Annotated in this window: 113 protein-coding genes (2 of these 113 cut by a window edge); 63 read left to right on the forward strand and 50 right to left on the reverse strand. The window is 57.1% G+C overall.

Annotation, left to right across the window (positions count from 1 at the left end; genetic code table 11):
- Positions 1-226, reverse strand: the 5' portion of a protein-coding gene (locus B9P63_RS00295; protein WP_085306558.1) for a DUF2794 domain-containing protein. It extends 119 nt beyond the left edge of the window; only the first 226 of its 345 coding nucleotides appear in the window; the start codon lies at positions 224-226; its stop codon lies beyond the left edge, outside the window.
- A gap of 120 nt (positions 227-346) precedes the next feature.
- On the opposite strand from B9P63_RS00295, the gene B9P63_RS00300 reads away from it, so the two are divergent.
- From B9P63_RS00300 to B9P63_RS00310, 3 genes are read left to right on the forward strand one after another with little or no spacing between them, the layout of a single operon-like run.
- Positions 347-1,459: an S-(hydroxymethyl)glutathione dehydrogenase/class III alcohol dehydrogenase gene (locus tag B9P63_RS00300; RefSeq protein WP_085306559.1), complete on the forward strand. Its 1,113-nt coding sequence runs from the start codon at positions 347-349 to the stop codon at positions 1,457-1,459.
- A gap of 3 nt (positions 1,460-1,462) precedes the next feature.
- Entirely contained in the window at positions 1,463-1,681 is a 219-nt protein-coding gene (locus B9P63_RS00305) for a PIN domain-containing protein (protein WP_085306560.1), read from the forward strand.
- An 8-nt stretch (positions 1,682-1,689) separates the two neighbouring features.
- Positions 1,690-2,172 carry a GNAT family N-acetyltransferase gene (locus tag B9P63_RS00310; RefSeq protein ID WP_085306561.1) on the forward strand — a complete coding sequence of 161 codons (483 nt, stop codon included), beginning with the start codon at positions 1,690-1,692 and terminating at the stop codon, positions 2,170-2,172.
- 94 nt (positions 2,173-2,266) lie between these two features.
- On the opposite strand, the gene B9P63_RS00315 is transcribed toward B9P63_RS00310, so the two are convergent.
- Positions 2,267-3,112, reverse strand: coding sequence for an LOG family protein (locus tag B9P63_RS00315; protein WP_085306562.1), 846 nt, complete (start codon positions 3,110-3,112; stop codon positions 2,267-2,269).
- A gap of 131 nt (positions 3,113-3,243) precedes the next feature.
- Here B9P63_RS00315 and dapD point away from each other — a divergent pair, with 131 nt between their 5' ends.
- Positions 3,244-4,071 (forward strand): 2,3,4,5-tetrahydropyridine-2,6-dicarboxylate N-succinyltransferase, encoded by an 828-nt coding sequence (gene dapD / locus B9P63_RS00320; RefSeq protein ID WP_085306563.1) that lies wholly within the window; start codon positions 3,244-3,246, stop codon positions 4,069-4,071.
- A 46-nt stretch (positions 4,072-4,117) separates the two neighbouring features.
- Here dapD and B9P63_RS00325 read toward each other — a convergent pair whose 3' ends face one another.
- A complete protein-coding gene (locus tag B9P63_RS00325) occupies positions 4,118-5,200 on the reverse strand; it encodes a transporter substrate-binding domain-containing protein (RefSeq protein WP_085306564.1) in 1,083 nt (360 codons plus the stop codon).
- Between B9P63_RS00325 and B9P63_RS00330 the strand changes: the two genes are divergently transcribed.
- On the forward strand, positions 5,199-5,549 hold the full coding sequence (locus B9P63_RS00330; RefSeq protein WP_085306565.1) for a hypothetical protein: 351 nt from the start codon (positions 5,199-5,201) through the stop codon (positions 5,547-5,549). The genes B9P63_RS00325 and B9P63_RS00330 overlap by 2 nt on opposite strands.
- Here B9P63_RS00330 and B9P63_RS00335 read toward each other — a convergent pair.
- Complete coding sequence (locus B9P63_RS00335) at positions 5,546-6,607, reverse strand: Hint domain-containing protein (protein ID WP_085306566.1); 1,062 nt, start codon at positions 6,605-6,607, stop codon at positions 5,546-5,548. The two genes, B9P63_RS00330 and B9P63_RS00335, sit on opposite strands and share 4 nt — an antisense overlap.
- On the reverse strand, positions 6,607-8,196 hold the full coding sequence (locus tag B9P63_RS00340; RefSeq protein ID WP_085306567.1) for a Hint domain-containing protein: 1,590 nt from the start codon (positions 8,194-8,196) through the stop codon (positions 6,607-6,609). The genes B9P63_RS00335 and B9P63_RS00340 overlap by 1 nt, the downstream gene beginning before the upstream one ends.
- Positions 8,197-8,488: 292 nt before the next feature.
- Here B9P63_RS00340 and dapE point away from each other — a divergent pair, with 292 nt between their 5' ends.
- The 7 genes from dapE to B9P63_RS00375 all read left to right on the forward strand — a co-directional run bounded on the left by dapE (position 8,489) and on the right by B9P63_RS00375 (position 16,816).
- Positions 8,489-9,634, forward strand: a complete 1,146-nt coding sequence (dapE, locus tag B9P63_RS00345) for a succinyl-diaminopimelate desuccinylase (RefSeq protein ID WP_085307024.1) — start codon at positions 8,489-8,491, stop codon at positions 9,632-9,634.
- Positions 9,631-10,044: a GNAT family N-acetyltransferase gene (locus B9P63_RS00350; protein WP_085306568.1), complete on the forward strand. Its 414-nt coding sequence runs from the start codon at positions 9,631-9,633 to the stop codon at positions 10,042-10,044. Before dapE ends, B9P63_RS00350 begins: the two co-directional genes overlap by 4 nt.
- Positions 10,041-10,640, forward strand: a complete 600-nt coding sequence (locus B9P63_RS00355; RefSeq protein ID WP_085306569.1) for a TIGR04282 family arsenosugar biosynthesis glycosyltransferase — start codon at positions 10,041-10,043, stop codon at positions 10,638-10,640. Before B9P63_RS00350 ends, B9P63_RS00355 begins: the two co-directional genes overlap by 4 nt.
- A gap of 72 nt (positions 10,641-10,712) precedes the next feature.
- The gene (locus B9P63_RS00360) at positions 10,713-11,777 is read left to right on the forward strand and encodes a YjgN family protein (RefSeq protein ID WP_245830510.1); all 1,065 of its coding nucleotides are present in this window, start codon (positions 10,713-10,715) and stop codon (positions 11,775-11,777) included.
- A 12-nt stretch (positions 11,778-11,789) separates the two neighbouring features.
- Positions 11,790-12,842 (forward strand): M48 family metallopeptidase, encoded by a 1,053-nt coding sequence (locus B9P63_RS00365; protein ID WP_085306571.1) that lies wholly within the window; start codon positions 11,790-11,792, stop codon positions 12,840-12,842.
- Positions 12,843-12,950: 108 nt separating this feature from the next.
- Positions 12,951-15,209, forward strand: a complete 2,259-nt coding sequence (gene rnr, locus B9P63_RS00370; protein ID WP_085306572.1) for a ribonuclease R — start codon at positions 12,951-12,953, stop codon at positions 15,207-15,209.
- Positions 15,210-15,472: 263 nt separating this feature from the next.
- A complete protein-coding gene (locus B9P63_RS00375; RefSeq protein ID WP_085306573.1) occupies positions 15,473-16,816 on the forward strand; it encodes a lytic murein transglycosylase in 1,344 nt (447 codons plus the stop codon).
- Positions 16,817-16,860: 44 nt separating this feature from the next.
- Here the strand turns inward: B9P63_RS00375 and B9P63_RS00380 are convergent, their stop codons facing one another.
- The 8 genes from B9P63_RS00380 to rsfS form a co-directional block, all read right to left on the reverse strand.
- Positions 16,861-17,274, reverse strand: a complete 414-nt coding sequence (locus B9P63_RS00380) for a hypothetical protein (protein WP_085306574.1) — start codon at positions 17,272-17,274, stop codon at positions 16,861-16,863.
- A 41-nt stretch (positions 17,275-17,315) separates the two neighbouring features.
- Complete coding sequence (locus tag B9P63_RS00385) at positions 17,316-17,798, reverse strand: RNA pyrophosphohydrolase (RefSeq protein ID WP_085306575.1); 483 nt, start codon at positions 17,796-17,798, stop codon at positions 17,316-17,318.
- A gap of 12 nt (positions 17,799-17,810) precedes the next feature.
- Positions 17,811-18,281 (reverse strand): DM13 domain-containing protein, encoded by a 471-nt coding sequence (locus B9P63_RS00390; RefSeq protein WP_085306576.1) that lies wholly within the window; start codon positions 18,279-18,281, stop codon positions 17,811-17,813.
- Between the two features lie 89 nt (positions 18,282-18,370).
- Positions 18,371-19,714 (reverse strand): S41 family peptidase, encoded by a 1,344-nt coding sequence (locus B9P63_RS00395; protein ID WP_085306577.1) that lies wholly within the window; start codon positions 19,712-19,714, stop codon positions 18,371-18,373.
- A 4-nt stretch (positions 19,715-19,718) separates the two neighbouring features.
- Entirely contained in the window at positions 19,719-20,849 is a 1,131-nt protein-coding gene (locus B9P63_RS00400; protein WP_085306578.1) for a murein hydrolase activator EnvC family protein, read from the reverse strand.
- Positions 20,849-22,366 carry a 2,3-bisphosphoglycerate-independent phosphoglycerate mutase gene (gene gpmI / locus B9P63_RS00405; RefSeq protein WP_085306579.1) on the reverse strand — a complete coding sequence of 506 codons (1,518 nt, stop codon included), beginning with the start codon at positions 22,364-22,366 and terminating at the stop codon, positions 20,849-20,851. Before gpmI ends, B9P63_RS00400 begins: the two co-directional genes overlap by 1 nt.
- Positions 22,367-22,424: 58 nt before the next feature.
- Positions 22,425-22,895: a 23S rRNA (pseudouridine(1915)-N(3))-methyltransferase RlmH gene (gene rlmH / locus B9P63_RS00410; RefSeq protein WP_085306580.1), complete on the reverse strand. Its 471-nt coding sequence runs from the start codon at positions 22,893-22,895 to the stop codon at positions 22,425-22,427.
- Between the two features lie 6 nt (positions 22,896-22,901).
- Positions 22,902-23,339, reverse strand: a complete 438-nt coding sequence (rsfS, locus tag B9P63_RS00415; RefSeq protein ID WP_085306581.1) for a ribosome silencing factor — start codon at positions 23,337-23,339, stop codon at positions 22,902-22,904.
- Between the two features lie 509 nt (positions 23,340-23,848).
- On the opposite strand from rsfS, the gene urtA reads away from it, so the two are divergent.
- The 5 genes from urtA (at position 23,849) to urtE (ending at position 29,715) form a co-directional block, all read left to right on the forward strand.
- The gene (gene urtA / locus B9P63_RS00420; protein ID WP_425439728.1) at positions 23,849-25,108 is read left to right on the forward strand and encodes an urea ABC transporter substrate-binding protein; all 1,260 of its coding nucleotides are present in this window, start codon (positions 23,849-23,851) and stop codon (positions 25,106-25,108) included.
- Positions 25,109-25,175: 67 nt separating this feature from the next.
- On the forward strand, positions 25,176-27,101 hold the full coding sequence (gene urtB / locus B9P63_RS00425; RefSeq protein ID WP_085306582.1) for an urea ABC transporter permease subunit UrtB: 1,926 nt from the start codon (positions 25,176-25,178) through the stop codon (positions 27,099-27,101).
- 2 nt (positions 27,102-27,103) lie between these two features.
- Positions 27,104-28,279 carry an urea ABC transporter permease subunit UrtC gene (gene urtC / locus B9P63_RS00430; protein ID WP_085306583.1) on the forward strand — a complete coding sequence of 392 codons (1,176 nt, stop codon included), beginning with the start codon at positions 27,104-27,106 and terminating at the stop codon, positions 28,277-28,279.
- Positions 28,276-29,016 (forward strand): urea ABC transporter ATP-binding protein UrtD, encoded by a 741-nt coding sequence (gene urtD, locus B9P63_RS00435; RefSeq protein WP_085306584.1) that lies wholly within the window; start codon positions 28,276-28,278, stop codon positions 29,014-29,016. Before urtC ends, urtD begins: the two co-directional genes overlap by 4 nt.
- A 3-nt stretch (positions 29,017-29,019) precedes the next feature.
- Positions 29,020-29,715 carry an urea ABC transporter ATP-binding subunit UrtE gene (urtE, locus tag B9P63_RS00440; protein WP_085306585.1) on the forward strand — a complete coding sequence of 232 codons (696 nt, stop codon included), beginning with the start codon at positions 29,020-29,022 and terminating at the stop codon, positions 29,713-29,715.
- Here the strand turns inward: urtE and ureG are convergent.
- From ureG to B9P63_RS19080, 9 genes are all read right to left on the reverse strand, one after another.
- Complete coding sequence (gene ureG, locus B9P63_RS00445) at positions 29,712-30,338, reverse strand: urease accessory protein UreG (RefSeq protein WP_085306586.1); 627 nt, start codon at positions 30,336-30,338, stop codon at positions 29,712-29,714. The genes urtE and ureG overlap by 4 nt on opposite strands.
- A gap of 4 nt (positions 30,339-30,342) precedes the next feature.
- Positions 30,343-30,978 carry an urease accessory protein UreF gene (locus B9P63_RS00450; RefSeq protein ID WP_085306587.1) on the reverse strand — a complete coding sequence of 212 codons (636 nt, stop codon included), beginning with the start codon at positions 30,976-30,978 and terminating at the stop codon, positions 30,343-30,345.
- Positions 30,962-31,435, reverse strand: coding sequence for an urease accessory protein UreE (locus tag B9P63_RS00455; RefSeq protein WP_085306588.1), 474 nt, complete (start codon positions 31,433-31,435; stop codon positions 30,962-30,964). The genes B9P63_RS00450 and B9P63_RS00455 overlap by 17 nt, the downstream gene beginning before the upstream one ends.
- Positions 31,435-33,174 (reverse strand): urease subunit alpha, encoded by a 1,740-nt coding sequence (ureC, locus tag B9P63_RS00460; protein ID WP_085306589.1) that lies wholly within the window; start codon positions 33,172-33,174, stop codon positions 31,435-31,437. The genes B9P63_RS00455 and ureC overlap by 1 nt, the downstream gene beginning before the upstream one ends.
- A gap of 1 nt (position 33,175) precedes the next feature.
- Positions 33,176-33,481, reverse strand: coding sequence for an urease subunit beta (locus B9P63_RS00465; protein ID WP_085307026.1), 306 nt, complete (start codon positions 33,479-33,481; stop codon positions 33,176-33,178).
- A gap of 21 nt (positions 33,482-33,502) precedes the next feature.
- A complete protein-coding gene (locus tag B9P63_RS00470) occupies positions 33,503-33,805 on the reverse strand; it encodes an urease subunit gamma (RefSeq protein ID WP_085306590.1) in 303 nt (100 codons plus the stop codon).
- Positions 33,806-33,808: 3 nt separating this feature from the next.
- Positions 33,809-34,588: an urease accessory protein UreD gene (locus B9P63_RS00475; protein WP_085306591.1), complete on the reverse strand. Its 780-nt coding sequence runs from the start codon at positions 34,586-34,588 to the stop codon at positions 33,809-33,811.
- Between the two features lie 321 nt (positions 34,589-34,909).
- Positions 34,910-36,295, reverse strand: coding sequence for a mechanosensitive ion channel family protein (locus B9P63_RS00480; protein ID WP_425439724.1), 1,386 nt, complete (start codon positions 36,293-36,295; stop codon positions 34,910-34,912).
- A gap of 62 nt (positions 36,296-36,357) precedes the next feature.
- Positions 36,358-36,498, reverse strand: a complete 141-nt coding sequence (locus B9P63_RS19080) for a hypothetical protein (RefSeq protein ID WP_176219068.1) — start codon at positions 36,496-36,498, stop codon at positions 36,358-36,360.
- Between the two features lie 270 nt (positions 36,499-36,768).
- Here B9P63_RS19080 and leuC point away from each other — a divergent pair, with 270 nt between their 5' ends.
- The 4 genes from leuC to B9P63_RS00505 all read left to right on the forward strand — a co-directional run bounded on the left by leuC (position 36,769) and on the right by B9P63_RS00505 (position 41,387).
- On the forward strand, positions 36,769-38,172 hold the full coding sequence (gene leuC / locus B9P63_RS00490) for a 3-isopropylmalate dehydratase large subunit (RefSeq protein WP_085306593.1): 1,404 nt from the start codon (positions 36,769-36,771) through the stop codon (positions 38,170-38,172).
- 371 nt (positions 38,173-38,543) lie between these two features.
- Entirely contained in the window at positions 38,544-39,149 is a 606-nt protein-coding gene (leuD, locus tag B9P63_RS00495; protein ID WP_085307028.1) for a 3-isopropylmalate dehydratase small subunit, read from the forward strand.
- A 397-nt stretch (positions 39,150-39,546) separates the two neighbouring features.
- Positions 39,547-40,383, forward strand: a complete 837-nt coding sequence (locus tag B9P63_RS00500) for a hypothetical protein (protein WP_085307029.1) — start codon at positions 39,547-39,549, stop codon at positions 40,381-40,383.
- A gap of 23 nt (positions 40,384-40,406) precedes the next feature.
- The gene (locus B9P63_RS00505) at positions 40,407-41,387 is read left to right on the forward strand and encodes an endonuclease/exonuclease/phosphatase family protein (protein ID WP_085306594.1); all 981 of its coding nucleotides are present in this window, start codon (positions 40,407-40,409) and stop codon (positions 41,385-41,387) included.
- On the opposite strand, the gene B9P63_RS00510 is transcribed toward B9P63_RS00505, so the two are convergent.
- Positions 41,371-42,276, reverse strand: a complete 906-nt coding sequence (locus tag B9P63_RS00510; RefSeq protein WP_085307030.1) for a Rossmann-fold NAD(P)-binding domain-containing protein — start codon at positions 42,274-42,276, stop codon at positions 41,371-41,373. The genes B9P63_RS00505 and B9P63_RS00510 overlap by 17 nt on opposite strands.
- 90 nt (positions 42,277-42,366) lie before the next feature.
- Between B9P63_RS00510 and B9P63_RS00515 the strand changes: the two genes are divergently transcribed.
- From B9P63_RS00515 to B9P63_RS00550, 8 genes are all read left to right on the forward strand, one after another.
- Entirely contained in the window at positions 42,367-43,296 is a 930-nt protein-coding gene (locus B9P63_RS00515) for a LysR family transcriptional regulator (protein ID WP_085306595.1), read from the forward strand.
- 40 nt (positions 43,297-43,336) lie between these two features.
- Positions 43,337-44,440, forward strand: a complete 1,104-nt coding sequence (leuB, locus tag B9P63_RS00520) for a 3-isopropylmalate dehydrogenase (protein WP_085306596.1) — start codon at positions 43,337-43,339, stop codon at positions 44,438-44,440.
- A gap of 109 nt (positions 44,441-44,549) precedes the next feature.
- Positions 44,550-45,503: a DMT family transporter gene (locus B9P63_RS00525; protein ID WP_085306597.1), complete on the forward strand. Its 954-nt coding sequence runs from the start codon at positions 44,550-44,552 to the stop codon at positions 45,501-45,503.
- A complete protein-coding gene (locus tag B9P63_RS00530; protein ID WP_085306598.1) occupies positions 45,504-46,229 on the forward strand; it encodes an SGNH/GDSL hydrolase family protein in 726 nt (241 codons plus the stop codon).
- 216 nt (positions 46,230-46,445) lie between these two features.
- Positions 46,446-47,546, forward strand: coding sequence for an ABC transporter ATP-binding protein (locus B9P63_RS00535; RefSeq protein WP_085306599.1), 1,101 nt, complete (start codon positions 46,446-46,448; stop codon positions 47,544-47,546).
- Between the two features lie 106 nt (positions 47,547-47,652).
- Positions 47,653-48,762, forward strand: a complete 1,110-nt coding sequence (locus B9P63_RS00540; RefSeq protein ID WP_085306600.1) for an extracellular solute-binding protein — start codon at positions 47,653-47,655, stop codon at positions 48,760-48,762.
- Positions 48,763-48,832: 70 nt separating this feature from the next.
- A complete protein-coding gene (locus tag B9P63_RS00545; protein ID WP_085306601.1) occupies positions 48,833-50,395 on the forward strand; it encodes an ABC transporter permease in 1,563 nt (520 codons plus the stop codon).
- Positions 50,396-50,398: 3 nt separating this feature from the next.
- Positions 50,399-51,577 (forward strand): ABC transporter permease, encoded by a 1,179-nt coding sequence (locus tag B9P63_RS00550; RefSeq protein WP_085306602.1) that lies wholly within the window; start codon positions 50,399-50,401, stop codon positions 51,575-51,577.
- Between the two features lie 75 nt (positions 51,578-51,652).
- Here B9P63_RS00550 and B9P63_RS00555 read toward each other — a convergent pair whose 3' ends face one another.
- A complete protein-coding gene (locus B9P63_RS00555; protein WP_085306603.1) occupies positions 51,653-52,522 on the reverse strand; it encodes a branched-chain amino acid aminotransferase in 870 nt (289 codons plus the stop codon).
- A 151-nt stretch (positions 52,523-52,673) separates the two neighbouring features.
- Here B9P63_RS00555 and B9P63_RS00560 point away from each other — a divergent pair, with 151 nt between their 5' ends.
- The 7 genes from B9P63_RS00560 to B9P63_RS00590 all read left to right on the forward strand — a co-directional run bounded on the left by B9P63_RS00560 (position 52,674) and on the right by B9P63_RS00590 (position 59,147).
- Complete coding sequence (locus B9P63_RS00560; protein ID WP_085306604.1) at positions 52,674-53,180, forward strand: MarR family winged helix-turn-helix transcriptional regulator; 507 nt, start codon at positions 52,674-52,676, stop codon at positions 53,178-53,180.
- Positions 53,177-53,878, forward strand: a complete 702-nt coding sequence (locus B9P63_RS00565) for a response regulator (protein WP_085306605.1) — start codon at positions 53,177-53,179, stop codon at positions 53,876-53,878. The genes B9P63_RS00560 and B9P63_RS00565 overlap by 4 nt, the downstream gene beginning before the upstream one ends.
- 94 nt (positions 53,879-53,972) lie before the next feature.
- Entirely contained in the window at positions 53,973-54,899 is a 927-nt protein-coding gene (locus B9P63_RS00570; RefSeq protein WP_085306606.1) for a histone deacetylase family protein, read from the forward strand.
- On the forward strand, positions 54,896-55,138 hold the full coding sequence (locus B9P63_RS00575) for an exodeoxyribonuclease VII small subunit (protein WP_085306607.1): 243 nt from the start codon (positions 54,896-54,898) through the stop codon (positions 55,136-55,138). Before B9P63_RS00570 ends, B9P63_RS00575 begins: the two co-directional genes overlap by 4 nt.
- Before the next feature lie 14 nt (positions 55,139-55,152).
- Complete coding sequence (locus tag B9P63_RS00580) at positions 55,153-56,007, forward strand: polyprenyl synthetase family protein (RefSeq protein ID WP_085306608.1); 855 nt, start codon at positions 55,153-55,155, stop codon at positions 56,005-56,007.
- 24 nt (positions 56,008-56,031) lie between these two features.
- Entirely contained in the window at positions 56,032-57,960 is a 1,929-nt protein-coding gene (gene dxs / locus B9P63_RS00585) for a 1-deoxy-D-xylulose-5-phosphate synthase (protein ID WP_085306609.1), read from the forward strand.
- 5 nt (positions 57,961-57,965) lie between these two features.
- Positions 57,966-59,147 (forward strand): cytochrome P450, encoded by a 1,182-nt coding sequence (locus B9P63_RS00590; protein WP_245830512.1) that lies wholly within the window; start codon positions 57,966-57,968, stop codon positions 59,145-59,147.
- Between the two features lie 185 nt (positions 59,148-59,332).
- Here the strand turns inward: B9P63_RS00590 and B9P63_RS00595 are convergent, their stop codons facing one another.
- The 6 genes from B9P63_RS00595 to B9P63_RS00620 all read right to left on the reverse strand — a co-directional run bounded on the left by B9P63_RS00595 (position 59,333) and on the right by B9P63_RS00620 (position 65,580).
- A complete protein-coding gene (locus tag B9P63_RS00595) occupies positions 59,333-59,800 on the reverse strand; it encodes an Hsp20 family protein (protein WP_085306610.1) in 468 nt (155 codons plus the stop codon).
- A gap of 139 nt (positions 59,801-59,939) precedes the next feature.
- Positions 59,940-60,761: a trypsin-like serine peptidase gene (locus B9P63_RS00600; RefSeq protein ID WP_085306611.1), complete on the reverse strand. Its 822-nt coding sequence runs from the start codon at positions 60,759-60,761 to the stop codon at positions 59,940-59,942.
- Between the two features lie 7 nt (positions 60,762-60,768).
- Positions 60,769-61,587, reverse strand: a complete 819-nt coding sequence (locus tag B9P63_RS00605) for a trypsin-like serine peptidase (RefSeq protein WP_085306612.1) — start codon at positions 61,585-61,587, stop codon at positions 60,769-60,771.
- A 57-nt stretch (positions 61,588-61,644) separates the two neighbouring features.
- Positions 61,645-62,964, reverse strand: a complete 1,320-nt coding sequence (glcF, locus tag B9P63_RS00610; protein ID WP_085306613.1) for a glycolate oxidase subunit GlcF — start codon at positions 62,962-62,964, stop codon at positions 61,645-61,647.
- A complete protein-coding gene (locus B9P63_RS00615) occupies positions 62,961-64,073 on the reverse strand; it encodes an FAD-binding protein (protein WP_085306614.1) in 1,113 nt (370 codons plus the stop codon). The genes glcF and B9P63_RS00615 overlap by 4 nt, the downstream gene beginning before the upstream one ends.
- Before the next feature lie 61 nt (positions 64,074-64,134).
- Positions 64,135-65,580 carry an FAD-linked oxidase C-terminal domain-containing protein gene (locus B9P63_RS00620; protein WP_085306615.1) on the reverse strand — a complete coding sequence of 482 codons (1,446 nt, stop codon included), beginning with the start codon at positions 65,578-65,580 and terminating at the stop codon, positions 64,135-64,137.
- An 84-nt stretch (positions 65,581-65,664) separates the two neighbouring features.
- Between B9P63_RS00620 and B9P63_RS00625 the strand changes: the two genes are divergently transcribed.
- Together B9P63_RS00625 and B9P63_RS00630 are read left to right on the forward strand one after the other, a co-directional pair.
- Positions 65,665-66,372 carry a DUF599 domain-containing protein gene (locus tag B9P63_RS00625; RefSeq protein WP_085306616.1) on the forward strand — a complete coding sequence of 236 codons (708 nt, stop codon included), beginning with the start codon at positions 65,665-65,667 and terminating at the stop codon, positions 66,370-66,372.
- A gap of 48 nt (positions 66,373-66,420) precedes the next feature.
- Positions 66,421-66,780, forward strand: a complete 360-nt coding sequence (locus B9P63_RS00630; protein ID WP_085306617.1) for a hypothetical protein — start codon at positions 66,421-66,423, stop codon at positions 66,778-66,780.
- On the opposite strand, the gene B9P63_RS00635 is transcribed toward B9P63_RS00630, so the two are convergent.
- From B9P63_RS00635 to B9P63_RS00650, 4 genes are read right to left on the reverse strand one after another with little or no spacing between them, the layout of a single operon-like run.
- A complete protein-coding gene (locus B9P63_RS00635) occupies positions 66,777-68,819 on the reverse strand; it encodes a hypothetical protein (protein ID WP_085306618.1) in 2,043 nt (680 codons plus the stop codon). The genes B9P63_RS00630 and B9P63_RS00635 overlap by 4 nt on opposite strands.
- Positions 68,816-71,548 carry a DUF4159 domain-containing protein gene (locus B9P63_RS00640; protein ID WP_085306619.1) on the reverse strand — a complete coding sequence of 911 codons (2,733 nt, stop codon included), beginning with the start codon at positions 71,546-71,548 and terminating at the stop codon, positions 68,816-68,818. The genes B9P63_RS00635 and B9P63_RS00640 overlap by 4 nt, the downstream gene beginning before the upstream one ends.
- The gene (locus B9P63_RS00645; RefSeq protein ID WP_245830514.1) at positions 71,545-72,426 is read right to left on the reverse strand and encodes a DUF58 domain-containing protein; all 882 of its coding nucleotides are present in this window, start codon (positions 72,424-72,426) and stop codon (positions 71,545-71,547) included. Before B9P63_RS00645 ends, B9P63_RS00640 begins: the two co-directional genes overlap by 4 nt.
- A complete protein-coding gene (locus B9P63_RS00650; protein ID WP_085306620.1) occupies positions 72,423-73,433 on the reverse strand; it encodes an AAA family ATPase in 1,011 nt (336 codons plus the stop codon). Before B9P63_RS00650 ends, B9P63_RS00645 begins: the two co-directional genes overlap by 4 nt.
- A 68-nt stretch (positions 73,434-73,501) precedes the next feature.
- On the opposite strand from B9P63_RS00650, the gene B9P63_RS00655 reads away from it, so the two are divergent.
- On the forward strand, positions 73,502-74,071 hold the full coding sequence (locus tag B9P63_RS00655) for a DUF1285 domain-containing protein (RefSeq protein WP_085306621.1): 570 nt from the start codon (positions 73,502-73,504) through the stop codon (positions 74,069-74,071).
- 54 nt (positions 74,072-74,125) lie between these two features.
- On the opposite strand, the gene polA is transcribed toward B9P63_RS00655, so the two are convergent.
- The 4 genes from polA to B9P63_RS00680 form a co-directional block, all read right to left on the reverse strand.
- The gene (polA, locus tag B9P63_RS00660) at positions 74,126-76,924 is read right to left on the reverse strand and encodes a DNA polymerase I (protein ID WP_085306622.1); all 2,799 of its coding nucleotides are present in this window, start codon (positions 76,922-76,924) and stop codon (positions 74,126-74,128) included.
- 85 nt (positions 76,925-77,009) lie between these two features.
- A complete protein-coding gene (locus tag B9P63_RS18950) occupies positions 77,010-78,374 on the reverse strand; it encodes a calcium-binding protein (RefSeq protein ID WP_176219070.1) in 1,365 nt (454 codons plus the stop codon).
- Positions 78,375-78,661: 287 nt separating this feature from the next.
- Complete coding sequence (locus B9P63_RS00675) at positions 78,662-80,164, reverse strand: calcium-binding protein (RefSeq protein WP_085306625.1); 1,503 nt, start codon at positions 80,162-80,164, stop codon at positions 78,662-78,664.
- Positions 80,165-80,286: 122 nt separating this feature from the next.
- On the reverse strand, positions 80,287-80,466 hold the full coding sequence (locus B9P63_RS00680) for a zinc-finger domain-containing protein (protein WP_085306626.1): 180 nt from the start codon (positions 80,464-80,466) through the stop codon (positions 80,287-80,289).
- Between the two features lie 84 nt (positions 80,467-80,550).
- Here B9P63_RS00680 and B9P63_RS00685 point away from each other — a divergent pair, with 84 nt between their 5' ends.
- The gene (locus B9P63_RS00685; protein WP_085306627.1) at positions 80,551-81,480 is read left to right on the forward strand and encodes an ABC transporter ATP-binding protein; all 930 of its coding nucleotides are present in this window, start codon (positions 80,551-80,553) and stop codon (positions 81,478-81,480) included.
- Between the two features lie 55 nt (positions 81,481-81,535).
- Here the strand turns inward: B9P63_RS00685 and B9P63_RS00690 are convergent, their stop codons facing one another.
- A complete protein-coding gene (locus B9P63_RS00690; RefSeq protein ID WP_085306628.1) occupies positions 81,536-83,113 on the reverse strand; it encodes a DUF5928 domain-containing protein in 1,578 nt (525 codons plus the stop codon).
- Positions 83,114-83,273: 160 nt separating this feature from the next.
- Here B9P63_RS00690 and B9P63_RS00695 point away from each other — a divergent pair, with 160 nt between their 5' ends.
- Positions 83,274-84,092 carry a sulfotransferase family protein gene (locus B9P63_RS00695; protein ID WP_085306629.1) on the forward strand — a complete coding sequence of 273 codons (819 nt, stop codon included), beginning with the start codon at positions 83,274-83,276 and terminating at the stop codon, positions 84,090-84,092.
- A gap of 57 nt (positions 84,093-84,149) precedes the next feature.
- Here B9P63_RS00695 and B9P63_RS00700 read toward each other — a convergent pair whose 3' ends face one another.
- On the reverse strand, positions 84,150-85,142 hold the full coding sequence (locus tag B9P63_RS00700) for an adenosine kinase (RefSeq protein ID WP_085306630.1): 993 nt from the start codon (positions 85,140-85,142) through the stop codon (positions 84,150-84,152).
- Complete coding sequence (gene nth / locus B9P63_RS00705) at positions 85,139-85,792, reverse strand: endonuclease III (RefSeq protein WP_085306631.1); 654 nt, start codon at positions 85,790-85,792, stop codon at positions 85,139-85,141. Before nth ends, B9P63_RS00700 begins: the two co-directional genes overlap by 4 nt.
- Before the next feature lie 111 nt (positions 85,793-85,903).
- Here nth and B9P63_RS00710 point away from each other — a divergent pair, with 111 nt between their 5' ends.
- The 4 genes from B9P63_RS00710 to B9P63_RS00725 all read left to right on the forward strand — a co-directional run bounded on the left by B9P63_RS00710 (position 85,904) and on the right by B9P63_RS00725 (position 88,877).
- Positions 85,904-86,773: a methylated-DNA--[protein]-cysteine S-methyltransferase gene (locus B9P63_RS00710; protein WP_085306632.1), complete on the forward strand. Its 870-nt coding sequence runs from the start codon at positions 85,904-85,906 to the stop codon at positions 86,771-86,773.
- Positions 86,774-86,869: 96 nt separating this feature from the next.
- Positions 86,870-87,538, forward strand: coding sequence for a YiaD family glycine zipper/OmpA-like lipoprotein (locus B9P63_RS00715; RefSeq protein ID WP_085306633.1), 669 nt, complete (start codon positions 86,870-86,872; stop codon positions 87,536-87,538).
- 140 nt (positions 87,539-87,678) lie between these two features.
- A complete protein-coding gene (locus B9P63_RS00720; RefSeq protein WP_085306634.1) occupies positions 87,679-88,239 on the forward strand; it encodes a hypothetical protein in 561 nt (186 codons plus the stop codon).
- A gap of 95 nt (positions 88,240-88,334) precedes the next feature.
- Complete coding sequence (locus B9P63_RS00725) at positions 88,335-88,877, forward strand: NADPH-dependent FMN reductase (RefSeq protein WP_085306635.1); 543 nt, start codon at positions 88,335-88,337, stop codon at positions 88,875-88,877.
- On the opposite strand, the gene B9P63_RS00730 is transcribed toward B9P63_RS00725, so the two are convergent.
- Entirely contained in the window at positions 88,874-89,920 is a 1,047-nt protein-coding gene (locus B9P63_RS00730) for an NAD(P)/FAD-dependent oxidoreductase (RefSeq protein ID WP_085306636.1), read from the reverse strand. The two genes, B9P63_RS00725 and B9P63_RS00730, sit on opposite strands and share 4 nt — an antisense overlap.
- Before the next feature lie 52 nt (positions 89,921-89,972).
- Here B9P63_RS00730 and mnmC2 point away from each other — a divergent pair, with 52 nt between their 5' ends.
- The 6 genes from mnmC2 (at position 89,973) to B9P63_RS00760 (ending at position 94,277) form a co-directional block, all read left to right on the forward strand.
- Positions 89,973-90,641 (forward strand): tRNA (5-methylaminomethyl-2-thiouridine)(34)-methyltransferase MnmC2, encoded by a 669-nt coding sequence (gene mnmC2 / locus B9P63_RS00735; protein WP_085306637.1) that lies wholly within the window; start codon positions 89,973-89,975, stop codon positions 90,639-90,641.
- Positions 90,638-91,513: a DMT family transporter gene (locus B9P63_RS00740; RefSeq protein ID WP_085306638.1), complete on the forward strand. Its 876-nt coding sequence runs from the start codon at positions 90,638-90,640 to the stop codon at positions 91,511-91,513. The genes mnmC2 and B9P63_RS00740 overlap by 4 nt, the downstream gene beginning before the upstream one ends.
- A gap of 61 nt (positions 91,514-91,574) precedes the next feature.
- The gene (locus B9P63_RS00745; protein WP_085306639.1) at positions 91,575-92,039 is read left to right on the forward strand and encodes a RidA family protein; all 465 of its coding nucleotides are present in this window, start codon (positions 91,575-91,577) and stop codon (positions 92,037-92,039) included.
- On the forward strand, positions 92,036-92,806 hold the full coding sequence (locus B9P63_RS00750; RefSeq protein ID WP_085306640.1) for a glycerophosphodiester phosphodiesterase family protein: 771 nt from the start codon (positions 92,036-92,038) through the stop codon (positions 92,804-92,806). The genes B9P63_RS00745 and B9P63_RS00750 overlap by 4 nt, the downstream gene beginning before the upstream one ends.
- Positions 92,803-93,990, forward strand: a complete 1,188-nt coding sequence (locus B9P63_RS00755; RefSeq protein WP_085306641.1) for a GNAT family N-acetyltransferase — start codon at positions 92,803-92,805, stop codon at positions 93,988-93,990. The genes B9P63_RS00750 and B9P63_RS00755 overlap by 4 nt, the downstream gene beginning before the upstream one ends.
- A complete protein-coding gene (locus B9P63_RS00760; RefSeq protein WP_085306642.1) occupies positions 93,987-94,277 on the forward strand; it encodes a 4a-hydroxytetrahydrobiopterin dehydratase in 291 nt (96 codons plus the stop codon). The genes B9P63_RS00755 and B9P63_RS00760 overlap by 4 nt, the downstream gene beginning before the upstream one ends.
- A 64-nt stretch (positions 94,278-94,341) precedes the next feature.
- Here B9P63_RS00760 and B9P63_RS00765 read toward each other — a convergent pair whose 3' ends face one another.
- On the reverse strand, positions 94,342-94,830 hold the full coding sequence (locus tag B9P63_RS00765) for a peroxiredoxin (RefSeq protein WP_085306643.1): 489 nt from the start codon (positions 94,828-94,830) through the stop codon (positions 94,342-94,344).
- A gap of 94 nt (positions 94,831-94,924) precedes the next feature.
- On the opposite strand from B9P63_RS00765, the gene B9P63_RS00770 reads away from it, so the two are divergent.
- From B9P63_RS00770 to B9P63_RS00780, 3 genes are read left to right on the forward strand one after another with little or no spacing between them, the layout of a single operon-like run.
- A complete protein-coding gene (locus B9P63_RS00770; RefSeq protein ID WP_085306644.1) occupies positions 94,925-96,136 on the forward strand; it encodes an NAD(P)/FAD-dependent oxidoreductase in 1,212 nt (403 codons plus the stop codon).
- Positions 96,133-96,708: a 16S rRNA (guanine(966)-N(2))-methyltransferase RsmD gene (gene rsmD / locus B9P63_RS00775; RefSeq protein ID WP_085306645.1), complete on the forward strand. Its 576-nt coding sequence runs from the start codon at positions 96,133-96,135 to the stop codon at positions 96,706-96,708. Before B9P63_RS00770 ends, rsmD begins: the two co-directional genes overlap by 4 nt.
- 37 nt (positions 96,709-96,745) lie before the next feature.
- Positions 96,746-97,855 (forward strand): amidohydrolase family protein, encoded by a 1,110-nt coding sequence (locus tag B9P63_RS00780; RefSeq protein ID WP_085306646.1) that lies wholly within the window; start codon positions 96,746-96,748, stop codon positions 97,853-97,855.
- A 73-nt stretch (positions 97,856-97,928) separates the two neighbouring features.
- Here B9P63_RS00780 and B9P63_RS00785 read toward each other — a convergent pair whose 3' ends face one another.
- The 6 genes from B9P63_RS00785 to ilvD form a co-directional block, all read right to left on the reverse strand.
- Positions 97,929-98,834, reverse strand: coding sequence for a LysR family transcriptional regulator (locus B9P63_RS00785; RefSeq protein WP_085306647.1), 906 nt, complete (start codon positions 98,832-98,834; stop codon positions 97,929-97,931).
- A gap of 233 nt (positions 98,835-99,067) precedes the next feature.
- Positions 99,068-101,095, reverse strand: a complete 2,028-nt coding sequence (locus B9P63_RS00790) for an NADPH-dependent 2,4-dienoyl-CoA reductase (protein WP_085306648.1) — start codon at positions 101,093-101,095, stop codon at positions 99,068-99,070.
- Positions 101,096-101,176: 81 nt separating this feature from the next.
- Entirely contained in the window at positions 101,177-101,560 is a 384-nt protein-coding gene (locus tag B9P63_RS00795; protein WP_085306649.1) for a hypothetical protein, read from the reverse strand.
- A 46-nt stretch (positions 101,561-101,606) separates the two neighbouring features.
- On the reverse strand, positions 101,607-102,380 hold the full coding sequence (locus B9P63_RS00800) for a DUF6478 family protein (protein WP_085306650.1): 774 nt from the start codon (positions 102,378-102,380) through the stop codon (positions 101,607-101,609).
- Positions 102,381-102,430: 50 nt separating this feature from the next.
- Positions 102,431-103,240: a hypothetical protein gene (locus tag B9P63_RS00805; protein ID WP_085306651.1), complete on the reverse strand. Its 810-nt coding sequence runs from the start codon at positions 103,238-103,240 to the stop codon at positions 102,431-102,433.
- Complete coding sequence (gene ilvD / locus B9P63_RS00810) at positions 103,221-104,978, reverse strand: dihydroxy-acid dehydratase (protein WP_085306652.1); 1,758 nt, start codon at positions 104,976-104,978, stop codon at positions 103,221-103,223. Before ilvD ends, B9P63_RS00805 begins: the two co-directional genes overlap by 20 nt.
- A 106-nt stretch (positions 104,979-105,084) precedes the next feature.
- Here ilvD and B9P63_RS00815 point away from each other — a divergent pair, with 106 nt between their 5' ends.
- From B9P63_RS00815 to B9P63_RS00850, 8 genes are all read left to right on the forward strand, one after another.
- Positions 105,085-105,996, forward strand: coding sequence for a CPBP family intramembrane glutamic endopeptidase (locus B9P63_RS00815; RefSeq protein ID WP_085306653.1), 912 nt, complete (start codon positions 105,085-105,087; stop codon positions 105,994-105,996).
- Between the two features lie 62 nt (positions 105,997-106,058).
- Entirely contained in the window at positions 106,059-106,994 is a 936-nt protein-coding gene (gene accD, locus B9P63_RS00820) for an acetyl-CoA carboxylase, carboxyltransferase subunit beta (RefSeq protein WP_085306654.1), read from the forward strand.
- A gap of 32 nt (positions 106,995-107,026) precedes the next feature.
- The gene (locus B9P63_RS00825; protein WP_085306655.1) at positions 107,027-108,271 is read left to right on the forward strand and encodes a bifunctional folylpolyglutamate synthase/dihydrofolate synthase; all 1,245 of its coding nucleotides are present in this window, start codon (positions 107,027-107,029) and stop codon (positions 108,269-108,271) included.
- 129 nt (positions 108,272-108,400) lie between these two features.
- Complete coding sequence (locus B9P63_RS00830; RefSeq protein WP_176219071.1) at positions 108,401-109,030, forward strand: rhodanese-like domain-containing protein; 630 nt, start codon at positions 108,401-108,403, stop codon at positions 109,028-109,030.
- A 10-nt stretch (positions 109,031-109,040) separates the two neighbouring features.
- Positions 109,041-109,814, forward strand: coding sequence for a LysM peptidoglycan-binding domain-containing protein (locus B9P63_RS00835; RefSeq protein WP_085306657.1), 774 nt, complete (start codon positions 109,041-109,043; stop codon positions 109,812-109,814).
- 581 nt (positions 109,815-110,395) lie between these two features.
- Entirely contained in the window at positions 110,396-110,809 is a 414-nt protein-coding gene (locus tag B9P63_RS00840; protein ID WP_245830516.1) for a rhodanese-like domain-containing protein, read from the forward strand.
- Between the two features lie 12 nt (positions 110,810-110,821).
- Positions 110,822-111,574: a LysM peptidoglycan-binding domain-containing protein gene (locus B9P63_RS00845; protein WP_085306659.1), complete on the forward strand. Its 753-nt coding sequence runs from the start codon at positions 110,822-110,824 to the stop codon at positions 111,572-111,574.
- A 134-nt stretch (positions 111,575-111,708) separates the two neighbouring features.
- Positions 111,709-112,311 carry a pyridoxamine 5'-phosphate oxidase family protein gene (locus B9P63_RS00850; RefSeq protein WP_085307033.1) on the forward strand — a complete coding sequence of 201 codons (603 nt, stop codon included), beginning with the start codon at positions 111,709-111,711 and terminating at the stop codon, positions 112,309-112,311.
- Positions 112,312-112,323: 12 nt separating this feature from the next.
- On the opposite strand, the gene zapE is transcribed toward B9P63_RS00850, so the two are convergent.
- Entirely contained in the window at positions 112,324-113,382 is a 1,059-nt protein-coding gene (zapE, locus tag B9P63_RS00855; RefSeq protein WP_085306660.1) for a cell division protein ZapE, read from the reverse strand.
- A 103-nt stretch (positions 113,383-113,485) separates the two neighbouring features.
- On the opposite strand from zapE, the gene B9P63_RS00860 reads away from it, so the two are divergent.
- Positions 113,486-113,523, forward strand: the beginning of a protein-coding gene (locus B9P63_RS00860) for an MFS transporter (RefSeq protein ID WP_085307034.1). 1,204 nt of this gene lie beyond the right edge of the window; the window shows 38 of its 1,242 coding nt (coding positions 1-38); the start codon lies at positions 113,486-113,488; its stop codon lies off the right edge, out of view.

Genomic DNA, 113,523 nt, shown 5'->3' on the forward strand with positions numbered 1-113,523 from the left:
GCAATTTGGGCCGCTTTTCTATGCGATAAAGGGGGTTTTCAGCGGTACGTTTGAAGATTGAAAATACCGCAACTTCCCTAAGGCAGGAAATCCCGTAATCGCGCCATTCTCCTGCCGCTACCATACGCCCATACAATGAGAGGATCACACTAAGCTCTGTTCGGTGAAAGGCGATTTGCGATGGCGAAGGACTCGGGTGCATCGGAATGGGCGATTGATCTGTCATATCCCCACACTTGCGCCCTTTGCTGCTTAAATCAAGCGCAGCGCCGTTTTCGCTGCGTGCTGCATTGAAATGCGCGATGATTTCGTGGACACTTGAACTAATCTAATGGGAGATGCCTAGATGCGTACTAAAGCTGCTGTTGCCGTTGCTGCCGGAAAACCGCTCGAAGTGATGGAAGTGAACTTGGAAGGCCCTCGCGCCGGCGAAGTTCTTGTGGAAATCAAGGCGACAGGCCTGTGCCACACCGATGAATTCACCCGCTCGGGCGATGACCCAGAGGGAATTTTCCCTGCGATCCTTGGCCACGAGGGCGCAGGCATCGTGATCGAAGTTGGCGAAGGCGTGACCAGCCTTGAGGTTGGTGATCACGTGATCCCGCTATACACGCCAGAGTGCCGCGAGTGCGAATATTGCCTCAACCCGAAAACCAACCTGTGCCAAAAAATTCGCAGCACGCAAGGTGCGGGCCTTTTGCCTGACGGCTCCACGCGGTTCTCCATGCTCGACGGTACGCCCATCTATCACTACATGGGTTGTTCCACTTTTGCGAACCACACGGTCGTGCCTGAAATCGCGCTTGCTAAAGTGCGCAAGGACGCCCCGTTTGACAAAATTTGCTACATCGGTTGTGGCGTGACAACTGGCATCGGCGCTGTGATCAACACAGCCAAGGTCGAGATTGGCTCGACCGCGATTGTTTTCGGCCTCGGGGGCATTGGTCTCAACGTGATCCAAGGTTTGCGCCTTGCGGGTGCCGATCAGATTGTTGGCGTCGATCTCAATGACGACAAAGAAAAGATGAGCCGCCATTTCGGCATGACCGACTTCGTGAATCCAGCCAAAGTAGAGGGTGATCTGGTCGCGCATCTAGTCGAACTTACCGGCGGCGGTGCGGATTACACGTTCGACGCCACCGGCAACGTCGGCGTCATGCGCACCGCGCTCGAAGCGGCGCACAAAGGCTGGGGCGAGAGCATCATCATCGGCGTCGCTCCTGCGGGCGCAGAAATCTCGACGCGACCTTTCCAATTGGTCACGGGCCGCTCGTGGCGCGGCACGGCCTTTGGCGGTGCGTCGGGTCGCACGGATGTTCCCAAGATCGTCGATTGGTACATGGATGGCAAAATCGAGATTGATCCGATGATCACCCACAAGCTGACCTTGGACGAAATCAATCACGGCTTTGATCTAATGCACGAAGGCAAATCAATCCGCGCGGTCGTTGAATTCTAAGCGATGCCGGAACAGCTTAAGCGCCTCGCCGTTCTGATCGACGGCGAGGATATCTCCGCCAAATATGCGGATGCTATTTTTGATGAAACCGCCGGTTTGGGTATAGCGATCATTCGTCGCTTTTACGGCGATATCAGCCACGTCTTCCAACTGGTGAAAGTGATCGACAAGTTTGAGATCAAAATGATCTGGGCCCAGCCGCATCTCCGCTTGAAGCCCTGAGGTCCGGGATGCACCTTCGCCCTGTAAACAGCTCGGACAACGCCGCGCTTTGGGCCATGCTCGCGCCGGTGTTTCGCTCTGGTGAAACCTATGCGATCGATCCACAGATCAGCTGCGCTGATGCGCTGGCGTATTGGACAGGCGCGGACGCGGGCTGCTTTATTGCGGAGGCGGGTAGCGATCCGCTTGGCACATATTACATCAAGACTAACGCCAGCGGTGGCGGCGCGCACGTGTGCAACTGTGGCTTTATTTCCGCGCCCAACTCGGGCGGAAAAGGCGTGGCGCGCGCGATGCTGGACGATGCGCTAACGCGCGCCAAGACCCTTGGATACAAAGCGATGCAATTCAACTTTGTGCTCTCGAACAACACGCGTGCAATCGACATCTGGCACCGTGCGGGCTTTGATACCGTTGGCCGCCTTCCCCAAGCCTTTCATCACCCCAAAGATGGCATGATCGACGCGCTTGTGATGTTTAAAACGCTTTAGGCTTCATCTTGCCCTTTAAACTCAAATTCAAACGTCACCTCTCGCGCACCAGCAAAAAAACCTGAGCGTCCCGAATTTATTGTAAAAATTCGGATCACCGCCCGGGAATTTCGCCGCGCCGCTCACCTGCGCCATCCCAATGTTCAATCGCATGAATTGCCTCTTCTGCGGTCTCGACAAAACGGAACAACTCCAAATCCTCTGCTGAAATCGTGCCAGCCTCGGATAAGGCTTCCCAGTTGATGATACTTTCCCAAAAAGCGCGACCAAAGAGCAGCACAGGCACGCGCTCCATGCGTCCTGTCTGGATCAGTGTTAACGCCTCGAAGGTTTCATCGAGCGTACCGAACCCACCGGGGAACACGCAAATCGCCTTGGCGCGCATCAAAAAGTGCATCTTGCGGATCGCGAAATAATGGAAATTGAAGCACAGATCAGGCGTCACATATTCGTTCGGTGCCTGCTCGTGCGGCAGCACGATATTAAGCCCGATAGACGCACCGCCCGCATCCATTGCGCCGCGATTGCCCGCTTCCATCACGCCGGGTCCGCCGCCTGTGACGATCACGTTTTCGCGCCCGTAGCTTTCCATCGACTTTTCGGTCATCAGGCGCGCAAATTCGCGGGCTTGTTCATAATATTTTGACAGATCGGCAAGCGTCTTGGTGCGTGCGCTGTTTTTCTTGGCAGGTTCTGGAATGCGCGCGCCGCCGAAAAGCACGATGGTGCTTTCGATGCCGCGTTCGTCCAATACCAGTTCAGGTTTCAGCAGCTCGAGTTGCAAGCGCACGGGTCGCAGTTCGTCGCGGCAAAGGAAATCTTCGTCTGCGAAGGCAAGCCGATAGGCTGGCGCGCGGGTTTGTGGGGTGTCGGGCACATGCGCAACCGCACTGCGGTCCGTGCCAGCATCGCGAAACGGGCTGTTTCTGTCGTCTTTCATTACTCAAGTCCTCATAAACAGGTTAACACATGTCTAACGGGGCATAACGCCCGCGACCAGTCACGATCACGATTGCGCAAAGGGGCACTTTGTTGTCTAAAGCCGCAAATTCAATTCAGCGAGGGCACCCCATGTCAAATGCACAGTTAGAGATAGCGATCGAAGCCGCTTGGGAGGCGCGCGATGCAATTTCGCCAGCCACAACTGGGGAGCAGCGCGAGGCGATCGAGGATACTTTGAACGCCCTTGATAGCGGTAAATTGCGCGTTGCGGAAAAGCAGAGCGATGGGTCTTGGTATGTGAACCAATGGGCCAAGAAAGCGGTTCTGCTTGGTTTCCGCATCAAGGATATGGAGCAGCACGAGGGTGGTCCGCAGGGCGCTGGCTGGTGGGACAAAGTTGATAGCAAGTTCAAGGGTTGGGGCGAAGCTGAATGGAAAGCCGCAGGGTTTCGCGCGGTTCCAAATTGCATCGTGCGCAAGAGCGCCTTCATCGCGCCCGGCGCGGTGCTTATGCCGTCTTTTGTGAACCTGGGCGCATATGTGGGTGAAGGCACGATGGTCGATACATGGGCAACAGTCGGCTCCTGCGCGCAGATTGGCAAGAATGTGCATCTGTCTGGCGGCGTCGGCATTGGTGGCGTTCTGGAGCCCATGCAGGCGGGTCCGACGATCATCGAGGACAATTGCTTTATCGGGGCGCGCTCCGAGGTCGTGGAGGGCTGCATCGTGCGTGAGGGCTCCGTGCTTGGCATGGGCGTGTTCATTGGTCAGTCCACCAAGATCGTAGATCGCGAAACGGGCGAGTTTACGTACGGTGAAGTGCCGGCAGGCTCGGTTGTCGTGGCTGGTTCCATGCCGTCTAAGAACGGCGTGAACCTGTACTGCGCCGTGATCGTCAAGCGCGTGGACGCGCAAACACGCTCCAAAACCAGCATCAACGAATTGCTGCGTGACTAAATAGACATCGGCAGCACATTGTGAAATCCGGTGTGCTGCCTGTTGCCTATTGGGCGGTAAAACTATTGCCGAACCAGCGCGTCAGGATCGCATCATAGGTGCCGTCCTCGCGAAATTGTAGCAGCGCGAGATCGACGTCTTCCTTTAAAGCACTGCCCGCGGGAAACAGGATTCCGTAGTTTTCTGGGCGGTAGACTTTGTCGATCAACCGGGCGAGGCCTGCGCCCTCATTTTGTTGGTAATAGGCCAGGATCGGTCCATCGAAGACTACAGTGTTTATCTCGTCTCGCTCGAACGCGCGCAGCATGGCACCGGGATCGCCGAAGCCTTGAAACTGGATGCCGTGTTTGTCGAGAAAGCTATCGGAGGTCGATCCGGCGACGGTGCCAACGATGCGCGCTTGCAGATCGTCCATGGTTTGCACGTTGGCTTGCAAAGCATTCACGGTGACCTTGGCCGTGATCGTGCCGGCGGCAACCAGCAAAAGGGCAAAACCGGCGACCATCGCGACGACGCCGACGACACCGCCTGCCACGCCCGCGACGCTGCGCATCAAAAGCCAGCCGATCAGCACCAGAAGGACCGCGCCCAGAACGTAGGACAGCGCATCACTGCCGATGTAGGACAGAAACTGATCGCTCAAGCCCGCTTCCTTGGGAAGCAATATCTGAATGCCGCTGCCAAAGATCGGCTGGCTGAAATCCATCGCGCGTTCGCGTTCGGCGGTGATAGAGATATTGGCGATCGCACCGTCCACGCGCCCGGCACGCACATTGGCGAGCATATCGCCAAAGCGGTTGTTAGGCTCGAAGACCACTTCGCGGCCAAGCTGGTCGGCGATGGCGCGCATCAGATCAATGCTGAACCCTGTGATCTTATCCCCTTCGGTATCTGCGAAGGGCGGGCGATGCACGGTGGCAAAAACCAGCGGCTCTTGCGTTTGCGCAAAGCCGGGCAGCGCCAGCGAAAGAAGCGTCAGCAACGCCAAGGTCATTCGTTTGAGAGAGGCCATAGGTGCAAGGTCCGCCGTTAACGTAGGGGTGGCGAGACTGTGTTCCGTTTCGCCTATGCGCGTCAACCGAGCGGGGTGCTTGACGCAGACAAGTGCAGCAGATACGCCGCAACTCATGACAGATATGCCCAAAAAACCCCGTAAAAAGCAGCAGGTCTACACACTATTGGTGCAGGCGGGCCGTTCCAGCAGTGATGGTTTCCCCGAAGGTTCGAGCGGTGCGGCACTGATGATCTATGCCTCGGGCGTGGATGAAGCGGAAGCCGTGCGCGAAACTGTCGCGATCCTCAAGCAGGCCGACGTGGCGCCTCTGGACGTCACGGGCTACGGCACGTTGGACGAGCGCCTGTCGGAGGGCCATGACATTTCGGACGACGAGCGAGAGCTGATGCAACGCGCTCTGGATGAAAATTCGGTGATCATCGCGCAGATGACACCGCTGTTCGATGACAAGCCTGTAAATTAAGCTGCGCGCATTGCAGCAAGTGTGATCGCTTCGAAGGGTCGCAAGATCTGGCTAAAAGTGGTCGCATGTTCCGGCAGCAGATTGCGTGGTAGCGCAGAGAGCGTTGTGTGCTTGAAGATATCCTTGCGCCGACGCAGACGACCGATGAACAGGCTTTCCAATGCAAGCTCGGATGCGATGAACGCTTCGCCTGCAGGGAGCAATAGCTGGTAATAGGTCATTGTGCCGCGCGTGGGCTGCGCAATTGCGGCGGTGCCGTTGATCAGATGTTGCGCAGGGATCAGCACGCTGTCGCACCCGAACGTATATTCCACGTCAGAGCCGCCCACGATAAGGCGCTGCGTCCCAGCAATGACCAAATCCGATTGCAGGCCAAAGTAGGGCGCGCGCAGGCGCACGGGGGCGTTGCTGCCAAAGGCAGGCGTGACTTTTTTGAACACGCCCAGAACGGGAACGATGTTCCCCGAGGCGCTTATCACCGTATCTCCGGGCTGCATCGCGCCGATCTTGCGATAGCCCTGAGACGTGAGAACAGGTGTGTGATAATCCAGCGTTGGCGAGGGGCCGATCGAAAGCGGGCCTTTGTGAAAGCCGATATAGGACAGGTTTTGTGACACTGACGCATCGCGCATTTCCGCGAGCGCGCCCAGAACTAGAGAGCCGGGCAAAGGAATGCAGCCTGCCAGTTCGCGTGTGAAAAGTGCATCGTCGCCCGGATGCTCTATCGAAAGAAGGCCGTCACCGGTGTCGCAATCCCAGTTCAGGGTCAGCCGGAAACTGGCCGTGCGCGCCTGAAGCGTGTGCGAGATCAGAGCATGAAAGACGTCCTGCCCCGATGAAATCAGAACCGAAAACCCCTCGCCCGGTATGGACTGGATGCGTAGCAGGCACGGGTCTGGATGCAGGCTCACCACTTCCAAAAGCGTCGCGGCGCGGTTGTCAGAGGGCAGGGGCGCTTCGATCACTAAAGCGCCTGCGCGGATCGGCGCCTCTGGGGTTACCGAGGCATGGGCCGCGGTGCGCGCGTCGCTGCCACCGCTCCAGGCAAGCCAGCCCATCAGGCGGCGCTTTCGAGTAATAGAGCGGCCTCGTGCTTGCGCAGAATACGGCGCGCGGACTGGCTGTAGCCCGCGCCTGTATGTGGATCGAGCTCGGGGAAAAGCGCGCAAATTTCTGCAATCGCTTCTTCTTCGAACAGGTTGGTGATCTGGCCACCGGGCAGGAAACTTTCGCTCTCCAGCCCGTTGGAAATGACGATCTGATGTTGATCGAACAGCAGATGCACATAGCGCACATCGCCGCCTTCGCGCACGCGCACGCTGTCATCGTTGACCAATTCCCTGGCGGCCACCAGCACTTCGGATTCGCCGAAAAGCAGTTCTGCCATTTCGTCCTGTAGCAAGATGCGGTGCAGCGGCGAGACTCGCAGAACGCCGTGCTCGCCAAATGTGTTTGCGGCAATTTCGATGGGGGCCATCTTGCCGCTTGCTGCGACTTCGCGTTGCCCGATCCAGCGCAGAGGCTGATATCCCTGATCATGAGTGAGGATCATATCACCCGCCTCGAGCACTTCGACTGGCATTCTGCCTTGATCGGTTTCGATCAACGTGCCTGCGACAAAGCAGGGTACCATATCGAGCGTGACAAAGCCGGTGTCGGTATTGCCCGAAGCATTTTCGATTGCATAAGTGAAATTGACGGTTTCCGTATCGCCATCGCCGACCACATCAAAGGTGCCATCGGCGTTCAACTGGACGGTTTGCCCGGTACCAAGGGTGATGATGCTGCCGACCGTGACGGCCTGTCCGTTGATATGGGTGATGGTTATCGCACTGCCCGAGGCATTGGTGTCGTTGGCCTGAACGTCGATGGTTTTGGAGCCGTTGGGATCGACTGTAAAGCTGTCGTCATTGGCGATCAGCGATGTTTGCACCGAGTTTTCTGCGATCAGAAGGTTGGAATCGTATTGGGCGTCCGAAACATCGGCAATGCCGATGCGGATGGAATTGGTAACGCCGGGAATGACCGCCATTTTCAGCGACATGGTGACGGTAAAGCCATCCATCTCGGTGTTGTAGTCGTCGTTCGAATTATCAATGAACAGGTTGCTGTTGGCGTTGCCGTTGATGTTGCCGGGGTCGGCATCGCCGTTGCCGATAAGCATATCGACCTGAACACCATTGACCCAGACGCCGACGAAATCCTGATAGAGCGAATTGACGTATTCGGGATATTCCTCGGAGGAAAAAACGAATTGCATCGTCATTGTGTCGCCTGTGGGGATGAAATCCACGTCCAGCATTGCGGCATCATATGTGATGTTGTTGGTGCTGCCGCTGGCTGCGAGGTCGAAATCGTCTAACCCGTCATAGGCCGTGCCGAAATGGTTTGTCGACGTGCCAGTCGAGCGGTTGGGATCACCATTTGATTGCGTAAAATCGCGCACATTGCCTGTGGATAGGATAACCCCGCGGTCCCCTGGCGTTGCGTCAGGCGAGCGTGAATCGCCGCGCCAATAATAGCCCGAAGCGTCGCTGTCACCCGTGTAGCTTGCGCTCTGGATGGCGACGCCATCACCAAAGATGCGCTGCGCCATGTTAAGCGCAGACTGGTTGGTATTGTAACCTAATTCACTACCTGTCGCCATGCCTCAATACCTTCGTATTGAGACAGTTCAAACTGCCCTACGCCCGCATTGTCGCGGATCTTTTTCTGTTTGGCCACGTTGGGCCTATACTGCCGTTTGCCCTGCCTCGGGTCAATTTATTGACAAGTCTCTAACACGTGGCTGTGGGTTTCGGAAACTGTTTTGAGTGAGTGGAAGGCATTGCACGTGCTGCTGCGTCCCTTTTTGGCCACAACCTCATGGGTTTGTTTGCATCAATGCGCGCACGGCAGTAGCTATGCAGGCAGGTATGCTCGCCCCAAAGGAAATGCTCATGACGCCCATCGATCCTGTTCAATTGACCGCCGAATTGATCCAATGCCCTTCTGTCACGCCTATCGAGGGGGGCGCTTTGGTCTTGCTCGAGAACGCACTGAACGCGGCTGGCTTTGAATGCACCCGCGTCGATCAGGGTGGCGTTTGCAATTTGTTTGCGCGCTTTGGCGACAAGGGCGCGGCCAAGACTTTTGGCTTCAACGGTCATACCGATGTCGTTCCAATCGGAGATGAGGCCGCGTGGACCCACGGTCCGTTCAGCGCAAAGGTTGTTGATGGTATCATGTACGGGCGCGGCACGACGGATATGAAATCAGGCGTTGCCGCTTTTGCCGCTGCTGCAATGGATTTCGTTGCTGCGACACCCCCAGATGGCGCGGTGATCCTTGCGGTCACGGGCGATGAAGAAGGCGATGCGATTGATGGGACCACTGCTTTACTCGAATACATGGCCCGCGAGGGCGAAAAAATGGATGTGTGCCTCGTGGGCGAGCCGACATGCCCGAACATGATGGGCGAGATGATGAAGATCGGGCGACGCGGCTCGATGACTGCTTGGATCGAAGTGACGGGAAAGCAGGGCCATAGCGCCTATCCCCACCGTGCGAAAAACCCGCTGCCCGCGTTGGTGCGCCTGATGGATCGGTTGGCGTCCCATGAGCTTGACCAAGGCACGAATCATTTCGATGCCTCCACCTTGGCGGTGGTGACGATCGACACGGGCAATCCTGCGACCAACGTGATCCCCGCAAGCTGCCGTGCTGCGGTGAACATCCGTTTCAACGATTTACATAGCGGCGCGAGCCTTAGCGATTGGCTGCGCGCAGAGGCGGATAAAGTGGCTGATGAATTCGGCACGCCTATAGAGATGAAGATCAAGATTTCGGGCGAAAGTTTCCTGACGCCCCCCGGTGCATTGTCCGATCTGATCGCCAAATCGGTAGAAGCAGAGACAGGGATCAAGCCTGAGTTGTCCACATCCGGCGGCACGTCTGATGCGCGGTTTGTGAAAGATCACTGTCCCGTGGTCGAATTCGGCCTTGTTGGGAAAACCATGCACCAAGTGGATGAAAACGTACCTGTTGAGCAGATAAACCAGCTCAAAAGCATCTATGGCCGCATTCTGAAAGATTACTTTGCATGAGTGCGTCGCACACGGTTGATATAGCGCTGTGCCAATCTTTGCGCCGCACCGTTTTCACGCTGGAGCAGGGCGTAAGTGTCGCAGAGGAGGTCGATGGGCGAGACCCTGAAGCGGTGCATTTTCTGGCCACGTTGAATGGCAAACCTGTCGGAACCGCGCGCATTTTGATCAAGGGCGATACTGCCAAAATCGGCCGCGTGTGCGTTCTGAAAGAGGCGCGCGGCACGCACCAAGGCCAAGCGCTTATGGCGGCTTGCATAGATTGGGCGCGCGAGGCTGGATTAAAACGTGCGCTGCTCGGGGCGCAGCTAACTGCGCTCGGATTTTACGAGGCTTTGGGGTTTGTTGCTTTTGGCCCTGTGTTCGATGATGCGGGCATAGATCACCGCGATATGGAGCTGATGCTGTGAAGGCCAAGCTGGTTATCATGGTTAAAGAGCCCCATCCGGGGCGCGTTAAAACCCGCCTTGGCCGCGACATTGGCCTGACCAATTCCGCATGGTGGTTTCGCCACCAAACCCGAGCGCTCTTGCGCCGTATTGAGGACCCGCGCTGGGACACGTTGCTGGCGGTTTCCCCTGATGTCGAGGGGATGAAGAGCCGCATTTGGCCTGCGCATCTTCCACGCGTGGCGCAGGGACGGGGCAACCTCGGGGATCGCATGGCGCGTCTTATGCGCGGTCTGCCAAGTGGCCCCGTTTGCATCATTGGCGGCGATATCCCCAGCATCATTCGTCCGCGCATCGCCGAGGCCTTCAAAGCGCTGGGCGCGCGCGAGGCGGTCTTTGGACCCGCGCCTGACGGTGGTTATTGGTTAATAGGGATGAAGCGGGCAAAGCCCCCTGCGGCCAACATCCTGCAAAACGTGCGTTGGTCCAGCGAGCATGCCCTAGCGGATAGCGCGCGTAGCCTTGGAGATGCGTCCATCGTGCGCGTCGCGACCTTGCAAGACGTGGATACGCTGGATGATCTTTTGGGCATGCAGTACCCGTGCAAATATCCTTGATCATTCCTGTTTCTTTCTAACGGGATCATCGTTAATGCACTTAATAGATGTAATTTAAGAGTGGAGTCTCCCATGTCGTTGGAGCAAACAAATCAATTCCGTCAATTTGAATTTAGCGGAAATGCAAAAGAGTGGTTCGGTATCTGGATCGTCAATTTGCTATTGTCGATTGTCACAGTCGGGGTTTATTCCGCTTGGGCCAAGGTGCGCACAAAGAAATATTTCTATAATAACACCAGCGTCGAGGGTCGCAATTTCGACTATCACGCGACTGGGGGTCAAATTCTCAAAGGACGTTTGATCGTGATTGCCGCGCTTGTGGTGTTCCAGATTACCATAACGGTTCTGCCGATTGCCGGCCTGATTTTGGTACTCGCGCTTTTGGTTGGCTATCCATGGCTTTTGACCCGCGCGATGATGTTTAATGCGCGTCAATCCAGCTTTTCCAACGTGCGCTTTAATTTCGTTGGCACATACGGGCGCGCGGCGATGGTCTATCTGGTCTATCCGATCCTGTGTTTGCTGACGCTTTATACAACCGCGCCTATCCTTGATCGCACGATTAAGCGTTTTTCGATCAACAATCACAAACTTGGCCTTGCGGGCTTTGACATGGATGCGCCAATCAGTGCGTTCTACAAAGCTGCCGGGCTTGCGCTGCTTTGGATTGTTGTCGTTTTTGTTGCGGCGATATTCTTCTTTGGTTTCAGCTTTGGCGCATTGGCAAATATGGATGCGCTGGTCGAGGATGACCCAAGCGTGTTCATCGCGATGATGGCGGCCTTCTACGCGGTGTTCTTCGCAGGCATCATTCCTGCGGGCTTTATTTATCAAGCCTTGACGCGTAATGCGATTTACAATGGCACAACGGTTGAGGGCGGACATAAACTGCGTTCGAACATTGGCGCGGGCAAGTTGCTCTGGATTGCATTGTCCAACATGGTCGTTGTGGTTTGCACGCTTGGCTTGATGCTGCCATGGGCGCAGGTGCGTATGACGCAGTATCTTGCCGATCACACGGGCGTTGAACTTGGCGGTTCGCTTGATGATTTCATCGGTACGCAGCACGAGGCGACCACAGCGCTGGGCGATGCCTATTCCGACATCGAGGGCATCGACGTCGGTCTGCCGATCTAAGGGGCTGGTGCGATGATGCAGCAAGTCACGCTAAACGGGCATGCCTACATTCGCGGATCATCGCGCCGCATTCCGGCCCGTTTGGAAATTGCCAAACACGGCGGTGAAACGTGGCTGCGCGTTTTGCCTGAAACAGAGGCCGAATTGTCGTGCGCGCGCTTGTTGGATATCGCCATTGATCCTGCGCTGGGCCGCGCGGCGCGCAAGCTGACCTTTCAGGATGGCACTGTATTCGAAACCACAGATCATGCGGGGTTCGCTTTTCTGGACAGTCATACTCACGGTGCGCGCTTGCACCGTTTGGAACGCTTTGGTCCGCATCTGATCGGGTTTACTTTGGCCTGCCTCGCTGGTGCATTTCTGCTTTGGCGCTACGGTTTGGACATTCTAGCGGCGCTTGCGGTTGCGATGACGCCTGCTGTGCTTGTTGAGCAAATTGACCGCGGGACGATGCAAACGATTGACTATGTGATGGCCGAGCCCAGCCAGCTTAGCCATGAAGAGCGCGACAGAGCGCTTGGGATTTACCAAGCCGTCATCGCAGAATTGCCGGAGGCAGAGCGCAGCGCACGCGACTTCCAGCTATTGTTCCGCCACATGCCTGAGGTTGGACCCAATGCCTTTGCGCTGCCCGGCGGCACGATGGTGATGACAGATGCTCTGCTGCGCGAGTTCCCCTCCGAAGATGTGATTGCCGCCATTCTAGGTCACGAAATCGCGCATGTGGTGGAAGAACACGGTTTGCGTCGGCTATACCGCTCGCTTGGTGCATACGTCTTGATCGCTTTGCTGGCGGGCGACACCGGACCGATGCTTGAGGATGTTTTGCTGGAGGGCAACGCGCTGCTGTCGCTGTCCTATTCGCGCACGCAAGAGACGGCTGCGGATGAATTTGGCTTGGCCCTATCGCATCAAGCAGGTTTCGATCCTGTGGGGCTCAAGGTGTTCTTTAAGGCCTTGGAGAGCGAGATGGGCAGTGGTTCCGAATGGAGGTCGAGCCACCCGAGCCATAGTGCGCGTATCGAAGCGATTGATGCGTTTATTGAAACGCTGCCAGCGCGTTAGGGTGTTTTATCTGCGCTTATTCCTTCGATATAGCAGTGGCCATCGAGCAGCGTTTGCAATGCGCGTTGGCACTGTGACTTGCGCGCGCGGCGTGCTACATCGCGCATTATGAGCAAGATACCCACAAAAGCCGCGATCCTTGAATGGATTTCTGACAATCCAACCCAGAGCGCCAAGCGCGATATTGCCAAGGCCTTCGGGATAAAAGGCGCGGCGCGTATTGATTTGAAGCGCATCATGAAAGAGCTGGAGGCCGAAGGTCATCTGGTGAAGCGCAAGAAAACGTTTCGCGACCCAGACAACCTGCCGCCTGTTTCTGTTTTGCAGATTATCGGGCCGGACAGTGACGGCGATCTTGCCGCGCGCGCACTTGAGTGGGAAGGGACCGGTGAGCAGCCTCAAATCCTGATGATCCCCAAAGCGAATGATCCTGCGCTGGGCGCGGGTGATCGCGTTTTGGCGCGTGTGACCAAGCTGAAGGGCGCAGGCAACCTCTATGAAGCGCGTCTGATACGCCACATTGGCGCGAACCCTGAACGCATTCTAGGCGTGTTCCGGACTAGCCACGAGGGTGGGCGCATCTTGCCTATCGACAAAGGCTCGAGCAGCGAATGGGACGTGCCTGCGGGCGCGACGAACGGCGCAAAAGATGGCGAGTTGGTCGAAGCAGAGCAAGCCGGCCCCAAGTCGCGCATGGGCCTACAGCGTGCGCGCATTGTAACGCGCCTTGGCGATCCGACCGCGCCCAAAGCAGTATCGCTGATCGCGATCCACCAGCACGGCATTCCCGACCATTTCCCTGACGAAGTGATTGCGGAGGCGGATGCTAAAGAACCCGCTGGTCTAGAAGGACGCACCGATCTGCGCGATGTGCCGCTGGTCACGATCGACCCTGCCGATGCGCGCGATCACGATGATGCCTGCTATGCAGAGGCGGACACGGACCCCGCCAACAAGGGCGGTCACATCCTTTGGGTCGCAATTGCTGATGTGGCGCATTACGTGACGCCCGGCTCCGAACTTGACCGCGAGGCGCGCAATCGTGGCAATTCCAGCTACTTCCCCGACCGGGTTGTGCCGATGCTGCCGGATCGTTTGTCGGGTGATCTTTGCTCGCTGCACGAGGGTGTTTCGCGCGCTTGTATTGCTGTGCGGATCGTTATTGATGGCGAAGGACAAAAGCTCAGCCACGCATTCATGCGCGGTTTGATGAAATCCCCCGCTTCGCTGAATTACACCGAAGTGCAGCAGGCGATGGATGGAAATCCGAATGAAAAGACCGCGCAGCTGGTGAATTCGGTTCTGCGTCCGCTTTATGGCGCCTATGCTGCTCTTAAAAACGCGCGCGCGGTGCGTCAGCCGTTGGAGTTGGACCTGCCAGAGCGCAAGATCATTCTGGATGACGAGGGCAAAGTCACCTCCGTTGCCTTTAGCGAGCGTTTCGATGCGCATCGTTTGATCGAAGAATTCATGGTTCTCGCCAATGTCTGCGCCGCTGAAACGCTGATTGAGAAGAAACAGCCGCTCTTGTTCCGCGTGCACGAAGAACCCTCGCAAGACAAACTTAACGCATTGCGCGAAACGGCGCAGGCGGCAGGGCTGACGCTGCCTAAAGGGCAGGTTTTGCAGACGCGGCATCTCAATAGCCTGCTCAAGCAGGCGGCGGATACGGACGAGTCCGAACTCATCAATATTTCTACTTTGCGATCCATGACGCAGGCCTATTACGCGCCGGAGAACTTCGGCCACTTTGGCCTCGCGCTGCGCAACTATGGCCACTTTACATCGCCTATTCGCCGCTACGCCGATCTGATCGTGCACCGCGCCTTGGTGACGGCGCATGGCTGGGGCAAGGATGGTCTGACGCAAGTGGACGCGGACGGGCTGAAAGAAACGGGCGAGCATATTTCCCAGACCGAGCGCCGCTCTATGGTCGCTGAGCGTGATACGACGGACCGCTATCTTGCGGCCTTTCTCAGTGAATATGTGGGTGAGGAATTGGGCGGGCGCATCAGCGGTGTCGTCAAATTCGGGCTGTTCGTGAAGCTGGATGCAACGGGGGCAGACGGGCTGATCCCTGTGCGCACCTTGGGGCGCGAGTTCTTTGATTTCGATGCGGATGCTTCGACCCTGACGGGGGTGGAGACGGGTATCACACTTGGCCTTGGGCAGCGTGTAACGGTCAAACTTGCCTCTGCCACGCCGCAAACGGGTGGGGTAGAATTAGAACTGCTGACGGTTGAGGGCAACGCAATGCCCAAGGGCGGAGGTGGTCATCGGGGCCGCGGCAAACCCACGCGGCGCAAGGAAGTTAGCTCCAAGCGCAAGGCGGATAAGGTGAAGCGCAAAGTGCAACGCACGCGTTAGTGCTTTTGGTAAACTTATGTGCGCATGCGCTCTACATAAGGGGGGCAACCCGTCCCGCCCTTGAGCGTTCATATTGCGCAAGGATGATCGCGCCTTCCGATTGAATCGCATGCGCGCTCTTGAAGTGGGCACGAATAGCTTTCGCCCCAGGTGCGCACTGATGCGTTGGGATCGGCGAATACTTGCACTTAGGGTGGTTGATTTCTTTCGCATTGGAAACAATCACGCTACCGTCTGTGTAATTGGCTCTGAAAGGCGAACACATGCGCGCGCTATCCTTCGGTCTTTGCTTCACTCTTGCCTTGGTTGGTTCCGCCTCTGCGGGGCTTGTAGAACGATCTTTGCGGCCTGAAATGCGTCCTAGCTCCGAGGCACCTGTTGCCGCGCAAACGGCGGCGGTAGCGGTCGCGATACGCCCCATCGCGCGCCCTGCAGTGGTCACGAAAGAGCGCGCTGTGACACCAGCCGCGATCTTGGCAGCGACTTCGAACGCAGGGTTCAAGCGTTGGGTTTCAGGATTTCGCGGGCGTGCATTGAGGGCGGGGATCAGCGCAACGGTGTTCGAACGCTCGTTTCGCGGCGTGCAATATCTGGATAATGTGATCAAACGTGACCGCAATCAGAGTGAGTTTAGCAAGACGATTTGGGACTACCTCGATAGTGCTGCATCAGATACGCGCATCGCCAATGGCAAGGCGGCGCTCGCGCAGCATCGTGCCAAGCTGAACGCCATTGAGGCGAGATACGGTGTCGAGAAAGAAGTCGTTGTCGCGGTTTGGGGGCTAGAGAGCGCATATGGCGCGTTCCGAGGTAATACGCCGATCGTTTCGGCGCTGGCGACCCTTTCCTATGATGGGCGACGCGGGCAGTTTTTCGAGAGCCAACTGATCGCTGCGCTGAAGATTTTGCAGGCGGGGGATACATCGCCTGAAAACATGACGGGTAGCTGGGCCGGCGCGATGGGGCATACGCAGTTTATTCCGACGTCCTACCTGGATTATGCCGTAGATTTTACAGGCGACGGGCGGCGCGATATCTGGGCGGATGACCCATCAGATGCGCTTGCATCGACTGCCGCATACCTCAGCCGGTTTGGTTGGGAAACGGGCGTGCCTTGGGGGGTGGAGGTCACTTTGCCGCGCGGCTTCGATTATGATCTGGCAAGCCGAAAGATCAAGAAATCCCCCACTGATTGGGCTGCGCTTGGGGTGATCGGCGCGAATGGTAAGGCTGTGCCGAACCATGGCGCGGGTTCAATTCTGCTGCCCGCAGGTGCGCGTGGAGTGGCGTTAATGGTGTTCAAGAATTTTAAGGTGATTGAGCGATATAACGCGGCGGATGCCTATGTGATCGGGGTCGGGCATTTGAGTGACCGGATTGGCGGCAGCGGTCCGTTCAAGGCTGATTGGCCACGCGAGGATCGCGCGCTGACGTTTGTGGAGCGCCAGCAAATGCAGCGCCTGCTGAGTGCTGCGGGCTTCAATACCAAAGGTGTGGACGGCAAGGTCGGGCCGAAAACCATTGCCGCGATCAAGGATTTCCAACGCTCTGTCGGGATGGTTCCTGATGGCTATGCCTCGCTTGATCTGCTCAAGCGTTTGCGCTGAGTTAACTCCCGGGAGCCTCTGGCAGGAATGTTTAGGCAGAAGAGCTAGTTGCGCTCAAGCTTTGGGCATGCGCCTTTGAGGTAACAGCGCTCTACCGTTTCGAGTATGGCTTTGCTCGGTTCGTAGAAGATATGCCCGCCGCAGGGCGTGCTTGTGACGGTGTATCCCGCAGGGGTTTGCTTGAGAAAAGCGAGTACGGTTTTACCGCTGAGGGCAGCCGCGCACCAAGGGCCATAGCATAGAATTTCCAAGCTAAGTGGTGTGTCGAAACGATGGGTGAAGCCTGATTTTCCCAGCGATGTGCCGCTCATCCGCGCTTTGATGCGGCTTGTAGGGGGCGTCTCATTCTGGCGCTGCATATCGACTTTGGGCAGTTGGGTCTCATCGAAGGTCAATGTGCCTGTGGCGGCGACATAGCCCTCCTTGGCGTTGATGACCTCATGCAGGGCTTCGGGCAAACCGAAGGGCAGGCACGAGAGCGCACTTGCGGGGGCAGTGATCAGAAGTGCGGCGCAAATTCCTGCAACACGCGCGCATAGACGTCGCGCTTGAACGGTACGATATTGGCAACGAGCTCGCTTGAAGGGGTCCAGCGCCACCGCGAAAATTCCGGAATTTCGGTCGCGATGTTGATGTCCGCATCCGTGCCGTGAAATTTCATGAGAAACCATTTCTGCTCCTGCCCTTTGTAGCGCCCTTTCCAGAGCTTTGGCACAAGCGCGTGGGGCAAGTCATAGGGAAACCAGCCCTGCGTTTCCCCGACCACCGTGACAAGCCCTGGTGTAACGCCGGTTTCTTCCTCAAGCTCGCGCAGGGCTGCAACGCGCGCATCTTCGCCTTTGTCAATGCCCCCTTGGGGCATTTGCCACGCATTCGCGCTGCTATCGAGGCGCTGGGCGGTAAACACCTCGCTTGACGGGTTGATCAACATGATCCCGACGCAGGGGCGATAGGGCAGGGCTGCGATTTGTTCGGGGGTCATTTGGGCGCTCTCCTAGCGATACTTTGCAGCGGTGATAAACTCACCGAAGCTCTCGCACCAGACCACAACTGTGTTGAACTCGGATACATCGACGCCATCTGGCACGCTCAACAGGAAGCCGCCAAAGGTTTTGACCGCTCCGATCCGCTGGGCCTGCGCCTTGATCGGCTCGAATTCGTCCTCGTGCTCGACGAATTCACGTGTGAGGTAGACGAAATAATCAGGCCCGGGTGCGAGTTTGCCCTCATGCACGATTTCGCGCGCGCTGATGCTGATCGTGCCCTCACCCCAATGCAGGAAATCGCTGCCGCGCAGATCGCGCGTTAATTCAGCGGTGAACAACGCGCTTTGTGCCTTTTCCTCAAGCATCGCGGCATTCGGGCTGCTGGGTGCCGTCAGGATCGGCAGGAAATAGATACCAAGTGCGAAACCGATTGCGAGCGCGACACTGTGCGTGACGATGAAAGATATAAGGCGGCGCATAATGGGTTCTTTCGCGTGTTCAGGAATGAAAAGAGCGGGCTGACCTGCAACCCGCTCTTGTTTCGCTTCATTTGTTTAAGGCACGAATACTACTCTTTCGGGCCAAGTGCACTGAGACCTTTGAGGATATCGATAGCATAGGCGAGTTGATAATCGTCCTCGCGCAGCTTCGCGACGGTTTCAGCTTTTTCGCGGTCCGCTTTGATCTGCTCGATCTGATCTTCGGTCAGGCTGTCGTTGTCGAGGCTGCCGCGCAGATCACCCTCGGAGCGATTGCGCCGCGAGATGCTTTGCTCTTCCTCGGGCTCTTCCGCTTCAGGTTGGCGGCGGGGCTGCTCGACGATGATGTCGGGCGATACGCCAAGTGCCTGAATGGAGCGACCAGAGGGCGTGTAATAGTGCGCTGTCGTCAGACGCATTGCGCCGTTGCCGCGCAAAGGCATGACCGTCTGAACGGAGCCCTTGCCAAAGCTCTTGGTGCCGACGACGATCGCGCGGCGATGATCTTGCAATGCGCCCGCGACGATTTCGGAGGCCGATGCAGAGCCGCCATTGATTAGAACCACGACAGGTTTGCCCATCGCCAGATCGCCGGGCGTCGCGTTGAAGCGATCACCGTCAGCCGGGTCGCGGCCACGGGTCGAGACGATTTCGCCTTTTTCAAGGAACGCATCGGATACACGGATAGCTTGGGTCAAAAGACCACCGGGGTTGTTGCGCAAATCAATGATAAAGCCATTTACGTTGTCCATGCCGCCCAGCTTTTCCACTTCCTCGGCAAGTTTCGTTTCAAGGTTCGGGGTTGTCTGATCGTTGAACGTGGTGACACGCAATACAACGCTTTGCCCTTCCGCGCGTGAGCGCACGGCGGTGAGTTTGATCGTATCGCGCACGATGGAGACGTCAAACGGCTCCGGCTCGCCTTCGCGCACCACAGTGATGATGATTTCAGAGCCGACAGGGCCGCGCATCATTTCGACCGCTTCATCAAGGGCAAGGCCAAGGATGCTTTCGCCGTCCACATGCGTGATGAAATCGCCCGATTCCATGCCGGCTTCATCCGCAGGGGTGCCGTCGATGGGCGAGACGACTTTGACGAAGCCGTCTTCTTGCGTGACTTCGATTCCGAGACCGCCGAATTCACCGCGCGTTTGTACGCGCATATCGTTTGCATCGTCTGGAGACAGATACGAGGAATGCGGATCGAGCGAGGTCAGCATTCCGTTGATCGCCGCTTCGATCAGATCGCCTTCATCGACTTCCTCGACATATTGCGCGCGGATGCGCTCAAAAATATCGCCGAACAGATCAAGCTGTTCATATACGTTGACCTTTTTGTCCGCCTCTTGGGCTAGCAGCGGGGCGGCGACTTGCGTGGTCATGACGACCGCAGCCAAAGTGCCTCCCACTGCGGCCATGATAAACTTTTTCATGTGCTCATTCCTTGTCTGCCTTGAACCAATCCAGCGGGTCCACGGAACTGTTGTTTTCTCTTACGTCTATATAGAGCGTTTCTGAGCGGGTGTTTCCACCCCCTTCACCTGCTTGTGAGACGATCTGGTCGATTTGATCGGTATTTCCGCCCATCAGACCCACAGGGAAGCCTGCGGGCAACACCTGGCCGATTTCTCCGTAAAGCGTTTCGAGGCCGGTCAGCACGAACAAAAGATCGGCTTGTGGTTCCAGAATGACCACATTGCCATAATCGAGCAGGGGTCCGTGATAGCGGATGGTGGCCGTCGTAGGCGTCGTCACCAGTGATCGCGCACGTGCGGCGATCAGGATGCCGGGGCGCTCGATGCCGGCTGCGTCCGCTTCGCCCGCGCGGCGCAAAATGCGGCCCTCGACGGGTAGAGGCAGTGTGCCTTTGAAAGTGGCGATATCTGGCAGCGGCCCAAGCGCTTCGGAGGTGGTGATCTTGCTGAGACCCCCTGCGAAGGCGTCCAGCGTTTCGGTCGAGCTGATCAGGATCGCGGTGCGCACAGGATCTTCGGTGAACTTCTGGGGCAGGTCTTTGCGATCCGCCATGGCCTGACTGAGCGCGCTGCGCGCATCCTGAACGCCGATCAGGGCGGTGCGAAGCTCGTCCGTCGCCGTTTCCTGCAAGCTGCGCAGCAGGCTCATTTCCTCGACATCGCGGCGTAGCGCATTGGCGCGCGCACTCAGCGCGGGGGTCATTTCCGCAACCAGCATGCCCGAGCGCACAGCACCCGCAGGCCCATCGGGATGCGCCATAAGAACCGGAGCCGGTGCGCGGCTGATGGTTTGCAAAATTCCGAGTAATTGTGCCACTTCACCGTCGCGCGCCGATAGTTGGCGGCTCAGCACATTCTCGCGCGTGGCGGCAAGGCGCAGACCCTCGCGCATGGCATCGAGGCCGGTCTCGAAGGCTTGCACGGTTGCCGTGAGCGCCTTCACGCGGTCGCGCGCTGATTTCGCGGTTTGCAATTGGCTTGAGGCTGCGCGCAGCTTGTCCGCCGCCGCTTGCGCCGTTGCGCCGGGATTGTCCTGCGCCGGAAGCGGGCTGGCCAAACTCAAGGCGATCAGAAAGGCGAGCAGGGCTCGCATCAGGTGATCAGGCTCTTGCCGGTCATTTCGGGCGGTTGCGGCAGGTCCATCAATTGCAGCAGCGTCGGGGCTAGATCGGCAAGTCGCCCTTGGCGCAGAGTTGCTCCGGCAGGTCCACCGACCAGCGCCACAGGCACAGGATTGACCGTATGCGCGGTATGCGGCCCACCTGTCACGGGATCGAACATCATTTCGCAATTGCCATGATCCGCGGTGACGATCATCGCGCCGCCTGCGGTTTCGAGCGCATCCAGCACGCGGCCAAGGCAAGCGTCCACCGCTTCACAGGCTTTGATCGCAGCCTCTAGATCGCCGGTGTGACCCACCATGTCGGGGTTGGCGTAGTTGGTGATGATCAAGTCATAGCCGTCGTTGATTGCGCCTACGAAGGCGTCGGTGACTTCAGCCGCGCTCATTTCGGGCTGCATGTCGTAGGTTGCAACCTTGGGGGACGGGGCCATGTACCGATCTTCGCCCTCTTCGGGGATTTCCACGCCGCCATTCATGAAGAACGTGACATGGGGGTATTTTTCCGTCTCTGCGCAGCGAAATTGCAGCTTGCCCTGTTTCGCGACCCATGCGCCTAGCGTGTTGGGAATGTCGCGCGGGGGGAAGACGGTTTGCAGATATGCGTTATGCGCTTTGGAATACTCGACCATTCCGAGGACAGCCGACCAAGCTGGACGAGGGCCCGTTTCAAACGCGTCAAACTCTGGATCAGCAAGCGCGGCCAAAATCTCGCGCGCGCGATCAGCGCGGAAATTTAGGCAGAAGAGGCCGTCGCCGTCCTTGGCACCAGCGTAATCGCCAATCACGCTCGCTTTGATAAATTCATCGGTAATACTCTCGGCGTAGGCGGCATCAATCGTTGCTTTGGCGTTTGGCTGGGCTGCGCCCTTTGCGTTTAGCATAGCATTAAATGCGGTGCTGACACGTTCCCAACGGTTGTCGCGATCCAATGCGTAGTAGCGCCCGCATACCGTTGCGATCTTAGCGCCGGCAGGCAACGAAGCTTCGAGCGTGTCGAGGTAGCCGAGCGCGGAAGATGGGGACACATCGCGCCCGTCTGTGATGAGGTGAAGCGCGACCGGCACGCCTGCCTTGGCAATCAGATCGACAGAGGCAACCAGATGCACCAGCGAGCCATGCACACCGCCATCGGACAAAAGCCCCATGATATGTGCGGTGCCGCCGCTGGCTTTGAGGGTTTTGATGAACCTCACCAAGGCCTCTGCCTTAAAATAACTGCCATCCTCGATCGCCAGATCAATCTGCCCAAGGTCCATCGCGACAACGCGCCCTGCGCCGATGTTCGTGTGGCCAACCTCTGAATTTCCCATTTGCCCGCTTGGTAGACCTGCATCCGGTCCATGCGTGATCAGTTGCGAGGACGGGCCTTGCGACATGATGTGATCGAAGTTTGGAGTATTGGCGAGGACAGGTGCGTTTCCGGAGGTGTCGGGGCTGATACCCCAGCCGTCCAAAATACACAAAACGACAGGTTTGGGAGTGGTCATGGCTGATACTTTCTTAGGCTTGCGCCCCTTCTAAGAGAAGCGTGTAGCCAAGGCAAAGCTAAACCCTGTGATACGGTCCGCCTGAGAGGATTGATGCCGCTCGATAGAGTTGTTCGGCCAGCATCACACGGGCGAGCATGTGGGGCCAGACCATGTTACCGAAGCTGAGTTTGAAATCTGCGCGCTTGCGCAGTTCAGGGTCAATCCCGTCCGCGCCTCCTATGATGAACGCCAGATCAGAGCGCCCCGCATCGCGCCATCTGGCAATTTGGTTGGCGAATTTGGGCGAAGTCATCACGCTGCCTCGCTCGTCCATGGCGCAGATCACAGCGCCCTTGGGGATGACGCGCTCCAGCAAAGCGGCCTCTGCACCCATGCCGAGGCTTTTCTTGTCCTCGACTTCCAGAACGGACAAAGGGCCGAGGCTGAGGCCCCGACCCGTTCGGTCAAACCGTGTTTGATAATCGTCGAAAAGCACTTTTTCCGGACCGGCGCGCATCCGCCCGACAGCACAGACATGTACTTTCATGAGGGATTAGCTCGTTGTGGGGCGCGGCATGACTTCGTCGCCGCCAAGCCACATCTTTTCGATCTGGTAGAACTCGCGCACTTCGGGGCGGAACACATGAACGATGATATCGCCCGTATCCAGCAGAACCCAATCGCCGCTGCCCTTGCCCTCTAGCTTGGACGCACGGCCCAATTCCTGCTTGATCTTGTCTTGCAGCTTCTCGGAAATCGCAACGACCTGACGCGTAGAGCGGCCAGAGCAGACCAGCATGTAATCGCCAATAGCCGATTTACCGCGCAGATCGATCTGCACGATGTCTTCGGCTTTGTCGTCTTCAAGAGAGGCCATGATAAAGGCCAGAAGCGCATCGCTGCTGGTGTCATTGGGGCCGGTCATCGTGGTTGACCCAAGATCCGCGGCCGTTGCCGCATCGGTTTTAACAGACAGGACACTGTCCTCCATAAGCACACCGATTCTGCCCCGGTGCTGGGTTTTTGCTATGTAGCACTGACAAGGTGAAATCTCAACCTGTGCAGTTGCAGCATTTTTGTGGGGAAAATGGGAACGGCTCAAAGCAGTCTTCGGGGTTTAAAGTTCGTCAGTGCCTGCCTTGTAGGTCTTGCTGCGGGACGGAGCTTGCTGCAGTGCGGCATTTGATTTGCGCCTTATTTTTAGGCGGTGACTTTTGAAAAGGCTAAGTTTTCACCAAAGCCGCACCAGTGGAGCTGATTTACCTCGGGAGCGCTTCAACTTTGGCCATCCAAGCTCAACGCTCTGACTGTCCGCATTTGGGCAATTCAATGCCACGCGAGGGTGCAATCCTGGCAGAAAACGACCCTCGCATGGCTGCAACGTAAAAGCTGCGTAATCCGGTTACCATGACCGCTGGGCCCTGCCTAGTATCGTGATCGTGTGCGCGGCGAAACTAGGGGGTCTATCCTTTGATCAATCGTAAAACACTACTCGCGTCGCTGTGCGCGACGTCGCTCTTCGCCTTAAGTACCGTTGCACATGCGGACTGCGCTGAACCGGTCAAGGTTGGCGTGCTTCATTCGCTTTCCGGCACGATGGCCATTTCCGAGACAACTTTGAAAGATACCATGCTGATGTTAATCGAGCAGCAAAACGCAGCCGGTGGGGTCTTGGGCTGTCAGATCGAAGCGGTCGTTGTCGATCCTGCATCCGATTGGCCCTTGTTCGCTGAAAAGGCGCGGGAATTGCTGACCGTTAATAAAGTCGATGTAATCTTCGGAAACTGGACATCTGTGTCCCGTAAATCTGTTTTACCTGTCATCGAAGAATTGAACGGTTTGCTGTTCTACCCTGTTCAGTACGAGGGAGAAGAATCTTCGCGCAACGTGTTCTACACAGGCGCCGCACCGAACCAACAAGCTATTCCAGCGGTTGATTATTTCCTGGAGGAACTGGGTGTCGAGAAATTTGCTCTGCTCGGCACAGACTATGTCTATCCCAGAACCACCAACAATATCCTTGAACAATACCTGCAAGACAAGGGTATCGCGTCCGGGGACATCTTCGTGAACTATACGCCGTTTGGTCAATCTGATTGGGCGACGATTGTTTCTGACGTTGTGGCCTTGGGTGAAGACGGCAAGCAGGTTGGCGTGATTTCCACGATCAATGGCGACGCTAACATAGGGTTTTATAAGGAACTGGCTGCCGCGGGTATCTCGGCTGATGACATCCCCGTTGTTGCATTCTCTGTGGGTGAGGAAGAACTATCTGGCCTCGATACAACAAACCTCGTGGGGCATTTGGCGGCTTGGAACTACTTCATGTCTGCAGAATCTGATGCGAACACAGCCTTCATCGAGGCTTGGCAGGCATTTGCCGGTGAAGGCCGCGTGACCAACGATCCAATGGAAGCCCACTACATCGGCTTTAACATGTGGGTTGCCGCGGTTGAGGCAGCAGGCACGACGGACGTAGATGCTGTCCGAGCCGCTATGTACGGACAGGAGTTTCCGAACCTGACGGGTGGTACGGCCGTTATGTTACCGAACCACCACCTCGCCAAGCCTGTTCTGATTGGTGAAATCACAGCAGACGGTCAATTCGACATTATTTCTCAGACGAGTGAAGTTCGCGGTGATGCGTGGACCGACTTCTTGCCAGCTTCGGCCGTGTTGGTGTCTGATTGGAAAAATTTGGGTTGCGGGATGTATAACACCGAGACCGAGACCTGCGTTCAGCTGACGTCCAACTACTAAGATATTTTTCAGGCGCACGAGGAGACCTTCGTGTGCCTGTTGTAATGCCGAATACCGAAAGAATAGCATGCGCCATACAATCCTCGCCTTGATGATCTTGCTCGGCACTGCACTGGCGGCATCCGCCCAAACCTTGCAGTCCATCTTGCAAGCCCACGGCGAAGAAATCGCCAGCCCGTCGCGCAATTCGGTCGGCGTCGCTTTGGGGGATATAGTGGCCTCCGGCTTGCCACAAACAACGGACTTTCTAGAGCAATGGGCTGAAAAAAACGTCTGGCAGCGCGATGATGGCATGTTCTTTATCGGTGCCGAGGGGGAGGGCCTTCTAACCCTTACGGACATCGACACTGGCGCGCAATCCGCCGATGCCAGCGCTGAGTATTATCAGCTAAAGCCCAACGGCGGTGTGCGCCGTGTGATCGGGACAGCGCTGGTTCAGTTCCAATTGCTGGACCCTGATCTCACCCGTCGAGAGACCGCCGTCGCCTCGATTGCGCGCCGTCCCGAAGCTGCGCAGCTTGCCCCGCTTATGGCCTCTATCGATGGCGAAGTGGACGCCGACCTCAAGGCACGAAAAATCCAACTAGCAAATTTCTTGTCCGCACGGTTTGCCGAAAGCCCGATGAATCGAATTGCAGCGATCAACAGTCTTGCAACTGATACATCTGTTGAGGCCCGCGCCGTCCTGAATCAAATTCTCACTAAGTCGCCAGGTGTCTCCGACCGCGCGCCTGACGGCAACATCGCGGCAATCCTTGACCCGTTCATCGATCCGGATCGGTCTTACGCCGCTTTGGTTGCCGCCAACCTTGCGCCTGCGCGCCAAAGCGCCGCTGACATCAAAGAGGCACTGGAGGCTAACATCATTGGGGGTCGCATCGCGGACCTCCCTGTGGCTCAAATGGATGATCCAGCAAATCGCGCGGCGGCCTATGCAGCCCTCGCCGCGCGTGGAGCCGTCCCCACGCTGGTCACCGACGAGGCGCGCAATGCCGCCTTGTCCGCACATGTGTTCTACGAACTTTACGCCACGCCAAACGCCGACATTACAACCGCCGCCGCTACTGCGCTTGCCTCGGTCGAAACCCGTGTAGCATCGGCCCAGGCGGTTGATCTAACACTCGACGCCTTGTCTTTGGCATCGATCTTTTTCCTCGCGGCCATAGGACTTGCCATCACCTTCGGGGTAATGGGCGTGATCAACATGGCCCACGGTGAATTCATCATGATGGGCGCTTACACGGGCTATGTGGTGCAGTTGTTCATTCCTAATTACACCGTATCGATAGTCGTAGCTTTGCCACTGGCGTTCGCTGTAACATTTGCCGCAGGCGTGGTGATGGAACGCTTGGTGATCCGCCGATTGTATCATCGCCCCCTCGAAACCTTGCTTGCGACCTTTGGTATCTCGATCGCGCTACAACAGATTGCCAAGAATATCTTCGGCACCCAAGCGCGCCCGCTGACGTCGCCCGACTGGTTGGCAGGTGCCTTTGTGGTCAATGACGTTATCCGGATCAGTTTTATCCGCATTGCCATTTTTGCCATGGCCCTGATCTTTCTGGCGCTGATCTTGTACATCCTCAAACGCACACGGCTTGGCCTTGAGGTTCGCGCTGTCACCCAAAATCCAGGCATGGCGTCATCCATGGGAATCAACCCGAATCGGATCAACATGATGACCTTCGGCCTTGGCTCGGGCATTGCTGGCATCGCTGGGGTGGCCATTGGTCTATATGCCAAAGTCACCTCTGAAATGGGGTCTGATTACATTGTGCAGAGCTTTATGACCGTGGTCGTTGGCGGTGTCGGCAACGTTTGGGGCACGCTTGCGGGGGCAGCGATGATCGGTTTTGGCCAAAAGGGGATCGAATGGTTGAACCCATCCAACACCTTGGCCGCGCAAACCTATATGATCCTGTTCGTCATTCTATTCATTCAATTTCGCCCCAAAGGCATCGTCGCCCTCAAGGGCCGCGCGGCAGGAGATTAGGTATGGAACGCTCTTTCATTGCAAAAAACCCGTCCGTGCTGTGGTTCCTCTTGGGGCTTGCTGGCTTCACGATTGTCATCACGATTCTGAGCGAAGCCTCTGGGGCCGCTCTGATTTCCACCTCGTTTGTCAAAACTCTCGGTAAAACCTTATGTTTGTGCCTTGTCGCAATCGCGATGGACGTTGTCTGGGGCTACTGCGGTATCCTCAGCCTTGGACATTTTGCCTTTTTCGGAATCGGAGGCTACGCCATCGGCATGTGGCTGATGTATGCGCGCACCGAAGATATCGTGATTGCCTCGCTCGAAAACGCAACGTTGCCGCCCACACCGGATGAAATCACCAACGCCATCGGCACCCAAATATTTGGTGTTGTCGGCAGTTCGGACTTCCCGATGATTTGGGCGTTTTCCCATTCCCTCACCTTGCAACTTTTGGCGGTCGCCCTTGTGCCGGGCTTGCTGGCTTTGGTCTTTGGCTGGCTTGCATTTCGCAGCCGCGTCACAGGTGTTTATCTGTCGATCCTGACGCAAGCGATGACCTTGGCGCTTTCGCTTTACTTTTTCCAGAACGACACTGGCCTTCGCGGCAACAACGGGCTGTCTGGATTACAGAACATTCCTGGGCTTGAGGCTGTGTCCCAAGCGACCCTGTCGCTTTGGTTCTTCTGGGCCTCCGCATTTGCCCTTGGTGTGGGCTACGTTCTGTTTGCATGGATCACCGCGGGCAAACTGGGATCAGTCATTCGCGCAATCCGCGACAATGAGGCCCGCGTGCGATTCCTCGGGTATCATGTGGAAAGCTACAAACTGTTCGTCTTCACCATAACCGCCATCATCGCCGCCATCGCAGGCGCGCTGTATTACCCGCAAGCAGGCATCATAAACCCCGCTGAAATCGCACCTATTGCGTCGATTTATCTGGCGGTTTGGGTGGCCATCGGTGGGCGGGGTCGTTTGTATGGCGCGGTCATTGGCGCGGCCGTCGTGTCGTTGATGTCGTCTTGGTTTACGGGCGGCAAAGCGCCTGACATCAACCTTGGGTTCTATGTGATCGGGTGGACAGACTGGTGGCTGGTGCTGCTTGGCCTCACCTTTGTGGCGGTCACATTATTCTTCCCCAAAGGTATCGGCGGATTGTTCGACCTTTTGCAGCCCCGCAAGGGAGACGCGCCATGAACACCCTTCTCGAAGTCTCGGGCGTCAGCGTTAGCTTTGACGGGTTCAAGGCGATTAACAACCTGTCCATTCAAATTGCCGAGCCTGAACTGCGCGCCATCATTGGCCCTAATGGCGCAGGCAAAACCACCTTTATGGATATCCTCACAGGTAAAACCAAACCCGACGAAGGGCGCGTGATTTGGGGTGAGAAATCCGTGTCCTTGCTGGGCATGAGCGAAAGCCAGATCGCGCAAAGCGGGATCGGGCGCAAGTTCCAGAAACCTACCGTCTTTGAGGCGCAAACGGTGCGCGAGAACATTGTCATGGCCCTCAAAAACCCGCGCGGTCCGTTTGATCTATTGTTCAAGCGCCGTGTGGATGACAGCGCGGACCGCGCGCGCGAGATCAGCGATGAAATTGGGCTATCGGATGCGCTTGATCAAACCGCGGGCGCGCTCAGCCACGGGCAAAAACAATGGCTTGAAATTGGGATGCTGTTGGCGCAAGACCCGCGTCTTTTGTTGGTGGATGAACCCGCCGCTGGCATGTCACCGTCCGAGCGTGAACACACAACCGACCTGCTGGTGCGCGCCGCCAGAACCCGCGCTGTTGTGGTTGTTGAGCATGATATGGAATTTGTGCGCCGTTTGAATTGCAAGGTCACGGTGCTGCACCAAGGTTCAGTTCTTGCCGAAGGCAGCCTTGATCATGTTACCAAAAACCAAGACGTCGTTGACGTGTATTTAGGGCGCTAGAGCATGTTGAATATCGAGAACCTCACCCTGAAATATGGGCAAAGCCAGATCCTAAATGGCGTGTCACTAAGTGCGAGGGCAGGTGAAGTCACCGCCGTAATGGGAACAAACGGCGTCGGTAAAACCAGCCTTTTGAAAGCGATAGCAGGGCGACACCCCTATGCGAGTGGCACTATGGCGCTTGATGGCAAATCCATCGAGCACCTTAACGCCTTTGACGCCGCCAAAGCGGGCATCGCTTATGTGCCGCAGGGCCGCGAGGTGTTTCCGATGATGAGCGTGGTGGAAAACCTTCAGACAGGGTTCGCCTGTCTGGACAAAGCCGACCGCGCTGTTCCCGAACACATTTATGATTTGTTCCCCGTGTTGAGCGACATGGCCGACCGCCGCGGCGGGGACCTTTCGGGGGGACAGCAACAACAGCTTGCTATTGCACGCGCTCTAATTACGCGCCCCAAAGTATTGTTGCTCGACGAGCCGACAGAGGGCATCCAGCCCAACATCATCCAGCAAATTGGTAACGTCATTCGCATTCTGTGTGAACAAGGCGATATGGCTATCATTCTGGTCGAACAGTTTTTTGATTTCGCCTATGATCTCGGTGATGAATTCATTGTGATGAAACGTGGCGAGGTGGTGTTGCACAAGCGCGCCGATGATCTTGATCGCGGCACGCTGTACCAGCAAGTTTCAGTTTAGGTTTTCGGGACCTCAAAGCCACCGATCTGGGCCAAAAATCCCAAAACCACATCCGCCCCGTTGCCCTTGCGCAGGCTGGTGAACACAAACGGCTTGCCTGCGCGCATGCGGGTCGCGTCGCGCTCCATCACCTCAAGAGAGGCCCCGACATGAGGCGCTAGGTCGGTTTTATTGATGACAAGAATATCCGACTTCGTAATCGCAGGCCCGCCTTTACGCGGGATTTCTTCGCCTGCCGCCACGTCGATCACATAGACGGTTACATCGGCCAATTCAGGACTAAACGTGGCCGAAAGATTGTCGCCCCCGCTCTCGATCAGTACGATTTCCACATCCTCGTGGCGGGCGCGCATTTCGGCAATCGCCGCTAGATTGATCGAGGCATCCTCACGGATTGCCGTATGGGGACACCCTCCCGTTTCCACACCAATCACACGGTCTTGGGGTAGTATTTGCATACGCATCAGCGCTTCTGCATCTTCTTGAGTATAGATGTCATTGGTTATGACCCCGATGGAGATTTGCGGGTGCAATATCCGCGCCAGTGCTGCCGTCAATGTGGTTTTGCCCGCACCAACAGGGCCGCCAATGCCGATCCGAAGGGGTCCGTTTTGTGATGTCATTGTTCTAACTCCGGAATACGCGGGAATATTGGGTTTCGTGGCGCATGGCCGCGATATCGGACGCCCATGCACAATTGTGTAGATCGTCCAGTGTGGCCCCGATGCTCGCCCTAGCTATGGCTGCGCAATGTGGCTTCAACGCGGTTTGCACTTTCTGCCCGTCCACTTGGCCCAATGGCACCAATCGCAGCGCTGCTGCGACGAGGTTCGCTATGTAGGCTTGCAGATACATGGCCGTGGTCAACTCAGGATCAAGTTTCATCACAACTGCCGCTTGGCCCACGGCAACTGGGTAGCAAAGTCGCCCTAGATCAAGATCCCAAACGGCTTGAACTGTTTCGCAAAACGCAGCACCCTGCAGATCGGTTTCCTTCAACCGTTCGGCACTGCTCGCAAATGCCCGTGCCTGTTCGTCAACCTCTGCGGCGTCCCCGCCATAAGCCATATTCAACAAAACAGCGTCCGATTGGGCCCCGCCAAACTGCAATAGATCTGATAACCATGCTTCTAACGTTGCAGCACAGGTGATTGCCCCCTCGTTGATCGCCGTTTCCAGCCCGTGCGAATAGGCAAAGCCCCCAACCGGAAAACTGGGCGACAGCAATTGCGATAGCGTGAGTGCGTCAGTGTTCGTGGTCATGCGCCGTCGCCACGTGTTCATGGGAATGCGTGCGCCCGTGTCCATATGCGCCGCCCTCGGGGGTGAATGGTTGGTGGACCTTGCGAACAGTCGCCCCGAGGTGTTCCAACATATGCCCGATGACGGGATCGTCTTGGATCAACAATCGTGTCGCATCGATTTGGCAGGGTGTGTGGCGATTGCCGATGTGCCACGCCAGCTGCACCAGATCGCCCGTGATTTCTAACAACGGTTCCTCGGCGGCAATGACTTCGATCAGTCGTCCATCGACAAGTTCGAACGCGTCGCCATGATCCATCGATGTGGTATGTGCCAAATCCACCAACAGGGTCTCGCCGTGGGCAGTCTTGATGACCTTGCGGCGCAGAAAGCGTTCGTCATAAGTGAGCACGCATAGCGAAAACGCCCCCGTCCATGTCCCCGCTTTTCTGATTTTTTGAGTTATGAAGTCCGCCATCAGAACAAGAAATATCGCTGTGCCATGGGCAATTCCGTGGCGGGTTCGCAGGTGAGTAATTCACCATCCGCACGCACCTCATAGGTTTCGGGGTTTACCTCCATATGGGGGGTGGCGGTGTTGTGTATCAGGTTCGATTTCCCGATGTTGCGGGTATTCCGAACGGCCACGGTTTGCTTTGCTAGACCCAAGGTTTTTCCGATATCATTGGCCTGCGCCGCCGCAGAGACAAAACAAACGGCCGAATGTTCGACAGATCGCCCGAATGCCCCGAACATGGGCCGTGAATAGACGGGTTGCGGTGTTGGGATTGATGCATTTGGATCGCCCATTTGGGCGCAAACAATCGTTCCTGCCATCAAAACCATTTCAGGTTTCACACCAAAGAATGCAGGGTTCCACAGCACTAGATCGGCGCGTTTTCCTTCAGTAATACTGCCAATCTCGTGGCTGATCCCATGGGCAATTGCAGGGTTGATTGTGTATTTCGCGATGTAGCGCCGCACACGAAAATTGTCATTCTCGCCGGTTTCTTCGGCCAATCGTCCGCGCTGTTTCTTCATCTTGTCTGCCGTCTGCCAAGTGCGGATCAACACCTCGCCTACACGGCCCATGGCCTGACTGTCTGATGCAATAATCGAAAATGCGCCCATGTCATGCAGGATATCCTCAGCGGCAATCGTCTCTCGGCGGATACGGCTTTCGGCAAAGGCCACGTCTTCGGGGATGGATTTGTCGAGGTGGTGACACACCATCAACATATCCAGATGTTCCTCAAGCGTGTTGACCGTGTAAGGCCGCGTTGGGTTGGTGGAGGACGGCAAGACGTGCTCTTCGCCGCAAATCTTGATAATATCGGGGGCATGGCCACCGCCTGCACCTTCAGTGTGAAACGCATGGATGGTGCGCCCCTTCATGGCTGCGACGGTGGTTTCTACAAAGCCGGATTCATTCAAGGTATCCGTGTGGATCATCACCTGAACATCCATGTCATCGGCAACGGACAAGCAGCAATCAATGGCTGCGGGCGTGGTGCCCCAATCCTCATGCAGCTTCAATGCACAGGCCCCGCCATTCACCATTTCCACCAGCGCGTCTGGCTGGCTCGCATTGCCTTTGCCCGCAAACGCAAGGTTCATTGGAAAGGCATCCGCCGCTTGCAACATGCGCCCGATGTGCCACGGACCGGGTGTGCAAGTGGTTGCGAGCGTGCCGTGGGCCGGGCCCGTACCGCCCCCAAGCATCGTGGTCAGACCAGAGTGGAGTGCGTCCTCGATTTGCTGCGGGCAAATGAAATGGATATGACTGTCAAAACCACCGGCCGTCAGGATGCGTCCCTCACCCGCAATTACTTCGGTGCCGGGCCCGACGATAATATCGACGCCAGGTTGGGTATCAGGGTTTCCAGCCTTGCCAATTTTGTGAATACGCCCGCTGCGCAGACCAACATCGGCCTTATAAACCCCGCTATGATCCACAATAAGCGCGTTGGTGATAACGGTATCCACTGCACCTTGCGCACGCGTTGCCTGCGATTGCCCCATCCCGTCGCGGATGACCTTGCCACCACCAAATTTCACTTCTTCGCCGTACGTTCGACTGTTTCCGCCATTGGCGCGCTCGGCCGTCAGGTCCCGCTCGACCTCGATGATCAAATCTGTGTCTGCAAGACGCAGCTTGTCGCCCACAGTCGGGCCAAACATGGCTGCGTAATCCGCGCGTGAAATCGAACTGGCCATGCTACAGCTTTCCCATAACTTTATTATTAAACCCGAAAATTCGCCGTGCGCCTGACACCTCGATCAAGTTCACTTCGCGCCGCTGCCCTGGTTCAAACCGCACAGCGGTGCCAGGTGCGATGTCGAGGCGTCGCCCGTAGGCCGCGTCGCGATCAAATTCCAAAGCTCCGTTACTTTCGGAAAAATGATAGTGGCTGCCGACCTGTACGGGCCGATCGCCGGTATTCGCTACCATTAACGTGATCGCATCACGCCCTTCATTCAGGATCAGCTCGCCGTCGGCGGGGAAAAGTTCGCCCGGAATCATTTTGGGGATCATCTGAGTCTCCTATCGGATCGGGTTGTGAACGGTGACAAGTTTGGTGCCGTCAGGAAACGTCGCCTCAACCTGCACATCGTTGATCATTTCGGCGATGCCCTCCATACATTGGCTACGGGTTACGATATGCGCCCCTGCCTCCATCATGTCGGCCACGGACCGCCCATCGCGCGCCCCTTCAACGACTGCATCGGTGATCAACGCAATTGCTTCGGGGTAGTTCAATTTTACTCCCCGCGCCAAACGTTTGCGCGCCACCTCTGCAGCCATGGCCACTAGCAACTTGTCTTTTTCACGAGGGGTTAACTGCATGGGTCAAAGTCTCCAGTTCTTTGGCACGGCATCGTTTGTGAGTAATTTCAGGATCGGCAAAAGGATGGTGCGCAAAGCAAAGCTGTCAGCGGCTAGGATGCGCACAACAAGGACGGTTTCGGATAACAGGCTGGCACCCGCGCAGCTCGGCAAAAGTGCGCGAACAGGATCAAGAAACAGCTTAGCATTTTGCTCGGCCAGAACTATGCTGGCCATAGCTCTGGCCCCATTTGCGACAGCTGGGCGCCCAAGTTGGCTGGCGATATCACCTTCGAACTTGAACCGGTCCAGATAAAGGCTCTGACGATTGGAGAATATAGATACGCGATCATCCAAGCCTGCGGAGCGCAGGGTCTCTCCCGATGCTTCGCGTCCAAACACCATTGGCTCAACCATCAGAAATTTGGCTCTAGGGTGGAGATGCACATCCAGACGTCGTCGCAAACGCGCCCGATCAAACACAATTGTTTCTTGTGGAAGCCAATAAAGTTGCGCGCCTTGTTCGGCAGTCAAAGTCGTCTGGATTGAACCCGCATTCAAATCCGAAGCGCCGTAGATGCGTTCGGCAGCTTGTGTTGTACAACTGATATTGGCGTTCTCATGGGCTGTGACAGTAGTTGAAAACTGATCGCCCCCCGTCACACCGCCTGCTGTGTTAATGATTACGGCTTCAACATTCCCGCTTACGGGGCGCGGGAATATCGCGCGAAACGACCCTTGTTGGCGCAGGTTCTTTAACCGCGTGACATCACCCGATGCCCGCTGCGCACTAATATTTAGCATCCCTCGAGCGCGCTGAAAAACAGGCAAAGAATTGATGGGAATGTGTGCAGTCACGCCAGCCTCTTCACATGTTAGCAGATAAGCCGTGGCGGGATTTGTCACAATGAGCAAGCAAAGGCCGTGAATGCGAAGTGGTTTACCAAGCGTTTGCGTGATCGCTTAATAATTAGACTGACATGCGTGAAAAACAGGCTGAAAAAATATTGAAAACAAACGCGGCACTAATCCAAAAGCCAGAACCTTGTTGCGGTTCCGCATAAGTTCAAGCGGATTCAAAACGGTTAGCCGAAGCGCGAATTTTCATAGCTAAAGCAAGCGAAATCATGATTTTTGCGAGGCTCCGTCCTCTAACATCCGCACTTCCCGCTGCGGGAACGGGATAGAAATATCGTTCTCCTTGAACGTATCCCATAGCGCCAAGAACACAGCGCCGCGCACATTTGTGAGGCCGCCTGTGGGGTCTCTGATCCAGAAGCGCAGGATGTAATCGACGCTGCTATCGCCAAAACCCACCACGTGACACACTGGTGCGCGAGGTGCGCCGAGCACGCGGTTCACGGATTGCGCAGCGTCAACGGCCAGCGCGCGAACCTTGTGAGGATCATCGCCGTAGGCCGCGCCGAAAAAGATATCAAGGCGCACATAGTCACTGGAATGGGACCAGTTGACCACTTGGCCCGTGATCAAATCCTCATTCGGGATCAAGTATTCTTTACCATCGCGCGTAACTACGCTGACATAGCGCGCACCAAGCGAGTTGATCCAGCCGAACGTCTCACCCAGCGAAATGACATCCCCCGGTTTGATCGATTTATCGAGCAGGATGATGATGCCGGAAACAAGGTTGGAGACGACCTTTTGCAGGCCAAAACCAAGGCCGACACCGATGGCTCCTGAAAGCACCGCGAGCCCGGTCAGATCGACCCCGACCGTGCGCATCCCGATGAAGAAGGCAGCGCCATAGAGCAGCACTTGCAGGAACTTGATTGCGAGTACCTGCATCGATGGCGAGATTTCATCGTTGCGCCGGATGGTGGCCGAAGACACGGTGGACACGAAACGCGCGCCCGCGAAAAGCACGGCCAGAATGATGATCGCCTGCAAAACTGTCCAAAGCGATAGCCGCATGGTGCCAATCTCGAAGGCAATGCTTTGCATCACGTTTTGCGCTTCGTCCGTCAGGCTCACGATGCTGAGCGTCACCCAAATCCATGCGCCATACCGTATGATGCTGCGCAGCAAGGGATTGTGAATGAAGCGGGTGAAGAAGGCGACGAAGAACCACGCACTTGCGAGATTGGCGATGATCGAGAGCAAGTAGGAGCGCGAGGGCCAAGTCATTTCGCGCATGATCAGTACGGTGGCCCAGATCAGCGCCACATAAACCAAAAGGCGCAAACGTCTGTGCAGCATGACCAGAATGCGCATGCGCCATGTGGGCCAGCCTTCGCGCGTGCGCATCCATGTGTGCATACGCGGTTTGAGCACGCCCGTTAGAAAATGCGCCGCGATGAACACACCAAGCGCAATGGCGATCTGATAGGCGATCCAGGGGCGCAGCAGGTTTTCGGTGATGCCTTGCGCGAAATCGGCAAAGGAAAACGCCGCCTCTCGCAGTTCGGCCAATGCGTCGGGCGCGGTTACTGCGTCCTCAGCTGCGGCTGTTGTGGCCTGCTCCAGGGTGCTTTGCGCGGGGGTATCGCTCACGGGGGCACCTTTGCCTCATTTTGTTTGCGTTACTCTGTCACGGGGCTTTGGCCTCGGCAAGGTTAGCGCAACAAAATGACGGACGTGGTTTGAAGCGCCTCTTCACCCGAAAGCGATATAGCGAGAAAGAACATGGCAACAAGCATCGCGATCATGGCGAACTGCAGGCGCGCGAGCGCGGAGATTTCAAGCACTGATTTCATAATGACGGGTGTACGCGCCCGGTCTCGACTTGGATCAGTCTTGGATCAAAAGAAAATCGCAAAAAAGTGGCGTCTTGCGAGACTCGGGCAGAGTGGTGTATCTGCGGGTCATGATACGTGTTTTCGATCTGAACGAGCGCACACGCCTGCGCGAACGCTTTTACGGTGCCTTGCGCGCCGTGCTGGCGCGCCTAGGCTAGGGCCTATTTGATCAGGTAGCTTTGACGCTAGCGCATTTACAACATTCACAACAACGACGGGAGTGGACCCATGTCCCCCAAGACGATCTATGACAAAATCTGGGATGCGCATGTTGCGCATGAAGCGGAAGACGGCACGTGCCTGCTCTATATCGACCGCCACCTTGTGCACGAAGTGACCTCGCCGCAGGCCTTCGAGGGTCTGCGCATGACGAGTCGCACAGTGCGCGCGCCGGACAAGACGATTGCGGTGCCGGATCATAACGTGCCCACGACGCTCGACCGTGTCAAAGGTATCGAGAACGTAGAGAGCAAAATCCAAGTCGACGCGCTGGACAAGAACGCCAAGGATTTTGGCATTCATTACTATCCAGTGTCCGATGTGCGCCAAGGTATCGTGCACATCGTCGGACCCGAGCAGGGCTGGACCCTTCCGGGCATGACCGTTGTTTGCGGTGACAGTCATACAGCAACGCATGGCGCATTCGGTGCACTTGCGCATGGCATTGGCACATCCGAGGTCGAGCATGTTCTGGCCACGCAAACGCTGATCCAGAAGAAATCCAAGAACATGAAGGTCGAGATCACGGGCAAATTGAAGCCTGGTGTCACGGCCAAGGACATTACGATGTCTGTGATCGGTGTTACTGGCACGGCTGGCGGTACAGGTTATGTCATCGAGTATTGTGGCGAGGCCATCGAGGCCCTGTCCATGGAAGGTCGCATGACCGTCTGCAACATGGCGATCGAGGGCGGCGCGCGCGCAGGCCTGATCGCGCCGGACGAGAAGACATATGAGTATTGCAAAGGTCGCCCGCACGCGCCCAAGGGTGCAGAGTGGGAAGCGGCCGAGACGTACTGGCGCACGCTCTTCACCGACGAGGGTGCGCAATTCGATAAGATCGTGACACTGAATGGCGCGGATATCGAGCCGAGCGTGACATGGGGCACATCGCCCGAGGACGTTCTGCCAATCTCGGGCGTTGTTCCATCCCCCGAGGATTTCGAAGGCGGCAAAGTCGAGGCAGTGAAACGCGCGCTTGAATATATGGGCCTGACAGCTGGTCAAAAGCTGACGGACATCGAAATTGACACAGTTTTTATCGGGTCTTGCACCAACGGTCGGATCGAGGATTTTCGCGCTGTTGCGGAAGTCGTCAAAGGAAAAAAGATCAAAGAAGGCATGCGCGCGATGATCGTGCCCGGCTCCGGCCTCGTGCGGGCGCAGGCCGAGGAAGAGGGCCTAGCGGATATCTTCCGCGATGCCGGTTTCGAGTGGCGCCTTGCGGGTTGTTCCATGTGTCTTGCGATGAACCCCGATCAATTGTCTGAGGGTGAGCGCTGCGCAGCGACGTCGAACCGTAACTTCGAGGGTCGTCAGGGCTATAAGGGGCGTACACATCTTGTGTCGCCCGCCATGGCAGCGGCGGCTGCAATCACCGGCAAGCTGACCGATATTCGGGACTTTACCTGATGAACCGACGCGGATTCCTGTCCATGCTTGGCTCTGCGGCAGTTATGCCTGCGGTGCCTTTGCGGGGTGCGTTCGCCGCCCCTGCGGCTGCGGCAGGATATTCGCGTTACATGTTCGGGCTGGGGGTATTTCATGCGGCGACGCAGCCGACGCTGACGGCTGCCGAACTGGCCAGCCAACTGCGCATTCCGCTAGAGCAATCCAGCGTAATGATCGCAGAAATGCAGGCCAAGGGCGTGCTCAAGGAAGGCGCGAGTGACGTCTTTACTGCGCATGGCGGCAAGCTGCGCACGTCGCAAAGACGCACGGCACGGCCAAAACCCGATCTCAACAAAATGCAAAAGGCGCCGAAAGTGGCGCAGGAGACGACAATGGAAAAATTCGACAAACTATCCGGTATCGCCGCACCGATGCCGCTGGTGAATATCGACACGGATATGATCATCCCCAAGGTGTTCTTGAAAACGATCAAACGCACGGGGCTGGGCGTAAACCTGTTCGATGAGATGCGTTATGATCGCCAGGGAAACGAGATTGCCGATTTTGTGCTGAACAAACCTGCCTACCGGAATGCGCAGATCATCGTTGCGGGCGATAATTTCGGCTGCGGTTCCTCGCGCGAGCATGCCCCTTGGGCGCTTGCGGATTTCGGTATCAAATCGGTGATTTCTACCTCTTTCGCTGACATTTTTTACAACAACTGCTTCAAGAATGGCATCCTACCTATCGTGCTGCCGCAAGCCGCAGTGGATGTGTTGATGAAGGACGCTGAAAAAGGTGCGAACGCGCGTTTGGATGTGGATCTGGTCGAGCAGACGGTGACCAGCTCTGACGGCGAAGTGTTCTCTTTCGAGGTGGATAGCTTCAAGAAACATTGCCTGATGGAGGGCCTCGACGACATCGGCCTGACGATGGCGAAAGCAAGCTCGATTGATGCGTTCGAAGCCAAGGCAAGCGCGCTGCGCCCTTGGGTCTAAAGTCTGCTGGGTACCGGTAGTAAAAGGGCGAGGCTGCCTGAATGTGGCCTTGCCCGAAGTTTGCAGGCTGTTAACCGCGCTGCGCCAAATGAAGCTCTCAATTTCTTGCAATTGTTACAATGTTGTCTGCGCGTAGCGCTCAAAACTACATGAGCCACAACATATAGTGCGTTGATTTTCATGTGCCTTTTTCTCGCACCTCAATTGATGTAATCTCGCACCAGTTCTGCCCTCTTTTGGCCCCTTTGATTAAGCATGTTAATCTCGCAGCTTGAGATATTGGCTCGATCAAGGCACAAATAGGGCAAGATTGAGGCAGACCGCTTTCATAGGGCGGTTCAAGTTGGAACAAGCAGTCGGCACCGCATCGACAGCGTCCAAGTTGAAGGGAAACAACGTGGTTACGAACGTCTTTGGCGCAGCCATGCGCGCATTTCTCGTGTGGCTATTGATCGCTACACCTTCGCTGATCCTGACGGGCGGTGCTGGCGAGAGCAGTCAGTTGGTTGTGTTTTTCGCTGTGCTTGCTGCAGTCTTCACCTTTGTCGAATATTACAGCAGCTTTCCCTCGATCGTCGAGTTTCGCTTTGCCGCTCCGTTCAATCGTCACCGTTTCGTGACGATATTTGCCATTATCGCCTCACTTTCGCTCGTGTGCAAAGGGGTGTTTCAACCTACTGCGCTGACCCTGACTGTGCGGCACTGGGGCGATTTGCTCGGGCAAGCGATTGATGTGCCGTATTCACCAGTCCGGCTGGTCGTGCTGATGCTCCATGAAAACGCATCGGTCGAACTGGTCGAAATCGTGCGCACCGCAGCAGGCCTTGCCTATTCCATCTCGCTTTTGTCGCTGGTGATTTTCATCTTGCTGGTGCGCGTTGCTAAATGGCCCTCCAAGTCGGGCGCGTTCAATGTCTGGGTTAACCTGCCCTTGTTTGACCCAACAGGCGGCGGCGATGTGTTGGTGCGTCTCAAGCGTGACGCGAATATTAACATTATCTTTGGATTTTTGCTGCCATTCTTGATCCCAGCCGTGGTGAAGACTGCGACCGATCTTGTCGGCAACCTGACGATGGATGATCCGCAAACTTTGATTTGGACAATGAGCGCATGGGCCTTCCTTCCTGCAAGCATGATCATGCGCGGCATCGCCATGGGGCGCGTTGCGGAAATGATCGAAGAAAAACGCCGCCGTGCCTATGCGCAATCGGACGCAACTGCGCAGGCCATCTAACGCTTTTCCTGTGCCTTGTACTTTTGCCTTTCGTTGCGAGTGCGGAAGGATTTCGCATTGCCAGCCTGCATGCTGAACTGACGCGCAAGGGCCCGGGCCTGCTGCTGCGCGATATCGAGCGGGGTAAGGACGAACAGATCGCCGCCTTGCAACAGATCGTGCAATCCGTCGCGCCAGATATCCTGCTTTTGACCAAGGTTGATTTCGATGCTGAACTGCGCACAGCGCGTGCGCTGCAACGCGCGCTGGGCTTTGATCACGCCTTCGCCTTGCCGCCCAATTCGATGGTGCCTACCAGCCTTGACCTAGACGGTGACGGGCGCAAGGGGGATCGCCAATCCTGGGTGCGTTATGCGGGGGAGGGCGCGATGCTTTTGCTCTCGCAGCACCCTGTTCGACTGCGATTTCATATGAACGATCTGCTTTGGAAGGACGCGCCGAATGCTCAGATGCCCATGCGGGCCTCTGACGAGCCGTTCCCGTCAATCGCGGCGCATGAGGCGTTGAAACTTGTGAGCATCGGTCTTTGGGTTGTCGATGTGATGCCAGAGGGCGGTGCGCCCCTGACGCTTCTTGTGTTTCAAAACCAGACGCCTGTGTTCGATGGACCCGAGGACATGAATGGTCTGCGCAATCGTGCACAGCTTGGATTGGTGCGCGCAGTTATGGAGAGCGTCTATGGCACCTTTCCTACAAAGCGCTTTGCTGTGATGGGTAACGCCAACCTAGATCCTGCGCGCGGGGTGGGGGATCGCGGGGCAATCGCGGCGTTTTTGGCGGATCGCCGTGTGCAGGATTTAAGACCGCAAAGCGCATTGGGCGGGGAGGCGACGGCGTTTTGGGACAAGCCGGGGCCGATGCGTGTGTCCTATATTTTGCCAAGCGCAGAGTGGCAGGTTGATCGCGCAGAAGTGGTTTGGCCGCAGGCTGGCCTGCTCCGCACAGCGGCAGAGCAGGCCAGTCGTCACAGAATGATCTGGCTGGAGCTTAGGCCGCCGCCGTAGTCAGGCCTAGTGTGGCCCCTTTGGGCAGCGGAACAAAATCCGTCGCTTGGCGAAAGGCCTCCACCATCGGCGTGTGCTCGAACTCCGGCACGAGTACGTTGAACTTTGTACCATCCAGCCAATGCGGCGTATTCCAGATGTAGCGCATTTCGAAGATATGTTTCATCTCGGGCATGAACGGCCAGACCAGTCGCAGCGGCCACCAAGCCATCTCCTTGATGCGCACATCGTGTCCGCGCGCCTCTGCAATATTTGCGGCCATTTGCTGCGCGCTCAGGGTGTAACCTTCGAAACAAATGTCCGCGAAACGATCAAGGCTATCGCGTTGCTCGGCTACCAAAACGGTCGCGCGCGCGAGGTCTGGCAGGAAGGCCCAAGCGCGTGGAATGCCCGGTTTTCCGGGAAAGGTTAGTGCGCCTTTGCGCAGGCTTGGTGCCATGATCCTGTCGAACCAATTGCCGGATGGCTCGGTGTCCAGATAATCCCCTGCGCGCAAAACAATCGTGCGCACGCCAGCATCGCGGTAACCTTGCTCCATTTTGATGCGGATTTGGCCCAGTAGGTTGGTGGCGCGGTATTCTGATTTATCCGACCAGGGGGCTGGCGTGTTTTCGCCGAACACATAGACATTGCCTGGAATGACCACTGTGGCGTCATTGTCTAGTGCAGCGCGGTAAACGGCAGGCTGCATTGCCAGCACCTGCGCGTTCCACTTTTGATAGGGTGGGTTCCACGCGTTAACAATCAGATCGACCCCGCGCGCGGCGTCCTGCAAAGTGCCGGTTTTGCGATCAAAGCGGCGTACATCCCAACCTGCTTTTTCAAATGCGAGGGCAGCATTGCGGCCAAAACGACCTGTGGGGCCAAGAACTAAAACTGTCTGTGTCATGTCATTCTCCATTTCTTATGGGAACAGATATGCGCCATACACATTCAGTTTGATATTTACCAAATATCTACATCATGTATTCATTTTTGAATGGATAAAGCATTCTCCCAAACTGACTGGTCCCTCATCCGCGCCTTCCTTGCCGTAGCTGAAACCGGCTCGCTTTCTGGGGCTGCGCGCAGTCTTTCGCAAAGTCAGCCCACGCTAGGGCGACAGGTAAAGCTGCTCGAAGAACAATTGGGCTTGCGCCTGTTTGAACGCCAGCCCCGTGGCCTTGCCCTGACGCCAACCGGGGAGAGCCTGCTGGAGCCTGCGCGCGCCATGCGGGAGGCGTTTCATCAACTCAACCTGCGTGCGGCAGGTCGGGACGAGCGGATGCGCGGAACTGTGCGCATAACCGCCAGTGACGTCGTCGCGCGCCATGTGATGCCGCAAATAGTAGCTAAAATTCGCCGTATAGAACCGGATATTCAAATCGAATTGGTACCCACCAACGAGAGCGAAAATCTGTTGTTCCGCGAGGCCGATATTGCGGTGCGCATGTATCGCAGCACCCAGCTTGATGTGATTACTAAGCAAATTGCGACTGCGCCGATGGGAATTTATGCAGCCAAAAGCTATCTGGAGTTGATGGGTACGCCAGATGCAATTGAAGACCTTCTGAATCACACGATCGTTGGCTATGATCGCGATGATCGTATCATCCAAGCGATGCGTGAAATGGGTTGGCCGGTCACGCGTGATTTCTTTGCGGTGCGCTGTGATGATCAAAACACATACTGGGAACTCGTGCGTGCAGGGTGCGGTGTCGGGTTCACCCAACAATCCTTTGCTGAGCATGACCCTTTGGTGCAGCGCCTTATGCCTGCGCTTGTTCTTCCTGCACTTCCGGTCTGGCTGGCAGCGCCCGAGGCGATGCGCTCTACTCCGCGGATCAAGAGAGTTTGGGAGATGTTGGAAGAAGAAATTTGCGAAGTCTTCGAGGGCGTGAACCTTGACGCTACGGCCCCATCTGGATAGGCCGTTTCGCAACAGATTAACCCATGTAGGAACGCGCGATATGAGCAACCCATCCCTTCTTATTCTGGCCGGTGACGGCATTGGCCCCGAAGTCATGGCGCAAGTTCAGCGCATCATTGGATGGTATGGCGAGAAGCGCGGCTTGAATTTCGACGTGAGCGAAGACCTTGTGGGCGGGGCGGCCTATGACAAGCACGGCACGCCTTTGACCGACGAGACGATGGCAAAGGCGCAGGCGGCGGATGCTGTTCTGCTTGGTGCCGTGGGTGGCCCTAAGTACGACGATCTGGATTTTTCCGTTAAGCCAGAGCGCGGCCTTTTGCGCCTGCGCAAGGAAATGGACCTGTTCGCGAACCTGCGTCCCGCACAGTGCTTTGACGCGCTTGCGGAGTTTTCGTCGCTGAAGACGGAACTTGTATCCGGCCTTGATATCATGATCGTGCGTGAATTGACGTCCGGTGTGTATTTCGGCGAGCCTCGCGGTATTTTCGAGGAAGGTAACCAGCGCGTTGGCATCAACACGCAGCGCTACACGGAGGCCGAGATCGAGCGCGGTGCGCGGGCAGCGTTTGAATTGGCGATGAAGCGTGACAAGCGTCTTTGCTCCATGGAAAAAGCCAACGTAATGGAGAGCGGCATTCTGTGGCGTGAAGTCGTGACAGAGGTGTCCAAGGATTACCCGGAGGTCGCGCTGTCGCACATGTACGCGGATAACGGTGCCATGCAGTTGGTGCGTGCGCCCAAGCAGTTTGACGTTATCTACACGGACAATCTGTTCGGCGATATCCTATCCGATTGTGCGGCGATGCTGACAGGCTCGCTGGGCATGCTGCCGTCTGCGAGCCTTGGGGCACCGATGGAAAATGGCCACCCGAAGGCGCTCTATGAGCCGGTACATGGCTCCGCCCCAGACATCACAGGTCAGGGCAAAGCCAACCCAAGCGCGTGTATCCTCAGCTTTGCAATGGCGCTGCGCTATAGCTTTGATCAAGGCGCGGAAGCGGATCGCCTCGAAGCGGCTGTTGAAAAAGTTCTGGCAGATGGTATTCGCACAGCTGACTTGATGCAGGCCGGCGACGGCAAGCCGGTGTCGACCACGGAAATGGGCGATGCAATTTTGGCGGCGCTTGACGCTTCACTCTAAACGCACCTTAGTTTGAGATAAATGCACCAAGGCGGACCTAAGGGCTTGCCTTGGTGTTTGCATGTGTGATGCTTGCGGTAACACGAGGATAAAAATTCGGAGCCGGACTATGGGCAGCAACACACAAGGTGCGTTGATCGCGCTGCTCGCTTTTGCGATTTTTGCGACCCATGATGTGATCGTTAAAGTGCTGGGCGCAGATTATTCGCCAATACAGATCATCTTTTTCTCTGTCCTGTTCGGCTTTCCATGGGTCACCCTGATGCTGATCCGAGATCCGAGTTCGGGCAACCTGCGTCCGCGTCATCCGTGGTGGACCACCTTTCGCACGATCGCTACGACAGCGACGGGCGTATCAGCCTATTATGCTTTTTCCGCGCTGCCGCTGGCGCAGGTCTATGCTATTTTGTTTGCGACACCGTTGTTGATCACTATTTTGTCGATCCCGATCCTTGGCGAAACTGTCAAGCTGCGCCGCTGGGTCGCTGTTCTGGTCGGACTTTGCGGTGTTCTGGTGGTGCTTAAACCGGGTGCAGAGCCTTTGTCGCTTGGCCATGTCGCGGCGCTGGTTGCGGCGATGGGGAGCGCGTTCGCCTCGATCATCGTGCGCAAGATCGGCAAGGATGAGCGTAGCGTCGTGCTCCTGCTTTTTCCGATGATGGCCAATTTCGTAGTGATGGGTGCGCTTTTGGGGTTTGTCTATAAACCGATGCCCGCTGAGCATATGGCCGGAATCGCGGTGATGTCGATCATGGCGCTGCTTGCATCGGCCTTGGTGATCGCAGCCTATAAGGCGGGCGAAGCGGTGGTGGTCGCGCCGATGCAATATTCGCAGATCATCTGGGCAAGCCTGTTCGGCGTGCTGATGTTCAACGAATCGATGGATGCGGCGACAGTGCTGGGTGCAGCCATCATTATTGCCAGTGGGCTCTACATTGTGCTGCGCGAGGGGCGCGCGAATACGTCGCAAAATACACCGGTTTTGCGCACACGCACACGCATGGAGACGGGAACGAGCCTTCGTATCGGCCCGCTCATTCGCGCACTCAAAAAGCAGAAATAGATGGGTCTGTTGCCGCTTGATGTTTTGATGCGCCTGCCGTTGGCACCCTTGATGCTGTGGATGGGTACCCGCGTGCGCCGCAATGCGCTGGTTTTGCCGGAGGCGTCGGGCGCGCGCGAAGGCACGTTCGGTGAGGGGCGTGATGTGCGCCTGTTAATTCTGGGCGATTCGTCAGGGGCGGGCGTAGGCGTGGTGACACAAAGTGCGGCGTTGAGCGGTCAGTTGGTGAACGCGCTTGGCCTGCATTGCCGGGTGCATTGGCGGTTGATTGCCAAGACCGGTGCGACGACGCAAAGCGCGGCTCAAATGTTGCTGGACGCGAGGGGTGGCCCTTATGATGTCGCGGTGCTTGCGCTTGGCGTGAACGATGCGGTGCGCCTATTGCCCTTGCGGTTCTGGCGCGCGCGCCAAGCAAAGTTGCGCAAAATCTTGCGGGAGCGATTTGGCGTGCGCTATATTTGCGTGACTGGCGTGCCGCCGCTTGAATATTTTCCGGCCCTACCGCGGTTGCTCCAGTGGATCCTTGGATCGCATGCGCGCCGCATGGATGGTGTGTTGCAGGAAGATTTGCGCACAGATAGCGGCGCAGAGCATGTGCAGATCGACATGCCCTTCAGCCGTGATGCGATGGCCGAAGACGGCTATCATCCAAGCGCGGATACCTACCGGCTTTGGGGGCAAGCCATGGCGAAAAGAATTCTGGACGTGAATGGGTCAAGCGATTGAGTGATTCTTGCAAAGGCAAAAGGCCAGACAATCGCCCGAAACTGCGCACGATACAGGCAATCTGCACTCCAGGAGGCAAATTCACGGTCGAATCGGCTGACTGTGCAAAATATGTAAGTCAATCAAGCAAATTGGTTGCGTTGTAGTTCCAGTCGCGCTTTAGTCTGTGATGCACAATGCAGGGATAACCTGCTGCAAAGACATGGGGAGCCTCGTTTGGCCGATAGTCACGCTGAAGATGCGTTCGTTGAATTCGACCGCGTACAGAAAAGCTACGATGGGGAAAATCTCGTCGTAAAGGATCTTAATCTTTCATTGCCCAAGGGCGAGTTTCTGACGATGCTCGGTCCATCCGGTTCCGGCAAGACGACTTGCCTGATGATGCTGGCGGGCTTTGAGACTGCGACCCATGGCGACATTCGCCTTGATGGGCAGCCGATCAACAACATTCCTCCGCACAAACGCGGTATCGGAATGGTGTTCCAGAATTACGCTCTGTTCCCGCATATGACCATTGCGGAGAACCTCAGCTTTCCGCTGGAAGTGCGCAAAATGGGTAAAGCCCAGCGTGAAGCGAAAGTGAAACATGTGCTGGAAATGGTGCAGATGGGCGAATTCGGCGGACGCCGGCCCTCGCAGCTTTCCGGCGGCCAACAGCAACGTGTTGCCCTCGCGCGCGCGCTAGTGTTCGAAGCAGAACTTGTGCTGATGGACGAGCCGCTCGGCGCGCTTGACAAGCAATTGCGCGAAACCATGCAGTTCGAGATTAAGCGCATTGCGGATAACCTTGGTATTACAGTGGTTTACGTGACGCACGATCAGACCGAAGCGTTGACCATGTCCGACCGCGTTGCTGTATTCGAGGATGGGCGTATTCAGCAGTTGGCCCCACCGGATCAACTGTACGAAAGCCCGGAAAACAGCTTTGTTGCGCAGTTCATTGGCGAGAACAACACGCTTGAAGGTACTGTCAAAGAGATCAAGAACGGCATTGCCTTGGTGCAGCTTGACGGGGGTGGTCTAATCGATTGCAAGCCGGTCAACGTCACCAAAGCCGGCGAGCGCACACGCGTTTCAATCCGTCCGGAGCGCGTTGAGTTTGACAAAACGCGCCTTCACGCGGATGCTCACACGCTCAAGGCGGAAGTTCTAGAATTTATCTATATGGGTGATATTTTCCGCACGCGTCTGCGCGTTGCCGGAAAAGAGGACTTCATCATCAAGTCACGAAATGCACCGGATCAGGTTCGCTTGGAGCCGGGCAGCGAGATTGAAATCGGTTGGTTGGCAGAAGATTGCCGTGCGCTCGACGCTTGATTGATTTCATCGAATGTCGGACCGAGGTCCGAACGTTCAGAAGATCACGCATGCGTGTCCGTCATGCGGGTCTACAAATAGTACGGACATCTAGGGAGAGGTATCCATGAAGTTTACAACTACACTACTTGCGACTTCAGCGCTTGTCGCAGTTGGCAGCACAGCATCCGCAGAGGGCCACATGGCGTCTGACATGGTTCTGGTCAGCTGGGGCGGTTCGTATCAAAACAGCCAGCAAAAGGCCTACGTAGAGCCTTATCTGGCCATGAACGAAGGTGTGACAGCCATTTGGGACGAAAGCTCTGCCGAGGCAGTCGCCAAATTGCGCGCGATGAACGAAGCGGGCAACGTCACCTGGGATCTGGTCGACGTCGTTGCATCGGATGCAATGCGCCTGTGCGACGAAGGTCTCGCGATCGAGCTGGATCACGACGCGATCCTGCCACCAGCGCCAGACGGCACACCAGCAACTGAAGACTTTGGCGATCTGATCGTCTCTGATTGCTTCGTGCCGCAGATTGTCTACTCGACGACATTCGGCTACCGCACGGACAAAGTAGGCGACACGCCTCCAACATCCGTATGTGCGATCTTCGATCTGGAAGCATATCCAGGCAAGCGTTCGCTTCAAAAGCGCCCAATCGACAACATGGAATGGGCTTTGTACTGTGACGGCGTCGGCAAAGACGACATCTACAGCACGCTCGGCACCGACGAAGGTGTTGCGCAGGCCTTGGCCAAGCTTGACACGATCAAGGACTCTGTAATCTGGTGGTCTGCCGGCGCGGAAACGCCTCAGCTTCTCGCCGATGGCGAAGTTGTAATGGGTTCCACGTTCAATGGCCGTTTGTTCTCTGCGATCGCAGAGCAGAACCAGCCGATTGGCATGCTTTGGGACCTTCAGTCGTTCGATCTTGACGGTTGGATCGTTCCAGCGGGTCTGAGCCCCGAGCGTGAAGCACGCGCATTGGATTTCCTTGCATTCGCAACAGACACACAGCGTCTTGCGGATCAGGCGAAGTACATTTCCTACGGTCCAGCGCGCAAGTCGTCCGCACCTTTGGTTGGCAAGCACGCGACACTGGGTATCGACATGGCTCCACATATGCCGACAGATCCTGCAAACTCGCAGCGTGTGCACATCTATGACTACGAGTGGTGGGCAGACAACCGCGACGATCTGGATGCGAAGTTCCAGGCGTGGTTGGCTCAATAAGCCGCTATGACTTTCGAGGCGGGCCGTTATGGCCCGCTTCACCTTTCCCCTCACATATCCGAGGACAGTGATGACAAGCGCACCTGATACAGCTCTTTCCGGCAAGGTTCTTGCCGCTGACGGCACCCCACTCAAACGCTCTTTGAACCGCGCCCTGCGCCGTCAAAAACTGCGTGCGTTGGCGCTGATCGCCCCGCTTTTGATCTTTGTTCTTGTGACCTTTATCGCCCCGATCGGCGATATGCTGTTTCGTTCTGTGGAAAACCAGATCGTGCCGGACAACCTGCCCGAAACGATCATGCGGCTTGAAAGCTGGGACGCGAACGGCAACGAGATGCCTGGCGAAGACGTTTTCGAGGGCATGTATGTTGACCTTGCCCTTGCCGCTGAAAAGAAAGTTCACACGCGCGTCGGATCGCGGTTGAACTACGAAGAAAGCGGTATGTCGTCTTTGTTCCGCAAGACTGGCCGCAAGGTTTCACGTTTTGAAACAGATGCTTACGAGGATGCTTTGCGCGCTCTTGACCCGATCTGGAAAGAGCCTGCAACCTTTGCTGATCTATTCCAGAACGCCGAAGTCGCGGCGGCCCTGCCATTTGCCGCACGCACTTGGAAGCGTTGGAGTACATTTGTGACCGAAGAGGGCGATGATCCTCGCACGCAAAAGCTGGAACCCTATCTGAGCGCCGCGCTTTACTATGATCTGCGCGACAACGATGTGCCGGCCTCTGCGCCTGCGCATCTCAAAGCTGCTGATGCACTTGCCGCCGAGATCACGCCCGTGGCGTTGATCCCTGAATTTCTTGATGCAGAAGAAGACTGGGCGGACGCGGGAAACTGGCGCGTTATTCAGACCTACGCTGGTAACTATACCAACGGATATTTCCTGAATTCCATTGATATGATGAAGGGCGTGGACGGCGCTGAGATGCGCCCCGAGAATGAGCGCCTCTACATCACGTTGTTCGTGCGCACGATGATCATGTCATTGGTGATCACTGGATCGTGCATCCTGCTGGGCTATCCAGTCGCATGGATTTTGGCGAACCTGCCTGCGCGCACCGCAAACATGTTGATGATCCTAGTGCTATTGCCGTTCTGGACGTCGCTTCTGGTGCGAACCTCTGCTTGGAAAATCATGTTGCAACAGCAAGGCGTGGTGAACGATACCCTCGTCTGGCTTGGTATTGTGGCGAATGACGGGCGCCTTGCGCTGATCAACAACCAGACGGGCACGATTATTGCGATGACGCATATCTTGCTGCCTTTCATGATTTTGCCGTTGTATTCAGTGATGCAGACGATTTCACCGACCTATCTGCGCGCCGCCAAATCGCTGGGAGCGAACAACTGGACAGCCTTCTGGCGGGTCTACTTTCCACAGTCTGTGCCGGGTATCGGCGCGGGGTCGATCCTCGTGTTCATTTTGTCGATTGGTTACTACATCACGCCCGAATTGGTCGGTGGCACCAAGGGTGTCTTCATCTCCAACCGGATCGCATTCCACATTTCATCCTCCCTCAATTGGGGCCTTGCGGCAGCGCTTGGAGCGATCTTGCTCGCTGTGGTTTTGCTGCTCTATTGGGCCTATGACAAAGTTGTCGGCATCGACAACGTAAAGCTGGGGGGCTAAACCATGGCCGCACTGACACCGATCTCGCGTAAACCCGCGTCCCTTGTCGTTCCGACTGTTGCCGCCTCTGGTGCGTTTGCGGGGCTGTTCGTCGGCACGTCCCAAGGATCAGGCTTTTTAGGGGTTATCATCGGGGCCGCTGTGCTTGCGGTCATTGCGCTCATCGTGATGAAAGAAGTGTTACCAGAGCGTTCGATGCGCTGGGTCACGCTGGCTGGCTTTGCCATTCTCGGATTTTTGATCGGCGGTTTTGTAGCGGCGATCATCGGCGCGCTATTCGGTTGGTTCTTCGGTTGGTTCGCCTACTGGATTTTCGAGGGTCGGTATCGTAGCAAAGTTGCGCCCTACCTTACATCGGGCCAAGTCCTTTGGCATTTTTCCTTCCGCGTCATTTGCGGCATCATTTTCATGTTCCTGATCACACCGATCATCGTGATCATTCCGCTGAGCTTCAACGCACAGGATTTCTTTACGTTCACCCCTGAAATGCTGCGCTTTGATCCTGAAGGTTATTCTCTAAAGCATTACCGTGACTTCTTTACCAATAGCGAGTGGACGAATGCCGTCTGGAACTCTCTGCGAATTGCACCTGTGGCGACGCTGTTCTCTGTTTCGCTTGGCACGCTCGCGGCAATTGGTTTGAGCCAAAGCCATGTGCCTGGCAAACGTGCGATTATGGCGATCCTGATTTCGCCAATGATCGTTCCCTTGATCATCTCGGCGACGGGCATGTACTTCTTCTACTCCAAGATCGGAATCGTGGGCACTTATTGGGGTGTCGTACTCGCGCACTCTGCGCTTGGTATTCCTTTTGTGATCATCACGGTAACCGCGACACTGGTGGGTTTTGACAACTCGCTGACGCGCGCGGCGGCCAACATGGGTGCAAACCCAGTGACCACTTTTTTCAAAATCCAGATGCCTTTGATCTTGCCAGGGGTTGTTTCCGGCGGCCTCTTCGCGTTCATCACGTCGTTTGACGAAGTTGTCGTGGTGCTGTTCATCGGCTCTGCCGAGTTGCAAACGCTGCCTTGGCAGATGTTTACAGGTCTGCGCGAGCAAATCAGCCCGACTATCCTTGCGGCTGCGACGGTACTTGTGGGTATCTCGATCGTCTTGCTGACGGTGGTCGAAATGTTGCGCCGTCGCTCTGAGCGCCTTCGCGGGATGAGCCCGGGTTAAACCCTGCCCTCATGATCTCACAAAAAAAGCCGGCCCTTGAGAGGCCGGCTTTTTTATGTTGTCTCTTCGGCAGGATCAGACGCGCACGAGTTTCTCGTAGGCTTCTGAAATCTCACGCGTCAATGCGCCGACCTCAAAGTTATAATCGCCGATCTGGCCAACCGGCGTCACTTCTGCCGCCGTTCCAGTCAGCCAGCACTGCTCAAAGCCTTCAACCTCTTCCGGCATGATCACGCGCTCATTCACGGTGATGCCGCGTTCTTGCAGCATGCCGATCACCGTCTGACGTGTGATCCCGTTAAGGAAGGCATCGGGCTTGGGCGTATGCACTTCGCCGTCCTTTACAAAGAAGATATTCGCGCCTGTAGCCTCGGCCACGTAGCCGCGATAATCGAACATCATCGCATCAGAGCAACCTTTGGCCTCTGCCGCGTGCTTGGACATGGTCGCGATCATATACAGACCCGCCGCCTTGGCTTGGGACGGTGCCGTCTCGGGTGAGGGGCGTTTCCATTTCGCGATATCGAGCTTTGCGCCCTTCATCTTGGCATCGCCGTAATAATTGCCCCACTCCCAAACGGCCACTGCCATATGAACAGGGTTGCGCGCTGACGCGACGCCCATATCTTCACCAGCGCCGCGCCATGCAACTGCGCGTACATAGGCATCTTTGAGTCCGTTGGCTTCCAAAGCGGCGGTTTTGGCGGCCTCGATTTCATCCACAGTATAGGGAATATCAAAGTCGATAAGTTTGCCAGAATTGATCAGACGCTGCGAGTGTTCGCGCGATTTGAAAATCTTGCCGGAATAGCAACGCTCGCCCTCGAATACGGAAGAGGCGTAGTGCATCGCATGGGTCAGGATATGCACATTGGCATCGCGCCATTCGACGAGCTTGCCGTCCATCCAGATTTTTCCGTCGCGATCTGCATAAGATCCAGCCATCGTGCTCTCCTTCCATGTTTTCCATTTGTTGCGCGCGTTACGTCCGAAGTGGACATAATATTGCGCTAAAACTGAGAATCGCTAACAGTCCGTTATTGGAAAGTCAATAAAGCTGACATATAATTTGCCAAAGACCCGAGAAAGGCCAGCCATGTCCGACCGCAGTCCAGCGCAGCATAGCGATATGCTCTTGTTCCTCACGGACGAGCAATTGCGCCAAGGGATCGAGGCGATGTTCTTTGCCTATCAGGGTTTTACTGCTGATCCCGATCGTATTCTTGCTGGTATGGCCTACGGCCGTGCGCATCACCGCGCGGTACATTTCATCAACCGTGCACCCGGCACGACGGTGAACAATCTGCTCGGTATTCTAGGTGTGACCAAGCAATCGCTGAACCGGGTTTTGCGAACTTTGATCGAGGATGGTTTGGTTGAAAGCAAAGTAGGGCGCGTGGATAAACGAGAGCGCCATTTGTTCCTTACCGAGGCGGGCGCAGAGTTGGAGCGCAAACTCTCTGATGCGCAGCGCGCTCGCATGCGCGCCGCTTACCGCGATGCTGGTCCCGAGGCTGTGACTGGCTTTCGCGCCGTACTTGAGGCAATGATGGACCCCAACATGCGCCGTAAGTCCAGCGCACTCAAGGAAAGCAGCACATGAGTGATCCAGACGCCCATCTTTTGATCGTAGATGACGACGAACGCATTCGTGGCCTGTTGCAGAAATTCCTGATGCGTCATGGGTTTCTGGTGACCGCTGCGCGAGACGCGGCCCATGCGCGGCGCATTTTGGGTGGGCTTGATTTCGATCTGATCGTACTGGATGTCATGATGCCGGGCGAAGATGGTATCAGCCTGACACGCGATTTGCGCAAGACTTCGACAACGCCGATCATGCTGCTGACTGCCAAAGGCGAGACAGAAAACCGGATCGAGGGTCTCGAAGCAGGGGCGGACGATTACCTGCCCAAGCCGTTCGAACCCAAAGAACTGCTGCTGCGCATTAATGCGATCCTGCGCCGTATGCCTGAGGCAGAAGCGGTGAACACGGCACCTAAAGTTTTGCACCTTGGCCCCGTGCGCTATGACATCGAGCGCGGCGAAATGTGGAACGGTGATGACATCGTGCGCCTGACTGCCACAGAAGCGCAGCTGATGCGGATCTTCTCCAAACACGTGGGTGAACCTGTGAGCCGCGTGCAAATGGTCGAGGAATTAGGCCGTGATCGCGGCCAGGCCCAAGAGCGCGCGGTGGATGTGCAGATCACCCGCCTGCGGCGCAAGATCGAAGTTGACCCAAAGCAACCCCGCTACATGCAGACCGTGCGCGGCGCTGGCTACATGTTGGCGCCTGATTGAGGCTTAGCGACTTTATGAGGCGGGGGCAGGCCAGTTGGCTGGTGCTAGCACAGGCCATCTGCGATGCTCGTTCTGAGCCGAGAGGAAAACAGAAATGACCACAGCCCTTATCACCCATCCAGATTGCCTTGAGCATGTCACGCCCGCAGGCCACCCCGAGCAGGTCGCGCGGCTGGAATACATCCTGCGCGCGCTCAAGGACAAAGACGTCACGCGCATCAATGCGCCCTTGGGCAGCGAAGATGATATTATGCGCTGCCATCCTGCTAGCCATATCACCGACCTGCGCAGCGCACTTCCGAATGTGGGCAATCGTCAGCTAGATGCGGATACGCATATGTCGCCCGGCTCGCTCGATGCTGCGTTTCGCGCGGTGGGGGCTGTGACCAAAGCGGTGGACATGGTGATAGCCGGTGAGGCGCATAACGCATTCGCCGCGATCCGCCCCCCGGGGCATCATTGCGAAACAAGCACGCCCATGGGCTTCTGCCTGTTCGGCAACGTCGCGATTGGCGCGAAATATGCGTTGGAGCATCATGGCCTTAAACGTGTCGCAGTCGTGGATTTCGACGTGCATCACGGCAACGGCACGCAAGACTTGCTCTGGAACGAGGCGCGCGCGCTGGTGATTACCTCGCAGCAAATGCCGCTTTGGCCTGGAACCGGCGAGCGCTCCGATAAGGGTGGGCATGACAATGTCCTTAACCTGCCCATCGCGCCGGGCAGCACAGGCGATCAAATGCGCGCGCTTTACACGACCGAAGTGTTCCCCCGTCTGCGTGCGTTCAATCCAGAAATGATCTTCATCTGCGCAGGCTTCGATGCGCATCAGGACGACCCGCTCGCAGGGCTCAACTGGTCTACTGCCGATTTCAAATGGCTCACGACAGAGCTGTGCAAAATTGCAGGGGAAATTTGCGAGGGGCGTGTGGTCTCTGCGCTGGAAGGCGGCTATGACTTGGACGCGCTCGCCGACGCTGTGGGCGCGCATGTCGATGCTTTGATGGAGGCCAGCGCATGAGCGATGCAAACGTGACAGAAATGAGCTTTGAGCAGGCCATGGGCGAGCTTGAGCAAGTGGTTAGCCAGCTTGAACGCGGGGATGTGCCGCTGGAGCAATCTATCGCGCTTTACGAGCGGGGCGCGCAGTTGAAGAAACGCTGCGAGGCGAAGCTGAAAGAGGCTGAGGAAAAGGTCGCAGCGATCACATTCGACGGTGATGGCGCGCCCAAAGGAACGACCCCTGTCGAGGGGCTGTGACACTTCAAACAGATATGAGTGTTTGGTCTGCGCAAGTAGATCAACATTTCGCGCGCGTGCTATCTGGCTTCGCGGATGTGCCTGTGGTGCAGGCCATGCGCTATGCGACTACAGGTGGCAAACGCCTGCGCGCGTTTCTCGTGCGTGAAGGTGCCCGTGTCTGTGGCGGTGATGCGGTTCGCGCGATTTGGCCTGCCTGTGCGATTGAGGCGCTGCATGCTTACTCGCTCGTGCATGACGATTTGCCCTGCATGGACGATGATGATCTGCGCCGTGGTCAGCCGACAGTCCATGTTAAATGGGATGACGCGACGGCTGTGCTCTGTGGAGATGCCTTGCAAACGCTTGCGTTCGAACTGGTGAGCAACCCGAATTGCCACGACAACCCATTGGTGCGCTCAACGCTCGCGTTAAGCCTCGCGCGTGCGAGCGGAGCTACGGGCATGGTATACGGTCAGGCGCTTGATATTGAAGCGGAAAAAGCGGCGACACCGCTGACGCTTGAGCAAATAACCGAGTTGCAAAATGGCAAAACCGGCGCGCTTATCACTTGGTCTGCGACCGTTGGTGCAACGCTTGCCCAAGCCGACGCTAAACCGCTCCAAACCTATGGCGATGCGCTTGGCCTCGCCTTTCAAATTGCCGACGATATCCTCGATGTAACGGGTGATGCTGCCACCCTTGGCAAGGCAGCGCAGAAGGATGCAGATGCCGGCAAGGCTACGTTCGTGTCCCTATTGGGCCTTGAAGGGGCAAAGCGCCGCGCCGAAACGCTGGTGGAATCGGCCCTTGATGCGCTAACTGTCTATGGCGAAGACGCTGACAACCTGCGTGCAACCGCGCGTTTCGTGATCCAGCGCCGTTCTTGATGTTTTACCGAAGGGACATGCCCCATGTCTGATCGCCCGATTACCCCGCTTTTGGACCGTGTAAACCGGCCCAGTGATCTTAAGCAGTTTTCCGATACGGAACTGGTACGCGTGGCGCAGGAATTGCGTTCTGAGACGATTTCGGCGGTTTCTGAAACAGGCGGTCACTTGGGCGCTGGTCTTGGGGTCGTTGAGTTGACAGTCGCGCTGCATGCTGTGTTCAACACGCCCAAGGACAAAATTGTCTGGGATGTGGGCCATCAGTGCTACCCTCATAAAATCCTGACTGAACGTCGCGACCGTATTCGGACCCTGCGCATGAAGGATGGTCTGAGCGGGTTCACCAAACGTAGCGAAAGCGTCTATGACCCCTTCGGCGCTGCGCATTCCTCGACCTCTATTTCTGCCGCTTTGGGCTTTGCTGTGGCGCGTGATCTGGGCGGTGAATGTCCCGGTGGGCTTGGCGATGGGATTGCCGTGATTGGCGATGGCTCGATCAGTGCTGGCATGGCGTTCGAGGCGATGAACAACGCGGGTCATCTCAAGAAACGTATGTTCGTGATCCTGAATGATAACGAGATGAGCATTGCGCCGCCTGTTGGTGCCATGTCCTCCTATCTCAGCCGACTTTATGCCGAAGAGCCGTTTCAAGACCTGAAAAACGCTGCCAAGGGGGCAGTGAGCCTGCTGCCAGAACCCTTCCGTGAGGGGGCGAAGCGTGCCAAGGATATGCTCAAGGGCATGACAGTTGGCGGGACCTTGTTCGAGCAACTTGGCTTTTCTTACCTTGGCCCCATCGACGGGCATGACATGGACCAGCTTTTGCCGGTTCTGCGCACGGTGCATGCGCGTGCAACGGGGCCAGTTTTGATCCATGTGATAACGAAAAAAGGCAAGGGATACGCTCCAGCGGAGCAAGCGCGCGACAAAGGGCATGCGACTGCGAAATTCGATGTGATCACCGGCGAGCAAAAGAAATCCCCGTCCAACGCGCCCAGTTACACCAAGGTGTTCGCAGAAAGCCTGCTGAAAGAGGCGGCGCTTGATGACAAAATTTGTGCTGTCACCGCCGCGATGCCGGATGGCACGGGCCTGAACCTGTTTGCGCAGCGCTACCCGAGCCGCTGTTTTGACGTGGCCATCGCTGAACAGCACGGCGTGACATTCTCTGCTGCGCTTGCCGCTGGCGGAATGAAGCCTTTTTGCACTATGTATTCTACGTTTTTACAGCGCGGTTATGACCAAGTCGTGCATGACGTCGCTATCCAGCGTCTGCCCGTGCGTTTCGCCATTGATCGCGCGGGTCTCGTTGGCGCAGACGGGGCGACCCATGCGGGGGCATTTGATATCGCCTACCTTAGCAATCTTCCTGGATTCACCGTGATGGCCGCTGCGGATGAGGCTGAACTTGTGCATATGGTTGCCACGGCTGTTGCGCATAATGATGGGCCGATTGCCTTTCGCTTTCCGCGCGGCGAAGGGGTTGGCGTTGAGATGCCCGAGAAGGGCGTACCGCTTGAGATTGGCAAAGGCCGCATGATCCGGCAGGGCAAGGGCGTTGCGATCCTGTCGTTCGGGACGCGCTTGAAAGAGGTGGAGGATGCCTGCGACGCGCTCGCCGCTAAGGGCATAACGCCCACCATTGCAGACGCGCGGTTCTCCAAGCCACTGGATCGCGATTTGATCTTGCAATTGGCAAGTGATCATGAGGCGCTGATTACGATTGAAGAGGGCGCAATCGGCGGTTTCGGCAGCCACGTCGCGCAGTTGTTGGCGGAAGAGGGCGTGTTCGATACTGGCCTCAAATATCGCTCCATGGTTTTGCCCGATATCTTCATCGACCAGTCCGATCCGCGTGACATGTATCGCGTAGCGGGGCTAAATTCACAAGACATCGAAGCCAAGGTTCTGGATGTCCTGGGCATCGCGCAAATCGGCTCGAAAAAGGCATGAGTTTCATGCTGACAAACCTGCCCGCAGGTTATCACGACAACCCATACCCCCACTACGCGTTTCTGCGCGAACAGGCCCCCGTTTGCGCGCAGCCAGACGGCTCTTTCATTATTTCGCGTCACGCTGATCTAGATATGATCTACCGTGATAATGCGCGCTTCATCTCGGACAAAAAGAAGGTGTTCACGCCGAAATTCGGCACGGATGCACCTTTGTTCGAGCATCACACAACATCGTTGGTGTTCAACGATCCACCCCTGCACACGCGCGTGCGCAAGATTATGGTAGGCGCTATGAACCCGCGTGCGCTTGCGTCGATGGAACCAGGTCTGGTGACTTTGGTTGATGGCCTGCTGGATGAGATGGAGGGCGCAGGTGAAGTCGATTTGATCGAGGCTTTCGCAGGTGCGATCCCTATCGAAGTCATTGGCAACCTGTTCAATATTCCACGCGAAGGCCGTGGCCCTCTGCGCGACTGGTCGCTGGCAATCTTGGGCGCGTTAGAGCCGCAATTGACGCCCGAGCAGGAAGTGCGCGGCAACAAAGCTGTACTCGATTTTGTGACCTTCCTGACGGAAATTGTCGCGGATCGCCGCTTGCGCCCCGGCGATCCGCAAACGGACGTGCTGACACGTTTGATTCAAAGCGAGGAGGGGCAGCTAAGCCCTGTCGAGCTTTATCAAAACTGCATTTTCATTCTCAACGCAGGGCATGAGACGACGACCAACCTGATCGGCAACGCGCTCTGGCTTTTGAGCGAGGATCGCGTTGCGCGGGAAGGTCTGATCGTAGAGCCGAAATTGATCACCACAGCCGTCGACGAATTCTTGCGCATGGAAAGCCCCAACCAGTTTGGCAACCGCCTCACCACCGAGGACATGACGCTGCACGGAACGCATATCCCCGCTGGTACGGACCTGCACATGAGCATTGGCGCGGCCAATCGCGACCCTGCGCAATTCGAAAATCCAGACGTTTTGCAACTGGCTCGCCGCCCTAACAAACACCTCGCTTTTGCTGGCGGCGCACACACATGCGTTGGCCTCACTCTTGCGCGGATGGAAGGGCGGGTCGCCATTGGAAAATTCCTAGAGCGCTTCCCGAAATACGAGATCACCAGCGGTGCGACACGTGCGGCCCGCATCCGGTTTCGCGGGTTTTCGAAGCTGCCTGCGTTGCTTGGCTAAAAGTTTCCAAGATTTGTCCATTTGCGCGCGCCTTATGATCGTGATGCGCATGAATACCGGCGATACAGAAGCTGGCTATGGCAAACGATCAAGCGGATGCGCGTCGCGGAATCCCTTAGCCAGTAAACGCAAAAAGGCCCGAGTGGGAGGAACTCGGGCCTTCGTCGCGCTGGGGTGGTTAGGTGTTAGTTAACGGCTTTCGCCTCGACCACATCCTTATCAACTGAGCCTGCGCGCGCGATTTCGATCTGGCGTGGTTTCAGTGCTTCGGGCATCTCGCGGCTCAGATCAATGTGCAGCATGCCGTCCTCGTGGCTTGCGCCTGTGACGCGCACGTGATCCGCAAGGTGGAAGCGTCGCTCGAACGCGCGTGTCGCGATGCCGCGGTGTAGATAGGTCCGCTCTGCCGCTTCCTCGCCCTTGCGCGCAGAAACGAATAGCGCACCGTCCTTTACTTCGACGGACAGATCGGCGTCAGAGAAACCGGCGACGGCGATCGAGATGCGATAGTCGTCATCAGAGGTCTTTTCGATGTTATACGGTGGGTATGTATTGGCGCTGACATCGTTGGACATAACGCGGTCCATCATGTCTGCAATCTGGTCGAAGCCAATTGTCGCGCGGTGCATTGGCGCGAAATCAAAAGTACGCATGGGTCATCCTCACTTGAGCAATAACAATATGTTAGCGATCTTCCCGTCCGGGACAGACCGAAGTACGCAGCCCATCATTGGCGCTGCGGTAGTTTAGAGTTGGGGGCCGTGGATAATGGTTTCAAGGGTCGTGAAACAGCTATTTCATGACTTTCAAAAATCGCGCCTGCGACGTGCTGCGCGAAGACCGATCATTGACCGAAATACGTTTTGCACCGGTTGATCTCCGCGTAGGACTAGCGCGGATCGTGCGTTTCAGGGCCGCGACCGTATCGGGCAATTCCATGCCGAAGGCGGCTTTGTTGCCGCGATAAGTGCCGGTCGCGGAGGTAAGCGAAACAATGGGGTAGCGCCCGTTTTCACGCGCAAAAATGGCAGAGCCGGAGGAACCATAGGTGACGTCACAGTCCAATACCAGCACGCCCTGCGCGCGCGCAAGGATGTTGCAGGCCTTTTGCCACGACATGTTTTCAGTGCGCCCTTGGCCGTAGGATACGACACTGACTGCGCCTTGGATTGGTGCGCTTGAATGAAGCGCGAAGGGATCGGCGACGCTGCTTGAAATCGGTTCATCCAGAAGGATAAGCGCGACATCGGAGGCGACGCGCGCTTGCGAAATCGCGCCTGTCGGCTCGTACCCCGGGTCAACGGCGATACGCATTGCGCGCTGCTCTGCGAGAGCCGTGCCGCTGGTCAAAGCAGCGCGAAAGGTCAAATTCTTAGCGCCATAAGCCTTGCCAGTGCTGGCGTTGTAAACACAGTGTGCAGCCGTCAGAACCAGATCGGCAGCAATCAAGGTGGCGCTGCAAAACCCATCGGGATTGTCCAGTCGGCCCACTGCCTCCAGCCCGAGCACTTCATCGCGGCTAACGAGCGGGTTCAGGGAGCTGGACTCGCTTGCCCAGCCCGGTAGCGCCATAGCAAGTGTAAAAGCTCCGGATATAAGTGTGCGCAAACTCATTGATTTCCTATGGTTTCACGAATTTCGCACCTGAAATGCCGCGCCCTTCTTGGCTTGCAGCGGCGCGGCTTTCTTGCGTGCCAACTACACTGAAGCGCCCACGCCCTGCCGCAAGCTCAGCGCGCAAACGCGCAAGCGGGCTCTCTAGCGCAGTGCCGAGCGAGACGGGAATCCCCTTCACTTCGGCCTTAGCAGAGACAACGGAAACGATTTTGGCAGTGTCGCCCTCGATGCTGAAAATAGGTGCGCCGGACGAGCCGAAATTCACCTCGCACGACATCACCAACACGCCTTTTTGACGCGCCATGACGTGACACAGCTCCTGCAAGGACGGTGCTTCGGAGCGATCAAGCGCATAGGATACAACGCCGATCTGGTCGCCCTTCTTTGGACGCTCGGCTGTTTCAAAAGGAATGACCTTGGTGTTGCGAATAGGTCTGTCCAACTCGATCAAGGCCAGATCATTGCGCACGCGGTCGGTCGTCGCTGTGCCGTCATAGACGTAATCGGGATGCGCCACGGCGCGGCGCACATGGCGATAGGCAGAGGCGCGCCCATCGCGCCAGCCTGCGCGAAATTCCATGGTATCGGTATCGACGCGTGCGCCTGTGTCACGATCATAAAGGCAATGAGCTGCAGTCAAAACAAGATCGGGCGCAATAAGCGCGCCGGTGCAAAAGCCTTTGCCGGCAACGTCGAGACGGCCAACCGCCTCCCAGCCGCGCGAATCGTCGCCGGTGTTGAGGCGTTTCAGGCTGCTGGACTGCGCACTGGCGCTATTTGAAAAGGCAAAAGCCCATAAGATCAGAACTACGATCCGCGTCATGCCGTCTCCAATGCGTTTCAAATAGGATAGAAGCCGGATGCGGCGACAATAAGGCGTTTAGCGCAAAATGGGAACGTTCGGTTGGTCTGACGCCCGGTCCATCTTGGCGGGTTTTGGCCCACCTGTTGCCCAATCCAAAAGCTCGACCGTATGCACAACGGGCACGCCAACTGCAGAGCCGATTTGCATCATGCAGCCGATGTTACCTGCGGCGATCACATCGGGGCTTTTCGCCATCAGCGTTTCGACCTTGCGATCCTTTAGCTGGCTGGAAATCTCAGGCTGCATCAGGTTGTACGTCCCCGCAGAACCGCAGCACAGGTGACTGTCCTTGGGTTCAACGACGGTGAAACCCGCGCGTTTCAGTAAATCTTTTGGCGCTGTTTTGATCTGCTGCCCATGCTGGAGCGAGCAGGCCGCGTGATAGGCCACGGTCATCTTTGGTGCGCTGCCCTGAGGTAGATCGAGGGTTTGCAGCACCTCGCTCACATCCTTTGCAATGCTTGCCACGCGTTTGGCATCAGCTTCCAGTGGATCACCCGTGAACATATGGCCATAGTCCTTCACGGTCGTGCCGCAGCCAGAAGTGTTGATCACGATTGCATCCAATCCGCCTGCATTCATTTCAGCAATCCACGCCTTGATATTCGCCGCCGCCGCCGCGTGGCTTTCGCTTTGCTTGCCCATGTGGTGCGTCAGCGCGCCGCAACATCCCTGACCCTTCGCAACGACGACTTCGCAGCCGAAGCGCGTCAGCAGCCGAATGGTGGCATCGTTGATATCTGTATCGAGCGCGCGCTGCGCGCAGCCCGTCATCAGGGCCACGCGTTTGGTTTTTCTAGCCACAGGTGCAAAGCTCTGCGGATCGTCATTGCGGCTCACCGGCGGTACTTGTTTCGGGGCCATCGCGATCATCGCGCGCAGACGTTTATCGGGGATCAGGCGCACAAAAGGCCGCGCCATTTTCGCACCTAGCAACGCCACACGAAAGCGCATGGGATAGGGCAACACGCGCGCCAGTACCCAGCGCAATGCGCGCTCGCTCATTGGGCGTTTATAATTTTCTTCGATATAATTTCGGGCGTGATCCACGAGGTGCATGTAATGCACGCCTGACGGACATGTGCTCATGCAGGCAAGGCAACTAAGGCAGCGATCAATATGGCCGACAGTCTTGGCATCGGGAACGCGTCCCGTTTCCAGCATTTCTTTGATCAGATAGATACGGCCACGCGGACTATCGAGTTCATCCCCAAGAATTTGATAGGTCGGGCAGGTCGCCGTGCAAAAACCGCAATGCACGCAAGAGCGCAAGATCTGGTTCGAGCGTTGGATCGCAGGATCCTGCATCTGAACATCAGTGAATTCGGTTTTCATAGCGCGTCTCCCATCAGGCCCGAGTTGAACAAGCTCTTTGGATCAAAGCGCGCGCGCAGGCCCGCGCTGATCTTGGCAAGCGGGGCAGGCTCGGGGTGGAAGCGGTTAAGTTTGGCAAAACTCGTATCGCTGGCGCGCATCAGCGTTGCGTGGCCTGCAACACCCATCTTTGCACGGACGTTTTTCCCGCTTGCGACCTCAGCCCAGATCAAGCCACCGCCCCAATCGAGCATTGCTTTCTCGGGCTGGATCACCTCCAGAACAGCCGGAGCATCGCTTGGTTTGACCGAAATACGCCAAAGATCGCCGCCACCTGCAAAGGCGCGTGCATCGCGAATATCTCGCCACAGATCTTCACAGATCACTTGATCGTCAATCACCGTGATTTCGCCAAAAGGCGCCAAAACACTGCGCAACTGTTCTGCCCGATAGCGGGCCGATGCCTCAAACCCCTCAAGGCGCAGCAGCACAGCGCCATCCACATCGCGCACAGCACCGGACACTTCAAAGGCGGATCCAAGCGCTGCGGACATCGCGGCGACAGTCATGTCCGCCTCCAGTCCTTCCAGACGCAGGCATAGTTGCATCTCTACATCTGGCAGCACCTTGAACGAAATCTCTGATAGAACTCCAAGCGTGCCATGCGCGCCGCTCATCAGCTTGACCAGATCATAGCCCGTGACGTTCTTCATCACGCGCCCACCGTTCTTGACCACATTGCCAGCGCCATCGACAAACCGCACACCCAGCATGAAATCTCGGCAGGCTCCTGCAGAAATCCTGCGCGGGCCTGAAGCATTGCTCGCCGCCACGCCGCCAATCGTGCTCTCGCCGATGGTGCCAAGTACGTCGCGCAGATCAGAGGGTTCGAAGGCGAGCCTTTGGTTTTCAGCGCTCAAAGCGACTTCAATCTCGGAAATCGGCGTTCCCGCCCCCGCAACCATCGTCAACGCGCCCGGCTCATAAAGCGAAATACCAGACAAACCATCCGTTTCCAGAACATCGCCCGCTTTGGGTCCAACCAGCCGAGTGCCGCCGCCACGAATGGCAAAAGGCGCTGTTGCACCCAAAATCAACTCGGCCAGTTCGGCCTCTGATGTAGCTCTCATCTTTTCTGGTCCTCAAACATCTTGGGGGATTCGGCCTTGGCCGATAGGGGCAGGGCCCCCATCATTCGGCGGCCATGGGCGCGCGGCGCAATTCAGACACATCCAGCGGAAACACCTTCGCGGGGTTCAAAAGCCACTTGGAATCAAACACATCCTTCACCGCCATCTGCGCCGCCAAATCCTCTGGCGTATACTGCACGCTCATCAAATCACGCTTCTCGATTCCGACCCCATGTTCGCCCGTCAGGCAACCGCCCGCCTCGACGCAGAGCTTCAGAATTTCAGCGCCAAACGCCTCGCACAACTCCAGATCGCCTTCTTTATTGGCATCAAAAAGGATTAGCGGGTGCATATTGCCGTCCCCTGCATGGAAGACGTTGCCGACATCCAGCCCAAATTCGATCGACAACTCCCCAATACGGCGCAAGACCATGGGCAAGGAAGACACAGGAATCGTCCCATCTAGGCACATGTAATCGTTGATCTGCCCCATCGCGCCAAAGGCGCTTTTGCGGCCCAGCCAGATGCGCGCAGCTTCATCTGCGTCCTTTGCCTCGCGAAACTCAACGGGGTTATGGCGCTCTGCAATCGCACGGATCAGCGACAGTTGCGCGTCGATTTCCGCATCGGAACCTTCAACCTCGATGATCAAAACCGCCTCACACAGGGGATAGCCTGCTTGCGCGTAATTCTCGACCACCTCGATCACGCGGCGGTCCATGAATTCAATCGCGACGGGCAACACACCTGCCTTGATAATGTCGGATACGCAGGCCCCCGCGACTTCGTTGCTATCAAAGCCCACCAATACGGGCCGTGCGCCTTCTGGCTTGTGCAGAATGCGAAGGGTTGCTTCCGTGACGACCCCAAGCTGCCCTTCAGAGCCGCAAATAACCCCAAGCAGGTCAAGCCCGCCACTGTCCAGATGTGCACCGCCTATTTCCACGACTTCGCCGTCCATCATCACCATGGTGACGCCCAGCAGGTTGTTCGTGGTCACGCCGTATTTAAGACAATGCGCCCCACCCGAATTCATCGCGATATTGCCGGCAATGGCGCAGGCCAACTGGCTGGAGGGATCGGGCGCATAGAAGAAACCTTCTTCCTCGACTGCACCGGACACGCTCAGATTGGTGCGCCCCGTCTGCACGCGGATCACGCGGTTGGGGTAATCCGTGTCCAGCACATCATTCATGCGCGCCACGCCAAGGATCACGCAGTCCGCCGTTGGCAAGGCGCCCCCCGCAAGCGACGTGCCAGAGCCGCGCGGCACGACAGGGACGTTCATCTCATGACAAATGCGCAGAACCGAAGAGACTTCGGCAGTCGAGCGCGGCAAGACGGCAAGCAAAGGCGGACATTTATATGCGGTTAGCGCATCGCATTCATAAGCGCGGGTTTCCACTTCGTCATGGATCACTGCATCTTCTGGCAGGATATCCAGCAGGTGGCTGACCAATTCTGCCTTGCGAGACAAGACAATCGAATCTGGGCGTGGCATATCCATACATTGCTCCTTGATGTAATTGGTAATAAAATATAACCAATTTAGCGCATTGGCAAGGTATCTTTTAAGCGCCTATGTGATGGCATGGATATTCTTGATCGCCTCTCGTTGTTTTCGCCTCTTGATTATAGTGCTTTTGGGCTGCTTGTCGCCCTCTGGATCGCCATCGACTGGCGCATCGAGCATCCCTCTAGCAAACATCCTTCCGTTTCGGTTGTCATGGCGGATTACCGGCGTGAATGGATGCGCCAGATGATTACCCGCGATCCGCGTATCTTTGATGCGACGATCCTTGGGAACTTGCGTCAGGGCACCGCGTTTTTTGCGTCGGCTAGCATGATTTCTATTGGCGGCGTGTTGGCTTTGGTCGGCAATAAGGAACAACTGATCGGCATTGCTGATGATCTGACCCTAAGCCGCGATCCTGATATCGTTTGGGAGATCAAGCTGATGGTCACGCTGTTCTTTGTCACCAACGCATTTCTGAAATTCGTCTGGTCCAACCGCCTGTTTGGCTATTGCGCCGTCGTCATGTCCTCTGTCCCGAACGAGGTGGATGATCCCAGAACCATGCCTCGTGCGATGAAGGCTGCTGAGATTAATGTTACCGCCGCGCGTGGCTTTAACCGCGGTTTGCGCTCGGTATATTTTGGGCTGGCTTCTATCGCATGGCTGGCTGGGCCTATCGCGTTGATTGGAGCGGTTTTGACCACTTGCCTCGTTCTATGGCGGCGAGAATTCGCATCGCACTCGCGCAGCGTGTTGCTCTCGGGTGACGATCACATCGCTTAACGCGCTTGTGATTGCCAGAATCGCGCGATGCGCCCTAAGTGGGGGTCTATGAAACACCTGCCAATCCTTTTCGCAGCGCTCATTGCGGCTGCGCCCGCCCTTGCCGAAGCGCCCAAGGTGATTAACGCTGTCGCCCATTCCACTGGGATGGGTTGGGATTTTGACGTGACGATCGAGCATCCAGATACGGGATGGGATCATTATGCGGATGGCTGGGAAATCATTGATGCGCAGGGCAAGGTGCTTGGTACGCGCATTTTGCACCATCCTCATGTGAAAGAGCAGCCCTTCACGCGCTCTTTGCGCCACGTTATGCTGCCCGATGGCACCCGCGAAGTTTTCATTCGCGTGAAATGTTCAGAGCACGGGTGGAAGGACAGTGGCTATAAGGTGACGCTCACCCGTTAGCGCCGCCCCTCGCGCAGCCATGCGGCGAGGATCAGCCCAGAGGCTAAGAGCAACACAAGCCAAGCAGGAAGCAGTGCGGTTTGACGCACGTTCAGTGTCTCGTAAGCGCCGCGCGGCGTAATCCCGAGCCAACCACGACCTGCCGCAGGACGCCCCTCGCGCACTGTGCGAATACTTGGCAGACCGTCCTCAAGCCGCAAAGCACCGCCGCGCGCTGCGTCAATGGCCGGGGCTAGCAGGTCTGCTGTCGCGATGGTCTTCTCGAATTCGCGCGGCGCAGCGGGGCCAAGGCCGATCACGGTTTCATGTTCGCCGTCATTTAGGCGGTAAAGCCCGATTTCGGCGCCTGTGTGTTGCGCCTCAAAGCGCCCCGGCTCGGTCTGTGTCAGCGCGAGTTCCACTTCGCTGCCGTCGGGTGCCGTCACGATCACGGGCGGCGCGCGCTCCTCCAATGTCCGGCGAATGATGCGCATGGATTGGCCTGTGGCCTCTGCCATAAGCGCGTCCTCTTCCAGCTCAGGCTCGCCCATCATCCAATGGGCAAGGCGGCGCAGCAGTTCCAGTTGCGGACCGCCACCCTCGAAGCCACGGCTCCAGAGCCACGCGTGATCAGAGGCAAGCAGCGCAACGCGACCTTCGCCGACGCGGTCGAGCACCAGTAGCGGGCGCTCATCGACGCCGGTCATGAGCACATTGCCTGCATTCGGTTCCACTTCGATCTGGCGCATCCAGCGGCCCCAGTTTTCCGCGTTGGGCAGGCCCGCCGTCACGGGATGGCGCGCGCCGAGGTCGCTGACGGTGGGGCGATACCCCTCTTCGATCACGCGCGCGCTGGGCGTCGCAGGCATGATCTGCGAGAGCGGCGAGCGGTAAATGCTATCGGCAGAGGCGAAATCCGGCCCGGCAGCGACCAGCACCGCGCCGCCCTCCTGCACATAGCGCACGACGTTATCGAGGTAGATCGAGGGCAGGATGCCGCGCCTCTTGTAGCGATCAAAGATGATCAGATCGAAATCCTCGATCTTGTCGAGAAACAATTCGCGTGTGGGGAAGGCGATAAGGGACAACTCGCTGACGGGTACGCCGTCCTGTTTCTCTGGGGGACGCAGAATGGTGAAATGCACCAGATCAACCGAGCTGTCCGATTTCAGCAGATTGCGCCATGTGCGCCCGCCTGCATGCGGCTCACCCGAGACGAGCAGTACGCGCAGGCGATCGCGCACGCCGTTCATCTGAATGAGCGCAGTGTTGTTGCGCGCGGTCAATTCGCCCTCCGCTTCGGGAACGGAGAACTGGATCACGTTGCGCCCGCCGTGGGGCAGCGTGAGGGGCAGATCGATTTCCGCATCTATCGGCACTTCAAAGCGCTGGGGCGGCGCGCCGTCGATGGAAATTTCCAGCGGCGCAAAGCCCGTACTGGATGGCGCAGCGCCCATGTCCTCGATCTTGAGCGTGAGGGTGACAGGTTCGCCCAGAATGGCAAAAGCAGGGGCGTTGGTGACGCTGAGGCGGCGGTCCCAATCGGTGCTTTTTCCGCTTAGCAGCAGGTGCAAGGGCGCAGGCATGTCCGGCGCGCGTTCCAGATCATGCACGCGCCCGTCGCTTAGCAGGAACGCGCCTGCGATGCGCGCTTGGGGTAGTTCGGCAAGGGTCTCGCCAAGCACCGTCATAAGCTGCGTACCTGCATCGCCCTCGCTATCGGGAACAGTCACGCGCACCACTTGCGTGCCCGCGCGCTGCGCCAAAAGCGCGTCGAGCGCATCTGCGGCATCCTTGGTGACGCCCGCGCGCTCTGCCAGGTTTTGGGAGGCGGTTTCATCGCTGATGATCACGACGATATCGTCAAGGCTACCACGTTCCTCGCGTTGCAGACTTGGCCCTGTCAACGCAGCAATAACCACAAATCCTGAAAGCCCGCGAAGCCATGCACCAGAAAGCCTGCGCCAGAGCGAAAGCACGAGGCCAGCAAACACCACAACAGCCGCCGCTAACAGCAACGACATGGGAACGAGCGAATCGAAAACGATGGTCTGGGTCATTGGCCAAGCCTGTCGAGCAGCGCAGGCACATGGACCTGATCAGATTTATAATTGCCCGTCAAAACGTGCATCACCAGATTGACGCCGAAGCGGTAGGCGAGTTCGCGTTGCCGCTCGCCCGCGAAACCGCGCCCGATGGGAAAGATCGAATTGCCGCGCGCGTCCATCGCCCAAGCAGCGGCCCAATCATTGCCGCCGATCACCACAGGGCTGACCCCATCGTTGAGGTTGCGAAACGGCATGCCCTCGACGCGCTCCGCGTCTTTTGGTGCAGCCTCAACCCAGATATCGCGGGCTGTGTGGCGACCGGGGAAATCTTGCAGCAGATAAAAGGTGCGCGTAATCACATGATCCTCGGGTAGGGGTTCCAGCGGTGGGATATCCAGCGGCTCCGCGAGCGCTTGCAACTTGCGGCCATTCGGGCTTGACGCGCCAAAGCGTGCGATATCCGCATCGCGGGTGTCGAACAGGATCATGCCGCCGGAGCGCAGAAAATCGTTCAGCTTGGCATAGGCGTTTGCCGACGGCGTTGGCTGATCTGGGGTAATCGGCCAGTAAAGCAGCGGGAAGAACGCCAGCTCGTCGGTTTCAAGGTCAACGCCGATGGGGTCCGTCGGCTCGATCGAGGTGCGAAAGAACAGCGTTTGTGACAGGCCGCGCAGGCCCGCCTCTGCCGTGCGATCAATCTCGGGGTTGCGCGTGATCACATGGCCAAGCACCAGTTCTGACGATGCGCTGAGTGCGAAAGCATCGTCTTGTGCATCGGCGGGGAACCCCAACAACATCATCGCGCCAAACCCTGCGATTGCGCCGCGAAGGCGCCCGGACATGGCGAGGGAGGCGACGATATCCACCATCAAAAGCGCAAGCGCGAGACTCAGAAGTATACCGCCCAGCGGCGTTTCAGGGCGGGTTTGCATCAGGCGAATGTCGGTGCCAGCGGGCCAGCTTGCCTGCGCCAGTTCCGTCTCAGCGCCAATGACATTGCGCGCGATGCGGCGTGATTTACCCTCATAAAGACCGGGGCGCAGATCTGGGCCGAGCGCATCGGAAAGCAGACGATCGCCTGCAACGCCGACCAGCGCATCCGCATCGAGGATACGGCCGAACCCGTCCATGACGCTGACAGGCTGCCACGTGGTGCCACTAAGATCATCGCCGCTTGGGGCGCCCACTATCGATGAAATCGCAAGGCGATCGAGCATGCTCACAAAAAGGCCGGAAAGCGGCAAAGTGGACCATTCTGCGTTGGCGGTGACGTGGAACAGCACGATCTGCCCCTCGCCCAGCGGTTTGCGCGTGACAAGTGGCGTACCGTCACCCAGACTGGCGATGACGCGCGCAGCCAAGGTCGGGTCGGGCTGCGCCATAACTTGCGAGGACACGGTCACATCGCGCGAAAGGGGTAGGCCGAAAAACGGGCTGTCCTCGGTAAAGGGGGCTAGGTTTTTGGGCGTGCCCCAACTCATCGCGCCGCCGACTGTGCGCCCGCCTGCGCGCAATCGCACGGGCATCAAAGTGTCTTCCTCAGATCGGCTTACATCGCTGGCGGCAAGGCGGGGGCCTGCGAAACGCACCAGCAATCCGCCGTCCTCGACCCACTCGGTCAGCGCACCGTCTTCGGCGGGGGCCAGCGTGGCGACATCGGCCAAAATCACCACATCTGGCGCAGCGGGCAGGATATCAAGCAATCCGCCCTCCAGCAGGTCCGCATTCGGCGCGAGCGCTTGGCGCAGGTAGTGCAACGGCGAGAGCAACTCCAACCCCTCGCGATCCTCACGCCCTGCGATCAGCGCCACTTCGCGGCGGCGCAGGCTGTCGTCGGAGAGGGTCACAGCGCCGGCAGAACGTGTACCAGTGAGCGCAAAATGCGTAACCCGGGCGCGAAGCTCGGACGGAAGGGAAAGCTCTGTGAGCGCGCTTTTTGCGCCGCTCTCCATGGTAATCTCAGCGCGCGCAAGGATGCGCGGCGCGCCGGAGGGGTCTTTGCCATGCACGTCCACAGGGACGTTGCGCGCGGCGCCTGCGACGCTGCGGCGCGCTTCCACGATGGTCGCGCCGCCTTCAAAACGCGCAGGGGCGATGGCAATGGTTTCGCTGGCAGCCGCTATGACGCGCAGAGCGCCCTTAGAGCTGAAGATCGCGCTCAAAGCGGCGCGCGTATCGCGTGCGAGTTCGTCCGAGAGCCAGATCGTATCGAAGGTCTCATCGGGTAAAAACGCGGTGATCGCAGCGGCGTCGCTGCTTGGCTCCCACGCGGCTGGGCGCAGGCCTGCAAGGGTGCTTTGCACCTCATTGGCAGATTGAAAGATGACCTGCTGCGGTGCGCTCAGATTGAGCAATGCGGTGGTGCGATCCGCGCGCGCGGCATCGCTTAAAATACGCTCGACCATCTCGATCCGCGCAGGCCAATCGGCGGCGCTGGCCCAGCTTGCATCCATCGCAATGAGCAACGGGCCGCGACCAGCCTCGTCGTTGCGCGGGTTGAGCACTGGCCCTGCAAGGCCGATGATCAGCGCTGCGAGCGCGAGCATGCGCAACAGCAAAAGCCACCAAGGCGTTCGGTCGCTGACCTGTTCATCGTCTTTCAAACCCAAAAGCAGGGTAACGCCCGGAAAAATCCGACGGATTGGGGCGGGCGGCACGGCGCGCAGGATGATCCAGAGGATCGGCAGTGCCAGCAGCCCGAGCAAGAGCCAGGGGGCGGTGAATCCGAGTGCGCCGATCATGCGGACCGCTCCAATGCGCGGTGCAACCACAAGAGCGCGGCTTGCGCTGGTGCGTCCGTGTGGTGCGTCATGAATTGCCAGCCAGAGACGGCGCAAAGATGGCGCAGCGCGTCTTTTCGTTCGCCAAGTTTTTCAAGATAGCGGTCCCTCAGATCGCTGGCTTTGAGCGTTTCGTAGCGCAGGGTTTTTCCCGCGCTTTCAAAGATGGTGCGCCCGTGAAACGGAAAGCTCTCTTCGGCGGGGTCAAGCACTTGCAACAGCACGCCGCGCACGCCGCGATCTGCGGCTTTGGTCAGGGCTGCCTCGACCGCGTCGAGATCACCCAGGAAGTCTGACACAAACAGCGCGCGGGCGTGTGGGATCATCGCACGCGCTTCGGGCGCGCCGTAATCGACGTCGGTGTTTGCGCAGAATTGTTCCGAAAGACGCAGGACTTGAGCGCGTCCTCGGCGCGGGGGAAGGCCCGTTCCTGTCAGGCCAACACGTTCGCCGCCCTTTATGAGGAGAATCGCTGAGGCAAGCGCGATGAGCCGTGCGCGATCTGATTTTTCAGGCAAATGCGCTCCGCTCGAAAATCGCATAGAGGCAGAGGCATCGACCCAAAGCATCACGCTTTGCGCCACCTGCCATTCGCGTTCGCGCACGAACTGCGCGTCAGAGCGCGCGGAGCGGCGCCAGTCGATCATGCGGCGGCTGTCCCCAATTTGCACGGGGCGGTACTGCCAGAAATCATCGCCCATCCCTGCGCGCCTGCGGCCATGCTCGCCCAACAAGACTGTCCCTGCCAGATGCTCTGCGCGCGCCAACAGGGCCGGCAAGTGCGAGGCTTCTGCCTCCGCATCGAGGCGTAGAGCGCGAGGGGTGGCGGCGGTGTTCACGCAGCGTCTGCCTTGCTGCCAGTGATCTGGCTGGCGGTTTCATGGATCAACCCGGCAAGGCTATCACCGCGCGCGCGGGCCGCAAAGTTCAGCGCCATGCGGTGACTGAGCACAGGCTCGGCCATGTCGATCACATCCTTTGGCGAGGGGGCGAGGCGACCATCGAGCAGCGCCTTGGCGCGCACGGTCAGCATCAGCGCTTGCGCCGCGCGTGGACCGGGGCCCCAAGCGACGGTGTCTTTGACGCGCGCGCTGGCACCCTGCTCATCAGGGCGGAAGGCGCGGACGAGATCTAGGATCATTTCCACGACACTTTCGCCAACAGGCATGCGGCGCAGCAACGTTTGTGCCGCAAGTAGTTCGCCCGTTGTGAAAACCGCGTGCGCGTCGTCCTCGGCAACGCCCGTCGTCGCGATCAAAATGTCGCGCTCTGTATCACGGTCGGGATATGGGACGTTGATCTGCACGAGAAAGCGGTCGAGCTGGGCTTCGGGGAGAGGGTAGGTGCCTTCCTGCTCGATCGGGTTTTGCGTGGCGAGCACATGGAACGGCGCAGAAAGCGTGCGGTTTTCGCCAGCGACGGTGACGATCTTTTCTTGCATGGCTTGGAGGAGCGCGGATTGCGTGCGCGGTGAGGCGCGGTTGATCTCATCCGCCATCAGGAGCTGGCAGAAGATTGGACCCTCGATAAATTTGAATGCACGCGTGCCGTCGCTGCTCGTTTCCAAAACCTCAGAGCCAAGAATATCGGCAGGCATAAGGTCTGGCGTGAACTGCACGCGATTGCCGTCCAGGCCCATGACGCTCGAGAGGGTTTCAACGAGGCGGGTCTTGCCAAGGCCGGGAAGGCCGATCAGCAGCGCATGACCGCCGCACAAAAGCGCGGACAGCGTGAGGTCCACAACCCGCTCTTGTCCGATGAAGCGGCGGGTGATCGACCCCTTCGCTTCCGCCAGACGTGCGCCCAGCGTTTCGATATCGGTGACTAAATCTTCTGCGCTGGACATGACAACTCTCCCTTGAACTCTAGGTGTGATGCTATGAGACTAGGCTCTTAAGGACAAATAGCAAAACTATGGTTGGACAAAATATCGTGACACCTGACGCTGCTGGAATTGCCGCCTCCGCCAAAGCGGCGGTCAAGGGAAAGGGACTGCCCCCCGTTCATTTATGGAATCCACCGTTTTGCGGCGATCTGGACATGCAGATCAAACGCGATGGCACGTGGTTCTACATGGGCACGCCAATCGGCAGATTTGAGCTGGTGAAGCTGTTTTCGTCAATTTTGAAGCTGGAAGGCGGTAAATATTTCCTTGTGACTCCGGTGGAAAAGGTCGGGATCACGGTTGAAGATGCGCCTTTTGTTGCGGTGGATTTCGAGGTTGTCGGCAAGGCGATCCGGTTCGAAACGCATGTTGGGGATTTTGTCGAGGCGGGGACGGAGCATCCGATCCGCGTCGTGCGCGATGCTGAGACGGGGGAGCCGTCACCCTATGTTATGGTGCGCGCAGGGCTTGAGGCGTTGATTGATCGCAAGAGTTTCTATCGTTTGGTAGACATCGGCGTGCATCACGAGGGCTGGTTCGGGCTTTGGTCCGGCGGCGTGTTTTTCCAGATTATTCCGTCAGCGGAGCTTGAGGGCTAAGGAGCCTCCGGCGGAAGTTTATTCGGGAAGATGAAGCGAGGGGCAGGCGCATTATTAATGTGCCTCGGCCCAATTCGCGCCTTGGCCTGCATCCACGATCAAGGGCACGTCGAGTTTGACGACCGGATCAGCGGCGTTTTCCATGATGTCTTTGGCCGTTTTGATCAGTTGATCGACGCCATCCTTTTCCACCTCGAACAGAAGTTCATCGTGGACTTGCAATAGCATTTTTGCGGGCTGGCCTTTGATCGCATCCGGCATACGGATCATCGCACGGCGGATGATGTCGGCTGCTGTGCCTTGAATTGGAGCGTTGATAGCGGCACGTTTGGCGAAGCCGGCTTGCGGGCCTTTGGCATTGATGTTGGGCGTATGGATTACGCGGCCAAACAGGGTTTCGACGCGGTCGTGTTTCTTGGCGAATTCGGTCGTGTCGTTCATATATTCTTTGATGCCCGGAAATCGTTCAAAATAACGGTCGATAAAGCCCTGCGCCTCTGATCGTGGAATGCGTAGATTACGCGCAAGGCCGAAACCGGAGATGCCGTAGATGACGCCAAAGTTAATCGCCTTGGCTTGGCGGCGCACGTCGGCTGTCATTTCATCCAGCGGCACATCGAACATTTCAGAGGCGGTCATCGCGTGGATATCGTGGCCATCGCGAAAGGCCTGTTTCAGACTGTCGATGCCAGCGACATGGGCGAGGATGCGCAACTCGATCTGGGAATAGTCGAGCGCCACAAGGACTTTGCCTTCCTCGGCGATGAATGCTTCGCGAATGCGGCGGCCTTCCTCGGAGCGGATCGGGATGTTTTGCAGGTTCGGATCAGTCGAGGCGAGGCGACCGGTGGACGCGCCTGCAATCGAATAGCTTGTGTGTACGCGGCCCGTGTCGGGGTTAATGTGGTCTTGAAGCGCGTCCGTGTAGGTCGATTTCAATTTGCTGAGCTGGCGCCAATCCAAAATGCGGCGCGGCATTTCATGTTCGGTGGCTAGGTCCTCAAGGATGTCCGCGCCTGTTGAATACTTACCGTTCTTACCTTTTTTGCCGCCCTCAAGGCTCATTTCATCAAACAGAACCTCGCCAACTTGGGCAGGGCTGCCGACATTAAAAGGACGGCCTGCCATCTCGTGAATTTCTGCCTCTAACCCTGCCATTTTCTGTGCAAAAGCGTTGGACATGCGGGACAGAACATCGCGGTCGACTTTAATGCCGTGCCGTTCCATCTGGGCGAGGACGGGGACCAAAGGACGTTCCATGGTTTCATAAACGCGGGTGGTTTTGGCGACGTGGAGCGTGGGTTTGAGGTGCTGCCAAAGGCGCAATGTGACGTCTGCATCCTCGGCCGCGTAGGGCGTGGCTTGATCAATCGGGACACGGTCGAACGTGACCGCGGATTTACCCGCGCCAAGCAGGGGTTTGATAGGGATTGGCGTGTGGTTCAGATATCGCTCGGACAACGCATCCATGCCGTGATTGTGCAGACCCGCGTGCTGCGCGTAGGACAGCAGCATCGTGTCGTCGATGGGCGCGATGTCGATGCCGTATCGCGCAAAGATCTTGGCGTCATACTTCATGTTCTGGCCAATTTTCATGACGCTCGGGTCTTCGAGAAGCGGCTTGAGCGCAGCAATTGCTGTTTCCAGATCAATCTGACCCTCTGCCAAGTCATCAGAGCCGAACAGATCATCCGTGCCCGCGTCTTTGTGGGTCAGCGGGATGTAACATGCCCTACCCGCAACCGTGCACATGGAGATACCAACGAGGTCGGCGATCATGTCGTTCAGGCCTGTGGTTTCTGTATCTACCGCCACATAGCCGCGCGCGTAGGCGTGATCGATCCAGGGCTGCAAAGCAGCCAGATCACGGACGCAGTCGTATTTCTCAGCATCGAAGGGGATCGCGTCCGGTGCGCTGGGCGCATTGGCGGCGGCTGGTGTATCTTCGATAACCGGCATCGGTGCGTCGAGCGCCTCGGAGATGCGTTTTGTCAGCGTGCGAAATTCCATTTCAGCGAGAAAATCGAGCAATTCGTCGGCAATCGGTTCGCGCACTTCGAGGTCATCGAGGGTGAAGCCCAAAGGCGTGTTGCAATCCAGTTGAACGAGGCGTTTGCTCAACTCGATTTGCGCGCGATGCTCGATCAAGGTTTCGCGGCGCTTGGGCTGTTTGATTTCGCCCGCGCGCTCGAGCAGCTCTTCAAGAGTGCCGTATTCATTAATTAGCAAAGCGGCGGTCTTGATGCCGATGCCAGGTGCGCCGGGCACGTTGTCAGCGGTGTCGCCTGCGAGCGCCTGAACGTCGACGACGCCCTCGGGAAAGACGCCGAATTTCTCGAATACGCCGTCGCGATCAATGGTCTTGTTCTTCATCGCATCCAGCATTTCGACGCCGTCGCCAACAAGCTGCATCATGTCCTTATCTGATGAAATAATCGTGCATCGCCCACCTGCGGCGCGCGCCTGATGGGCGAGGGTCGCGATGATGTCGTCGGCCTCATAGCCCTCGATTTCTTCGCAGGCGATGTTGAAGGCTTTGGTCGCGCGCCGCGTCAGTGGCATTTGCGGGCGCAGGTCTTCGGGCATCGCCTCGCGATTCGCTTTGTAGAGGTCATACATTTCGTTGCGAAACGTGTGGCTGCCTTTATCGAAGATCACGGCGACATGGGTCACATCACTGCCTGCGTTCCCCTCGACATAGCGTTGCAGCATGTTGCAAAAACCCGCAACCGCGCCGATGGGCAGGCCGTCGGATTTGCGCGTCAAAGGGGGCAGCGCATGATAGGCGCGAAAGATGAAGGCGGAGCCATCAATAAGATGCAGGTGGCATCCTTTGCCGAATGTCGTGCTCATGTAAAATGCCCCCGAAGCGTGATTTGCGTCGGGGGCATACTAGACGTGTCCGGCCTCTGAGTGCCAGCGCGTTTGTGGAGTTAGATCACGGAATGGCGCGATCTACGGCGACGGACGTGATATCTGCCGTTGTGAGCAAGCCTGCAGCGCCGCGTACCGATGCAAGGAAATTACCGTCCAGGAAAACTGCCGCATCCGCACCATTGTCATTCACGACGATTGCCGGTGCGGGGAGGGCGGCATCGTATTGAACCACGATCATGTCATCCGCTGCGACATAGTCGGTGATCGTCATCACACCGGAGGGCGCGGCATCGCCGTTCAGATAGAATACATCTTCACCTGAGCCGCCTTGGCCGACATCCCCGCTTTCGAGGAAAATGGCGTCATCGCCAGCACCGCCACTTAGGAAGTCACGGGCGAGATCATTGACCGGTGTTGCCGCGCTTGAGGTATCAACCCCGGCAAATTCGGGCGCTGCGAAAATATCAGCAGCGGTGCCTGTCGTCGCAAGGGCGGGGTTGGAAACTTGCAGTGCTTGGAAGGCGTTCAGCATTTCTGCGGTCCAATCGACATCACCCGCAGTCGTCAGATCAAAGTTGCTGCCGCCGCCCATGAGCGTGTCATCGCCGTTGCCACCTTCCAGCGAATCTCGATCGTTGCCGCCTATAAGCAGATCATCGCCGCCCCCGCCGCTTAGCGTGTCACTTTGCCCGTTGCCAAGAAGCGTGTCGTTGCCGGTCAGACCGACAAGCAAATCTGTTCCGGCGTCGCCGCCGAGAATATCGTCCCATTCACCGCCATCGAGAAAATCATTGCCAGCGTCCCCACTCATCAGATCGCGGCCATTGCCACCCAGCAAACTGTCGTCGCCGTCGCCCCCATGCAGGCTATCGTCGCTTGATTGACCCTCAAGCGTATCGTTGCCTGCTCCACCGAACACCAGATCCGCGCCGCGTGCGCCGTTCAGGGCGTCATTGCCATCGCCGCCGATCAACGTGTCAGCGTCAAAATTACCGATCAAGATATCATCGCCAGCGCCGCCATCGATGCTATCTGCTCCGTCGCGCCCCTCAAGGCGGTCATCGCCGGCACCGCCGATTAGCGTATCAGCGTCCGGTCCTCCGTTGATCGTGTCGTCGCCGCTTTGACCGTCTAGCACATCATTGCCGCCGCGCCCGAGAATGAAATCATCGCCGCTGGTGCCGCTGATATTATTGTCGAGAGAATTACCGATCAAGCCAAGGGGCTGTGTGGGATCTATAGTCATGTCCGAGCCGGATCCAGTTTCGGTCATGGTCTCTGTATCTGTATCCGCGCCTGTGTCGGAGGCTGTTCCGGAGCTTGAAGCTGCCCCACTTCCGGAGCTTGATCCGTCATCGCCTCCATCAAAGAGCCCAAACACTGCAAAGCCGAGTGCCAAAGGAAGTAAAATTGATAAAATAAGCATGAACAAATCCCCCACGGAAAAGACAAAAAGGGGCGGCAGCCCCGATTGTGTCAAAATCATGACGCAGCGCTTATGGCCTCGCAAGGAAAACCTGTTAATCGTTTCCATTTGAGAAACGTTAAGCGGCTAATTGAGCGATCTCGGCGAAAAAGGAAACGTTTGGGGGAATACGGCAATTGGAAAAGGAACTTATGCCGCACTCTGAAGTTGTGTTTTCGCATATTTAGAATCGTCGAAAATTCTATTAGCCAGCCAACTTGTATGTAGGCGACGCTTCGCTGTTGCGCTTACGCAGATCGATCGACCCCGACCAGAGCGATATCGCCCAGCGTGAGACTGCCCGCCGCATCGCGGATATCGGCGGTGCGTACCCCATCAAGGTGAATCTGCGCGTGATTTCCTTGTTCGATAATGGTGATCACCGGCGTGGGGCCGTTGCTGTCGTATTCGATGAGCAACGTATCTTCGGACATATTGTAGTCCATCACGACCATCTGGCGCACGCTTGCATCGCTGTGAATGTGGAAGGTATCGCTGCCATCGCCGCCCACGGCCACATCGGAAGTTTCCAGGTAGATGTGATCATCCCCGTTCCCGCCGCTTAGATAGTCGGTCGAGGTATCGAACGCGGCGGTATCGAGGTCGGTGGCATCAATGCCCTCGAAGGGGGCAGAGGCAAGAATTTCCGCGAGAGTTCCGTTTGCGAACAAAGCTGGATCGCTGTCGGCCAATTCATCGAGCGCGGCGCGCATTTCTGCGCTCACATCAATACCGCCTGACATCTGCCCGCGCAGATCAGCGTTGCCGCCAAAGATCGTGTCGTTGCCATCGCCGCCCTCGACGGAATCGCCGCCTGTGCCTGCGATGATCAGATCATCCTCCGCGCTGCCGGTCATCGTATCTTTGCCGGCGTTGCCGAAAAGCGTGTCGTTGCCCTCGTTCGCAACCAGCAGATCGTTGCCCTCGCCGCCGCCGACGATATCATCGCCAAGCCCGCCATAGGCCGTGTCATTGCCGCTGCCGCCGTCGATCACATCATCTCCAAGGCCGCTGACAAGGAAATCGTTGCCTGCATCACCCAAAAGCGTGTCATTTGCGGCCAGTCCGAAGAGTGTGTCGTTGCCTTCGCCGCCGCTTAGCAGATCGCTGCCCTCGGCGCCGTTCAGATCGTCATTGCCCGCTTCGCCCGAAAGGGTGTCATCGCCCATGTTGCCGATCAGCGTATCATCGCCGCTTCCGCCCAGCAGGCTATCGTTATCATAGCGGCCCTCCAAAAGGTCGTCGCCAGAACCGCCAATGAGCGTGTCCTCACCATCGCCTCCGATCAGGCGATCATCATCGCCTTGACCGTCGATCAGATCGTTACCGTCGTTGCCCTCGAGATTGTCGTCGCCAACGCCGCCCAGTAGCGTATCAGCGCCCGTGCCGCCGTTGATCGTGTCATTTCCTGACTCGCCATCAATGCGGTCGTCGCCCTCATCACCGTTGATCGAATCTGCCATGCTGCCACCGGCAAGGCTATCGTTGCCTGTGCCGCCGGAGAGGGTGTCGTTGCCATCGCCGCCAAGCAGCGTGTCATCGCCGCCGCGTCCCAGCATCATGTCGTTGCCCGAAGTGCCGTTGATCAGGTCGTCCAACGCATCGCCCGTCATGGGATCGCCGTCCGCGCCGCCGATATCTTCGTTCTGCATATCGGGTTGATCGTCGCTTGTGCCCTCGTCAGAGGTTGGGCCCATTGAAAACAGGCCCATTCCCAGCACGACTGGGATCAACATTAGCAGAATTTCCATTTAGCACCTCGGACTCGTTACTTCAAACAAGTCTCGGGTATGCACGCTCTATGTGGCGAGAATTTGAACTAAATCTGTTCGGATTGAAGCGTCACCCGCACAATCGTTTTTTGCATGGCGCATCAGATTTTGCCTTCAAAGTCCTTATGGACGAATTTCGCGTCGCAATAGGGGCACTCGACCCAGCCATGTTCACCCGGAATTTGCAACCAGACCCGCGGATGCCCCAATGCCCCTTCGCCGCCATCACAGGCAAAGCGATAGTTATCTACAATTTTGGTTTCAGGTACTGGGGTCGTCATAGGGTGTGTTCCCTTTATCCGGCAGTCGCGTTAGATGCGTTATGAGCCAAGCAGGCAAAATCGGCAAGAGCGAGTAGACAGGCTGTGACACAAGACGCAATCAAAATCGAAGCTCTGAAAAAGACATATGCAGGCAGCAAGGCTGCAGCGCCGAAAGACGCGCTACGCGGCATCGACCTTACCATCCCGAGCGGGTCGATCTTTGGTTTGCTCGGCCCAAACGGTGCGGGTAAATCGACGCTGATCAACATATTGGCGGGTTTGGTGCTCAAGACTTCGGGTAAAGTGTCGATCTGGGGGTTTGATCAGGATGTGAACCCGCGCCAATCGCGCGCTGCGATAGGGGTCATGCCTCAAGAACTTAACCTTGATCCATTTTTCTCGCCGCGCGAGGCACTGGATGTGCAGGCCGGACTTTACGGTGTGCCCAAGGGCGATCGCCGCTCGGATGAAATTCTTGAACTGGTGGGCCTGTCGGACAAGGCCAACGCCTATGCGCGCACTTTGTCTGGTGGGATGCGGCGGCGGCTTTTGCTTGGCAAGGCCTTGGTGCATCATCCGCATATTCTTGTTCTGGACGAGCCGACGGCAGGGGTCGATATTGAGCTGCGCCAGATGCTTTGGGCTAATGTGCGCAAATTGAACGAGCAAGGCATGACCATCGTTCTGACGACGCATTATCTGGAAGAAGCCGAAGAAATGTGCGACGAGATCGCGATCATTAACCACGGTGAAGTGGTCGCACGCGATAGCACGGCGCATCTGCTCGGCAGCATCGATCGTAAGACCATGATCATCGAGCCTGATGCACCCACGGGTGTTTTTGCAGCACCGCGCGGGATCGATGTAAGCGTCGATCCCAAAGGCGCGCTGCGTCTGAGTTACCGCGCCAGTGAAACCAGCGCGGATGCGGTTCTCGAGGCCGTGCGTGGCGCGGGGATCACCATTCGCGATGTGCGCACGGAGCAGGCCGATCTCGAAGAAGTTTTCCTCGAATTAACCCGCTCGCGTTAACCTCAGCGCGAGAATGAGTGCGCCGTGTGTTCAGGGCGATCTGTTTCCGGCGCAATCAATCCGCGAACAAATGGGGCGTATCGGCGATTTGCTGGGCCTTCTCGAGGCTGACGCCCAGAAAATTCGCCAAAGGCGCGGCATTTTCCTGTGCGCTATCGCTTTCCTTGATGCTGAAGAGCGAACCAAACTTCGCATCATGCAGACGGTCTTTCTCAAAAGCGATTTCATTGCGGATCGTCGGTAAGAGGCGCTGCAAAGTGTCCTCCGAAGTTTGCTCCCCTGCAAGGCCTATCCGTTTGGAATGGCCGATCAGAAATTCGTCAGTGTAATTGCAATCGATTTCCAAGATGCGCGTGCCGGAACGGTCCGACCCGAAGTCGTCAAGCAGATAGAAATTGCCCGGATCGATGCAGACGATCAAACGGTTCGTTTCGAAATATTCGAACAGCATACGCATCAACGCGCGGCGATGACGGTGGCGTTTGGACAGGGTGGTTTGAATGCCGCCAAGGTCGGGCAGGGGGGTGTCTTCTTCGTTGAAGATATACTCGGCCACGGGAATGTTCGTGCCGTGCTTGATGCTATCGACCAAGCGTTTGGCCACGTGCCATTTCTTGCAAACAACGATTAGCAATTCGCGGTCGCGCCCCAGCGTGGCCTCGGTTTCCCAGAAGCGTGGGGCGAAGCGTCGCCCGATGCGGCCCCGCTCCGTGAGGAATTTGAACAGGCCTGCACCCTCGTTGGAAATCTGGAAGCTCTGGTCTTCCTCGGCGTATAGCTTGCCAAGGCGGTCCTTGAGCTCTGTCGCTTCGGGGCTGATCTTGCGCGCAAAGAGAAAATCCTGACTGAGCAGCAGATCATAGTGATCGTTGTAGAACGTTACCGGCATGCCGTAATCGGAGAACATCAGAAAGGTGAGTGTGCGCGCTTCTATTTCTTTTTCCGGCACCAGATGTCGCACCAGCGTCTGAAAGAATGTCTCGTCGGGAATCCATGTCGTTTTGAAAAAACGCATGACATCTTTGCGCTTGCGAGTGAATTCCAAGGTCCATTCGACAGTGCGCCGGCGCAGGCACCACCATTGCGAACCGATCTGGATTTGCATGTCTTGGGGTATTTCCCGGGTCAGCCCCAGCTTCTTTTGCACGTTGAACGCACTATAGAACAGTTTTTTATGAGTGCGCTCGTTAAAGAAGTGACGGTAGATAAGACGTTCTTCCTTGAAGCCTGTCTTGATCCAGTCGCTCTCGAAGTAGTCAAAACTTTCGATGTAATCGATATCGTTGGCATCCAAGAACGCATGGGCGTATTCGGCTGATTTGATCGCCATGCAATCACCCGACAGCATGTAGAAATGCGTCGCGCGCGGGAACGCCTCGACCGCTGCCTCGAGCGCGTAAAGCGTTGCTTGCACCAAAGACCAGGCACCCCAGCCGCATTTGATCCGCTTGCGCGAAAATGTGACGTTAGGGTTATCCTTCAACGCTGCCTTAATCTGGGCAAAATGTTCTGGTTTAGCACGCGCATCGAAATGAATGGCCATGTAATCGCCAACAGCCGTCAGGCGTTCAGCCTGCTGGATGATCGCCTCAGGATCTTTGTGGCATAAAAGGATGAAGGCAATTTTTGCCATATTGGAAACGGATCACCCTGAAAACGTGGACTGTTTGATATCTGACTACAGTGTTAGAGATGAATGTGCCTTGAATAAACAGGCTTTATTCTGTTTTACATAACTTAAGTGAAGATAAAGTAACCAATTGGCGGCAAGTTGACGCCGGAGGCGAGAGATTATGGGTTTTCCCGGCACTTGGATGACCGAAAGCGAGAGCGTCGTGTACCGCGTCGTTCCCAAATGCGCCTGCTCGACCATCGGGCAGATCATGTATTACTCCGATCATGGTGCGTTTTTCGACGGTGATATCCACGACGCGACGGGCGGTTTGCACAAATGGGCGCTTGATGAAAGCCAGCCTTTGATCACGCAGAACGTGCAATCGCATCAATCCTATTCGTTTACCTGCGTGCGCAACCCCTATACGCGCATCCTGTCGTCCTTCTTCGACAAGATTTGCGGCATCCAACGCAACGGCAAGCGCTATCGCGGCAAGTTGGTGCCGCTTTTGATCCAGAAATACGGGATCGAAGTGGGCGGTGACGACGGCAAACAAGAGTTTGACCAGATCGCCAGCTTCCGCCGTTTCCTTTTGTTCGCGCGCGACACCATCCGTTGGCGTCGCCCGATGGAGCCGGACATTCACTGGTCCGCGATGTCGGGACATGTGTCCACTTTCATCGTAAACGGGGGGCGCTACGACAAGATTTTCTGGACCGAGCAATTTAACGACGGCATGCAGGAAGTGCTAGATCAGATCAACGTGCCTAACGCGGTCGATCTATCGACGATCCCACGCTTCAACGAGAGCGAAGGCCACGGGCCCAAACGCGCGCATCCGGTCGAGGATTATTTCGATGATTTGTCGATGCACCTCGTCTATGAAATCTACAAACGTGATTTCGATCTGTTCAAGTATGATTTCAAAGACCCGAGCAACAAGATGCCTATCGGCGAGATCGATCTCGACGAGGTCCACGCTAAACTGGGTGATTGATCTGCAAAGCGGGGGCAAAAGTCGTTGTTAAGACTTTTGCCCCCGAAGCACGCAGATTTACGCTAGTAATCCTGCTTCGCGCAGCAACGCAGAGATATTCGCTTTGGGGCGCGGCCCAACATGGCCGATAACTTCGCGCGCGCAGACGCAGCCCATCTGGCCACAGGTTTCCAGATCGCGTCCCGTCGCAAGGCCGAACAAGAAGCCAGCAGCGAACTGGTCGCCCGCACCTGTCGCATCCACTGGAACGATCTTATCCACGGGCACGTCGATACGCGCGCCACCGGACATGATCGATACGCCATCACCTGAACGCGTGCAGACCGCCAGTGGGCAGATTGCGCTTAACTTCGCGAGCGCGGCTTCCAGATTGTCGGTCTCAAAGAGCGATTTCACCTCCTCTTCATTGCCGATCACATAGTCGAGTTCGTTTTCGATCAGGTTCAGGAAATCGGCGCGATGACGCTCTACGCAGAACGGATCGGAGATTGCGATCCCTGCTTTGCCGCCGTTTGCGCGGCACGCACGGGCGAGCTTGACGAAGGCTTCCTTGCCCTTGTCCTTGTCGAAAAGATAACCTTCCAGGAATACGATTTCCGCATCTGCACCTACTTCGTCGGACACGTCCTCGGGACCCAGTTCGGCAGAGATACCAAGGTATGTGTTCATCGAACGCTCCCCATCGGGCGAGACGAAAATCATCGAACGCGAGGTCGGCAATTCGCCGCCTGCAACAGGTGCGTTGACGAAATCGGTTCCCTCATCTGTCATCGCCTTGGCGTAAAATAGACCGAGTGCATCGTCCTTGACGCGGCCGATGAACGCGGTGCGCAAACCCAGCGCGCCGATGCCCGCGATGCTATTGGCAACAGAGCCGCCAGCAGCCTGTGTGCGCTCAGACATGGAACCGAACAGAACCTCTGCGCGATCCTTTTCGATCAGCTGCATGATGCCCTTTTCAATGCCCATATTGGCAAGAAAACTGTCATCACTTTGCGTGATTACGTCAACAACAGCGTTGCCGATACCGATTACCTTATAGGTCTTCATTTCGTTTTTTCCTCGAATGGGCATAAGTCATTAATGATGCAATTGGTGCACACAGGTTTGCGCGCTTTGCAGATGTAGCGTCCGTGCAGGATCAGCCAGTGATGGGCATGCTGTTGAAAATCAACTGGAATATGATCTTCAATGGCGCGCTCGACCACGTCGACGTCCTTTCCGGGGCAAATGCCGGTGCGATTTCCGACGCGGTAGATATGGGTGTCGACTGCTTGGGCAGGGTAGTTCCACCACATGTTTAGCACGACATTGGCGGTTTTGCGCCCCACGCCTGGAAGCGAGACGAGAGCTGCGCGCGAATTTGGGACGACCCCATCGTACACATCGACCAAAATCTGGCTAAGCTTGATGACGTTCTTGGCTTTGTTGCGAAACAGGCCGATCGTTTTGATATGTTCAATCACGCCTTCCAAACCCAGATCGAGCATCTTTTGCGGCGTATCCGCGATCTCGAACAGTTTGGCCGTGGCTTTGTTAACCCCGATATCCGTTGCCTGCGCCGAGAGCGCGACGGCGACGACCAAAGTGTAGGCATTGGTATGATGCAACTCGCCCTCGGGCGCGGCATCAGAGGCCTCGAAGCGCGTGAAAATTTCGCGGATCGTATGATAGTCGAGCTGTTTTGCGGGTTTTGTCATGGGGCTGGGGTATGCCTTTTTGAACAGCGTGCGGCAAGAGGCACTACATCGTTTAGATTTTTAGACAAAAAGCGGATCGCGCGCGGCGTGGGGCGTCCTTAGGGTAACCCCATGAATACACATATCTCAAATGGCCAAGAGGCCAGCTATCACTACAAACTCGTGCGCCGCGCGATTGAACGCTTGGATAGCAGCGACGCGCCTGTCTCGCTTGAAGGGCTGGCGGCAGAGATGAACCTTAGCCCTGCCTATTTGCAGCGGTTGTTTTCCAAGTGGGCGGGGGTTTCGCCGAAACGCTACCAGCAGTTCCTCGCGCTTGATCACGCGAAAACCTTGCTGCGTGCGCATCACTCAACGCTGGACACGGCCATGGAGGCCGGGCTGTCCGGCGGCGGTCGCTTGCACGATCTGTTCCTGCGCTGGGAGGCGATGAGCCCAGGCAGTTATGCCAAGGGCGGCAAGGGTTTGCAGATCAAATTCGGGTGGTTCGACAGCCCCTTTGGGCAGGCCCTCGCCATGGGCACTGATATCGGCCTTTGCGGCATGGCCTTTGCCGAAGAGACGGGCGCAGAGGTGGCTTATCAGGACATGGCTTTGCGGTGGCCTAATGCGCGTTTTACCAAAGACAACAATGCACTCGCCCCTTGGGTCGGAGCGGCGTTTGGCGGCGTGGGCGCGCAGCGTCTACACCTAATTGGTGCGCCTTTCCAGATCAAGGTCTGGGAGGCATTGCTGCATGTTCCAAACGGCCACGTCACCACCTATTCCGATATCGCACGCGCGGTAGGCAGTCCGAAAGCCGTGCGCGCTGTCGGCACGGCCGTGGGCAAGAACCCTGTGAGCTGGCTGATCCCGTGCCACCGGGCTTTGCGCAAATCTGGCGAACTTGGCGGCTACCACTGGGGTACGCCGATCAAACGCGCGATGCTGGCCTATGAAAGCGCCGCGCGCGAATCCGCCGCTTCCGCATTGGCGAAATAGCGCCGAAATTCCCCGAAAACCCTTGTTGGGAAACAGAATCGGACCTGTTATGCTTTGCCTAGCTCCGAGTAACGGAGACAGCATATGAGGCTACACATGAAAAGAGCACCTTCCCTTATCGCGCTATCCGCGGTGTCCCTTCTGGCCCTATCGGCCTGCTCCAACCCAGATACGTTGTCCAATAACAATGACTTTCGCAAGACTGGCACTGGCGCTGCAATCGGCGCTGGCGTTGGCGCGGTCGCAGGTTTGATTTCTGGTGACAGCAGCGCAGAGCGCAAGCAAAACGCCCTGAAAGGCGCAGTGCTGGGCGCAGCCGGTGGTGCAGTTGTGGGCAACGTTTTGGACCGTCAAGCGGCTGATCTGCAAGAAAGCCTTGGCAACGACCGCGTGACGATCACCAACACCGGTGATCGCCTGATAGTTACCTTGCCGCAGGACATCCTGTTCGCTTCCGATAGCGCAACTTTGACAGGCGGTTTGCAAAGCGATCTGGTCGCGGTGGCAAGCAACCTGCAGTCCTATCCCAACTCGACCGTTCAGGTGATCGGCCATACCGACAGCACGGGCGAAGCGGGCTATAACCAAAGCCTTTCGGTCGATCGTGCTAATTCGGTCGTGAACGTTCTTGCCGGAGCTGGCGTTTCGCTGGCGCGCCTTCAGGGCATTGGGCGCGGTGAAGATCAACCCGTTGCAAGCAACCTGACCGAAGAGGGTAAAGCGCAAAATCGCCGCGTAGAAATCGTGATCCTTCCGACAAGCTAAGCGCAGTGTGATCCTGCGACCCCGGCCCTTGCAAAGCAATTTGCGAGGGCCTTTTTATTGAGGCCGCGCAATGTTCCGGCTTGAAGCCATCGCAGCGTAGCGCGACACTGGGTTAGCATTCGTTTCAGATAGATCACCCCATGTCCATACATCCGCAAAAACAGGTCCTGATCAAGTTCGCGCTGCTTTGCGCGCTGTTGATCGGATATTTCGCATATCTAAGCGTGAAGTATGATCCGGCCACGGGCGGCATCGCGGCCATGCTCACCTGGAGCTTTTTCGTTCTGTGCACGCCCATCGCCGATGCGGGGTTCTTGCTGGATTTCCCGCTTCGTCTGCTCTTCGGCATTCGCATGGTCCTGTCGGAAATTGCAGTCTGGATTATCGCGATCGGGGTGAATATCGCGGTTCTCGCCAGCGCGCCGGCGTATTACGAGACAACCGCGTTGACTGCGCTCATGCTCAAGATCCTGACGACGCCTTGGCCGTTTTGGGGGATTATCGTTCTGTCTGGCCTTGGCACGTTTCTGTCGATCCGCTTTGGGGATGAATTGGTGGATGTGATCCATCATCGTGATCGCAATTTCTTTCACTCGCACCAGTTCAAACATGAATTGATTTTGATCGCCTTTTTCATTGTTGTGCTTGCGTCTTACTATCAATTGATTGCATCGATCGGCGTCGACGCTTTGATCCACTGAATTGCGCACATCTGATCTGCGCGGATGCGCGTTTCGCCTGCCCGCTTTTCATGTTTGATAGCGGCTGACAGATCTCATCAATAAAGGTTGGTACCATTTCTGAACTTAAACTTCTTGGCCTCTCCGGTTCGTTGCGCGCAGGCTCTTTCAACACGCAGCTTATGAAGGCGGCGATTACATCTTTTGGTGCGGCTGAGGTCGAGATCGGTGATCTGAACCTGCCGCTCTATGATGGTGATCTGGAAGCTAAGGGTATTCCCGAAGCAGTCACGAAACTGGCAGCACAAATTGCGGCGGCGGATGCAATCATCGTGGCGAACCCAGAGTATAATAAGGGTATTTCCGGTGTTCTCAAAAATGCGCTCGATTGGTCGAGCCGTGTTCCGGGCGATGCGTTTCGCGGTAAGCCTACGTTGCTTATCGGTGCAGCTGCAGGACGCACGGGCGGCGAGACGGCTTATTTTATGACCCGCAATTGCCTTGCGCAGCTGGGCGCGGCGGTTCTGGCCACGCCAGCGGTTCTAGTCGCGGGAGCGTATGGCGAGTTCAACGAGGATGGAACGCTGAAAAGTGAAGTATATCAGAAGTCGCTGGACGGCGGTATTGCCGCGCTGCGCGAAGTCTGCGCGCGCGGTTAACGCAGTGAGGCCTCGGGCCGGAACCCTTCGGGGATCCGGTCGCGTCCCTCAAGTATAAGATCGGCCATGACCTCTGCGATTTTAGGGGCCATGCCAAAGCCTATTTTGAAGCCGCCATTTGCGATGAACGCGCCCTTACGCAGCGGATGATGCCCAATCATCGGTGCGCGTGATTTTGCGCGCGGGCGCACTCCGGCCCAACGCTCTATCACGGGGGCATCTTGCAAGATGGGGAAGGCGGTTTTGGCGCGCTCTATCACATCATCAAGCTGCGTATCGGTGCTATAGGGGTCATCGAATTCCCTTTCGCTGGTAGAGCCAAGGGCGATCGTTCCATTGGCGTGCGGGATGATATGAAGCGCATCGGCGAAGAGTTGCGGCGCATCCGGCGCAGCCGTGAAATCAAGCACGGCGCCCTGACCTTTGACACCATTGCCCACAGGCTCGTTCATATCGGTTGCAAGCTGCAAAAGCCCTTGCCAGCCTGTCGCCTCCAAAATGATACCTTGGGGCGTGCCTTGATCCATCACGCGGCATCCCTTGCTTTGAAGCGCAGCAACAAGCGCAGCGCAGGCCATGCGCGGGTGCATGCGCCCACTTAAAGTGTCATGCACCAGCAGGCCCATTTTGCTTTTTGGGGCCCAATCGCCTCTGTCAGCGGCGTCGATAATATCAAGCTGCGCAAGCCCCTGCCAAAGGGCCTTGGCATTCTCACTGCGCGTGCGCGCCAGATCGAGCGCGCGGGCATCGCTCAAGGGCTGCAACCGCCCCGAGCGCGCATAACCTGCGCTTTTGCCGCCTGCCTGCTCGACGCTTTGCCAAAAGGACTGCGCCATGATCAGGCTCTCGAACTGGAATTGCTTCTTGTCGTTCCAGTTCTCCGGTGTGTGCGGCGCAAGAGCACCGACCACGCCGCCGCTGGAGCCTGATCCGGCCCCATTTGGATCGATGATTTGTACACGTGCGCCGCGCTTTGCGCAGGTCCACGCGATGCTTAGCCCGAAGATGCCCGCGCCGTAGATTGTGATATCTGCCATTGCCATTTGCGCTGCTCCGTGCCCAATGCGTGTAGCACGGGTAGTAGGGCATGACGTGATGAACGACCAGACAGGTACGCTGGATTGGAACGCAGATGGCGTGCCGATTTCGCTGCAATTTGAAGACCCGTATTTTTCCTTGCAGGACGGGCTTGCCGAGACGCGGCATGTGTTTCTGGGCGGCAACGACATTCCCGCACGTTTTGAGCCCGGTTTTCATATTGCAGAGCTTGGGTTTGGAACTGGTCTGAACCTGCTCACGGCTTGGGCGGCATGGCGTGAAAGCGGTGTCAAAGGCGCGCTGCGCTTCACCAGTTTCGAGGCCTATCCGCTTGATCCTGCGCAGATGAGCACAGCGCACCAAGCGTTTCCGGAACTTGGTTCATTGGCCGATGAATTGATGGGTGCGCTGGGCGAGCGAGGCGTACAAACGCATGATCTGGATTTCACACTGATCACTGGCGATGCGCGCGTGGCCTTGCCTGCTTGGAGGTCCAAAGCCGACGCATGGTTCCTTGACGGGTTCTCCCCAGCAAAAAATCCCGAACTTTGGGAACCTGCCCTTATGCAGGCTGTCGGTGCGCATACCAAGCTGAATGGCACGTTCGCCACCTACACAGCCGCAGGCCATGTGCGCCGCGCGTTGGGCGCTGCCGGTTTCGAGGTCGCACGCGTCAAAGGTTTCGGGCGCAAACGCCACATGAGTATTGGGCGGCAGCGCGCATGAGCCAGAACAACGCGCCTCTTGGGATCACGCTAATGATCGCCACGACCTTTGTTTTCGCGATGCAGGATGGGATTTCGCAGCACCTTGCACGTGAATACAATGTGATGATGGTAGTGATGGTGCGCTATTGGTTCTTTGCCGCCTTCGTCATCGCAGTTGCGGCGCGCGCCAAGGGTGGTTTGCGCAACGCTGTGCGCACGGAGCAGCCAAAAGTGCAAATTTTTCGCGGCGTTTTGCTGGCGACGGAGATCTGCGTCATGGTGCAGGGTTTCGTTTATCTGGGCCTCATTGAGAGCCATGCTGTCTTTGCCTGTTACCCTTTGCTGATCGCTGCTCTTTCCGGCCCGGTTTTGGGCGAGCAAGTGGGGTGGCGTCGTTGGGCCGCGATCGGCGTCGGCTTCATCGGAATGTTGATCATCCTGCGGCCGGGCACGGGCGTGTTTTCGCCCTATGCGTTGATCCCGCTCGGTTCGGCGTTCATGTTTGCGCTTTATGGCCTGCTCACGCGCTTTGTTGCGCGCAAGGACAGTGCAGCGACCAGCTTTTTCTGGACAGGTGTTTCAGGTGCGGTGGTGATGACCCTCGTCGGCGTGGCCTTCTGGGAACCCATGAGCCGCGTCGATTGGGCGTGGATGGGCCTGCTTTGTGTGACTGGCGCGGGCGGACATTTCTTGTTGATCAAGACCTATGAAGTGTCCGAAGTCAGCACAGTACAGCCCTTCGCCTATTTGCAACTGGTCTTTGCGTCGATGCTGGGCCTCGCGATATTCTCTGAAGAACTGCGCACAAACGTCGTGATTGGCGCGTCTTTGATCGTGGCAGCGGGAATTTTCACATTGCTGCGCGAGCGCGCGAAAGTGCGCCGCGTTTGAGACTTGCGCGCACGGCGTGCGCATGATTGCCTGCGCCTGACTGTTATACTGGAGAAAAGACATGAGCGGAATTTTTGAGGCGAAACTCGCCGAGCTTGGCGTGACGCTACCAAGCGCTCCTGCGCCTGCGGCCAATTACGTGCCTTTCGTGCAGGTCGGTGAATTGGTCCACGTCTCGGGTCAGATTTCCATGGGGCCAGACGGCTTCATTACTGGAAAGCTGGGTGACACGATGAGTGCCGAAGACGGTGCAGCAGCTGCAAAAACTTGTGCAATCGGGCTTTTGGCGCAGATCAAATCAGCGTGTGGTGGTGATCTGGACCGGTTGGTGCGGGTTGTGAAGCTGGTTGGTTTCGTCAACTCCACTGCCGATTTCGGGGATCAACCAAAAGTGATCAACGGTGCGTCCGATTTTATGGTTGAAGCGCTTGGCGATGCGGGGCGTCACGCGCGCTCGGCGGTGTCAGCGGCGTCCTTGCCATTTGGCGTCGCAGTCGAGATCGAAGGCATCTTTCAGATCAAATGATCCGGCTAGACCCTTCTTTCCTAAGCCAGCCTTTGGCCCACCGTGCGCTGCATGACGTGGCGTGTGCTCGGCCCGAAAACAGCCGTGCGGCGATCAAAGCGGCTATTGATGCGGGCTATGGAATCGAAATTGATGTGCAACTGTCCTCGGACGGTGCCGCGATGGTGTTTCACGACTACGATCTGAAACGACTTGCCAAGGACAGTGGGCCGATCCAGCAACGCTCTGCCGCTGATCTGGGGCGCGTCATCCTGCGTGGCAGTGACGAGGGTATTCCAGGTTTGCCAGAGGTTTTGGACCTGATTGCTGGCCGTGTTCCCCTACTTATTGAAATTAAGGACCAAGACGGCAGTATGGGTGCGAATGTGGGCCGTTTGGAGCAGGCCGTCGCACGCGATATCGCGCGTTATCGAGGCCCGCTTGGGGTGATGTCGTTCAATCCTCATTCGGTGCAGCAAATGGCCATCCATGCGCCAAAAGTCGCGCGCGGCATTGTAACTAGCGCTTATGAGGCGGCGGATTGGCCGCTTCTACCCAAAGGCACGCGCGAGCGGCTAAGCGCTATACCGGACTTTGACACTTTGCGTGCGAGCTTTATCTCTCACGAAGTGGAAGACCTGGGTGCACCGCGCGTTGCCGACTTAAAGGCGCGGGGCGCTGATATTCTGTGCTGGACGGTAAAGAGCGCAGAGCAAGAGAAAGAGGCGCGCAAAGTGGCGGACAATATCACCTTCGAGCAGTATTTGGCCGAGTTGCCACACACATGAGCGACGCTGCCGTCGAGATAGAAGTCGTTGCCAGCCTGTTAGATTTTCCCGCAGCGGACTGGGATTCTTGCGCCTGTCCAGAAGTGGCCGATGGCGGCGCTGCGTTTGACCCGTTCACCACGCACAGGTTTCTCAGCGCGCTCGAGCAAAGCGGATCGGTAGGGGCTGGTACGGGTTGGCAGCCGCAGTATCTGATTGCACGTCTGGGAGGCACGTTGATTGGCGTGGCTCCAATGTATGCCAAGTCCCATTCCCAGGGCGAGTATATTTTTGATCATAACTGGGCGCATGCCTATGAACGCGCAGGTGGGCGCTACTACCCGAAATTGCAGATCGCTGTTCCTTTCACGCCTGCTACTGGGCGGCGTTTGTTGGTGAAGCCGGAATTTGCGCAAAGGGCGCAAGCTGCGCTTATTCAAGGGGCGGTGCAACTGGCGGCAAACAATGACGTGTCATCGCTTCATATGACCTTTTGCACCGAAGACGAAGTGCAGGCAGGCGTGCAAATGGGCCTGATGGCGCGCGCCAGCCAGCAGTTTCACTGGTTTAACAGCGGCTATCGTAGCTTTGATGATTTTCTAATGTCGCTTTCTTCGCGCAAGCGTAAGAACATCCGCAAGGAACGCGAGCAAGCCAACGCCTTTGGTGGCACAATCCGCGCGTTGACGGGCGATCAAATCCAACCCGAGCATTGGGATGCCTTTTGGCAGTTCTACCAAGATACAGGGGCGCGCAAATGGGGCACACCGTATCTGACGCGGAAATTCTTTGATATAGTGCAAGAAAATATGCGCGAGGATGTGATCCTCGTGCTGGCAGAACGCGGCGGAATTCCGATTGCGGGGGCGCTTAACTTTATCGGGCGCAAGGCGCTTTTTGGCCGCTATTGGGGGTGCAGCGAAGATTATGCCTGCCTGCACTTTGAGCTGTGTTACTATCGCGCCATCGAGCTTGCGATCGAGCGTGGCTTTGAGAGGGTTGAGGCGGGCGCGCAAGGCCAGCATAAACTCGCGCGCGGCTATTTGCCGGTGAACACGCATTCGCTGCATTGGATCGGCGATAAGGGCTTTTCCGATGCGATCGAGCGCTATCTGATCGCCGAGCGCGAAGCCATTGAGCAGGACATCGAAGTCCTGACGGACTACGGTCCATTCAAGAAATCCCATGTGGAGGAACACGAATGAGCGAGAGATTATTTGATGATACGCGTGGTCCCTTGCTAGATCCGCTTTTTGCGAACGGTTGGTCTATGGTTGAGGGGCGTGACGCGCTTGAAAAGCACTTCAAATTCAAGAATTTCGCCGATGCTTTCGGCTGGATGACCCGTGCGGCGATCTGGTCCGAAAAGTGGGATCATCATCCTGAATGGTCTAACGTCTACAATAAGGTGCATGTGGTTTTGACGACCCATGATGTGGACGGGCTAAGCACGCTTGATGCGAAGCTGGCGCGCAAGATGGATAGTTTGTAGAGCCCTCAAAAAGCGGAAAGGCCCACCTAATGGCGCGCCTTTCCTGAGCAATCTGTCGTTTCACTCACATCGTTTCGAGCAGACCCTCGCCTGCGGAGACTTCACATGCGCCGGGGTTTTCTTCCTCGTTAAGCTGCGTCACAACGCCGTCCTCAACCAGCATCGCATAGCGCTTGGAGCGTGCGATCAGGCCAGCGGGGGGTGCGTCGAAGTCCATGCCAATTGCCTTGGTGAATGCACTTTCCGCATCCGAGAGCATGGTAATGCCAGCGGCTGTCGCGCCTGTCGCTTCGCCCCATGCTTTCATTACGAAAGGATCATTAACGGAGACGCAGATGATCTCGTCCACGCCTTTGGCGTCAAACTGGTCTTTGGTGCGGATGAAGCTGGGCACATGTGCAGAGTGGCACGTAGGTGTGAACGCGCCGGGGACGGCGAACACGACGACTTTGCGCCCTTTGATCTTGTCAGCCATCGCAACGGGGGCAGGGCCGCTCTCGCCCAATTGAACCAGCGTTGCGTCGGGTAGGCGGTCACCTTTGGAGATGGTCATTATAATAGTCCCTCGTTGGAATTGCGTTATGATCTGCCCACGATATAGGGTCTGCGCAGGCATTCGCCAACGGTATTCAAAGAGGATCGCGCATATGGCTCATTTTGTTATCATCGGGGCAGGGCAGGCTGGGGCATCCTTGGTTGCGAAACTGCGCAGTTCTGGTTTTGAGGGGCAAATTACCTTGATCGGGGAAGAACCTGTGCCGCCCTATCAACGCCCGCCTTTGTCCAAGGCATATCTGCTGGGCGATATGGCGCTTGAGCGCTTGTTCCTTCGCCCTGAGAGTTATTATGCAGAGCAGGACATCACGCTGAGAATGGGCGCGCGCGTCACTTCGATTGATGCCGCAAAGCGCGAAGTGCATATGGGCGACGAAGTCATTCCATACGATCAACTGGCCCTGACCACCGGTTCCTCTGCGCGTACGCTGCCAGCCGCCATCGGCGGCGCTTTGGACGGAGTTTATACCGTGCGCACCTTGGCGGATGTGGACGCGATGGCAGGTGAATTCACCGCCGGCAAACGCGCGCTCATTGTCGGGGGTGGCTACATCGGGCTCGAGGCGGCAGCAGTTGCGCGCAAGCTCGGCGTTGAAGTGACGCTCGTTGAAATGGCAGAGCGCATTTTGCAGCGCGTTTCTGCGCCGCAAACCTCCGATTATTTTCGCGCTTTGCATCAAAGCCATGGAGTCCACATCATTGAAGGTGTCGGTCTCGATCGCTTGACGGGCGATGCGCGCGTGACTGGCGCGCAGCTTGGCGATGGCACACACATCGACGTTGATTTTGTCATCGCTGGCATCGGCATCGCGCCTAACGTCGCGCTGGCGGAGGCGGCTGGCCTTGCCATTGACAACGGCATTGCGGTGAACGTGCAAGGGCGCACGTCCGATCCGCATATCTGGTCCGCAGGCGATTGTGCGGCCTTTGCCCTGCGCGGCGCGACCCGCCGCCTTGAGAGCGTGCAAAACGCGATAGATCAGGCCGAAGTTGCTGCGCAAAACATGATGGGTGCGGGGGCGGATTATGCGCCGAAACCTTGGTTTTGGTCTGATCAATACGACGTCAAACTCCAGATTGCGGGTCTGAACATCGGCTTTGACACAATCGTCGAACGGCGCGACCCCACAGGCGACGCTGTTTCTTTCTGGTACTATGAGGGCGATACGCTTTTGGCCGTCGATGCAATGAACGATCCTCGCAATTACATGATTGGCAAGCGCTTGATCGAGGCGGGCAAATCCCCCGCACGGAGCGCCGTGGCAGACCCGGCAACCGACATGAAGGCCTTGCTGAAAGCATGAGAATTATTGGTGGTGAATTTCGCGGGCGTGCGCTGGCCTCTATCGGCAAAGGCGATGCAGCCGCGCATTTGCGCCCTACCACGGATCGCGTGCGCGAGAGCCTGTTCAACGTGCTCATGGGGGGGCGCTATGGCGATCCGATTAGCGATGCGCGTGCGCTGGACGTGTTCGCGGGCACGGGTGCGCTGGGCCTCGAGGCGCTTTCGCGCGGCGCTTCGCATGTCACCTTCATCGAGAATGGCCGAAAAGGCCAAAGCCTGATCCGCGAGAACATTGCGCTGTGCAACGCGCAGACGCAGAGCAGCTTGCTTGGGCGCGATGCGGCTCGCCTGCCTGTAAATCCAAGCGTGCCCTATGATCTGATCTTCCTTGATCCGCCCTACGCCAAGGTGCTTGGCGAAAAAGCGCTAGCCAGTTTGCTGACCTCCGGTTGGATCGCGCCGGGCGCCTTGATTCTATGGGAGGAAAGTGCGCCAATTACGCTGCCGCAAGGCTGCACCTTGCTTGAAATACGCCGTTTTGGTGGTACCTCAATCAGCTTTGTGGCTTGGAACGGTGCCGAAATTGTCTAGTGTGTAGGTATCTTTAGATACAGACATTTGAGACATCATGTTTACTTCCCCCTACTTCGATCAGTTGAAAATTAAGATCAATGCGCTTGGCGGTTACTTCAACGGCCATCTTCATCTGGGCCGCGTCAACACCTTCGACGACAGCTATTTGCATGCCAGCGATCTTCAGCTCTCGCAATCGAGCCACATCTCCTTGCAGGAGAAACACGCGCTCATTTCCAAGCTCCACGCGAGCCGCGCCTACGACGAGGATGACTACAAACGCCGCATTACGGAGGGCACGGATGTTATGATCGCCTGCGGCACAGCGCGCGCCGACACGGTCGTGGATGTCACCAATGACCGTGTCGGCCTTAGTGCTCTGGGCTGGATGATGGAGCATGCCGAGAGTATTAAAGACCAGATGCTCTTGCGCGCTGCCTCTTATAACCCGACCGGATTTACCGATGCCGAGCCCGAACGCTGGCGGTTGTTCGAAGAGGGTGCGAAATACAGCGATTTTATTGGTGCGCTGCCTGAAAAGGACGAGCGCCGCGATTACCCTGATCACATCGGCTATGAAGAAAGCTGCGCGCGCGTGCTTGATCTGGCGCGACGCACGGGGAAAATGGTGCAGGTTCACACTGATCAGCGCAACGATCCGCGCGAAGATGCGACAGAGCGCCTGCTTGATGTGATCCGCCGCGAAGGCGGCGTTGCAGGGGATGATCTGGGCGGCCCGATGATCTGGGCTGTGCATATGATTTCACCCTCGGCCTACGATGAACCTCGCTGGCAACGCCTGCTCGAGGGCCTTCTCGAGCATAACGTCGGCGTTATCGTCGCGCCTTCTGCTGCGCTAGGGATGCGCCAGTTGCGCAGTATCAACGCGCCGATTCACAACTCCATTGCACGCGTGCTTGATCTGGCGGCCGCGGGCGTACCTGTGCGGCTCGGCTCGGACAATGTTTGCGACATGCTCTCGCCCTCCAGTACGCTCGATCTAATGAGCGAAGTCTACTGCCTTACGGCGGCACTACGCTTCTATCAGCATGATACCTTGGCGAAACTTGCTACAGGCACGCCGCTGGATGCGGACGAGCGTGACCATATCAAAGAGCATCTCGCCAATGATACCGCCGAAATTGCGCGTATAACCGGGCGATAAAAAATGGCCCCTGCGCCGATGAATGCGAAGGGGCCAGTTTGCTCGAGGGAGAACTCTTAAATCAAAGGGGCTGCTACCATTCGCTCGGGCCTTTGGCCGCGAAGGAGTGAACGAGGAAATCGATGAAGGCGCGTACCTTGGGCTGGGTAAAGCGGCCCGGGGGGTAAACCGCATAGATGCCTTGGGTCTCTGTTGGAAGTTCTGGAATGGCGTCCACCACAAGACCCTGCGCCATGGCCTCAGAATACAGGAAGCTGGGAAGATAGGCGATGCCAAGGCCTGCGATCGCGGCATTTAGCAAAGATTGCCCGTCATTCACGCTCAGCCAACCTGCCGTGCGGATCTGACGTTTCTCGCCGGAGGGCGCGGTGACTTTCCAGACATTTCCGCTCGATTGATTCGAATAATGCAGCAACTTGTGATCATTTAGATCATCGATCTTTTCAGGGCGGCCATATTTCTCGAAATAGGCGGGCGAGGCAATCATGCGCTTGGTGGTTTCGGTCAATTTGCGTGCGCGCAGCGTGCTGTCTTCCAACTCGCCGATGCGCACGGCCATATCGAAACCCTCTGAAATCAATTCAACGTAGCGGTTGTTCAGCACCATGTTGACTGTGATGTCGGGAAATTCCGACAGGAAATCTCCAAGCACCGGGCTCAGATGATTGACGCCGAAGTCTGTTGCTACCGAGATACGCAAAAGGCCGGACGGCGCGGATTGCATCGACGTGACCAAAGCATCTGCTTCGCCTGCATCATTTAGCACGCGTCGGGCGCGGTCATAATAGGCGAGGCCGATCTCCGTCGGGCTGACCCGGCGTGTCGTGCGGTTCAAAAGCCGTGCACCAAGGCGCGCTTCCAGTGATGATACATGCTTGGAAACGGCGGATTTAGAAATCCCCATTTTCTTGGCTGCGTCTGTAAAACCACCTTGATCCACTACCGTGGCGAAGGCTTCCATTTCCGTGAGGCGATCCATTGCGTCTACCTTTGCGTCTCTGTTCAAGGACAAGGTATCACGCTCAAAAGGGGCGCGATTGGGGCGCTCCTTAGACAATAGCAGGGTTTTGTCACAGATCGTTTGCAGGGTGGAAACAGCTGGCCTTGCTTCTCTGGTCTCTAAATACTTCGGGGGGTCTTGGCTTTGCCAAGATGGGGCAGAGCCCCAAAACAAAATGGACCTGTGCGCGCCAGATGGCGCGCTCCATTATATCAAAGCGCCGCTGCGAGCCTTGTGCCCTGATCAATCGCACGTTTAGCATCCAGTTCAGCCGCCACATCAGCGCCGCCGATCACGTGGCAAGTGATGCCTTGTTCTTGCAAAGCATCTGCCAGTGAGCGTTCGGGAAGTTGCCCTGCACACAGAACGATCGTGTCCACCTCGAGCAGCTGCGGGTCTTCGCGTGCTTCGCCGTAGGAGATATAAAGCCCACCATCCTCGACACGCTCATAGTTTACACCGCCGATCATCTTGACGTTCTTCATCTTGAGTGCGGCGCGGTGAATCCAGCCTGTGGTCTTGCCAAGGCCCTTGCCGTGTTTCGTGCTCTTGCGCTGCAAGAGCGTCACTTCGCGTGCGGGCGCATCGGGCTGTGGCCCCTCTGGTGCAAGTCCGCCGCGAGTCTCGGAGGGGTCACCAACGCCCCATTCCTCTTTCCATACCTCAAGATCAACAGTCGGGCTGGTGCCTGCATGCACCAGCGTTTCGGCCACATCAAAACCGATTCCTCCTGCACCGATAATGGCGACGCGTTTGCCGACCTCGGCCTTGCCCCGCAGCACATCTATATAAGAAAGCACGTTTGCGCCGTCCTGGCCCGGAATACCAACATCGCGCGGAACCACACCTGTCGCTATAATCACGTCGTCAAAACCGGCCAGATCATCGGCGCTGACTTCGGTGTTCAACTGCACATTCACGCCGCTAGAGGCGAGCATGGTGCGATACCAATCGACAAGGCCCCAGAATTCTTCCTTTCCAGGCACCTGCTTGGCCATATTAAGCTGGCCGCCAATCTCATCAGCGCGATCAAACAGCGTCACGCTATGGCCGCGCTCTGCGGCTGTCATCGCGGCGCTTAGGCCTGCCGGACCTGCGCCAACGACGGCGATTTTTTTGGCGGCAGACGTGGGTTCTATCACCAGTTCTGTTTCATGGCAGGCACGCGGGTTCACAAGGCAGGACGTCATCTTGCCCCCGAATGTGTGATCAAGGCAGGCTTGATTGCAGGCAATGCAGGGCGCGATGTGATCGGCCTTGCCCGCAATCGCTTTGCTGACGAACTCGGCATCCGCAAGAAAGGGTCGCGCCATGGAGACCATATCAGCGGCACCGCCGGATAGGACCTCTTCGGCAACCTCGGGCGTGTTGATGCGGTTGGAGGTAATCACAGGGATGTTAACGCTGCCCATCAACTTCTTTGTTACCCAGGTAAAGGCCGCACGCGGAACGGAGGTGGCAATCGTTGGAATGCGCGCTTCGTGCCAGCCGATGCCCGTGTTGATGATCGTTGCGCCTGCAGCTTCGACCGCTTTGGCGAGCGTCACAACTTCGTCAAAGGTTGATCCATTGGGGACCAGATCAATCATGGAAAGGCGGTAGATAATGATGAAATCTGTGCCCACCGCTTCGCGAACACGGCGAACGACCTCGACGGGCAGGCGCATGCGGTTCTCGTAAGAGCCGCCCCAACGGTCCGTGCGCTTGTTCGTGTGGGTCACAAGGAACTGGTTGAGAAAATACCCCTCAGACCCCATGATTTCTACGCCGTCATAGCCTGCTTCGCGCGCGCGTGTGGCGGCAACAACGAAATCGTTGATTTGCTTTTCGATACCCTCTTCGTCCAATTCTTTGGGCGGGAAGGGTGAAATCGGGGATTTCACTGCGCTGGCAGATACGCATTCTGGGCCATAGGCGTAGCGACCTGCGTGCAAGATTTGCATCGCGATCTTGCCATCTGCCGCATGGACGCGGTCGGTGACGATCTTGTGGTTTGCGATATCTTCGTCACTGAACAGGCCCGCTGCGCCGGGGAACACACCGCCCTCCTTAGATGGCGACATGCCTCCTGTCACGATCAACGCTGCTTGCCCGCGTGCACGTTCCGCATAGAATTCCGCAACGCGGTTCCAGTCTTTGCTTTCCTCGAGGCCAGTGTGCATCGAGCCCATCAACACTCGGTTCTTCAACGTCGTAAAGCCAAGATCGAGCGGGGCGAGCATGTGGGGATAAGCAGTCATAGAAACCTCCAAGTTTGAGCGCAGAGTGCGCACACAGCGTTCTTGTGTCACCCCAAACGCAGCGTCACCCTTTTTGTGGTCTCAGCTTTGCGCGGTCTCGACGCAGTGGCGCCGGAACGCGCGCTTGAGCATGTCTAGCTCTGCGCGCAACAGCGCGACTTCGGCGCGGATGTCATCTGTGACGGCATCGCCTGCGATAATGGTGAAGCTGTCGAGCGTCTCGCCCGTGTCCTTATCGAAGATGAGGAAGGTCTGCGCCCCGTCTCCGATCAACTCTACAGGGATTGGTACACGCAAGGCCCATTGGTTCGGCTTGTCTGTTTCTTTCAGATGCAATTCGCCAAGCGGTTTTTCCAGATGGGTCACGCCGAGGTCCGGCTGGCCTGCTTCCTTGTCAACAGCGGTTAGAATGCCCTCCCAGACGCCTTCGAACAATCGGGTCTTGCTCAATTCAAACGCACTCATGGGATTGCTCTTTCCTTGCTGTGAAGTGGGATTGCGGTGGGCTTGATCATACTTCGGCGCGCGGTCTGCGGCTTAGGGTCAGATCGCGCAAGGTCACTTGGTTCATCTGTGGGCCCTCGAAGATCAGATCGAGCCACATGCTATCAACGCGTTTTTCGTTTAGTTTGGTGTAGGCAAGATCAAATTCGACCATCGGCACCTTGTCACTCAAAGGTAGCTCGCGCACGACCTGCTCGGTATTCGGACCGTGCTTGATGTTAAGGCGAGCGAAAATTTCTAGCGGTTTTTCCATTTCGATAATCGGCTCGAGGCGGATCAGGTGTTTGCGGCGCAAGCCATTGACGCTGGCTTCGGGAAAGTCGATCACCAAGGACAAAAACGATCCATCGAAGCGGAAAACATCCATGCGCAGTCCGTAGGGTGCCAAATCAGCTACGCGAGTGTTGCGCAATTGGCGCAAGGACAGCTCGGACAATTCGCAATCATGGTGCAAGGATAGCTCATGGCCCAGCATCGACTTGCTTGGCACCGACGCCATCCCTTGAATAGGAAGTGGTCCTGTCCAGGCTTCGGGGCGCCAGGACCAGTCTGCGTCATGGGATTGCTGAATGGCCTGACTGCCGATGACGGGCAGGGCCAACCGATTGTCGGCAATATGCACAAACCGGTTTAAATGGACCAATAGTTGCCGCGCATTGCTGCGTTGCTTGCGCAAAGTCGATAGGTGCGTCGACTTGGCAGCATCCGCGATCCGCGCCCAACGGCGCAGGGAGCGCTTGAACAATAGCTTGCCCAGCAATGACGGTCGTTCCACTGACATGGTACTCTGTTACCTATTTGTTGGCTGCTCTTTTTTGTACTTTAATCAAATTAAGAGCGGTTTAACAAACGGCCAATGACGCTGGAGGCACCTTTTTTCTTTGCCTCAACCGTGTCGGTCGCAGGAATTTCGGACGCACTCTCAGGTTGATTTGCACGTGCCTGCTTCGGCTCTTCATCCGCACCATCGACGCCAAGGCTGAAAAGCGAGCCGCGGGTTGCGGAAAGTCCGCGTGCGAGCGAGGCCAAGAGCGCAGCGCCCTTGTCGCCGCTGAGCTGCGAGCCTTCGGGTGCAAAAAGACCCAGCAGAACGAGGCGTGTATCAAGCGCAGTCGCGCCACGCCAATGGACCGGACCCGCCGCCGAAAAAACGTTAGAGCCGCCAGTGCCGACTTGAACCAAAGCCAGATCGCCCTTTTGCTTGAGCTGCAAAATGGATCGCGGCGATGCTGCTTGCGCGAGATCGTTGGTGCTTGGCAATAATGCGCCCTCGCCGCGACGCGGCGACACGGATACGCTCATCACCGCTGCATCCGCGCCCGCACCCTTGCCATCAAGCGAAGAACATTTGGCCAGCATCGCGGAGCTACCCTGCAACCCGTTGCTGACCGACGTGTCGTCGATGCAATAGCCCTTGGGTGCTTTGAGTGTGATGGTGCCGCGCGCAAGGGTCGTGCGCGTGGATTTTGGCACGGCTGGCCCGCTCTGCGCGCCCTCACCTGATCCGGGAGAAGAGGTCGGCGCAAAGGAAAACCCTGCGCCGCCTTCGTTTGAACATGCGCTTAACGATGCGCCACAAAGCAATGCAAAGCCCAAACGTCGGGCTTTGCCAATGCCGAGATCACAGATCCCAATACTCATGTTTTTCAGCCTTACCGCCGGGGTGCGTCACGGCACCTTTGTAAATTTCACCGACCTGATTCGCATATTTCCACAGAGCACCAGAGGCATAGATCGTCTCGCGCGGGCCTTTCCAGTTGGTGCGGCGCTCGGCCATGTCTTCATCCGAGATGTTGACGCTCAATTCGCCCTTGACCGCGTCGAGCGTGATCAGATCACCTTCCTGCAACAAAGCGATGGGGCCGCCGTGTGCCGCTTCGGGGCCAACATGGCCAACGCAGAATCCGCGCGTCGCACCAGAGAAACGACCATCGGTGATAAGCGCGACCTTCTTGCCCATGCCTTGACCCGAAAGTGCAGCGGTCGTTGCCAGCATTTCGCGCATGCCGGGGCCGCCTGCAGGGCCCTCGTTGCGAATGACGAACACATCGCCCTCGTTATAGGTGCGGTTCTGGACCGCTTCGAACGCGTCCTGCTCGCACTCGAAAATGCGCGCCGGGCCGACGAAACGCTGGTGTTGCGCTTCCATGCCTGCGACTTTGACGATCGCACCTTCAGGGGCGAGATTGCCCTTGAGGCCAACAACGCCGCCGGTTTTCGTCAGGGGTGTTTCGATTGGATAAACCACGCGGCCATCGGCCTTGAGCGTGTGCTTGTCGAGTTCTTCGCCAAGTGAATAGCCTGTTGCGGTCATGCAATCTTCGTGTAGCAGGCCTGCACGGCGCAGCTCATTCAGAACAACAGGAACGCCGCCTGCCTCGTAGAGGTCCTTGGCAACGTACTGACCGCCCGGCTTGAGATCGACGAAATAGGGCGTGTCGCGGAAGATATCGCAGACGTCCTCAAGGAAGAAATCAATGCCCGCCTCATGTGCCATGGCAGGCAGGTGCAGACCCGCGTTCGTCGAGCCGCCCGTGCAGGCAACGACGCGCGCGGCGTTTTCGAAGGCTTCGCGCGTGCAGATATCCCGCGCACGGATGTTCTTCTCGATCAGGTTCATCACGGCGATGCCGGAGGCCTTGGAATATTCATCGCGGCTCTCGAAGGGCGCGGGTGCACCGGAGGAGTTCAGCAGGGCGAGACCAATTGCCTCAGAAACGCAGGCCATGGTGTTGGCCGTAAACTGACCGCCGCAAGCGCCCGCCGAGGGACACGCAACGCGCTCAAGAATTTCAAGCTCTGCTTCGGTCATGGTGCCGTTTTGCTGATGGCCCACCGCTTCGAACATGTCCTGCACAGTCAGATCGCGATCCGCGTATTCCGCCGGAACTTTGGCACCTTCTGGCGCGCGGCCTGGAAGGATCGAGCCGCCGTAGACAAAGACGGACGGCACGTTGAGACGGATCATCGCCATCATCATGCCGGGCAGGGATTTGTCACAGCCGGCAAGGCCAACCAGAGCGTCATAGCAGTGACCGCGCATTGTAAGCTCGACCGTGTCTGCAATCGCTTCGCGAGAAGCGAGCGAGGAGCGCATGCCCTCATGGCCCATTGCGAGGCCATCTGTGACGGTGATCGTCGTAAATTCGCGCGGCGTGCCGAAGGCCGCTTTGACGCCCATCTTTGCGGACTGCGCCTGACGGTTCAAAGAGATGTTGCAGGGAGCCGCTTCGTTCCAGCAGGTCGCCACGCCGATGAGGGGTTGATGGATCTCTGTCTCGGTCATGCCCATCGCGTAATAATACGAGCGGTGCGGCGCGCGCGACGGCCCTTCAGTCACATGGCGGCTAGGCAGTTTGCTTTTGTCGAATTTGGTCATGGCTGGCTCCCGGGAAATACGTTGAAACGTGAATAAATGAGCGGGGGCATAGCCGCAAGTCGCAAAGCCACTGGCATGCAGTCAAGAGCAGGCCTAAGAAGACGGGATGTTGAAGACCATTTTCGCCTTTGATTACACTGCTCATGCACGTTTCGTCGCCCCGGCGCGCGATACGGCAGAGGTGTGGCGTTTGGTCCTTGGGCTGGTGTTTGCCATTGGGTTCGTGTGGACCTGTGCGCCGCTGATCTGGCAGATTCTGTATTTAGTGCTGAGCGACGAGTCCTATCGCGTGCTCTATGACGATTTTGAAACGATGCTATTGCCGCAAAGCCTTTTGTTGATGCTTTCGTCCTTTGGGCTGATTTGGCTTGGCATTGCGGTGATCACCGTGATGCTGCATCGCCGCCGGCCAGAAACGCTGATCGGTCCCCCGACGATTGCGTGGATGCAGGCGAAATTCGTTGTTGTTGCATTGCTATTGCTGATGGCGGCATTGCTGGTGCTGCCGCCCTACCGTTATGATCCCCTGCTGAAAGATGGCTTGCCCTTGGGTCGTTGGCTTGCCTTGCTGGCCCCTGCGCTTATTGCGCTGTTTATCCAGACCAGCGCGGAAGAGGTGCTGTTTCGCGGGTATATTCAGCAACAACTTGCGGCGCGTTTCGCAAGCCCTTTGGTCTGGCTCTTGGTGCCCTCCGCATTGTTCGGCCTCGCGCATTACGCGCCGCAGACCTACGGCAGCAATGCGTGGCTCGTTGTGATCTGGGCGGGGCTGTTTGGCGTGCTCGCAGCGGATTTGACGGCGCGCTCGGGCACGCTTGGCCCTGCGATTGCGCTTCACTTCGTCACCAACATCTCGGCGCTGCTGCTTATCGCGCCGCAGGGGGAAATGTCGGGGCTGGCGTTATACAAATACGGTTTCTCTGCGGCAGATGAGGCGGCGGTACGTGCATATCTGCCAGTCGACTTCGCGGTGATGCTGGTCAGTTGGCTTGCTGCACGCCTTGCTCTGCGCCGTTGATTGCAATTGGTGCCAAGGGTCTTTATCTGGCTATCAAAGACTAACGCAGGAAAGGGTCTGCGATGAACTGGATCTCTAACTACGTCCGCCCCCGGATCAACTCGATTTTCTCGCGCCGCGAGACGCCGGAGAACCTTTGGTCCAAGTGTGATGAATGTGGCACGATGCTGTTTCACCGCGAACTCAGCAACAATCAGAACGTCTGCACGGCGTGTGATCATCACATGGCGATTTCGCCGCGTGACCGCTTTACTGCGCTTTTTGATGGCGGCATCTTCACCGAGGTTAGCGTACCTGAACCCGTTGCCGACCCGCTTCAGTTTCGTGATCAGAAAAAATATCCTGACCGGATGAAAGCGGCGCAAAAGGCAACTGGGGAGAAGGAAGCGATGCTTGTCGCCGAGGGCGAGATTGGCCGCACGCCGATCATTGCCGCCTGTCAGGATTTCTCCTTCATGGCTGGTTCCATGGGCATGTATGTAGGTAATGCGATTATTGCCGCTGCAGAGCGTGCGGTTGCGACGGGGAAGCCTTTGGTTTTGTTCTCTGCTGCGGGCGGCGCGCGGATGCAGGAGGGCATTCTGAGCCTGATGCAAATGCCGCGCACCACCGTTGCCGTGCAAATGCTGAAAGAGGCAGGACTACCCTACATCGTCGTTTTGACCCACCCCACGACGGGCGGGGTCACGGCCTCTTATGCGATGCTGGGCGATGTTCACATCGCCGAGCCGAACGCGCTTATTTGTTTTGCGGGTCCGCGCGTTATTGCGCAGACCATTGGCGAAAAACTGCCGGAGGGCTTTCAGCGCGCTGAATATCTGCTGGAGCATGGCATGCTTGACCGCGTGACCAAGCGCACGGAAATGAAGGACGAATTGGTGTCCATCATCCGTATGCTTATGCACATGCCGCCGCCTGTGATGGGGGACTTGCCCAAACCACCGGAGCATCCGGAACTGGCACCGCCCGTAGGGGCCAGTGAGGGCGCTAAAGCGTGAACGCCGTCAAATCGGACGCCATCCTAGAGCGGATGATGAAGCTGCACCCCAAGGTCATAGATCTTGTGCTGGACCGCGCGGAGCGCTTGCTGGCTGCGTTGGATCATCCTGAGCTCAAGCTGCCGCCTGTGATCCATATCGCCGGCACCAACGGCAAGGGCAGCACGCAAGCGATGATGCGCGCCGGGCTAGAGGGCGCGGGCAAGGCGGTTCACGCCTATACCTCGCCGCATCTTGCGCGCTTTCACGAGCGGATCCGCGTCGCGGGGGACTTGATTTCTGAAGAGTATCTGACGGAAATTCTGGACGAATGCTATGCTGCCAATGGCGGCGAGAGCATTACCTATTTCGAAATCACGACCTGTGCCGCTTTCCTCGCCTTTGCGCGTCAAAAGGCGGATTATACCTTGCTTGAGGTCGGGCTTGGCGGGCGCGTGGATGCGACCAATGTGATTGATGCACCCGCGCTGACGGTGATCACGCCGGTTTCTCTTGATCATCAACAATTCCTTGGCGAGACCCTGCCGGAGATTGCAGGCGAAAAGGCGGGCATCATCAAGCGCGGCGTGCCGTGCATTGTTGGACCACAAGAGGATAGCGCGCTTGAGGTGATCGAGGCGAAAGCGGCACGTCTTGGCGCACCTTTGCACGTCTTCGGACAGCATTGGCATGTGAGCGTCGAGCGCGAGCGCCTGATTTTTCAGGACGAAACAGGTCTGCTTGATTTACCGATGCCTGCCTTGCTCGGGGCGCATCAGGTGCAAAACGCAGGTGCTGCGATTGCCGGTTTGCGCGTGCTGGGCTTTGATGAGGCGGCCTGCGCCGCTGCGATGACCGATGCTACATGGCCCGCGCGCATGCAGCGGCTCAAAAGTGGACCTTTGGCGCAAAGCGCCCCGAATGTAGAACTGTGGCTTGACGGTGGGCATAATGCCTCTGCGGCGCAAGCGATCGCTGATCTGCTCGCGGCGTTGCCCGAACGCGAAACCCATCTGATTTGTGGCATGCTCAATACTAAGGATGTCGGCGGCTACATGCGCCCGCTTGCACCGCATGTGACGCATCTGAGCGCAGTGAGCATTCCGGGCGAGGTAAACACGCTACCTAGCGGTGTCACCGCCGATGCCGCGCGCAATGTTGGCATCCGAGCGAGCGAAGCGGAAACTGTCGATCAAGCCTTGGAGGCGATCATCGTCAATGCTCCGCATGCGCGGGTTTTGATCTGTGGATCACTTTATCTTGCAGGACATGTGCTGCGCAGCAACGTTCAAAGCTAGAATTCTCCTTAAGCACGAATATTTCTGCAAGAATTACAACTTCAATACCATATTGACCTAAGCACGCACGGCGCTTAACCTGTTCTTAACGAAAACGGATAAACGTTTCGAGCAGGTATGAGTAAATCTATGTCTTTTAAAAGTGCAGTTGCGCTTGCCGCAGTGGCGGCTTTTTCTTCGCTCGCTTTTAACGTGCAAGCGGCGAAAGCCGATATAATTGCTGGTCAAGCGAGTGTCGAATTCGAATTTGGCGGGCAGGCTTTCAGCATCCGGCGTGGGCAAAACGGCGAAGCTGGTCTGCCGCGCGCATACTCTGAAACTGCGCGGGCCTGCCCCCCTCATTGCATCGAACCGGGCGTTGCTGCGCCAGGGGTTCAGACGCTGACGGAGCTTGATGTTTTCGGTTTCATGCAGAGCAGCGTGAGCTCGGGGGCGGGGCTTTTGGTGGACGCGCGCTTGCCGGACGAATTTCAGCAAGGCTCCATTCCCGGTGCGATCTCTGTGCCGGCAGCGACGCTTGTGTCGAATAATCCCTATCGTGAAGACCTGCTCCTGGCGCTTGGCGCTAAAGGAACGATCGGACAAATGGATTTTTCCGGGGCCTTTGATCTTTTAGTTTTCGACGACGGTCCTTGGTCTCCAACAGCACGCGAAGCTGTACAGCTTTTGCTAGAGGCGGGCTATCCTGCACAAAAAATTCTATATTATCGCGGCGGTTTACAGTTGTGGCATATTTTTGGGTTAACAGTTTCAAAGTGAGTAACAGGTCATGATGCGCAGTATCGCAATTTTCTCATTCTTTGCCTTGGCGACTGTCTTGGTTATTTTTCTTCAGCCAGGCCCCCGTCCGGACTACGCGTATCAACCGAACGGTGATGCGTTACATGAGGCTTCGCGCAACGACATGCGCGTGCAGCAAGAGCCGCGCCAAGTGCCTGCGCTGCAAGCGCCGGACGAAATTATTGCCAAGTTAAAAGCGGCAGCCCAGCCCGAACGTGCCCGCGCAAGCGATGAGCCGCCGCAAGGTGATACGTCTGGATCGCTGCAACGTTTGCAAGCGGTGTTGAACGCCTCCCTCGGGACGGCTGATGCGCCGACGCAAGGGAGTGAATTGCAAAGGCAAGCAGACCCTGTAGACGTGGTGCCCGTTTATAGGGTCGCACCGGAATTGCGCGACATGAGCTGGCAAACACTCAGTGCATTGAACGGTTTGGGTCGCGCGGCGAAAGCGCCGGGTCAAGAGGGCAGCCTGCTCAACTCGATCGTGCGCCGCTCCATGGTCAAAGTCGGAAACGAGATGCCAGTGCAACAGCAAAGCGCGGCTCTTACATCGCGCGTGGTGCCGAAGCCGCGCGATGCAGCCGTGCGAACTGCTGCGGTGCAAAGCTATATCGTTGCTCCGGGCGATACGTTGGCATTGATCGCGATCAAACTCTACGGCTCTGCTCTCGCGACGGATCGGCTGTTGTCGGACAATCCGGTCTTGCGTGAAAACCCCAACGCTTTGCGCATCGGGCAGGTGCTTCACTACGGTTTGCGCTAAGGTTTTGCCCCCGGCTTCACCCTAAAATTGAATTTTTCAGCATTTCCAATTTTTTTACGATCAGGTTTGTGTCTACCTTGTGCGATGCCCGGCACCTCTGCGAGGCGGCATGAGCCATGCGATTGCTGCGGTGATTTCCGGAGTCGCATCAAAGGGTTGTCTAATTTCGTGTGGTTGTTGTATCTGGGTTGGGCTTCCCTCGGCGGGCGCTCGCTCTGCAAGAATCTATATCTGTGCAGGTGAGCTGCGAGAATCACCAAATGTTGACTGAGTCGAATCGATTCGCCTATAGCTTGTCTCCAGACGGATTATGCGGTGCCTGCCAGCATCAAGTTTTACGTGAACAGTCTTTGGGGGAAGACGGTATGAAGCAATACATTGGTACAGCCTGTCTTGTTGCATGTGTTGCCGCGTCCGGTGCAATGGCGCAGGACGTGCGTATCACGCAGGACCTAGATAGAGTTTCGATAAATTTAAATGGTTCCGAAATTACCATAGAGCGTAATCAAAACCAGACGAGCCGACTAACGTCAGAGTTTACCAAAACCTCGCGGCCCTGTCCGCCGTTCTGCATTCAACCGATGTCTGTTGCCCCAGGTGTCACGACATACGGTGAATTGGAAGTGATCGGTTTCCTGCAAAATGATGTTGCCGAGGGTACGGGTTTGCTGATCGATACGCGGCTTCCTGAGTGGTACGAAAAAGGCTCGATTCCGGGCGCGGTGAACCTGCCGTTTTCCACGCTTGAGAGCAACAACCCGTTTCGCGATGAAATTTTGCGCGCGCTTGGCGCGAATGACAGTAGCGGAGCTTGGGATTTTGCTAACGTCTTTACGCTGACCCTGTTCTGCAACGGGCCTTGGTGCGAGCAGACAACGCGCGCGGTCGCAGCGCTTTTGCAAGTAGGATATCCGCACGAAAAACTGAATTTTTATCGTGGGGGCATGCAAAATTGGCTGCTTTTGGGCCTCACGACAACGAACTCTGCTGGCTAGGGAGACAAAGAAATGATCCGCGTATTTGCATTCATCGGAGTATTCTTGCTGTCCATCATTGGCTTGTTGTTGTTGCAACCCGGCGAGCGTAGCGCGTCGGTGGGTTTCGATGTCACGCGCAATAGCTCGGACACGATGCTGGCAAGGCGTGCGGATGCTCTCTCTGGTCGCGACGCACCTGCTGGAAATCTGCAGCTTGTGGCGCTTCAAAATTTGCAGCACGCCACTGACGCGAACCTTTCGAAACAGGCAATGTCACCTGCAAAGAGCGACATGCGCACACTAACCTCGAGCGCCTTGGCAAACCTAAGGACGCAGTCACCGAGCGCGGCAAAGACTGGACAACATCGCCTTGCGTCGCTGGTGTCGCAATCAATGGGCGCTGTCGGAGATAATGCGTTTCTTAACGCTCTTTTGCGAGAAGCGAAGTACGGCACAGAAGAATTCGACCGCTTGGCAATGATTGGAGCTGCACGCAGCACTTCGGGCGTGAAAACACGCTGGATCGCAAGCGCGCGCAAACAATCTAAAGCTATGGCGGACGCCACCGCATTCATGAGTTCTGGTACACAAAAGACCCCTGGCTTTGACGACACGATCCATATCGTCAAACAGGGTGACAGTCTGATGAAACTCTCGGTGCGCTATTATGGCCGGACCATTGATTATCAGTTGATCTACGAAGCAAACCGAACTGTTCTGGAAAGCCCAGACAAAATTCGTATCGGACAAAAACTAAAGATCCCTCCGATGACCAACGCCTGATCGAGCGGCGTTCGGAAAACGGGACAAAATACAGGCACAAACTTTGAAGGGGCTCTTTGTAGTCCCTTTTTTTTGCTTTGCGGCCAAGGCGCCCTTAAAGAAGAGTGAGCAAGATTTTTGAAAAGGGACAGAGCATGGGCGCGATTACGACCATCGAAGAAATGGAAGCGATCTACGGCGATGCTGTTCCGCGTTCGCTGAACAAAGTCACCACGAAGATGACCCCGCATTACCGCACCTGGATCGAAGCTGCGCGTTTCGTCGTCCTTTCCACGGTTGGCCCCGAGGGCACCGACGGCAGCCCGCGCGGCGATGACGGGCAAGTGGTTGAAATTGGCGATGACAAGACGCTGCTTCTGCCTGATTGGTTTGGCAACAATCGCATCGACAGCCTGCGCAATATAGTGCGCGACGCGCGGGTCAGCCTGATGTTCATGGTGCCGTCCAGCACCAATGTGGTGCGTGTGAACGGCGCGGGCGTGGTCAGCGCGGACGCGGCGCTACTGGCTCGGTTCGAAAAGAACGGCAAACTGCCCCGCTCGGTCATCATAGTCACGATCGGCGAGATGTATTTCCAATGCGCGAAAGCCCTCATGCGCTCGCGGCTTTGGGACGGTGCGCAGGGTGATATCAAACTGCCCACTGCTGGTGATTTCATCAAGGAAAGTGACGCCATGTTCGACGGTCAAGCCTATGACGCGGGCTATCCGGAGCACGCCAAAGCACGCATGTGGTAGGGTGGTAGGGCGTTATCCTTTGCCCCAATCCGCGCTTTGCATTTCGCGCAGGCGGCTTGCGGTGCGCTCGAACTCGAAAGTGCCCTCGCCCTCGACATATAGCATTTCAGGGGCGGCTGCGGCAGAGGCAATCAGCTGCACCTTTGCCTCATAAAGTGCGTCTACCAACGTCACGAAACGCTTGGCTTCGTTGAAATTGTTGCGGCTGAGGCGTGGGATGTCCTCGAGCACCAGCACGCGCGCCGCGTCGGCGATGGTCAGGTAATCCGCAGGTCCAAGCGGCGCGCCGCACAGATCGAAGAAACGCGCGCGCGCCACGCCATTGTGAAAGCCGGGCAGCGTCACAGTGCGCCCCTTCACGGTCAGATCATGAGGCTTGGCCTTGCCATGGGTAAGGCGTTGCCACACATCTTCGATCTGCGCGCGCGCTTCTGCGCCGATGGGTGTAAAGTAGCTGGGCGATCCTGACAGGCGATCCTGTCGATAGTCCGTGGGGCTGGCCAGCTCTGCGATCTCCATTCGCTCTTTGAGCAACGCGATGAACGGCAGGAATAACTGGCGGTTCAGCCCGTTTTTATAAAGATCGTCTGGGATGCGGTTCGATGTTGTCACGATCACCACGCCCCCGTCCATCAGCATTTGGAACAACCGCCCGACGATCATCGCATCGGTTATGTCGGTGATCTGCATTTCGTCGAAGGCGAGCAATTTAACTTCTGTGATCACCGCTTTTGCGACAGGCTCCAGCGCATCTTCGACGCCGTCCTTGCGCGCTTTGTGCAGGCCCGCGTGGATCTCCTGCATGAAGGCATGAAAATGCACACGCCTTGCGGGCACGGGACTGGCATCGACGAACAGGTCCATCAACATCGACTTGCCGCGCCCCACGCCGCCCCAAAGGTAAAGCCCTTTGGGTGGGGGGGGCGCTTTGCGAAACAGACTTCTTTTCGCAGGCACGGCCAGCGCTGCGCGAATGCGCTCCAGCCGCTCTAGCGCCCGTTCCTGCACGGGGTCAGCGATCAACTCGCCACTTGCAACGCGCGTCGCGTAAATGTCGGAAAGGGATTTCATATCTCCCTCTAACGTGGATGGTACCTTGCGAAAAGAGGGCAAGCGATTGACCGCTTCGGGAAAAGGCGTAACGTCGCGCGCAGATCGAAATGAAAGCCCCAAGATGAAAACGCAAAGCTCCCTGTTCACGCCTGTGCTGTT

Source organism: Planktotalea arctica (assembly GCF_002105285.1).
In the GTDB taxonomy this organism is placed as follows: Bacteria; Pseudomonadota; Alphaproteobacteria; order Rhodobacterales; family Rhodobacteraceae; genus Planktotalea; species Planktotalea arctica.

Bases quoted from the DNA above. Each gene is read 5' to 3' on its own strand.
- B9P63_RS00300 (WP_085306559.1), top strand. From the start codon at position 347: ATGCGTACTAAAGCTGCTGTTGCCGTTGCTGCCGGAAAACCGCTCGAA.
- B9P63_RS00305 (WP_085306560.1), top strand. From the start codon at position 1,463: ATGCCGGAACAGCTTAAGCGCCTCGCCGTTCTGATCGACGGCGAGGAT.
- B9P63_RS00310 (WP_085306561.1), top strand. From the start codon at position 1,690: ATGCACCTTCGCCCTGTAAACAGCTCGGACAACGCCGCGCTTTGGGCC.
- B9P63_RS00315 (WP_085306562.1), bottom strand. From the start codon at position 3,112: ATGAAAGACGACAGAAACAGCCCGTTTCGCGATGCTGGCACGGACCGC.
- dapD (WP_085306563.1), top strand. From the start codon at position 3,244: ATGTCAAATGCACAGTTAGAGATAGCGATCGAAGCCGCTTGGGAGGCG.
- B9P63_RS00330 (WP_085306565.1), top strand. From the start codon at position 5,199: ATGACAGATATGCCCAAAAAACCCCGTAAAAAGCAGCAGGTCTACACA.
- B9P63_RS00325 (WP_085306564.1), bottom strand. From the start codon at position 5,200: ATGAGTTGCGGCGTATCTGCTGCACTTGTCTGCGTCAAGCACCCCGCT.
- B9P63_RS00335 (WP_085306566.1), bottom strand. From the start codon at position 6,607: ATGGGCTGGCTTGCCTGGAGCGGTGGCAGCGACGCGCGCACCGCGGCC.
- B9P63_RS00340 (WP_085306567.1), bottom strand. From the start codon at position 8,196: ATGGCGACAGGTAGTGAATTAGGTTACAATACCAACCAGTCTGCGCTT.
- dapE (WP_085307024.1), top strand. From the start codon at position 8,489: ATGACGCCCATCGATCCTGTTCAATTGACCGCCGAATTGATCCAATGC.
- B9P63_RS00350 (WP_085306568.1), top strand. From the start codon at position 9,631: ATGAGTGCGTCGCACACGGTTGATATAGCGCTGTGCCAATCTTTGCGC.
- B9P63_RS00360 (WP_245830510.1), top strand. From the start codon at position 10,713: ATGTCGTTGGAGCAAACAAATCAATTCCGTCAATTTGAATTTAGCGGA.
- B9P63_RS00365 (WP_085306571.1), top strand. From the start codon at position 11,790: ATGATGCAGCAAGTCACGCTAAACGGGCATGCCTACATTCGCGGATCA.
- rnr (WP_085306572.1), top strand. From the start codon at position 12,951: ATGAGCAAGATACCCACAAAAGCCGCGATCCTTGAATGGATTTCTGAC.
- B9P63_RS00375 (WP_085306573.1), top strand. From the start codon at position 15,473: ATGCGCGCGCTATCCTTCGGTCTTTGCTTCACTCTTGCCTTGGTTGGT.
- B9P63_RS00385 (WP_085306575.1), bottom strand. From the start codon at position 17,798: ATGACCCCCGAACAAATCGCAGCCCTGCCCTATCGCCCCTGCGTCGGG.
- B9P63_RS00390 (WP_085306576.1), bottom strand. From the start codon at position 18,281: ATGCGCCGCCTTATATCTTTCATCGTCACGCACAGTGTCGCGCTCGCA.
- B9P63_RS00395 (WP_085306577.1), bottom strand. From the start codon at position 19,714: ATGAAAAAGTTTATCATGGCCGCAGTGGGAGGCACTTTGGCTGCGGTC.
- B9P63_RS00400 (WP_085306578.1), bottom strand. From the start codon at position 20,849: ATGCGAGCCCTGCTCGCCTTTCTGATCGCCTTGAGTTTGGCCAGCCCG.
- gpmI (WP_085306579.1), bottom strand. From the start codon at position 22,366: ATGACCACTCCCAAACCTGTCGTTTTGTGTATTTTGGACGGCTGGGGT.
- rlmH (WP_085306580.1), bottom strand. From the start codon at position 22,895: ATGAAAGTACATGTCTGTGCTGTCGGGCGGATGCGCGCCGGTCCGGAA.
- rsfS (WP_085306581.1), bottom strand. From the start codon at position 23,339: ATGGAGGACAGTGTCCTGTCTGTTAAAACCGATGCGGCAACGGCCGCG.
- urtB (WP_085306582.1), top strand. From the start codon at position 25,176: ATGCGCCATACAATCCTCGCCTTGATGATCTTGCTCGGCACTGCACTG.
- urtC (WP_085306583.1), top strand. From the start codon at position 27,104: ATGGAACGCTCTTTCATTGCAAAAAACCCGTCCGTGCTGTGGTTCCTC.
- urtD (WP_085306584.1), top strand. From the start codon at position 28,276: ATGAACACCCTTCTCGAAGTCTCGGGCGTCAGCGTTAGCTTTGACGGG.
- urtE (WP_085306585.1), top strand. From the start codon at position 29,020: ATGTTGAATATCGAGAACCTCACCCTGAAATATGGGCAAAGCCAGATC.
- ureG (WP_085306586.1), bottom strand. From the start codon at position 30,338: ATGACATCACAAAACGGACCCCTTCGGATCGGCATTGGCGGCCCTGTT.
- B9P63_RS00450 (WP_085306587.1), bottom strand. From the start codon at position 30,978: ATGACCACGAACACTGACGCACTCACGCTATCGCAATTGCTGTCGCCC.
- B9P63_RS00455 (WP_085306588.1), bottom strand. From the start codon at position 31,435: ATGGCGGACTTCATAACTCAAAAAATCAGAAAAGCGGGGACATGGACG.
- ureC (WP_085306589.1), bottom strand. From the start codon at position 33,174: ATGGCCAGTTCGATTTCACGCGCGGATTACGCAGCCATGTTTGGCCCG.
- B9P63_RS00465 (WP_085307026.1), bottom strand. From the start codon at position 33,481: ATGATTCCGGGCGAACTTTTCCCCGCCGACGGCGAGCTGATCCTGAAT.
- B9P63_RS00470 (WP_085306590.1), bottom strand. From the start codon at position 33,805: ATGCAGTTAACCCCTCGTGAAAAAGACAAGTTGCTAGTGGCCATGGCT.
- B9P63_RS00475 (WP_085306591.1), bottom strand. From the start codon at position 34,588: ATGCTAAATATTAGTGCGCAGCGGGCATCGGGTGATGTCACGCGGTTA.
- B9P63_RS19080 (WP_176219068.1), bottom strand. From the start codon at position 36,498: ATGAAATCAGTGCTTGAAATCTCCGCGCTCGCGCGCCTGCAGTTCGCC.
- leuC (WP_085306593.1), top strand. From the start codon at position 36,769: ATGTCCCCCAAGACGATCTATGACAAAATCTGGGATGCGCATGTTGCG.
- leuD (WP_085307028.1), top strand. From the start codon at position 38,544: ATGGAAAAATTCGACAAACTATCCGGTATCGCCGCACCGATGCCGCTG.
- B9P63_RS00510 (WP_085307030.1), bottom strand. From the start codon at position 42,276: ATGACACAGACAGTTTTAGTTCTTGGCCCCACAGGTCGTTTTGGCCGC.
- B9P63_RS00515 (WP_085306595.1), top strand. From the start codon at position 42,367: ATGGATAAAGCATTCTCCCAAACTGACTGGTCCCTCATCCGCGCCTTC.
- leuB (WP_085306596.1), top strand. From the start codon at position 43,337: ATGAGCAACCCATCCCTTCTTATTCTGGCCGGTGACGGCATTGGCCCC.
- B9P63_RS00525 (WP_085306597.1), top strand. From the start codon at position 44,550: ATGGGCAGCAACACACAAGGTGCGTTGATCGCGCTGCTCGCTTTTGCG.
- B9P63_RS00530 (WP_085306598.1), top strand. From the start codon at position 45,504: ATGGGTCTGTTGCCGCTTGATGTTTTGATGCGCCTGCCGTTGGCACCC.
- B9P63_RS00540 (WP_085306600.1), top strand. From the start codon at position 47,653: ATGAAGTTTACAACTACACTACTTGCGACTTCAGCGCTTGTCGCAGTT.
- B9P63_RS00545 (WP_085306601.1), top strand. From the start codon at position 48,833: ATGACAAGCGCACCTGATACAGCTCTTTCCGGCAAGGTTCTTGCCGCT.
- B9P63_RS00550 (WP_085306602.1), top strand. From the start codon at position 50,399: ATGGCCGCACTGACACCGATCTCGCGTAAACCCGCGTCCCTTGTCGTT.
- B9P63_RS00555 (WP_085306603.1), bottom strand. From the start codon at position 52,522: ATGGCTGGATCTTATGCAGATCGCGACGGAAAAATCTGGATGGACGGC.
- B9P63_RS00560 (WP_085306604.1), top strand. From the start codon at position 52,674: ATGTCCGACCGCAGTCCAGCGCAGCATAGCGATATGCTCTTGTTCCTC.
- B9P63_RS00565 (WP_085306605.1), top strand. From the start codon at position 53,177: ATGAGTGATCCAGACGCCCATCTTTTGATCGTAGATGACGACGAACGC.
- B9P63_RS00570 (WP_085306606.1), top strand. From the start codon at position 53,973: ATGACCACAGCCCTTATCACCCATCCAGATTGCCTTGAGCATGTCACG.
- B9P63_RS00575 (WP_085306607.1), top strand. From the start codon at position 54,896: ATGAGCGATGCAAACGTGACAGAAATGAGCTTTGAGCAGGCCATGGGC.
- B9P63_RS00580 (WP_085306608.1), top strand. From the start codon at position 55,153: ATGAGTGTTTGGTCTGCGCAAGTAGATCAACATTTCGCGCGCGTGCTA.
- dxs (WP_085306609.1), top strand. From the start codon at position 56,032: ATGTCTGATCGCCCGATTACCCCGCTTTTGGACCGTGTAAACCGGCCC.
- B9P63_RS00590 (WP_245830512.1), top strand. From the start codon at position 57,966: ATGCTGACAAACCTGCCCGCAGGTTATCACGACAACCCATACCCCCAC.
- B9P63_RS00595 (WP_085306610.1), bottom strand. From the start codon at position 59,800: ATGCGTACTTTTGATTTCGCGCCAATGCACCGCGCGACAATTGGCTTC.
- B9P63_RS00600 (WP_085306611.1), bottom strand. From the start codon at position 60,761: ATGAGTTTGCGCACACTTATATCCGGAGCTTTTACACTTGCTATGGCG.
- B9P63_RS00605 (WP_085306612.1), bottom strand. From the start codon at position 61,587: ATGACGCGGATCGTAGTTCTGATCTTATGGGCTTTTGCCTTTTCAAAT.
- glcF (WP_085306613.1), bottom strand. From the start codon at position 62,964: ATGAAAACCGAATTCACTGATGTTCAGATGCAGGATCCTGCGATCCAA.
- B9P63_RS00615 (WP_085306614.1), bottom strand. From the start codon at position 64,073: ATGAGAGCTACATCAGAGGCCGAACTGGCCGAGTTGATTTTGGGTGCA.
- B9P63_RS00620 (WP_085306615.1), bottom strand. From the start codon at position 65,580: ATGGATATGCCACGCCCAGATTCGATTGTCTTGTCTCGCAAGGCAGAA.
- B9P63_RS00625 (WP_085306616.1), top strand. From the start codon at position 65,665: ATGGATATTCTTGATCGCCTCTCGTTGTTTTCGCCTCTTGATTATAGT.
- B9P63_RS00630 (WP_085306617.1), top strand. From the start codon at position 66,421: ATGAAACACCTGCCAATCCTTTTCGCAGCGCTCATTGCGGCTGCGCCC.
- B9P63_RS00635 (WP_085306618.1), bottom strand. From the start codon at position 68,819: ATGACCCAGACCATCGTTTTCGATTCGCTCGTTCCCATGTCGTTGCTG.
- B9P63_RS00640 (WP_085306619.1), bottom strand. From the start codon at position 71,548: ATGATCGGCGCACTCGGATTCACCGCCCCCTGGCTCTTGCTCGGGCTG.
- B9P63_RS00650 (WP_085306620.1), bottom strand. From the start codon at position 73,433: ATGTCCAGCGCAGAAGATTTAGTCACCGATATCGAAACGCTGGGCGCA.
- B9P63_RS00655 (WP_085306621.1), top strand. From the start codon at position 73,502: ATGGTTGGACAAAATATCGTGACACCTGACGCTGCTGGAATTGCCGCC.
- polA (WP_085306622.1), bottom strand. From the start codon at position 76,924: ATGAGCACGACATTCGGCAAAGGATGCCACCTGCATCTTATTGATGGC.
- B9P63_RS18950 (WP_176219070.1), bottom strand. From the start codon at position 78,374: ATGCTTATTTTATCAATTTTACTTCCTTTGGCACTCGGCTTTGCAGTG.
- B9P63_RS00675 (WP_085306625.1), bottom strand. From the start codon at position 80,164: ATGGAAATTCTGCTAATGTTGATCCCAGTCGTGCTGGGAATGGGCCTG.
- B9P63_RS00680 (WP_085306626.1), bottom strand. From the start codon at position 80,466: ATGACGACCCCAGTACCTGAAACCAAAATTGTAGATAACTATCGCTTT.
- B9P63_RS00690 (WP_085306628.1), bottom strand. From the start codon at position 83,113: ATGGCAAAAATTGCCTTCATCCTTTTATGCCACAAAGATCCTGAGGCG.
- B9P63_RS00695 (WP_085306629.1), top strand. From the start codon at position 83,274: ATGGGTTTTCCCGGCACTTGGATGACCGAAAGCGAGAGCGTCGTGTAC.
- B9P63_RS00700 (WP_085306630.1), bottom strand. From the start codon at position 85,142: ATGAAGACCTATAAGGTAATCGGTATCGGCAACGCTGTTGTTGACGTA.
- nth (WP_085306631.1), bottom strand. From the start codon at position 85,792: ATGACAAAACCCGCAAAACAGCTCGACTATCATACGATCCGCGAAATT.
- B9P63_RS00710 (WP_085306632.1), top strand. From the start codon at position 85,904: ATGAATACACATATCTCAAATGGCCAAGAGGCCAGCTATCACTACAAA.
- B9P63_RS00715 (WP_085306633.1), top strand. From the start codon at position 86,870: ATGAAAAGAGCACCTTCCCTTATCGCGCTATCCGCGGTGTCCCTTCTG.
- B9P63_RS00720 (WP_085306634.1), top strand. From the start codon at position 87,679: ATGTCCATACATCCGCAAAAACAGGTCCTGATCAAGTTCGCGCTGCTT.
- B9P63_RS00730 (WP_085306636.1), bottom strand. From the start codon at position 89,920: ATGGCAATGGCAGATATCACAATCTACGGCGCGGGCATCTTCGGGCTA.
- mnmC2 (WP_085306637.1), top strand. From the start codon at position 89,973: ATGAACGACCAGACAGGTACGCTGGATTGGAACGCAGATGGCGTGCCG.
- B9P63_RS00740 (WP_085306638.1), top strand. From the start codon at position 90,638: ATGAGCCAGAACAACGCGCCTCTTGGGATCACGCTAATGATCGCCACG.
- B9P63_RS00745 (WP_085306639.1), top strand. From the start codon at position 91,575: ATGAGCGGAATTTTTGAGGCGAAACTCGCCGAGCTTGGCGTGACGCTA.
- B9P63_RS00750 (WP_085306640.1), top strand. From the start codon at position 92,036: ATGATCCGGCTAGACCCTTCTTTCCTAAGCCAGCCTTTGGCCCACCGT.
- B9P63_RS00755 (WP_085306641.1), top strand. From the start codon at position 92,803: ATGAGCGACGCTGCCGTCGAGATAGAAGTCGTTGCCAGCCTGTTAGAT.
- B9P63_RS00760 (WP_085306642.1), top strand. From the start codon at position 93,987: ATGAGCGAGAGATTATTTGATGATACGCGTGGTCCCTTGCTAGATCCG.
- B9P63_RS00765 (WP_085306643.1), bottom strand. From the start codon at position 94,830: ATGACCATCTCCAAAGGTGACCGCCTACCCGACGCAACGCTGGTTCAA.
- B9P63_RS00770 (WP_085306644.1), top strand. From the start codon at position 94,925: ATGGCTCATTTTGTTATCATCGGGGCAGGGCAGGCTGGGGCATCCTTG.
- rsmD (WP_085306645.1), top strand. From the start codon at position 96,133: ATGAGAATTATTGGTGGTGAATTTCGCGGGCGTGCGCTGGCCTCTATC.
- B9P63_RS00780 (WP_085306646.1), top strand. From the start codon at position 96,746: ATGTTTACTTCCCCCTACTTCGATCAGTTGAAAATTAAGATCAATGCG.
- B9P63_RS00785 (WP_085306647.1), bottom strand. From the start codon at position 98,834: ATGGATCGCCTCACGGAAATGGAAGCCTTCGCCACGGTAGTGGATCAA.
- B9P63_RS00790 (WP_085306648.1), bottom strand. From the start codon at position 101,095: ATGACTGCTTATCCCCACATGCTCGCCCCGCTCGATCTTGGCTTTACG.
- B9P63_RS00795 (WP_085306649.1), bottom strand. From the start codon at position 101,560: ATGAGTGCGTTTGAATTGAGCAAGACCCGATTGTTCGAAGGCGTCTGG.
- B9P63_RS00800 (WP_085306650.1), bottom strand. From the start codon at position 102,380: ATGTCAGTGGAACGACCGTCATTGCTGGGCAAGCTATTGTTCAAGCGC.
- B9P63_RS00805 (WP_085306651.1), bottom strand. From the start codon at position 103,240: ATGAGTATTGGGATCTGTGATCTCGGCATTGGCAAAGCCCGACGTTTG.
- ilvD (WP_085306652.1), bottom strand. From the start codon at position 104,978: ATGACCAAATTCGACAAAAGCAAACTGCCTAGCCGCCATGTGACTGAA.
- B9P63_RS00815 (WP_085306653.1), top strand. From the start codon at position 105,085: ATGTTGAAGACCATTTTCGCCTTTGATTACACTGCTCATGCACGTTTC.
- accD (WP_085306654.1), top strand. From the start codon at position 106,059: ATGAACTGGATCTCTAACTACGTCCGCCCCCGGATCAACTCGATTTTC.
- B9P63_RS00825 (WP_085306655.1), top strand. From the start codon at position 107,027: ATGATGAAGCTGCACCCCAAGGTCATAGATCTTGTGCTGGACCGCGCG.
- B9P63_RS00830 (WP_176219071.1), top strand. From the start codon at position 108,401: ATGTCTTTTAAAAGTGCAGTTGCGCTTGCCGCAGTGGCGGCTTTTTCT.
- B9P63_RS00835 (WP_085306657.1), top strand. From the start codon at position 109,041: ATGATGCGCAGTATCGCAATTTTCTCATTCTTTGCCTTGGCGACTGTC.
- B9P63_RS00840 (WP_245830516.1), top strand. From the start codon at position 110,396: ATGTCTGTTGCCCCAGGTGTCACGACATACGGTGAATTGGAAGTGATC.
- B9P63_RS00845 (WP_085306659.1), top strand. From the start codon at position 110,822: ATGATCCGCGTATTTGCATTCATCGGAGTATTCTTGCTGTCCATCATT.
- B9P63_RS00850 (WP_085307033.1), top strand. From the start codon at position 111,709: ATGGGCGCGATTACGACCATCGAAGAAATGGAAGCGATCTACGGCGAT.
- zapE (WP_085306660.1), bottom strand. From the start codon at position 113,382: ATGAAATCCCTTTCCGACATTTACGCGACGCGCGTTGCAAGTGGCGAG.